This window comes from Comamonas sp. Z3 (assembly GCF_008121565.1).
Classification (GTDB): Bacteria; Pseudomonadota; Gammaproteobacteria; order Burkholderiales; family Burkholderiaceae_C; genus Comamonas; species Comamonas brasiliensis.
The window spans coordinates 56,926-168,689 of record NZ_VOQU01000008.1; the positions used below are offsets into that span (position 1 = coordinate 56,926).

Consider the following 111,764-nt stretch of genomic DNA (forward strand, 5'->3'; position numbering starts at 1 on the left):
TTGTCTACAACGACAAGCATTGGAAGAGCTTCTTCGAGGTCATCGGTGAGCCGCAGCGCTATCACCAGGATGAGCGCTTCAACTCGGCCGCGGCAAGAGCCGAGCATTACGACACGATCTACCGCTTTGTCTCCGAGGTTCTCGCATCCAGGACGACCAAGCAGTGGCTGCAAATACTCGGCGCTGCGGAAATTCCCTGCGCTCCGGTCAACAGCGTCGAAGACCTGTTTGACGATGAGCATCTGCGCAGCACGGGCTTTTTCCAGCGCAATGCCAGAGACGGGCAGCCCGAGTGGGCGGCGAGCATGTCTGCGGTTGTGCGCAGCGGGCTGGCGCCAAGGGCGGGGCAGCACACGGACGAATACCTTTCTAAATCATCGACACCATGAATCCTGATCAATCGCTTTGCAATCCGGCCGAGGCCGCCACCATCGAGATATCGGCAGACGGCATAGCCACCGTCCAGTTTGCCGCAGGTGGGCCCTTGAACATCATCAGCAGCTCGACCGCGCTCTCGCTGGCGGCTCAGCTGCGGGCGCTGGCTGGCAACGATGCGGTGCGCGTCGTGGTATTCAAGGGGGCCGGCACCAAGACCTTTGTCGGAGGGGCGGATATCAGGGAGCTGGCGGCGCTGGCCCCGCAGTCCGCGCGCCGGTTCATCGCAGCCTTGTCGGAAATGTGCGAGGCAGCCCGGGATCTTCCCGTGCCCAGCATTTGTGCATTGCAGGGGTGGTGCATCGGTGTCGGGCTGGAGTTCGCGGCCTCCTGCGATCTGCGTATCGCTGCGGATGACGCCCGGTTTGTGATGCCCGAGGTGAAAATCGGCACCCCTTCGGTCATTCAGGGCGCATTTCTGAGTCGCCTGATCGGGGAGGGTCAGGCGCGCTGGCTCATGCTGACCGGGGAGGCGATCGATGCGCAGAAGGCGCAAGCCTGGGGCCTGGTCAGCGACGTGGTGCCCAGAGCGCAGCTGGAGGCCGCAGCCCAGGCGTTGGCAACAAGTCTGGCCGCTCTGTCCGCCAGTGGCATGCGGGCTCAGAAAAGAGTGCTGCGCACCGGCGAGGCGCCGCATCTGGACGGCAGCATACGTCACAGCATTGAAATCTTCGGCACGGCCTATGAATCGGCCGATCCCGCGAACCTGATGGGGGAGTTCCTGTCCAGGAAGGGCCGTTAGTCAGCTTTGGCATCAAGCCGCAGCTGGCTTGGTGTGCTGATCGCATGTGGCGCACAAGTTAGAGGACTGAGATGAGAGGAACGTGAGGCCTATCGGCAGAGCTGGAATGCCGCAGCGGCGGCATGGCCCGTTCAGTTGCGGGCCCCACGCCAGAGCCGGGTCATCGGGTGGCGAAGAAATCCAGCATCTCTTCCAATAGATCTGCAGGCTGTTCTTCGGCGATGTAGTGCCCGCAGTCGAGCGCTTTTCCCGTGACGTGGACGGCAGCCTTGCGCCACAGGTCCAGCACCGGAAAGCAGCGGCCAACCGCGCCTTCCGCACCCCAGAGCACTCTCAGTGGCACCGTCACCTTTTGCCCCTTGGCACGATCCGCGCGGTCGTGCTCCAGGTCGATGCCCGCGGAGGCCCTGTAGTCCGCACAGATGGATGCCGCGGTACCCGGGATGGCAATGCAGCGCAGGTACTCCTGCAGTGCTTCAGGCGCAAAGGCACCGAGCCCGGCGTGGCGTCGGCCCATCACGTCCCGGATGTACGCGCAAGGGTCCGCTTCGATAAGTCTCTCCGGCAATGGTGCGGGTTGGATAAGAAAGAACCAGTGCCAGTACGCCCTGGCGAACGCTTCACCTGTCTGCTCATACATGTCGAGCGTTGGTGCAATGTCCAGCAGCATCGCACGCAGGACCCGGCCTGGATGGTCAAGCAGCAGCCGGTGGGCCACGCGGGCGCCCCGGTCATGCGCAGCGATGCGAAACTGTGCAAAGCCCAGTGCGGACATCAGCTCTAGCATATCCGCCACCATCGTGCGCTTGCTGTAGGCGTGGCTTTCGGGGCCGGCATCGGGCCTTGCAGAGTCGCCATAGCCCCGCAAGTCTGCGCAAACCACAGTGAATCGTTCGGCAAGAGCAGGCGCCACCCGGTGCCACATCACGTGGGTCTGGGGATGTCCATGCAGCAGCAGCAAGGCAGGCCCGGAGCCTCCTACGCGGCAACGAAGCACCGTGCCGTTGACCGGTACATCTTTTGCAGTGAAGCCTTCGAACATCATGCGATCCCCCCAAGGTGGGCAATGCCCTGCGCTCGCGGAGTATGGCCCAGTTGCTGGCGAGTGTGCGAGGCCACGTTTTTCATCCAGGGATGGGCTTCCCAGTGAAGGCGCGCAAATTGTTCGATCTGGGCCTGGTAGGTCAGAGACATGCCAATGAGGTCCCGGCGCTCCAGTTGCATGCGGTGGTGCCGCTCGGACAGCGTAAAGAATGCATCCACATTGCAGCTTCTGACTCGAAGCGTCTCAAGGTCAATATGGATGTGCGAGGTCTCCGGGCTGTCGGCATCGGTCATGAGTCTGGTGATTTCCTCTTCTGGAAGCATCACCAGCAGCAGCTGGTTGTTCATCGCGTTGGAATAGAAGATTTCCCCGAAGCTGGGGGCGACGACTGCTTGTATGCCGTATTGCTGCAATCCCCAGACCGCGTGCTCGCGGCTTGAGCCGCAGCCAAAGTTCGCACCTGCCACCAATACTTCGACGTCTGCGCGTTCAGGTCTGTTGAGCACAAAGTCTGAGCGCTTGCGGCCTTCGGCATCAAACCGCAGGTCGTACAGCAGGCCTTTGTCGAGCCCGGCCTTGTCGATGCCGTGCAGGAACTGCTTGGGCATGATCTGGTCGGTGTCCAGATTCTCGATGGCCAAGGGCGCCATCTTTCCGGACAGAATGTGTTGCTCACGCATGATGGGTCTCCAGACGCCGAACGTCGGTAATCGTGCCAGTGACGGCTGCGGCTGCCGCCATGGCAGGGCTCATGAGGTGGGTGATGGCGCCGCGCCCCTGTCTTCCCTCGAAGTTGCGATTGGTCGTTGACGCACAGCGGACGCCGTCCGCCAGGATGTCTCCATTCATGGCCAGGCACATCGAGCATCCCGGCTCCCGCCATTCAAAGCCCGCATCCACAAGCAGGCTGGCGATGCCTTCGGCTTCGGCCTGCCGCTTGACCGCGCCGGAGCCTGGTACCACCATGGCACGCACTCCCTTGGCAACGTGGCGGCCGCGAACCACTTCCGCGACGGCGCGCAGGTCTTCGATGCGAGCGTTGGTGCATGAACCGATGAAGACATGCTGGATGGCTGTGCCTTCAAGGGGGGCGCCTGCTGCCAGGCCGGTATAGCGCAGTGCTTGCTCCGTACTGCGGCGCATCGGCGCCGAGGTCTGCGTAGCCGGGTCGGGAATCGCGCCGCCAATCGGTATCACCTGGTCAGGGCTGGTGCCCCAGGTCACGTGGGGTGCTGCATCGCTTGCATCGAAGCGATGTGCGACATGGAACACCGCAGCTTCATCGCTGTGCAGGGCTTCCCAATCTTGAAGCGCTGCGTCGCGCGCCACACCGTGCAAGTCCGTCGCACGCTCAAGCACATACTTGGCCGCCTTCCGGTCTGGCGCAATCAGAGCGCCGCGAGCTCCGGCTTCGACCGCCATGTTGCAGACGGTGAAGCGTGACTCGATGGACATCGCTTCGAACGCCGTGCCGCAGAACTCGATGACGTGGCCTCGGGCGCCCTGGGCCCCGATATGCCCAATGACCATGAGGATAAGGTCTTTGGCGGTCGTGCCCACTGGCAGCACGCCGTCGACTTGGATGCGCATGTCCTTGGCCAGCCGGTAGACAAGCGTCTGCGTCGCCAGCACATGCTCGACTTCCGAGGTGCCGATGCCGAAGCCCAAGGCGCCCAGCGCGCCATAGGTGGTGGTGTGCGAGTCCCCGCAAATCACGACCATGCCCGGGCGGATCATGCCGTGCTCAGGCGCCACAACATGCTCGATTCCCTGCAGGGCGTCCTGGGTGTCGAAGAGCGGGATGTCATGCTGCTCGCAATTCTTGCGCAGGTTGCTGGCCTGTAGCGCTGGTGCAGCCTCTCGGATGACCCGGATCGCGCCCGGCTCCGTTGGAATGACATGGCTTACAACGGCCACGTTCTGGCCGGGCATGAGCACCCGGCGCCCGTGCTCATCCAGGCCTGCGAAGGCTTGAGGGCTGGTGTACTCATTCATCAGATGCAGGTCGCAGAACAGCAAGACGTTCTGCTCGTCGAGCTGGGCGACGGTATGTGCGTCGACCAACTTGCGATAAAGGGTGCGATTCATGTGCGCGCTCTATGTCGTGGAGTGCTGGCAGTTTCACAGGTGAGTCAAAAACATACAATATCTGTGAAGGAATCGCTTTCGGTCGCTGGAGTTATCAATGGACGGATTTTCAGACCTTGCCTTTTTTGCCATGCTCAGCAAGGAAGGCAGCATGCGAGGCGCCGCTCAGCAACTGGGTGTCACAGGCCCTGCGGTCAGCAAACGGCTTGCGGGACTTGAAGCCAGGCTGGGCGCACGCCTCATGCACCGTACTACTCGCCGCATGAGCCTCACGCCCGAGGGGGAGCGATACCTGGTGGAAGGGGGGCGTCTTCTGACCGAGCTGGGCGCCCTTGAACGAGCCATCGGCGGTGTGGCAGCCGTTCCGCAAGGCCTGATACGTGTCAACGCCAGCTTCGGCTTCGGTCGCAAGCACATCGCACCCGCCCTGGGAGTGTTTGCACGCCGTTTCCCGGAGGTCGAAGTGCAACTTCACTTGAGCGACCGTCCTGCCAACCTCATCGAAGACAACTTCGACGTGGTCATCCGGCTGGGTGATATGCCGGACTCACGCTGGACGGCCAGGGTATTGGCACGCAACCGGCGGGTGCTCTGCGCTTCTGCGCTGTATTTGAAAGAGGCTGGGGAGCCGTCCACTCCGCAGGAATTGGCCCGGCACGCCTGCCTTTTCATCCGTGAGGGCGATGAGGCATTTGGCACCTGGCATTTGCGCAACGGTTCACAGACAGAGACTGTCAAGGTCCGGGGCCCTCTGAGTGCGAACGACGGGGAGTCGGCATCCGCATGGGCCATGGCCGGGCACGGCATTCTGATGCGATCGGAGTGGGAGGTCGGGGCCCTCATTCGGGAAGGGCTCCTCAAGGTGGTCTTGCCTGAATGGCGACTGCCTCCGGCTGATGTGTATGTCCAGTTCCATGGCGGAGCCCATCTGCCGGCCAAAACCAAGGCGCTGGTTGATCATCTGGTTGACGTGTTTGCGCCGCAACGCCCGCTAGGAAGAGCAGATGCAACTTGGTGATGCCCGTGCCGGGGCCTGCTAACGCGAATTGGCAACGACACATGATCTACATGCGCTTGAGTCGTTGGGCGAAGTCGTGCGTGTTCGGTCGCGCCTTCACGCCCTCGCGCAATTGCAGCAAGCGCAGGTGGTGCAGATTAGGATCAAGGGCCAGCCTGTTTAGGCATTCACAATAAAGGCAGGTAACCCCTGCTCGGAGACAAATTATGGTCATAACCAAGTGGAGGCCTGCAGCATCCATCAAAGTCAAGGCGATTGGACTTCATTGGCGAGAAGGCAAGTTATTGGCTGTGGAGGTATTGGATGATCAGGGGCGTCTGAAAGGTGTTCGACCTCTTGGTGGCAGCATCGAGTTCGGCGAGACATGGCACTCAGCGCTGATACGTGAATTCAAAGAAGAACTGAACGTCGACGTTCAGATAATGGGTTCCCCACTCGTCATGGAGAACCTGTATACCCATGAAGGGGTGCTCGGACACGAAGTACTTTTCATTGGTGAAGTGCTGTTCGATATCGAGATTTTTGAGAACCGGAGCAGGATTGAATTTCAAGAAGACAGTGGAATGCAATGCGTTGCAAGATGGTTTGATCTGGCTGAGCTCGACCTGCCTGAGGGGCCCGCGCTTTTCCCTGTGGGGCTCAAGAGCGCTCTTCAAGAAAAGTATGATTGCCAATCAAGAGCTGCCACCAGGGGGCCAGGTGCTGCACTCTCTTTGAGTCCTGGAAAGAGACCGTGCTCTGACCTCTCACCGTCATAAATTTCCCCTTGAACGAGTGCTCCAACATGGAAGTCCGCACACCGCATATCCGTAGATATTCAACTACTGATCTTGACAGTGCATTTCAGCTCCTGACCTCCAATGGTTGGTCTCACCGCATTCCGGATCATCTATTTCTTGAACGCCTCATCGCTGCATCTCAACGAGTGGTTGTCGCTGTTTCACAGGACAAGGTGATCGGATTTGCTCGCGCCATCACCGACGGGCTATCCAATGGCTACCTGTCAATGGTTGTGGTCACTCCGGAATGGCGAGGCCAGGGAATTGGCAAGAGCTTGGTGAAGGAGGTCGTGAGTAACGAGGCGGGCATCACTTGGATGCTCAGAGCCTCGCGCTCTCAGGCTCCGGAGTTTTTTGAAAAGCTTGGGTTTGCGTCGTCATCCGATGCGATGGAGCGCGTGCGCAAACGCACAAGCTAGAAGTTGGCGTCAAAGGTGGCGACGGGTCGATCTGCGACGGCATTAGGCTGGCGGCCGACATCCCGTTCTATTGGACCGATGACCGCTACCACCTTTACCAGCCCTTGGGCTTTCCCTTCGACCGCCAGAGGCGGTCGTCAGTTGACCTGCATCTGGGCCTTACGTGCCACGTCACCCAGTCGTTTGTATTCGGACTGTGTCAGCGCTTCGAAGCCTTGGACTGTAGAGCCCTTGGGGGTGAATCCGGCCTGCACCAGCTTGTCCTTGACGGCTGGATCGCTCAGGGCCTGGTTGATGGCAGTATTGAGTTTGGCTGTGATCGCTGGATCTAGCTTGGCTGGGCCATATACGCCGAACCATGGATCGACTGCGTAGCCTTTGAGGCCGCTCTCCGCGATTGTCGGAACATTGGGCAACGATGGACTGCGCTCGCTACCAGCCACGGCCAGTGCTTTGAGCTTGCCTGCCTGGATGTGTGGCAGGGAAGCGGGCAGGTTGTCGAACATGGCGGGCAGGTGGCCACCAAGCATGTCGGTAATACCCGGTACGCTGCCTTTATAGGGCACATGGACGGTATCCAGGCCTGTCATTTGCGTGAACATCACGCCAGCCAGGTGCATGCTGGTTCCGGCGCCGGCAGTACCGTACTGAAAGCCTGGGTTCGCTTTGATGTAGGCGATGAACTCCTGCACATTGTTTGCCGGGAAGCTCCTGCCTACTTCCAGCACGATGGTGGAGTAGCCCAGCATGGAGACTGCAGTGAAGTCCTTGCGGGGATCAAACGCCATCGATTTGTAGATGTGCGGGTTGAGTGCATTGGTGGAGATGGCTCCGAAACCGATCGTGTAACCGTCGGGCTTGGACTTGGCCACGACATCCATGCCGATATTGCCTCCGGCCCCGGGCTTGTTCTCGATCACCACCGCCTGGCCCAGCGTGCGTGCCATGTGTTCACCCACGACTCGCGCCACAAGATCGGTGGTTCCACCAGCCAGATACGGAACGACAAAAGTAATTGGCTTTTGCGGGAAAGCAGATTCCGCATGGACGGTTGCCATAGTGGTGAGCGTACCTACGGCGGCAATGGAAGCAAGTATCTGTCGACGGTTCACGGGGGTCTCCTTGGTAGTTCTATTGAGTGGCGTTTGAAGTCGATATCCGGAATCTGCTTGAAGCAAGGTCTTGGAGGCCGTTGGCGCCCGAAGCAGATTGAGAGGCAGTGTATTTGTTCAATATAGTCAGTGGGAGCTAAATCTGGCTGCTGCCGACCAAGGGCTGGGGGCAGGTGCGAATACACCTCCATGCAGCACTGCCGCCGACGGCATGTTCCCGCTGACCTGACTATCTGTGCCTGTTATGACTGACCAGTCCGATGGCAGTGAGCGGCTGCGTTCGGTTAGCAGCCATCGGTCACCCCTTCACCTGGCGGCCTGCTTCAATTGGTCTGAAGTCACTCAACTCAAAGATGCCAATGACAGCTAATGCGGGTCTGGCAGACCCACCAGGAGTCGACACCACCCCATTGCCTGCCCTGATCCAAATGCACCCACACAGGTGCGTCGTGACTGCGTCTCCAAACTCAGTGGTGCTGAGCGGCAAGTTGAAGCACAAACTTGAACCTGTCGGCGTATTTCACTGGAATCGACCGCCCGGGATCAATGAGGCACTTCTGGCTGGGAAACAACAGGCTTGGACACTTACTTGACGTGTGCGCAGCGCAAGCACCGCAGCGTGCCTGTGCTCGTTCGACGATGCTCCCAGCAGGCGCGGTCAAGTCCAGTGATTGGGCTCTAGAGCCCAAAGCGTGAACATATGGAGGTAATCACGCCTGCAAGGAAGGACGATAGGGCCGCTTCCCGAGGCTTTAGCCGGCGTCCGGCAACTCCAGCAATACGCCGCAGCCATCGCCAATGGCCACCACATCGCAGTTGTGGCCGGGACCGCCGCGATCCACCACGATAAAACGTGCAGAGGCCTGTAGGGCGATCAGGGAGTGATGCCAGATTCCGCGGTGGTAGTTCACCCCCTGGCGGCCATTGGTCACGAAGGCCTGCAGGTCGCAGGGTTGCACGCTCTCGCCCGCAGCCGCAACCACGACGATGAAAGGGGTCTCCTGCAAGGGGACGAAGGCCTGGCTGCCCAGCGGGTGGCGCTCCATCTCCTCCAGCCGCAGCGGCAGTTCGTAAGGCAGAGCGTGGAACAGGTTGATCAGCGCATGGCCTTCGGCGCCGCCTGTGTCTACCTGCGCCAGTGCGTGGTAGCGCTCGGTCATGCCATGGTTGATCTGTATGGGGGCATGTCCCGCGCTTTCGATCACGTCACCAAAGCGGGAAAAGGCTTCGGCAGTCAGGGGCTGAATGCTAAGGCGGTGGAGGACAGGGGCGCCGCCGGAGGCGGGCGTGGTTGCCAGGACAGTGGTCATAAAAGGTTGTTGTGTGAGTTGGTCTAACTGGTAATACCAGTATGTTTTGCCTCAGAGGCTTTGTCAAATCGCAATTCGAAAGATGGGCTAGGGTAATTGCGAGTGCGTAATGTCTTGATCTTGATTATGGTTGCGATCGTTAATTCATACCGGTAATACCAGTTGCAAAAATCACCACCAACAAGGATCCAAGATGTCATCCCTTTCCTCCACCCCTGACGCTGCTGCGCCGGCGGCAACGCTGGCCGGCGAAACCGCCGCAGAAGCCGCGGTCTACCGCAAGGTCGCCTGGCGCCTGCTGCCCTTCATCATGGCCTGCTACGTGGCGGCCTACCTGGACCGTGTCAACGTTGGCTTTGCCAAGCTGCACATGCTGGCGGACCTGCAGTTCAGCGAGGCCATGTACGGCCTCGGTGCAGGATTGTTCTTCATCGGCTACTTCTTCTTCGAAGTGCCGAGCAACATGCTGATGCACCGCATAGGCGCCAAGGCCACAATTGCCCGCATCATGATCATGTGGAGCCTGATCTCGGCAGCCATGATGTTTGTGACCACGCCCACGCAGTTCTATGTACTGCGCTTCCTGCTGGGCGCGGCCGAGGCGGGCTTCTACCCCGGCATGATCCTGTACATGACCTACTGGTTTCCGTCGTACCGACGCGCACGCATGGTGGCGTTGTTCATGTGCGCGATTCCGGTCTCGGGCATCCTGGGAGGGCCCCTGTCGGGCGGCATCATGGAGCTGATGCAGGGCGTGGCCGGTCTGCGCGGCTGGCAGTGGCTGTTCCTGATCGAGGCCGTTCCCTCGCTGTTGCTGGGCCTGGCCGTGCTCTGGTACCTGGACAACAACATCCGCAGTGCGAACTGGCTCAGTGAATCGGAAAAGACGCTGCTCGAACGCAACATCGCCCGCGAGAACGCCAGCAAGGCCGACAGCCACATGACGCTGCGCGCACTGTTCGCCGATCCGCGCATCATCAAGATGGCCATGATCTGCTTTTGCACGGTGATGGGCCAGTATGGCCTGACCTTCTGGCTGCCCTCGCTGATCCGCCAGTCGGGCGTGGAAGGCGCTTTCCAGATCGGCCTGCTGACGGCCGTGCCGTTCTCGGTGGCCGTAGTGTCCATGAACCTGGTCAGCCGCAGCTCGGACCGCATGCGCGAGCGCCGCTGGCATCTGATCGTGCCGTTCTGCGTTGGTGCGCTGGGGCTGACGCTGTCAGCCGTTTTCAGCGGCAATGTCTATCTGTCCCTCGCGGCGCTGGCGCTGGCTGCGGGCGGCAGCCTTGCCACTTCGCCGCTGTTCTGGAGCCTGCCCACGGCCATCCTGTCCAGTGCAGGGGCGGCAGCAGGCATTGCGCTGATCAACTCCTTCGCCAATCTGGCTGGCTTCATCAGCCCTTACATGATCGGCCTGATCAAGGATGCGACTCAGAGCACCAATGCGGCCATGTTCGTGCTGGCCGGTGTGCTGCTGTTCGGCGCCTTTCTGACCTATACCGTGCCGGCTAAGCTGGTCAACAAATAGCCTCGCATCGCGGCAGGCACCGCCCGGAAGCACTGCCGTAGTGTGGTCTGGAGCGGTGTCAGGGGCTGTGTTCGAGGCGGGATGTGCTGCGCAGTCGTTAAGATGGCGCGCAACCCCTTTTTGCGATGTACGATTACCTCCGAATGGAACCTTCTGTCTCCTCCAATGTCGCCGTTGCCAGCCAAGCCGCCCGCTTGATCCGGGACTGGATCGAAGCCGGCACCTATCCGGTGGGCTCGCTTCTACCCTCGCAGCGCGATCTATCGGAACAGCTGGGCATCAGCCGGACGTCATTGCGCGAGGCCTTGTCCACGCTTCAGGGGCTGGGGCTGGTCGTAGCGAGGCCCGGCAAGGGCATGTATGTGACCGAGGCACCCGAGGCGCCAGCCAGCGAAGCCTGGCGCTTTGCCGATTCGCATGCGCTCACCGATGTTTATCAGTTGCGCTTCGCGTTGGAAGGATTTGCGGCGCGCCTTGCGGCCCTGGTGGTGCAGCCTGAAGACCTGACGCTGCTGCAGGCCAATCTGCAGGGCATGCAGCAATGCATAGATGCCTCGGACTTCCTGCAGGCCAGCCACCTGGATTTCGATTTCCACATGCAGATCGCCACCATCTCGGGCAATCACGCGATTGCAGACGTGCTGCGCGGCAGCGGCGAAGTCATGCAAGAGAGCCAGCGCCTGCCGTTCTACAAGCGTGGTGCGCGCCATGCAACCTGCGAGGAGCATGCGGCCATCATCGATGGTCTGGCCCAGGGCCGGCCGGAGCTGGCACAGCAGGCCATGGCAGCGCACATCGTGCAGGCGGCTCAGCGCGCTGGCGTGCACTTTCCAACCGGTCTGTAGTCAAAGAAAGCTGGCTGGAGCTGGGTAGACTGCCACGTGCAGCCGCAGGAGCGACTGCTTGCTCGGGATAGGCGCTGCTCTCCCGCTTCAAAGCACGGCTTTTCTGCGCAGAATCAGGCGCTCATCGTTTGTCCTGAGGCGCGAGCACATCACCAGTGCGAGACGGCTATAGCGATGGGTTGGACCCCATGCTTGGTGCAGTCCCGAACAGCCCGATCTCCTCCAGCGCACCGTTAGACTTGCACTATCGCCCATGAATGCAATGGGGCACTTCCCGACAGGCCAGACGCTAGAACCACCAGCGATGAAAACTGACTCGCATACCTATGAGCCCCGCAAAGGGCACGGACTGCCACATGATCCCTTCAACGCCATCGTCGGCCCGCGGCCCATAGGATGGATTTCGAGCAAGGGCGCGAGCGGGCAGGTCAATCTGGCACCCTACAGCTTCTTTAACGCCTTCAACTACGTCCCTCCCATCATCGGCTTCTCCAGCATCGGCTGGAAAGACACGGTGCGCAATATCCAGGAGACTGGCGAGTTCGCGTGGAATCTGGCCACGCGTGAGCTAGCCAATGCCATGAACCAGACCTGTGCCGCCGTGCCTGCGGAGGTGAATGAGTTCGAGCTGGCAGGGCTGGAAGCCGTGGATTCGGAACTGATACGGGTGCCAAGAGTGGCACAGAGCCCGGTGAGCTTCGAATGCCGGTTGACCGACATCCACCAGTTGCGTACCGCCAGCCATGAGTCGATTCCGTCCTGGCTCGTGCTTGGGGAGGTGGTAAAGGTCTACATCGATCGTCGGCTGCTCAAGGACGGAGTGTTCGACACGGCCAGTTCCGGGGTGATTCTCCGCGCGGGGGGCCCGGCAGACTATTTCTCGATTGGCGATGAGCAGAAGTTCCGCATGTATCGACCCTAGTAGCAGATGGCATTAGCCTACCCTCGCAAGCTCAGATTGCGCCCCATTCGGTTGCCTGGGTGTCTGCAATATGACCGACACCGTGAGGTCAGGACTTCGCTACGACAGGCAACAATCGCCGCATGGCAGTCACAGACTGGAAAAATTCAAGCAGCCTTAACAGGTCGTAGTCCTCCCATCCGGTCGCTGCAATTTTGGCGCCGGGCAGGGTGTTCTCAAGACTTATGGCGTGTTGACCGTCGTCGTGGAGCGCGAGTCAACTGCCCCTGTAAAGTGGCTCGCATCCACCTTGGCAGCCTGCGGTTTGCCTCGTCCCAGGCGAGTGGAGAGGCCGGAGCGGCAAGGCGCGCCAATGATCTGGGGAGGTCTGGTCGCCACACCCAAGTCTGAGCATCCCGCGCCACGCAGAGAGCACCGGCGAGCCTGGCGTCGCCAGCTCAATCCTCATTCGGTATCAGCGTGCCCCATACCGGCAGTTGTGCGCCTGGAGGTGCCGGGCCATCATAGGCCGGCTGCACCTCAATCGCGGGCTTGCCCGCTTGGCAGTCTATGAACCCCCATTGACTGGGGCGGTAGCGTGCCTCGGGGCCATCGGGGGCTCCGACCAGAAACTCGGCCTGGATGTCATAGTCGATCAAGGGCACATGCAGGCTGGCGATAGCGCCCTCGCGGCATTCCAGATAAGGTCGCTTCGGGTCGATGACCCAGTCACCATACCCCTGCTCGGCATTGGGATCGAAGTGGAACACCGGGCCGAGGCGCTGGTCGCGGGCCAGCTCCACCGTTTGGTTGCCGATGGCGCTGACCCAGGCACCTGCGATTGGCACCGGCTGCGCGAAGCGCGCCGCGCTCAGTCCTCGCAGACCAAGCGGGCGCTGGCGCTCGCCGTTGTCAAAGGCGTCGTAGCGATTGATCAGGGTGCCTTTGGGGAATAGCTGCTCGCCATAGCGGAAGTCCTCGGGCAGCACAAAGCGCTGTCGGCTCTCGCGATAGTGGGCCCGCAGCGTCACTGCCTCTTCGATCTGCACCAGCTTGCGCGCCAGCACCAGGCCCCAGAGGTCGCCGGCCAGGGCCAGTATCGCCACCATCACGACGGGCCAGTGCCAGAACGGCGGGCGCCCGGAGGCGGGTGTGCGCCTATGGCGCTGCCACCAGAACAGCCCGTGCAGCAGCAGCCACAGGCTCAGGCCGGCTGCCACCAGGGGGGCGAGCAGCAGCAACAGCATGGGCAGGGTGAAAAGTGGTCCAGGAATCATGGGCGGGCAAAGGGGTAGAAGCCCCGGACTTTAGCAGTGGATGAGGCGGCCGCTCCGAGGTGCCGAGAGGGCTTGCGTATAGTCGAGGCTTGTGCGCTGCGAGTGCCTGCAGTGCTGGTTTTATATGCTCGAACTGCTCTGATTTTTGTATGGAACACCATCACGCCGGCGCCCACCGCGTCGATCTGGTTGTCTACCCCGGCTTCAAGGCGCTGGAAGCCATTGGTCCCATGTCCGTGTTTGACTATGCCAATGTGCATCTGCGGCACAAAGGCCTGCCTGACGGATACATGGTGCGGGTGGTGGCGTCACAGGCCGGTCTGGTGCCCTCGGACACCTTGATGGGCTTGCAGGCCAGCCATACCCTGGCGCAGGTCGAGGCCGAGGGCACGGGGTGCACGGTGCTGCTGGTGGGGGCGCGCCATATCGAGCAGGTGCTGGCGGCCTCGCCCGAGCTGGTGGACTGGGTGGCGCGGGTGGCGCCAGGGGTCGGGCGCATGATTGCGCTGTGCAGCGGCAGCTTTTTCCTGGCCGCTGCTGGTCTGCTCGATGACCGCCGCGCGGCCACGCACTGGAGTGTGGCCGGGGCGCTTGCCCAGCGTTATCCACGGGTGCAGGTGGATGCCGATGCGATCTATGTGTGCGACGAAATCAAGGACAGCGACGGCATGCGTGAGCTCTGGACTTCGGCCGGCGTCACTGCCGGTATCGATCTGGCGCTGGCGGTGGTGGAGCATGATTTCGGCCATGCGCTGGCGCTGCAGGTGGCGCGCGATCTGGTCATGTATCTCAAGCGCCCCGGCGGTCAGTCGCAGTTCAGCGTGTCCCTGGCCGCACAGGCCACGCAGCACAGCGCCGTGCAGGCCGCCCAGCAGTGGGTGCTGGAGCATCTGGACCAGCCCATGCCGCTGGCGCTGCTGGCGGACAAGGCGGCGATGAGCGAGCGCAACTTTCGCCGCGTCTTTCAGCAGGAGACCGGCTGCAGCCCCAGCAGCTTTGTGGAAAACGCCCGCCTGGAGCGGGCCAAGCAGTTGCTGGAGAATCTGGGCTCCCTGCCGCTCAAGACCGTGGCCGCCAAGGTCGGCCTCGGCTCAGAGCAGGCGCTGCGGCATCTGTTCGTGCGCAAGCTGGGCATCACACCCGTGGCCTATCGGGAGCGGTTCGGAGACTGATGGGCTTGCGGCATCCTGTTGTCGGAAGCAGCCTGTTTTTCGGCCAGCCGATCAGAACAGAGGGCTTTTGAAGAAATCCAGAGCAGCCTTGGCGGCCGCAAAATTGCGCTCGATCTGCGCCTGCTGCTCATCGTGGTTCACGGTCTTGATGACAGGCTCGGCGGCGGGTTTCGCCTTCTTTGGCACGGCATTTCTTTTCCTGTCGAGGCTGGGCGGCTCCACACGGCATGCCGGTGCCAGTGCTGGCGTCTTGGCCTGCGTTGCCGTCGGGGCGAGCAGCCGGGTCAGATCCAGCGCAGGGTTGAGCTGCCACAGGCAGGACACATAGGTTGCCATGGCCACGGAGGGGTCGCCGCGCTCAATGCGCGCCATGGTCGGTTGGGAGATGCCGAGCTTGGCCGCCCACTGAGCCTGTGTTTCGCCCCGTTGCTTGCGCTGCGCCGCGATGCCTTGGGCAAGTTCTTCGATCTGTGCCAGGATGGCTGGCGGAAAGTCTGCGGGACTGGTGTTCTGGCGGGGCATTGCGCAATGGTATTTCGATTTGGCGCTCGAAATGAGCAAAACCGGGTGCTGGCCTGTAACCGATGACCAGCAGCAAGAGTGTTCGCGACGGGCGTGCCGGGTACGTAGCGCGGACCAGTTCCATGTCTGTCCTACGGGGCGCCCACCCGAGGTCTGCGAGCATTGGCGGCATATCCGGAGGTTGCACCATGAAGCTTGTTCACCTGATTTACGCCGTCACCCATTCCCTGATTGCCCTGCTGTTCGGTTTTGCTGCGCTGAGCCTGGTGTGGATTGCCGTGACCAAGGCCTGGGGCGTCATCGTGGGAGGCTTGCAGCCGGAGTCCACGCTGCATGCGGTGGAGGCGCTGGGAATTCTGGCCTCGGGCGTGGTGGCATTGCAGATCTCGCAGACCATGGTGGAGGAGGAAGTGGTGCGCGAGGCCCATATCAGCGGGCCGACGCGGGTGCGCCGCTTTCTGTCACGTTTCATGGTGGTGCTGGTGGTGGCCTTGGCGATCGAGGGCCTGGTGGCGACCTTCAAGGCACAGGAGACGCCTGAGCAATTGCTCTACCCTGCAGCCTTGCTGGTTTCCGTGGGCGTCCTGCTCGCGGGATGGGGCGTGTTCGTGCACCTGAACCGCTCGGCGGAAGAGCTGGAGCCTGAAGCGATGCAGCAGGCCAAGAGCGAAGACCACAAGGTCAGCGACGAGCACTGACAGGAATGTGCCGGGCGGCCAGAGGCGGCGCTGCGAAACGAAAAACGCCCTGAACTGCTTCAGGGCGTTTTCGAGGCTGGTCCAGGACTCAGGCCGGCAGCCGGTACAGCGTTCCGTTGAATGCCACGGCGCCGCTGCCATGCAGTGCATCGAGCTGCGTCAGCACCAGCTCGCGCACGGGCGCAGTAACGGCGCTCAGGCCCAGCAGCCGGGCCACGGCGGCGGGCAACTCGTCGCGCTGGCCACCCAGGCTGGATCTGAGGGCCTGGGCAATCGCTGCACGGATCTCGGCTGGCGGCAGGCAGTCGATGCGGCGCAGATTGGCCGAGCCGACCTCGGCGCGATTGCGCACCCGCACCGCTCGTCCCGGCAGGTCGAGAAACTCCCCATCGACGGCCAGCGCCTCATCGGCCAGCAGCGATTGCCGCGCCTGCTCCAGCGCATCGCGCACACGGCTGCCGGCGCGTTGCAGACCCCAGAGCGTACGCATGCGGGTGACCAGCTCGTCAAAATGAATCGGTCCTTCCAGCTCCACCGCGCGGCGCATCAGCTGAGCCAGCTGCGTGGTGGATTGCTGATGCAGCTCTCCGGGCGGAACGGCAAAGCGGGCTTCCTGATAAAGGCTGTCGTCAGGGACTGCGACCGGCTCGGTGTCGGCGCTGCCGGCATCAGACAGTGCTGCACGCTCTATGACTTCTGAAGCAGCCTGCGATTGGTGCATAAGGGATGGAAGCTGATTTTCTGCAAAATCCCTGGATTGTCTGGCCGCTTCGACGGCAGCCAGCACGCGCTCGGTCTGGGCGCGCGGCTGGCGGAACCAGTCGCAGCCCCAGATGCGCAGCAGTGTCCAGCCCTGGCTCTCCAGCACCGACTGGCGCAAGCGGTCACGGTCGCGCGCGCTGCGGCTGTGGTGATAGCTCATGCCGTCGCACTCGATGCCGAGCAGATAGCGCCCTGGCTGCTCGGGGTCGACCACGGCCAGGTCGATGAAAAAGCCCGCAATGCCGATCTGCGTCTGCAGCTGCAGACCCTGGGCCGTCAGCGTTTCGTACACATCTTCTTCAAGCGGCGACTCCAGATCGCGTCCGCTGACACTGGCCAGGGCCAGCTGGCCTGTGGCCGCGTATTGCAGGAATACCTTGAGCGCAGCCACGCCCTTGCCTTTGCCGCGTTCCAGATCGATGTCGTCGGAGGTGATGGATGAAAACACCTCACAGCGCTGCTTGGCGCGCGAGATCAGCACGTTCAGCCGGCGCTCGCCTCCATCGGCGCTCACCGGGCCGAAGCGCATTGGCAGATAGCCCTGCGCGTTGCGCGCATAGGCCACAGAAATGAAGATCACATCGCGCTCGTCGCCCTGCACGTTTTCCAGGTTCTTGATGAAAAAGGGTTCGTTGGGATGGGCAACAAAAAAGGACTCGGCCTCGGGTTGCTGGCGACGCAGCAGTTCCAGCTCGTCCTGGATGGCGACTTTCTGCTGCAGCGAGAAAGCGGCCACGCCCAGGCTGAGCTGTGGCGACTGCAGTGCGTGCTGCATGATGGCGCGCGCAATGGTCTGTGCCTCGACGCGGTTGATGCGGCTGGCTCCGCTGTCAAAGCGGCCTTCGGGCAGATGGTGAAAGCGCAGCCCCATGCCCGAGCGGGTGGTATAGGGGCTGGGCACGACGTAAAGGCCGCTGTTGTAGAACTGCTGGTTGGACACCGCTATCAGCGACTGGTGGCGGCTGCGGTAGTGCCAGCGCAGCATGAGCTGGGGCATGCCCTTGGCCAGGCACAGGCTCAGAATGCTCTCCACATCGGCGGCTCCGGCGATGAGCTGGCTGGCGTCGCCGTTCTCGTCCTCGTCGTCGAAGTCCTCCTGCTCGCTGGTCATGCGCGAGAAGAATCGCGTGGGCGGCAACTGCCGGTCATCGCCCACCACCACCAGCTGCCTGCAGCGGGCGATGGCGCCCAGCGCATCCACGGGCTCTATCTGGCTGGCCTCGTCAATCACCAGCAGGTCGAACTCGACCGCACCAGGCTCCAGAAACTGAGCCACGGAAAGCGGGCTCATCATGAACACGGGCTTGATGGCCTGGACGGCCTCGCCCGCGAGCTTGAACAGCTTGCGCAGCGGCATATGGCCGCGCTTGCGCGCAATCTCGCCATTGAGCACGCCAAGTGGGCCCATGCCGGATGCGCTGCGGGGCACCTGCTCGTAATGCGAGAGTGCCGACTGGGCGCGAGCGAGTTCGATGCGCTCGAGGTCCAGCGCCCGGAACTGTCGCACCTTCTGGCTGTGCTGATCGCCGTTGAAGGCGACCAGCTCGGGGTGAACCTGGGTGGCCTGACGCAGCAGAGACTCGTAGTAGGCTCGCTCCAGGCTGGCGGGCAGGGCATCTTGTGCAATGGATGCATTCTCGAGCTGCTGCACCAGGGCGGCCATGCCGGCTGTGCGCGCCTGCTCCCGGGTGGCGTGGTATGAGGTCCAGTCCAGCAAGGCGTCTGGCTCGGCGAGCCATTGCCCAAGTCGCTCGCCGAAATCCGTCAGCGGGATGCGGGCCAGGGCGGCGGCGTCAAAAGCCTCCTGCGTATCGAGCTGGTAGCCGCTCAGCACGCTTTGCGCAGCATCCTCGAATGCCTGCCGCGATGAATCGGCCTTGGCGGCCAGCTCCGCGCAATGTGCGGGTGATGGCAGCCGGGCATAGAGCTGGCGAAAGGCAGCGCTGCGGCCCTGTCCGTCGGGGCCGGCCATCCAGCCCAGCACGGCCTGCAATTGCGTCCAGTCGCTCTGCTCGCCCAGCCACAGGCTGCCAAAGGCATCTGCTCCCTGGACCTGTTGCTGGTTCAGGCTCTGGCGCAGTTGCTGGGCTTCGATCAGGCTGTCGAGCAGGTTCAGACGCTCTGTCCGTGAGCTCGGCAATGTCGTTTTCAGCTGGCCCTTGAGGCTGGCCATGGCTGCGCGGTAGCCGCTGTTGAAAATGCGAAACAGCGAGTCGCCATGTGCGGCGATGCTCTGGCGTGGGGCGCTCCAGTCCGCCGTCCAGGCGGATTCTGCAAAGCTGCCGCGCAGGCTCTGTGCCTGCCGGCTGAACTGGCTGCCGCATTCGACCAGCTTGTGCAGCGGGCCCAGGCCCTGATCCCAGATGCTGCTGGCGACGGCCTGCCGGTCTATGGCCGGGGCACTGGCGAGCTGCTGCGCCAGCGTGATCTGCCCATGCAGAGTCTGCAGGGTCTGTGCCGCCGGCGTGCTCAGGGATTGGGCCAGCAGCGCACCATCCTGCTGCAACCGGGCCAGCATTGCTTGCAGCGTCGGCAGTTGCTGGGAGAAACGTTGTGCGTCGAGCTTGAGCAGTGCCGGGTGGCAAACGCCGCGCCATGCGTGCCCGGTCACCGGGCTTACCTTGGACACCGCCTGGCGCAGCGCTTCGCCAATCTGCTGGCGTGAACGAAAGTCCTCGGGCGACCAGTGCTGTGCGTCCTGCAGCAGATCGGGCAGATGCGCGATCTGCACCGCATCCAGCCGTGCCAGCTGGCCCAGGATCTGGTAGGGCGTGAGTGCGCAGGGCGCCAGCGCCTGATGCATGGTCCGGCTGTGCGCGTTGAGCTGCTGCTGCACGTTGCTCAGCTCGTGGATGATCTGCTCGCGGTGCTCCACACGCGGCTTGCCCAGATCGCGCGTTGCCTTGAGCTCTTCCAGCACCTTGCGCTTGTGGGTGTGGTGACTGTGCAGCTCCAGGCAGGCGGGCCCCAGGCCTACGGATTTCAGGCGCCGGTTCACCACCTCCAGGGCGGCCATCTTCTCGGAGATGAACAGCACTTTCTTGCCATCGGCAATCGCCGCCGCAATCACGTTCGTGATGGTCTGGGACTTGCCCGTGCCTGGCGGGCCCTGGATGACGAGGTTCTCGCCTCGGCGCACGGCTTCTATGGCCAGTGACTGGGAGCTGTCCGCATCGACCACATGGCGCTGGCTGTCCACGGGGATCAACTGGTCGACATCGGCGTCCTCGGGGAACAGATGTTCGCGGGCTTCGAAGCCGTCCTGCAGCGTGGCGGCAATCAGTGCCTGGCGGTCGAGCCGCTTTTGCGGCGGCCAGGTCGCAGCATCCAGATCGCGGTACATCAGGAATTTGGCAAAGCTGAAGAAGCCCAGCGTCATGGCATCGGGCAGCACCTGCCAGCCGGGCTGGGCGGCAGCCATGGTGGCGACAGCGGCCAGATAGGCGCCGGGGTCGAAGTCGTCGCCGGCATTGAATTCTGGCAGCTCGAGGCCGAAGTCGGCCTTGAGCTTGGCCGCCAGCGACAGGTTCTCCGCCGCATCCTCCTGTAGCCATGACAGGGTGAAGCGCTCGGCTGCGCTTTTGCGCTCCAGTGCCACGGGCAGCAGAATCAGCGGCGCAAAACGGGGCTTGTCGGGCGCATTGCGGTCAAACCATTGCAGCTGACCCAGGGCCAGAAACAGGATGTTGACGCCCTGTTCCTCGATGAAGGTGCGGGCATCGGAATACATGTCCAGCAGGCGGCGCTGCAGCTTCTCGCTGGACAAGCGCGTCTGCAGCTTCAGGTCACGATGGCGCTGGGCCACACCGCGCGCATCGAGCTGCTCATCGACGCCTTCCTCGGGCTGGGGCAGGGCGGGGGTGGCCGGTGTCTCTTGTTCCTCGGCCGGGTCGGCGGCTACTTGCTCCTCCTCGGCCCTGGCCGGCGCAAAGCTCATGGACTTGCTTTCGCCCGCCAGCAGGCGATAGACCTCGTCCGTGCGCTCATCCGCGAAATGCAGCACGCGTGCCGTGGCAGCCTGAGGCAGGCTCAGCAGCCGGTTGCGCGTGGACAGGTCCAGCAGTGCCTGGCGGCTTTTTTCGAGTTGGCGGGCGATGGGGGCTGAATTCGATTCTGCGTGCATGGGGCATCAAAAAGCACAGTGAGCTGGCACTTTAGCGCTGATGATGCTGATTGACCCTGCAGAAACTGCGAATCCGTGCCGTTTTACACAGGGATCACAGTTTCCAGCCAAACTCCAGCGCAATGAATGCCGAGCACTGGCCGCAGATCTTGGGTGCAGCGCGCACGGTGACGCTATAGCGCTCCCCCTGCCAGCGCACCAGGGCCCCTGCGGCCGCCATGACGGGGCGAGAGTAGTTGGTGCGCAAGCCGGCATACACACCGGAGTGGAAATTTCCAAAGGCCAGTGGCGTGTATTCGCCTATGGCGTAGGTGCTCCAGCGGTCGATGCTGTTGCGATAGAAGCCGGCCTGCACGGAAAAATCGCTGGAGAACTCGCGTCTGATACCGAGGCCCAGGTTTTCCTCGTTCCATGTCTTGCCATGTTTGCGTTCGCTGAAGTGGTGGCTGACGGTGTGCAGATTGATATGCCAGGCCCCCGAAGACTGGCTGGCCTGGACAGGTTGATTGACCTCGACGGGCTGAGTGGCTTCGGCAGGCGGATTGGCCTCGGCAGTCGGGTTGGATTCGTCGGCCAGGGCTGCGGAACAGGTAATGACGATGGTCAGTCCTGCCAGTGCTTTTAACAACGATTTCATTGCCGTTCCCCCGCGTCGCTTCTCAGGCGCATGCAGACAGGTCAGTGACATCCTTGGCGGGCGTTCACCGTGTTGCCAAGGGACCTGGCTTACCGATTTCTATTTAAAAAATTCATGTAAGCCATGTTTCTCAATGTCTCTGACTATCAATTTGGCTGGTGTAGGAATAGCTCCTATCTATTGGTTAATAGATTCCAATTTGATTTATATAAAATTGGAGTTTTCTCTGTCGAAAAAGCGGAAGGAGGGGGCGCGGCTGCGTCCGGCCTGGTTGAAGGCGCTCTCCGTCAGGCGCAAAAAAGGCCGCATGGGCGGCCTTTTGATGCGCTGAGGCGAGGCAATCCTGGCCTCGTTGGCGGAGCTTAGTCTGCAGGCTGCTGCTTTGCGGCTGCAGCTGCGGCGCGCAGCTTATCCTTCTTGCTGGGTCTGCGACCCTTGACGCCGCCATTGCCATCCTGCGCAACCGGTGGCGGCAGGGCTTCGGTGGGCTCAAAACCCTGCAGTTGCTCCAGGGCGATATCCAGCTGATTGCGCTTGCAGATCAGTTGCCAGTGGACGGTGTCGGCGGGGCTTACAAACGTGATGGCGCAACCTGCATGTCCTGCGCGACCCGTGCGGCCAATTCTATGAATATAGTCGGCGGGCGAGCGAGGCAGGTCGTAGTTGATGACCGTGGGCAGCTGTGCGATGTCGATGCCGCGCGCGGCCAGATCGGTGGTGATGAGCAGCTGCCAGCGCTTGGCCTTGAACTGATCGAGCACCTCCTTGCGCGCACCCTGGCTCATATCGCCGTGGAAGGTGGTGGCGTAGATGCCCGCCTTGTAGAGCTTGTCGGCCAGCATTTCGGCGGTGTGGCGCTTGGCGACAAAGACCAGGGCTCGCTCCCATTCGGGTTGGTTCTCGCCTTGCTTGACGAGCTGGCGCAGCAGCTGGGTGCGGCGGTTGCTGTCCACGGCAATGGCGCGCTGGCTGATGTTCTCTGGGCTGGCCGAATGCTCGGCGGCCTGGTCGGCATCGACCTGCACGCGAACGGGGTCGTGCAGCAGACGGGCCGCCAGCGCTTCCACGTTCTGCGGGAAGGTGGCCGAGAACAGCAGGGTCTGGCGCTTCGCGGGCAGCAGGGCCAGCACGCGGTTGAGTTCTTCGGCAAAGCCCTGGTCCAGCAGGCGGTCGGCTTCGTCCAGCACCAGATGCTGCACGGTATTCAGGCGCACGGCGTTGTTCTCCACCAGATCCAGCAGGCGGCCCGGCGTGGCGACCAGAAAGTCGGCGCTGCCACGCAACTGCATCATCTGCGGGTTGATGGAGACACCGCCATAGACCACGCGGCTGCGTGGTTGCTCACGCAACTGGCGCGTGATGTCGCTCAGGCTTTCGTGAACCTGCAGGGCCAGCTCGCGCGTGGGCACCAGAATCAGGGTGGCCAGCGGTCGTACAAAGCCGGTCTGGCCGCGCTTTTGCGCCAGCCAGGCCTGCAGCAGAGGCAACAGGTAGGCCATGGTCTTGCCCGAGCCTGTGGGCGCGCAGGCCCAGAGATCGCGCCCGGCCAGCACGGCGGGGATGGCCTCGGTCTGAATCGGCGTCGCGTCGCGCAGACCCAGATCGAGTGTGGCATCCAGAAGCTCGGCGCGCAGGCCTAGGGGGGCAAAAGACATAGAAGAATCAATAGCGGTGTGCAGGAGGCGCATTGTGCGGGAATTGCCGCGTCGCAGCGAGGCGCAGGGACAAGCGCGGCGCAGGCTACATTCGCAGGATTACAACCCGCAAGGAGCACCAGCCATGAGTCAGATCACGCATCAAGCCATTGTCATGACGGAATACGGAGGCCCCGAGGTCCTGCAGATCGCCTCGGTCGCTTCGCCGCCGCTGACTGCTGGACAGGTGCGCGTGCGGCACACGCGCATTGGCGTGAACTTTCACGATATCTATGTACGCTCCGGGCTGTACAAGACGCTGGCGCTGCCAGGCACGCCCGGCATCGAAGCCGTGGGAGTGGTGGCCGAAGTGGGGGAGGGCGTGACTCGCTTCAGGCCCGGCGACCGGGTCTGCTATGTCTCTGCCGCCTATTCCATCTACGCCGCCGAGCGCGTGATTGCGGGCGACGAACTGATTGCCGTGCCCGATGACCTCAGCGACGCGCTGGTCGCATCCAGCCTGCTGCGCGGGCTGACGGCCGATGTGCTGCTGCACCGGGTGGCCCGGGTAAGCCAGGGATCGCGGATTCTGGTCCAGGCCGCCGGCGGTGGCATGGGGCAGATTCTGAGCCAGTGGGCCACGCAGCTGGGGGCCATGGTGATCGGCACGGCAGGCAGCGATGCCACGGCCAGGAAAGCCGATCAGGCCGGTTGTGTGGAGGTGATCCGCTATCGCGGTGCGGGCGCCCAGGATGTGGCCGCGCGTGTACAGCAGCTGACCGGCGGCGAAGGCGTGGATGTGGCCTATGACGGCGTGGGCAGGGACAGCTTTGATGGTTCGCTGGCCAGTCTGGGCATCGGCGGCCAGCTGGTGATGTACGGACAGTCTTCCGGCCCGGTGCCGCCGCTGGAGATTGCGCGTCTGGCCGCCAAGTCGAACAGCGTGTGCCGGCCCATGGTGTTTCACTTCGTCAAAAAGCCCAGAGAGCGCGATGCCATGGCCGCGCGCCTGTTCGAGGCGCTGCGCAAAAAGCATTTCCGCATGGGCGAGCCGCAGGAGTTTGCGCTGGCCGATGCCGCGCAGGCCCACCGGCAACTGGAGGCGCATGGCGCCCAGCAGCCCATCTTGCTTGTGCCCTGACGGGGGGCTGCCTGCGCTAGAGGTAGAGGTCCTATTGCGCGCCGGCTTGGGGGTGGGGCAGATAGACCTCGCGCCACAGGCTGACTTTTTCGTGTTCGTCAAAGCGCATGAGCAGCATGGCGACAAAGTGCTGGGTGCTGTCATCGGTCTTGGTGATGCAGACATCCATGGAAAAGACCACCGAGTCCTCGTCGGCTGTGGCGTGCTGGATGGCGTAGCGAATGCCTTGCATGTCCTGCTTCATGCCTTCGAGAAACTCGCGATAGCTCTCGAGGTCGGCCGCATAGTGGCGGCCATTGGGCTCGACCACGAATTGCTCGGCAAAGCACTCGGCGACCTGCTCGCGGCTCAGCGTGGTGTGGCGGTTCAGGTGGCGCTGGTTCCAGTCCAGCACGGCGTGGGCCAGTTCCAGATTGCGTTGTCGTTTTGCATGCATGAAGAGCAGTATAGAAGAGCCGATTCCGGGTCTGCTCGGCATTTCTGACTCGGATCGATTAATGAATTTTTATAGCTGATAGCGCATGTCAACAAAGGATTTCATGGTGATTTCAATCTGAAATCGATATGGGTAATGCGCAAGCAGCTATGCTTTTTTGTCAAATACCGAGATTGCAAGCTCACGTGAAAAAGCCCGCGGACTTTGCAGTCTGCGGGCTTTTTGCCACCCTGAGACCCGGAAATCCGGGCCTGGGCGTGCCGATCAACGCTGAGCGATAGGCTTGACGTCGCGCGACACGGAGCCGGTGAACAGCTGGCGGGGACGACCGATCTTGTACTCGGGGTCGGCCATCTGTTCGTTGAGCTGAGCGATCCAGCCCACGGTGCGGGCCAGAGCGAAGATGCCGGTGAACAGGTTGACGGGGATGCCGATGGCGCGCTGCACGATGCCGGAGTAGAAGTCCACGTTGGGGTAGAGCTTGCGCTGGACGAAGTAGTCGTCTTCCAGGGCAATCTTTTCCAGCTTCTTGGCCAGGGCGAACAGGGGATCGTTTTCCAGACCCAGTTCGGCCAGGATTTCGTTGCAGGTTTCCTGCATCAGCTTGGCGCGGGGGTCGTAGTTCTTGTAGACGCGGTGGCCAAAGCCCATCAGCTTCACGCCGCTGGTCTTGTCCTTGACCTGTTCCATGAACTCGCCGACCTTTTCGATGCCGCCGTTGGCCTGGATGCCTTCCAGCATGTTCAGGCAGGCTTCGTTGGCGCCGCCGTGGGCAGGGCCCCACAGACAGGCCACGCCAGCGGAGATGGCCGCGAAGGGGTTGGTGCCGGACGAACCGCACAGACGCACGGTAGAGGTCGAAGCGTTCTGCTCGTGGTCGGCGTGCAGGATGAAGATGCGGTCCAGAGCGCGCTCAACCACGGGGTTGACCTTGTACTCTTCGCAAGGGTTGCCGAACATCATGCGCATGAAGTTGCCGGCATACGACAGGTCGTTCTTGGGGTACATGTAGGGCTGGCCCATACCGTACTTGTATGCCATGGCGACCAGCGTAGGCATCTTGGCGATCAGGCGGATCGCGGCGATGTTGCGGTGCTCTGGGTTGGTGATGTCGGTGCTGTCGTGGTAGAAGGCCGACATGCCGCCCACCAGACCGGTCAGCACGGCCATGGGGTGAGCATCACGACGGAAGCCGCGCAGGAAGAACTGCATCTGCTCGTTGACCATGGTGTGCTTGGTCACCAGCTCTTCGAAGTCGGCCTTTTCCTTCTCGTTGGGCAGCTCCCCGTACAGCAGCAGGTAGCAGGTTTCCAGGAAGTTGCAGTTCTTGGCCAGTTGTTCGATGGGGTAGCCGCGGTACAGCAGCTCGCCCTTGTCGCCATCGATGTAGGTGATGGCGGATTGGCAGGCAGCGGTAGAGAGGAAGCCCGGGTCATACGTGAACATGCCAGTCTGGGCGTAGAGCTTGCGGATGTCGATCACATCCGGGCCGATATTGCCCTGGTACACCGGCATTTCCACACTGGGAGCGCCATTGCTGAAAGACAGCGTTGCTTTGTTGTCAGCGAGTTTCATTTCCAAACTTCCTTCTCTAGTTTGCCTAGCCTACTGGGGACAGTTACCGGGCTGGCGCTTGCGCACCATCTCCAGCACTTCCCTGACTTCTTGGGTATCGAGTTGTCCTTCAGGTTCCTTGCGACGCAAGAAAAGATCCATCAGGTCGTTGTCTGCCAGATCCATCAAGGCAGACAGGCCAGTCGCGTGTCTCCGCGTGAGCTGGCTTCCGTAGGTGGCGAAGAACTGCTCGATGAACAGATCGTTCTCAACCAGACCACGGCGGCTGCGCCACCTCAGCAGGTCGCGCTCACGTTCGTCGAGCAGGGTATTCGTCATCAGCATCAGACGGTTCGACGAACCATCAGCTCCTTGATCTTGCCAATGGCTGCAGTGGGGTTCAGGTGCTTGGGGCACACGTCCACGCAGTTCATGATGGTGTGGCAGCGGAAGAGACGGTAAGGATCTTCCAGGTTGTCAAGGCGCTCGCCCGTGGCTGTGTCGCGGCTGTCCGCGATGAAGCGGTAAGCCTGCAGCAGACCGGCCGGGCCCACGAACTTGTCGGGGTTCCACCAGAACGAGGGGCAGCTGGTGGAGCAGCTGGCGCACAGAATGCACTCGTACAGGCCGTTGAGCTCTTCGCGCTCTTCGGGCGACTGCAGGCGCTCCTTGCTGGGCGATGCGTAGACATCGCTTTGCAGGTAGGGCTTGATCGAGTGGTACTGCTTGAAGAACTGGGTCATGTCCACGATCAGATCGCGGATGACCGGCAGGCCGGGCAGGGGCTTGAGAACGATGTCGCCCTTGAGGGTGTTCATGTTCGTCAGGCAGGCCAGGCCGTTCTTGCCGTTGATGTTCATGGCGTCGGAGCCGCACACGCCTTCACGGCAGGAGCGACGGAAGGCAATGGAGGGATCCATGGCCTTGAGCTTGACCAGAGCGTCCAGCAGCATGCGCTCGTGACCGTCCAGCTCCACTTGCACGGTTTGCATGTAGGGCTTGGCGTCTTTGTCCGGATCGTAGCGGTAGATTTTGAATGTGCGCTTCATTTTGATCTTCTCTCGTGGGCTGCTGAATTAGAACGTGCGGACCTTGGGAGGAACGCTGGCAACGGTCAGGGGCTTGAGGTTCACAGGCTTGTAGGTCAGGCTGTTGGTGGCGCTGTCCCACAGGGTGTGCTTGAGCCATTCCTTGTCGTTGCGGCCCAGCGGGAATTCGGCGTGGTCGGCAGGGTGCTCGTAGTCGTACACGGTGTGTGCGCCACGGCATTCCTTGCGGGCTGCGGCCGAGGTCATGGTGGCTTGCGCCACTTCGATCAGGTTGTCCACTTCCAGGGCTTCCATGCGGGCGGTGTTCCACACCATGGACTTGTCCTTCAGGGTCACGGAGCCGACCTTGTCGCGGATCGCGTTGATCTTCTCCACGCCTTCGTCCATGCTCTTTTGCGTGCGGAACACGCCAGCATGCGTCTGCATGGATTGGCGGATCTCGCCGGCGACGTCCTGGGCGTAGGTGCCGTCCTTGGAGTCCTGCAACTGGTTGAGGCGGGCCAGGGTGCGCTCGGCGCCGTCGGCGGGCACTTCGTGGTGAGCGCCGAAGCCGTTGACGAATTCCACGATGTGCTTGCCGGCAGACTTGCCGAAGACCAGCAGGTCCAGCAGCGAGTTGGTGCCCAGGCGGTTGGCGCCGTGCACGGACACGCACGAGCATTCGCCCACGGCGTAGAGGCCGCCCACCACATTGTTCTGCTGACCGTCCCAGACCACGACCTGACCGTTGATGTTGGTCGGGATGCCGCCCATCTGGTAGTGGATGGTGGGAACCACGGGGATGGGTTCCTTGGTGATGTCCACGTTGGCGAAGTTGTGGCCGATTTCTTCCACGGAAGGCAGACGCTTGCGGATGGTTTCGGCACCCAGGTGGTCCAGCTTCATGAGGATGTAGTCCTTGTTGGGACCGCAGCCGCGACCTTCCTTGATTTCCTGGTCCATGGAGCGCGACACGAAGTCACGTGGTGCCAGATCCTTCAGCGTGGGAGCGTAACGCTCCATGAAGCGCTCGCCTTCGCTGTTCAAGAGAATGGCGCCTTCGCCGCGGCAGCCTTCGGTCAGCAGCACGCCGGCACCGGCCACGCCGGTGGGGTGGAACTGCCAGAACTCCATGTCCTGCAGAGGAATGCCGGCGCGAGCAGCCATGCCCAGGCCGTCACCGGTGTTGATGAAGGCGTTGGTCGACGCCTGGAAGATACGGCCGGCACCACCGGTGGCCAGCAGCACGGCCTTGGCGTGCAGCTCGTACAGATCGCCGGTTTCCAGTTCCAGTGCGGTCACGCCGACCACATCGCCCTGGGTGTTGCGGATCAGGTCCAGCGCCATCCACTCCACGAAGAAGTTGGTCTTGGACTTGACGTTCTGCTGGTACAGCGTGTGCAGCATGGCGTGACCGGTACGGTCGGCAGCGGCGCAGGCGCGCTGCACGGGCTTTTCGCCATAGTTGGCGGTGTGACCGCCGAAGGGACGCTGGTAGATGGTGCCGTCGGCATTGCGGTCGAAAGGCATGCCGAAGTGCTCGAGTTCGATCACGACGTTTGGCGCTTCACGGCACATGAACTCGATGGCGTCCTGGTCGCCCAGCCAGTCGGAGCCCTTGATGGTGTCGTAGAAGTGGTAGTGCCAGTTGTCTTCGCTCATGTTGCCCAGCGATGCGGACACGCCGCCTTGAGCAGCCACTGTGTGCGAGCGAGTGGGGAAAACCTTGGACAGCGAGGCGACGGACAGACCGGCGCGCGACAGTTCCAGCGCAGCGCGCAGGCCGGAGCCGCCGGCACCGACGATCACGACGTCAAACTTGCGCTTGGTGATATTTGCTTTGGAGTAGCTCATTCTTAACCTTCAATCGTGGAGACTGTGTCTCAATCAGAGACGCCACAGAACCTGGATGCCCCAGCCGATGCAGCCGACCAGCCAGACAATGGTGACCACTTGCAGTGCAAGGCGCAGGCCCACGGGCTTGACGTAGTCCATCCAGATGTCACGCACGCCGATCCAGGCATGCCAGCCCAGAGCCACGAAGAGGGCCAGGGTCAGGAACTTCATCCACTGGGGCGAAAAAATGCCGGCCCACTGCTCGTAGCCCACGGGGCCGCTGACCGTCAGAAAGCGAACCAGCAGCACAACGGTGTACAGCGCCATCAGGACGGCGGTGGAGCGTTGAGCCAGAAAGTCGCGGGTGCCATAGTGCGCGCCGACAACGGTGCGCTTGGAGCCGTAATTCACGGACATGGTTGTTTCCTTATCGTGAGGTGTTATTGACTGGGCGCTGATCAGTACAGACCAAACAGCTTGGCGCCAAGCACCACGGTCAGGGCAACGCTGATGCACAGCACGACTGCGGCGGTGGACTTGCCGGTCTGCTTGTTCACGGCATGGTGGTTCACGTCCATCACCAGATGGCGAACACCTGCGCAGAAATGGTGCAGATAGGCCCAGATCAGAGCCAGGCAGACAAGCTTGGCAAACCAGCCAAAGGGACCTGCGAATACCGACGTGAAGGAATCAAACGAAATTTCCGACGAGATCGAGTGGTCGAACATCCAGATGATGAACGGCAGCAGGATCGCCATCAGCAGACCGCTGACGCGGTGCAGGATGGACACGATGCCTGCCAGGGGCAGGCGATAGGTCGGTAGGTCCGAGAAGAAGTTGATATTGCGGAACTCTGGCCGCTGTTTTGCTTTTTGCTCTGTCATGGCAGGGTACTTTCGTGGATGTAACTGCGTTGTAATCGCTAGTGCGAAGCGACACAAAATTCTATTGCAATGCAGCAGAATCCGTTAGCCGAATTTGCATAGCAGAGGATTGGGCTCTGTTGCAATCAACGCTTTTACGGGGGGATTCAGTTCAATGCATTGCGGTAATGATGGGTGTCGGTGCGATACAGGCCGCGCCGTAACTCCATGGGAACATCGTTGTATGTGTAAGCAGTTCGCTCCACGCTGAGCAGCGGTGTGGTGCTGGGAATGTTCAGCAGCTGGGCTTGCTCGGCATCCGGCAGAACGGCGCGAATTTTCTCGTCGGCCCGCACCATGCGAACGCCATAGACCAGCTCGAACATGGCGTAGGTGGGGCCCTGGTAGCTGGACATCTGCTCGGCCGTCAGCCCCTTGAAGGCGTTGCCAGGCAGCCAGATGTCCTCCAAAATAGTCGGGATTGCGGCAAAGGAAAGGGTGCGGCGCACATGCATCACGGCGTCGCCGGTGCGCAGGGCCAGGGCCCGGGCCACTTCGGCGGGCGCGCGCAGGCGGCGGCACTCAAGGATGTGGCGCTCGGCGCGGCCTTCGCCCTGCAGGTCGCCGGCATCGGGGCGCAGATTCAGAAAGCGGTACTGCACCTGCTGGGCGGCGTGAGTGGCCACAAACGTGCCCTTGCCCTGGCGGCGCATGACCAGATTTTCAGCGGCCAGTTCATCGATTGCTTTGCGCACCGTGCCCTGGCTGACCTTGAAGCGGGCTGCCAGCTCCATTTCACTGGGAATCAGTTCTCCGGGGCGCCATTCGCCAGCTTCCAGGCTTTGCAGGATCAGGCCCTTGATCTGCTGGTACAGAGGGCTGAAGGCTGGGGTGGAGACGCCGGCGCCACCGCTATGGCTGGCGTTGTTGTCCGGGGCTGTGTTGTGAGGGGTCGGCATAGTTGGTTTTGAAGGTATCGCCTCCGCGATGCGATGCACAAAAACAGTCGATTTGACTCTGGTCGCTAAGTGAAGATCATATCTTATATAAGACATAAGACAAATTGACCGGGCTTTGATTTCGGCAGTACACTTGCCGCATGTTTGCGGAGCTTGCGCTACTGGTGGTTACGCTGGTGCCGCCTGGCGCCCATAACATCTCACTTTTTTCCAATCTTGGAGTTTCACCATGAGCAAGAAGCCCGTCCGTGTCGCCGTTACCGGCGCAGCTGGCCAAATCGGTTACGCCCTGTTGTTCCGCATCGCCTCCGGCGAAATGCTGGGTAAAGATCAGCCCGTTATTCTGCAACTGCTGGAAATCCCCGACGAAAAGGCTCAAAACGCTCTGAAGGGCGTGATCATGGAGCTGGAAGACTGCGCCTTCCCCCTGCTGGCCGGCATCGAAGCCCACGCCGATCCCATGACCGCCTTCAAGGACACCGACTACGCTCTGCTGGTGGGCGCCCGTCCTCGTGGCCCCGGCATGGAACGTGCTGACCTGCTGGCTGCCAACGCCCAGATCTTCACCGCCCAGGGCAAGGCTCTGAACGCCGTGGCTTCGCGCAATGTCAAGGTTCTGGTGGTGGGCAACCCCGCCAACACCAATGCCTACATCGCCATGAAGTCGGCTCCCGATCTGCCCGCCAAGAACTTCACCGCCATGCTGCGCCTGGACCACAACCGCGCTGCTTCCCAGCTGGCTGCCAAGGGCGGCTTCAAGGTTGGCGACATCAGGAAGCTGACCGTGTGGGGCAACCACTCGCCCACCATGTACGCCGACTACCGCTTCGCCACCGTGGACGGCAAGTCCGTGAAGGAAGCCATCAACGACCAGGAATGGAATGCCAACGTGTTCCTGCCCACCGTGGGCAAGCGTGGCGCCGCCATCATCGCTGCTCGCGGTCTGTCGTCGGCTGCTTCGGCTGCCAACGCTGCCATCGACCACATGCGTGACTGGGCCCTGGGCTCCAACGGCGAATGGGTCACCATGGGCGTGCCTTCCAACGGCGAGTACGGCATCCCCGCCGGTATCGTGTTCGGTTTCCCCGTGACCACCACGGCTGACGGCGAATACAAGATCGTCGAAGGTCTGGAAATCGATGCCTTCTCGCAAGAGTGCATCAACAAGACTCTGGCTGAGCTGCAAGGCGAGCAAGACGGCGTCAAGCACCTGCTGTAATCAGCGCAAAGCCTATGCAAGACTGGAACCCTGCGCTGTATCTGCGCTTTGCCAATGAGCGCACCCGCCCTGCGGCAGAACTGCTGGCAAGAGTACCTTCCAGCTTGCATTCACCCGCTCGCAGCCTCCACATCGTGGATCTGGGCTGCGGGCCGGGCAACTCCACCGAGCTTCTGGTGGAGCGTTTTCCCGGCGCCGATGTGCTCGGTGTCGACAATTCCGAAGCCATGCTGGAGACTGCGCGCAGGCAGTTGCCGCAGGCAAGGTTCGAGGCCGGTGACATTGCCTCCTGGGCACCTGCTGAAGGTGAGCCAGCGCCTGATCTGATTTATGCGAATGCCTCCATCCAGTGGGTGGGCGGGCATGAGAGCCTGATTCCCCGTCTGTTTTCGCTGCTGGCGCCCGGTGGCGTGCTGGCAGTGCAGATGCCTGACAACCGTCAGGAACCCTCGCACCGAAACATGCGCGAAGTCGCGCAGCTGCCCCGGTTTGCGGCACACATCGGGAATGCGAGCAAGGTGCGTACCGAGATTTTGCCCATAGGGGTCTATTACGACCTGCTGGCGGCGCCCCAGCCGGCGGCTCCCGCCAACGAGGCTGCGAGCGTCGATGTGTGGCACACCATCTACCAGCATCCCATGGACTCGGCTGCAGCGATTGTGCAGTGGCTCAGCAGCACGGGCCTCAAGCCTTTCGTGGAAGGTTTGCCCCAGGAGCTGCAGGCCGAGTATCTGAGCGAGTATCAAAACCGCATCGATGCGGCTTATCCGGAGCGAGCCGACGGCAAGCGTCTGCTGGCTTTCCCCCGACTTTTCATGGTGGCTCAGCGCAAGTCATGACGAAAGAACTGGTTCATCCCGCCACCGTGCTGCTTGACGCTCAGGGTGGCGCTCAGCGTCTGCCGATCTGCGACCACTACAGCGGCGTGGAAGCACGCATGCGCAAAAGCCTGCAGCTGCAGGCCGAGATGATGCAGGAGTTCGGCACCTGCGTGTTCGACGTGACGCTGGACTGCGAGGATGGTGCTCCCGTTGGCCAGGAGGCCGAGCATGCACGTCTGGTCGTCGAGCTGGCCAACGGCGCCGCTGCAGGCGCACGCGTGGCGGCCCGGGTGCATGCGGTGGACCATGCACATTTCCAGGCCGACATGGACATCATCGCCGGTGCAGCCGCAGGCCGGCTCTGCCACATCATGATTCCCAAGGTGGAATCGGTGGATGACGTCATCAAGGCCGAAAAAGCGCTGCAGCGTGCGACAGGCAAGCGTGTGCCGCTGCATGTCCTGATAGAGTCGCCCGCTGCCGTGCAGCAGGCCTTCGACATTGCGGCCCACCCGGCCGTGCAAAGCATCTCCTTCGGCCTGATGGACTTTGTCTCGGCCCATGGCGGCGCGATTCCGGCCTCCGCCATGACAGCCCAGGGCCAGTTCGAGCATCCGCTGGTGGTGCGCGCCAAGCTCGAGATCGCGGCGGCCTGCCATGCCCACGGCAAGGTGCCGTCGCACTGCGTGGTCACCGAATTCAAGAATCCTGAAGCTTTGCAGGCTTGCGCGCAAAAAGCCTCGCGGGAGCTTGGCTACACACGCATGTGGAGCATTCATCCCGACCAGATTCGACCGATCCTGCGTGCTTTTTCTCCTGCCGAGGATGAAGTCAGGCAGGCGGCACAAATACTTACCTCTGCAGCGGTGCAGAATTGGGCGCCCATCAGTTTTGGTGGTGTACTACACGACCGCGCGAGCTACCGCTATTTCTGGCAGTTGCTGGAGCGCGCTCACCAGACGGGGCAGGTCTTGCCGGTTGAGGTTCAACCCTGGTTTGCCCTGGCTCCAACCCATTGAACTCATAACAAGTCTGCAGGAGCTAAATCCTATGAAGACCCTGATCGCCACTTTGATGATTGCCGCTCCCCTGGTCGCAATCAGCCACTCCGCCGTGGCACAAACCGCTCCCAAGGCCAAGGCCGCCGCTGCCAAGAAGGCTCCCGCTGTCAAGAAGGCTCCCGCCAAGGGCAAGGCCGCCGCTGCGGCTGCCGCTGGCGCGGGCGCTGCTGCCGTGGCCGCCGGCCCGGCTTCCGCAGCCCTGGGCACCGAAGAGCTGGCCGTGGCCGAGCGCGTGCACAAGGGCCGCATTGCCTGCGAGCTCGGTGCCTATGTGAATGTGAACGCCGACACCGCCAACCCCGGTTACTTCATCGTGGACGGCCGCGGCTTCAAGTACCACATGGCTCCCGTCAAGACTTCCACGGGCACGGTGCGCCTGGAAGACAAGGCGGCCGGCGCCGTGTGGCTGCAGATCGCCAACAAGTCCATGCTGATGAACCAGAAGGCCGGTCAGCGTCTTGCGGATGAATGCATGAGCCCCGAGCAGCAGCAAGTGGCCGAAGCGATCCGCAAGAACCCACCTCCCAGCCTGCTGGACAGCAAATAAGTCTGGCGAGGCTGAGGGCTGGCGTATCGCACATGCGCCAGCCCTGTAATTCGCGCTCCACGCGCAGCCTTTTTTAAAAAACCATTGGAGAGAACCCATGTTGAAAGCCTACCGTGACCATGTGGCAGAACGCGCCGCATTGGGCATCCCCCCGCTGCCTCTGGATGCCAAGCAGGTCGCCGAGCTGATCGAGCTGATCAAGAACCCACCCGCTGGTGAAGACGCGTTCCTGATGGATCTGCTGACCCATCGCGTGCCGCCCGGCGTGGATGATGCAGCCAAGGTCAAGGCTTCCTTCCTGGCTGCCGTGGCTCACGGCGACCTGAAGGTGGGTCTCATCTCCAAGGCCAAGGCCACCGAGCTGCTGGGCACCATGGTGGGTGGCTACAACGTGCACCCCCTGATCGAGCTGCTGGACGATGCCGAAGTGGCTGGTGTGGCTGCCGATGCGCTGAAGAAGACACTGCTGATGTTCGACTTCTTCAACGACGTGGCCGACAAGGCCAAGGCCGGCAATGCCAAGGCCAAGGAAGTGATGCAAAGCTGGGCCGATGCCGAGTGGTTCACTTCGCGTCCCAAGGTCGAGGAAAAGATCACCGTCACCGTCTTCAAGGTGCCTGGCGAGACCAACACCGACGATCTGTCGCCCGCTCCCGATGCCTGGAGCCGTCCCGACATTCCTCTGCACTACCTGGCCATGCTCAAGAACACGCGTCCCGACGCGGCGTTCAAGCCCGAAGAAGACGGCAAGCGCGGCCCCATGCAGTTCATCGAAGACCTGAAGAAGAAGGGCCACCTGGTTGCCTACGTGGGTGACGTGGTCGGTACCGGTTCTTCGCGCAAGTCCGCCACCAACTCCATCATCTGGGGCACGGGCGTGGACATTCCCTTTGTTCCCAACAAGCGCTTTGGCGGCGTGACGCTGGGCGGCAAGATCGCTCCCATCTTCTTCAACACGCAAGAAGACTCCGGCGCTCTGCCCATCGAAGTCGATGTTTCCAAGCTGGAAATGGGCGACGTGATCGACGTGCTGCCCTACGCCGGCAAGATCGTCAAGAACGGCGAAACCGTGGCTGAGTTCCAGCTCAAGTCCGACGTGCTGCTGGACGAAGTGCAAGCCGGCGGCCGTATCAACCTGATCATCGGCCGTTCGCTGACCGCCAAGGCTCGCGAAGCCCTGGGTCTGCCCGCATCCACCGAGTTCCGCCTGCCCCAGGCTCCTGCTGCTTCTAACGCTGGCTTCACGCTGGCTCAGAAGATGGTCGGCCGCGCCTGCGGTCTGCCCGAAGGCCAGGGCGTGCGCCCCGGTACTTACTGCGAACCTCGCATGACCACCGTCGGTTCGCAGGACACCACCGGCCCCATGACTCGCGACGAGCTCAAGGATCTGGCCTGCCTGGGCTTCTCCGCCGATATGGTGATGCAGTCCTTCTGCCACACAGCGGCTTATCCCAAGCCCGTGGACGTGAAGACCCACCGCGAACTGCCCAACTTCATCAGCAACCGCGGCGGCGTGGCCCTGCGTCCTGGTGACGGCGTGATCCACAGCTGGCTCAACCGTCTGCTGCTGCCCGATACCGTGGGTACCGGTGGCGACTCGCACACCCGTTTCCCCATCGGCATCTCCTTTCCCGCAGGCTCCGGTCTGGTGGCCTTCGGCGCCGCTACCGGCGTGATGCCTCTGGACATGCCCGAATCCGTGCTGGTGCGCTTCAAGGGCGAGATGCAGCCTGGCGTGACCCTGCGCGATCTGGTGCACGCAATTCCTCTGTACGGTATCAAGCAAGGTCTGCTGACTGTGGCCAAGGCCGGCAAGATCAACGAGTTCTCGGGTCGCATCCTGGAAATCGAAGGCCTGCCAGATCTGAAGGTCGAACAAGCGTTTGAGCTGTCTGACGCTTCCGCCGAGCGCTCTGCCGCTGGTTGCACGATCAAGCTCAACCCTGAGCCCATCAAGGAATACCTGACATCGAACATCGTTCTGATGAAGAACATGATCGCTGACGGTTACGCCGACGCCAAGACTCTGCAGCGCCGTATCGAAAAGGTCGAAGCCTGGCTGGCCAAGCCCGACCTGCTGGAAGCCGACAAGAACGCTGAGTACGCTCACGTCATCGAAATCGACATGTCCGACATCAAGGAACCCATCGTTTGCTGCCCGAACGATCCTGATGATGCCAAGACCCTGTCTGACGTGGCCGGCGCCAAGATCGACGAAGCCTTCATCGGTTCCTGCATGACCAACATCGGTCACTTCCGCGCTGCAGCCAAGCTGCTGGGCGGCCAGCGTGACATCCCCGTCAAGCTGTGGGTGGCTCCTCCCACCAAGATGGACCAGGACGAGCTGATCAAGGAAGGTCACTACTCTGCCTTCGGTACTGCTGGTGCACGTACCGAAATGCCCGGCTGCTCGCTGTGCATGGGTAACCAGGCTCAAGTGCGTGAAGGTGCGACTGTCATCTCGACTTCCACTCGTAACTTCCCCAACCGTCTGGGCAAGAACACCAACGTGTATCTGGGCTCGGCCGAACTGGCCGCGATTGCCTCTCGTCTGGGCTACCTGCCTTCCAAGGAAGAGTACCTGAAGGAAATGGGCGTGATCGATGCCGACAAGGCCTCCGTCTACCGCTACATGAACTTCAACGAAATCGCCGAGTACGCTGAAGTGGCGGCCAAGATCTAAGCGCTCAGGCGCCACATGACAGGGCCCTCAAGGGCCCGGCCCCGAAGCCCGCAGGATGCAAGTCCTGCGGGCTTTTTGCTTTTCAGGCCGTGCACCGGGCCTGCAACCGTCGCAGCGCCTGCTGTGTCTCAGCATTTGCGGGAAAGAACGATTCGACGGCCAGCTCCTGCAGTGTCACGTCCACGGGCGTGCCGAAGATGGTGATGGTGCTGATGAAGCTCAGAGTGCCCAGATCGGTGTGCAGCTCGAAAGGCACGGCGATATGGCCGGCGACCGTGCTAGCAACAGCGCTGGTGGCTGGCGCGCCATGGGCTGCGAACGGGTAGGCCGCAATCTCGTCATGAAGCGCCTGCAGCTCGCCGTCCGCAGAGGCCGATATCTGCTGCTGCAGGCGATGCAGCAGATGGGTACGCCATTGGCCGGCATTGGCCAGACGAGGCCCCAGTCCCTCGGGGTGCAGGCTCAGGCGCAGCACATTCACGGGCGGCTCCAGCAGCCAGGGCGCCACGCCGTCCAGCAGCAGCGGCACGACGGCATTGGCGGCCACCAGGTTCCAGTGTCTGTCCACGGCCAGCGCCGGGCTGGGCTCGTGGCCCTTGAGCACCAGCTCTACGGCCTGGCGCGCGGCGGCCAGATCGGGATGGTCCAGCGGGCGGGCCTGGTACATGGGGGCAAAGCCCGCCGCCACCAGCAATGCATTGCGCTCGCGCAGCGGCACCGACAGGCGCTCGGCCAGGCGCAGCACCATCTCGCGGCTGGGCTGGGCGCGCCCTGTTTCCACATAGCTCAGGTGGCGTGTCGAGATCTCGGCCTCCAGTGCCAGCCCTTGCTGGCTGAGCCGACGGTGCTGGCGCCAGTGGCGCAGGTGTTCGCCGAACGGCGCGCGCGCGCCGGGCGGCAGGTGAGCGGCATGAGAAGAAGAGGGGGCGGTGCTGGAAGTCATGGTCGCATCGTAGTGGCAGGCCGCATATGCGGCCATGACCTGCGAGGTTATCGACGCTGTGCGCGCGGCTGGCAATCATGGACCCCAGCAGCCGGCACAGGGCCGGCCGCAAGAACTTGCTTTCAGAACAGGAGTCTTCCATGTCCATTTTTGCTTCTCCACGGTTTCTGCGCCATGTGATGTGGGCCGATGCGGTCTCCTGCGCCGCCACGGGCGCGCTGCAACTGGTTGTCACGCAGCCGCTGGCAGATCTGACAGGCCTGCCAGCCTTGCTGCTGACGGCAACAGGCCTTTTCTTGCTGGCCTATGCATCGGCCGCTGCCTGGATGGCGCGTCGCCGGCCCCTGCCGCGCACGCTGATCGGTCTGGTGGCTCTCGGCAATCTGGGCTGGGCACTGGGCTGCGCGGTCCTGGTCTTTGGCTCCGGCCTGGCGCTCAGTGCCTGGGGTCTGGCCTGGGTGGCGGCGCAGGCGGTCGTGGTGCTGGTCCTGGCCGATCTGCAGTGGGCAGGGCTGCGTGCCACGCGCCATCAGGCCCGGCAGGAGGCGCAGCTCGCGCTTTGAGTGATGCAGAAAAGGATAGCGCCTAGCGACTGCCATCTATTGAATGTAGGCTGATTCGGTGTTGAAAACATGGATTGGCAGGCGCTACAAGCTATGATTTTTCTTATATCCGCCATGTGTCCGGGCGGATAAGCGGGCCGAGGGAGGCAGAGATAATTCCGTACCGCGTAAAATTCACGGTTGCGCCGCGCTGGCGTACTCTTCGCAACCATGGGTTCCCTCGCCCCCATCGACCAAAAAGGACTGTCATGACATCCGCTCATGCCGTGCAGACGCAAGCGTCGCGCGTGCCGTTTTACCTCTCCGTTCTCGTCGCGTTCCATATCGCGCTGGTCATCGCCAGCAACTACCTGGTGCAACTGCCCATCACGCTGCTGGGCTTTCACAGCACCTGGGGCGCCTTCAGCTTCCCCTTCATCTTTCTGGCCACCGACCTGACGGTACGCCTGATCGGCAAGACCGCGGCACGGCGCGTCATCATGCGTGCCATGCTGCCCGCGCTGGTGGTGTCCTATGTGGTGGGCGTGCTGTTCCACGAGGGCCGCTTCAATGGCTGGGAGGCGCTGCAAAGCTTCAACGGCTTTGTGTTCCGCATCGCACTGGCCAGCTTTGCTGCCTATGTGCTGGGTCAGTTGCTGGATATTCAGGTCTTCGACCGCATCCGCCAGAAAAGCCATTCCTGGTGGCTGGCTCCGGCGGCCGCGTCGGTGTTCGGCCAGGTGCTGGACACCGCGGCCTTTTTCTCCATCGCCTTCTGGAATAGCTCCGATGCCTTCATGGCGGCCAACTGGGTGGAAATCGCCATGGTCGACTATGTCATCAAGCTGGGCGTGAGCCTGCTGCTGTTTGTTCCCGCCTATGGCGTGGTGCTGGCGGCCATCGTGCGCAGCATGAAGGTGCAGGTCGCACCCGCAGCGGCGATGCGCTGAGCGCGCTGCGGGCAGTCGGCCTTGGTCGGCTGTCCATCGCCCTGTTTGACACAGGGCCGCATCTTGCGCCCCGCAAGAGTCTCGACCCAACCGGGGTTGACCTATCCGTTGCCACTTGGACTCGGATCTTGTGTTTGGTCAACGAGTCAATAGGGGTACTCCTTAAGAATAACCATGCAGCCGGCATTGGTGCATGTCTGTGATGTGCCGGTGCTGAGGGCTCAGCGGTATCGCGTTCCTCAGCAGGCTGCGCAAGAAAAGGAGTTCCCGATGAAAAACAAGCCCACCTCCAGCCAGCACTTCAGGAGATTCGTGCTGGGTGCCGTATCCGCTGCCGCCATGATGGCCGCCGCTCTCGCATCGGCTCAGGAACCCGTGCAGCCCATCAAGGCGCACAGTGTCACGGAGCCCGCCAAGGTCGAACTCGGCAAGAAGCTCTTCTTCGATCCGCGGCTGTCCCGCTCCGGCTTCATCTCCTGCAACTCATGCCACAACCTGAGCATGGGCGGTTCGGACAATCTCAAGACCTCGATCGGCGACAAATGGCAAAAAGGCCCCATCAATTCGCCGACGGTGCTCAACTCCAGTCTGAACCTTGCCCAGTTCTGGGACGGGCGTGCCAGGAACCTGCGCGAGCAGGCGGGCGGCCCTATCGCCAACCCCGGCGAAATGGCCTTCACGCACGATCTGGCCGTGGACATGCTGCGCTCCATTCCGCAATATGTGGCCGAATTCAAGAGCGTGTTCGGCAGCAACAAGCTGACCATAGAGGAAGTGACAGCGGCGATTGCGGCCTTCGAGGAAACGCTGGTCACGCCCCATGCGCGCTTCGACCGATGGCTTGAGGGCGATACGAAAGCCATCAGCGCCCAGGAGCTGCGCGGCTATCAGCTGTTCAAGAACTCGGGTTGCGTGGCCTGCCACAACGGCGTGAACTTTGGCGGGGCCTCGTTCCAGAAGATGGGTCTGGTCGAACCCTACAAGACCGACAATCCGGCAGAAGGGCGCGCTGCCGTCACGGGCAACGATGCGGAGCGCTTCAGCTTCAAGGTTCCGACGCTGCGCAATGTGGAGCTGACCTATCCCTACTTCCACGACGGTGCGGCTGACACCCTGGCGCAGGCAGTGGACACCATGGGCCGCATCCAGTTGGGCAAGAAGTTCAGCAAGAGCGAGAACGCCGACATCGTCGCGTTCCTGAAGACGCTGACCGGCGAGCAGCCCAAGCTGGTGCTGCCCATACTGCCGCCTTCCAGCGATGCCACCAAGCGGCCCCAGCCCTTCGAGTGAGCCAACTTGCCGCCGCCCGTCATGGGCGGCGATGGTGATGGCCGCCGAGTTCGTCTCCTGCCCATGAAAAAGGCCGTCTTCAAGGACGGCCTTTGTCTTTCTCCGCACTGCGCCGCAGAGGCTCAGGTCTGGCTCTGCAGATAGTTCTGCAGACCGATCTTGTCGATCAGCCCCAACTGCTTTTCCAGCCAGTAGGCGTGGTCTTCCTCGGTATCGTGCAACTGGGTCAGCAGGATGTCGCGGCTCACATAGTCGCGGTGCTGCTCGCACAGCGCCACGCCTTGCTGCAGGCCGGCGCGCACCTCGTATTCGGTGTCCAGATCCTTGCGCAGCATCTCGGGCACGGTTTCGCCAGGCGTGAATTCCTTGGGGCGCATGTCGGGGCGGCCGCCCAGCATCAGGATGCGGCGCAGCAGCGCATCGGCGTGCTGGGTTTCCTCCTGCATCTCATGGTCCAGACGCGTGAACAGCTTGGCAAAGCCCTGGTCTTCATAGATGCGCGAATGGGCGAAGTACTGGTCGCGCGCTGCGAGCTCGCCGCGCAGCAGGTCCTTGAGGTAGTCGACGACGTCGGGATGGCCTTGCATATTTGTTGTTCTCGGTGAATTTGCGAAGCCTGAAGTATCCCGCGACCAGCTTCGGGAATCAAAGTCAGCTATCAATTCCCGAGCGCAAGCGCTCTGGATGCGGGCTGTAAGCAGATGCATTCGCATTGCTGGCACCGTGCAGGCATGCAGATCGCTGCGCGGCTGCAGGCCCCATTTTCCCGCAAGCCCTTGTGCGTGATCTCCGCCCCGGGCCACCGACGAGAAGGCCAGACCTGCATTTTCAATATGCCGCCAAAGCAGACGATGGCCTGCGCAAAGGAGTACTTCTGGCGCCAGTGCACACTCCCCACAATGGCCGACATGACTTCCACAAGCGCCAGCGCCAAGTTTGATCTCTCCAGATCCATTGAATATGCAACGCAAAGTCGTATTGCCCTTGCCGGCTACGACGCCTGCCACGAGCTTGCCGCCTGCCTGCTTTCGGCCCACCTGGGCCACGATGCAAAGTCGGTTCTTGTCGCGGGAGCCGGGGGAACCGGTCAGGAAATCCTGTGCGCCGCAAAACTGGAGCCGGCCTGGACCTTTGTGGCCGCCGATCCGGCTGTCGCAATGCTCGATCAGGCGATGACAGGTATCGAGGCCGCAGGCCTGTCCGGACGCACCACAGTCTTCCACGGTACGGTCGAGGAGCTTCCCGATGGCGATGGCTTCGATGCTGCAACCCTGGTCGGAGTCCTGCATCACATTCCCGAGCAGGATCGCAAGGACGCGCTCTTGCGAGAGCTCGGCCGCCGCTTGAAATCGGGCGGGCCGCTGATCCTGGCCTGCAACCGGTGCCCCTACGAATCCCAGCCACTGTTCCTTGAAGCCTGGGCTTCACGCTGGCGCATGGCCGGTGCCGATGAGGCGGAGGTCGTCGCAAAGCTGGGCAAAATCCGCCATGGAGCCGTGCCGCCGCTTTCCGAGGCCGCGGTGGAAACGATGCTGGCCAACGCGGGCTTCGTCAATCCGCTGCGCTTTTTCTCAAGCCTGTTCTGGAGTGCATGGATCACCTTCAAGGCGCAATAGGAACCTGCTTGGAAAGCAGGCAGCTTTCGCCCGAGGTCGTCTGCCCATTGCCAGGCTCCTGGCAACGCGAGCCGTCCCAAGCCGTCCACGGCATCAGCAATGGGGTAAGGTTGTCGACTTTGCAAAGCCTGCCCTCATGTCCAATCTCGAAATCCAGCTCGATCACATTCGCACCGGAAAGATGTACAACGATCTGACGCCGGAGCTGGTGGGCGCGCGTCAGCATGCGGTGCTGCTGAGCAACGAGTACAACGACTCCTTCTCGGAACCAGCGCCCGTGCGTGAGGCGATACTTCGCCGCCTGCTGGGTTCCGTAGGCCAGAACGTGCACTTCGAACCCCGCTTTCGTTGCGAGTTTGGCCGGAACATCCACATTGGCAATAACTTCTATGCCAACTTCGATTGCATCATGCTGGATGGCGGAGGAATCTTCATCGGCAACGATGTTCTGCTGGCCCCACGTGTTGGCATCTACACCTCCAACCATGCCATCAATCCGGCCGAGCGTGCGGCGGGCGGCTGCTTCGCCAAGCCCGTGAGGATCGGCAACCGCGTGTGGATAGGTGCTGGCGTGCATATCAATCCCGGCGTGACGATCGGCGACGATTCCATCATCGGTTCGGGCAGTGTGCTGACCTCCGATATTCCTGCAGGGGTTGTGGCCGCAGGCGTTCCCTGCAAGGTTCTTCGGGCCATTTCCCCAAAGGACAAGACGGGCTTTGTCAACGAGGCCCCGCATCCCGGCCAGGCCTTCTAGGTAATGCGTGCCTGCGATCGCTGGCGGCTGGAGGTGGTCGCGCTGGCCCAGGATTCGCAGCTGGTAGTCGTTATTTCAAATAATGAGAAAATCCGGGCTCTTGGCCAGGATTTCCAATGAATATCAGAGACAGCCTGAAGGCTTGGGCAAAGCGAATCAAGCGCGATGGGGTGACGCTCTGGTTCGCAGGAAAACACCCCGCGACGCCCTGGTTCGCAAAAGCCCTGGGCCTGTTTGTGGTTGCCTATGCGCTCAGTCCGATTGATCTGATACCGGACTTCATCCCCGTTCTCGGATTCGTGGACGATGCTCTGCTGCTGCCGGGGTTGATCTGGCTCACGGTCAAGCTGTTGCCGGCATCCGTTCTCACCGAATGCCGTGTTCAAGCCGACGCATGGATGGCTGAAAACGGGGCCAGGCCCAGAAGTCGCCCGGGAGCCATCATGATCATCGTGCTCTGGGTGAGCATAGGAATCGCGGCCTGGTACTGCTTGACTCCCGAGGCTCGCCCATGAGGGTCTGCATCGTGGCGTCTGCGCCCATGGCACTGGTTGCCGCTGACGGCCGCAGCGGCTGCTCCAGTCTGGCTGCCTTGCCAAAGCCTGCATCGAGAGACCGGCAGCTGACTCGCTGCGTTCAGATCTCACTCTTGCCTGGGTTTGCAGGGGACTGCTCCAGGCCCGAGACGACAAACCTGCTCGGTCAACTTTGTCTGTGTAGCGAATCTTGATCTCGATTCTCCGCCTCGTGGCACTTGCCCTGGACCAGCTGGAAGTGGCGGTTTGCGTCTTTGATGCGAACGACAGAACCCAGCTGTGGAACGATACCTTTTTGCAGTTCTTCCCCGAGCATGCCGGGCATGTCTATGCCGGCGAAGCCTATAGCGAGAATCTGCGGCGTTTCTATCTGCAAAGGCTTTCGGCGCAGGAGCTGCCATGCATGGAGCGCTACATCGAAGAGGGCATCCAGCGGCATCACAACCAGCAGCGTGCGTTCGAGTTTGACCACTATGACTATCGCGTCCGGGCCGCCTCTCTTCCCCTGGGGCCTCTGGGCCGGATCCGACTGTGGCGCAAGACAGCTCCCTTGCTCACGGGGATGCAGGACCGGATCAACCCCAGGCAGGTACGACGGCCTCGGCAGATTTCGCAGGATACGGCACTGGCCCTGGAAAGTCTGGCGGACGGCATCCTGATGGTCGATGAGCAGGACAGGGCGGTCTGGGCCAATCACTCCTTTCTGGTGCTCTATGGTTTGACGGACATCGAGTGTCTTGGCGCGCGCATGTTTGAAGATATCTATGCACAGACGTGGGCGCACGAGCAGCCGACCACGGACTATGCAATAGGACTTTCGGTTCTCACGGAGCGGCAACGGTTTTCAGGGGCTCCTTATGTGCTGGCCCTGCCTCAGGATCGCTGGGTGCGCGTGGTGGAGCTGCGCGGGACCCAAACCAACGGTTGCAGCTTTTTTTTCGCATGTCGACATCACCGCGTCACGGCGGCAGCAGGAAGAGCTGAGGCAGCTGACTTTGCACCTGGAGTCCCTGGCAGTGAAGGATGCGTTGACAGGCTTGGTGAACCGCAGACGGTTCGATGAGGCGCTGGAGTCGGAGTGGCGCAGAGCACATCGGTCGGAGACCGCACTTTCGCTGCTTCTGTTGGATGTCGACCATTTCAAGCAACTCAACGACAGCTTTGGGCACCCGTTCGGCGATGAGGTGCTCAAGTGTTTCGCCGGCCTGCTGGCGCACTGCGTCCAGCGCGCAGGCAGCCTGGTTTCCCGTTATGGGGGCGAGGAATTCGCCATTCTGTTGCCTGGCACCGGGCTGTCCGGCGCGGCCAGGCTCGCCGAATTCATCCGGCAACAGGTCGAGGCCCTGTCGCTAGGCAATCCGCAAACCGGATTGGTGCAGATCACCATCAGCGTGGGAGTTGCATGCGCAAGCGGTCCTGCGCTGGATTCCTCCTGCTCCAGCCTCATCGACATGGCGGACAGGGCCTTGTATGAAGCCAAGCGAAAAGGCCGCAACAGCGTCTGCCTGGCCGGTGTTTAATCTCCAATCGGCGCCCTGCGCTGCGAAGCGCTTGGGATAGCCCCAGCAGGCTCACAGCTGTCCATTTCTGTCATGGGGATGATCGCGGCTGCAGTTCAGGTGCCAAGGCGCCTGGCCAAAGCACGCGCCGATCAGGAAAACAGTCCTAGCTGCCGGAGCCGACTCTGGAGAATCGCTGCTCCAGCATCTGTTTCCCCCACTGATCGCCAACCCACTCTTCAACACACTTAAAGCCATATGACTCATACAGATGGCGAGCCGCAGAGAGCCCGCTAAACGTCCAAAGCTGGGTTTCGCGAAACTTCTGCTGGTCGACAAATTCGAGCGCAGCATTCAGCAGTCGTCTTCCCGCACCGCTTCCCCTCACGCTGTCATCGACGATAAACCATCTCAGGTGTGCAATGCCGGGTTCCAGGTCTTCGCCATCAATGGCGACCGAGCCAATGATTTCGCCCTCATGCATGGCAGTCCAGATCCGGTTTCGGGAGTGGTTCAAGCGATTTGAGAACTCGGCCAGGCCCGCGGCAACAACGGATTCAAAACGCTGGCCCAACCCGGTTTCACGAGAGTAGTACTGCGCATGCATCTGGGTGATGCGAGCAATGATTCCCGGCTGATAGCCGCTTACGAGCTCCACGACCGGCTTTTCCTTGTCGCCTTGAATCCGGGACGACAGTGCAGCGCTGTAAAGCTGCAAGCCCTTTGAGACGGTGTGCTTCTGTCCCGGGTTCAATCGTTCCAGGGCATGCGTGACCTGTGCGCGAGCATGTGCATGAATGGACTCGACGCGCAACCTGCCCGCAGGGGTCAGCGACAGCTGCTTTAGCCGGCTGTCGTGGAGGTCCGGTGACTCGCTGATATCTCCGGCTTCCACCAGTTTGCGCAGCATCCGGCTGACGCTGGATTTTTCCAGTCGAAGCATTGCCGCAAGATCCTTGGCGTTGACATTGCCTTCTTCAATTTCAAGAAGCGCATGCACGGCGGAGGGGGAGAGGTCTGAGCCTGCAATGCTTTCACCCATGAAGCCCCAATCACGCGCCATGGAGCGTGAGCAAGCGCGTATCTGCTCAACTAAAGACGGTTCGTTTGACATAGATTTCCCCAAATGGTTGCATGATACAACCAATTGATCGGCAGGCAGCTTTGTCGGAGTCGCGCAGGCAATGCGCAGGGCGCTGAATCCTGCAAGGCGGATGGTTGGGACGCTCAGGGCATGAGCCGGTTTCGCGAAGCTCTTGCGTCACGAAGTGTCTGAACCCCTGGGGGCTGCGCAGCCGTGACGCACGCGCCGCTTTCCGGGGGTCAGGATCCCAGCCGTGCGCGGTAAATGCCGGGTGTTTCTCCGAACTCGCGCTTGAACAACTGGATAAAGGCACTGGGGCTGGCCCAGCCCAGATCGAGTGCGATATGGCTGACCGGCACGCCTTCGGCCAGCAGCTCCAGGGAGCGCAGCAGGCGCAGGCGCTGGCGCCAGGCGCTGAAGCTGTAGCCGGTTTCGGCCACAAAGCGGCGGCTCAGCGTGCGGGTGCTCAGCGCTCCCCAGTCGGCCCAGGCTGTCAGATCCCGGGTATCGGCCGGGTTCTGGATCATTGCCTGGGCAATGCGCTGCACGCGCCAATCGCCGGGCAGGGGCAGGCCCAGGGCTTGCCTGGGCAGGTGGCGGATTTCGTCGAGCACCACACTAGATACATTGTCGAGCTCGGGCGAGCGCAACGGCTGTGCCGGGTGAGTCCAGCTGGCCGCCAGGCGCAACACTGCTTCGCGCAGCAGGCCGGAGACACGCAAGGTGCAGGGCCTGGCGGGCAGATCGGCGCAGGCATGCTGGGCGATATAGGCGCTCCAGCCGTGGTAGGGCCCGAACGATCGGCCTGAATGCCTGTGGTGGGGCGGAAGCCAGACGGCGTGGATGGCGGGAACGATCCAGACGCCGTCTTCCACGGTCACCGAGATCAGGCCGCGCAGCGAGCCAAACAGCTGGCCGCGTGCATGTTGATGCGTTTCGGAGGACAGCTCCTGCGCCTGCCAGCGAGTGGCCGCGAGGATGACCGGGCCGGCGTCGTCATCCAGATGAGGTTGCAGTAATTCCAGCAGGTCGGACATTGCGAGATGGATGGCAGGCAGCCAGTCAGTCAGTCAGTTTGGCGGATTTCCGCTATTCAATGGCTGAACAATTCTATAGCCGCCAGAGGGCTCTGCCTTAGGCTCGCTGCTCTTTAGAAGGAGTAGTCCAGATGTCAGAGACCCGGATACCGAAGCAGGTGGAGCTCGACGCCCTGTATGCGCCGCCGAGCGAGCGCATACAGAAGGCGGTGCTCGAGCATTTGGTCGATTTTCATCGTCAGTATCTGCAGCAGGCGAGTTTTTTCTGTCTGGCCACGGCCGGTCCGGCCGGCATGGATGCTTCGCCGCGTGGCGGGCCGCCCGGCTTTGTCCATGTGCTCGACGACAAAACCCTCGCCTTCGCCGACTGGCCGGGCAACAACCGCATCGAATCGCTGCGAAATCTCCAGCACGATGAGCGGGTCGCCATGCTGTTTCTGTTCCCCGGCCTGGAGGTGTTTCTGCGCATCAACGGCCGCGCTCGCGTCAGTGCGGCCGCCGAGTTGCTGCAGGAGCTGCGTGAAGGCGAGAAAACGCCGAAAACCGCCACGGTGGTGCGCGTTGACGAAGTGCTGTTTCACTGCGGCAAGGCCATCAATCGGGCGCGGTTGTGGGAGCCGGCGGCCCGGCCGCAGCACAGTGACCTGCCCAGCATCGGCCAGATGCTGGTCGGCTTCGCCGCACTGCAGGCGGGCCCTGAGGCCACCGACGGCGAGCATTCCAGCATTGAGGAACTCGATGCGCATTACCGGCAGGCGGTGCGCAGTGATCTGTATGGCTGAAACAGTCAGGTGGAGTCGGCAGGGGTGTTCAGCGACTCGGCGGCCGCGCGCAGGCAGGCAAGCAGGCGGGCCACCAGCGGATTGGCGGGCGCGCGACGCCACATGGCCAGCATCTCCGATGATGGATGGGTGCCCTTGAGCGCTCGGAACACCAGGCGCGGCATGCCCACGCGAGCCAGCGCCTCGGGCACCAGGGCCACGCCCTGGCCCAGCGAAACCAGAGAGATCACCGACAGCCAGTGTCTTACCTCGTGGCGCACTTCGGGGGCAAAGCCATGGGCCAGGCACATTTCGTAGATGCGCTGGTGATAAGTCGGCGAAACCAGGCTGGAGAACAGGATCAGGCGGTCGTTCCTGAGTTCGGCCAGATCGATGGCGGCACTGGTGTGAAGCGGGTGCTGCTCGGGCAGGCAGACCACGAAAGGCTCTTCCACCAGCAACTGGCTGTCAATGCCTTCGGGGGGCTGTATGGAGTGGACCAGAGCCATGTCCAGCCGCATCTGCTGCAGGCCGAGGACCTGTTCCGCGCTATTGGCTTCCAGCATGTCTACGCGCACCTGGGGGTGGCTGTGCTGGAACTGCTCCAGCGCCTGCGGCAGGCCCCGGTAAAGGCTAGAGCCCACGAAGCCCAGACGCAGATGGCCGCGCGTGCCCTGGGCTACATCGCGCGTTTCCTGTGCGGCCTGCTGACTCAGAGCCAGCAGCTGGCGCGCCTTGCCCAGCAGGTGTTCGCCGGCAGCCGTGAGCCGTACGCCCTTGCTGCTGCGCTCGAAAAGCTGGGCCTGTAGCTCCTGCTCCAGTTGCTTGATGGCCACCGACAGAGGGGGCTGGGAGATAGACAGCCGCTGAGCCGCACGGCTGAAGTGAAGTTCCTCGGCCAGGGTGACGAAGTAATGCAGCAGCCGCAGTTCCATGCTGTTATCTATATATAAAAAGTATTGGAAAAGATTTTAATAATATTTGACGTGAATATATCAGGGTGCTGAAATTCGCAGCAGTCCATGGCTCTTTGTGCCACGCATAGCGCATGAGTCCATCGCCGCCTTTTCCTGAGACCGAGAGCAAGGGGCCAGGCGGCCGGGCCGTCCCGCAGCGCGCTTGTCATCCCATCCAGGAGGCGGGCGCGCCGCGCCCCCAGGGTGTATTCGAATTCAGCAGGAGACCTTCATGTCCGCCAACGACAAGAGCCAGATGCATGCCGTGGCCCAGACTGCCAGCGCTGCAGCCCATCCCGTTCCAGACCGCCACGGTGCCAATTTCTACAGCACCGACTCCGAGCTGCAGTCGCTGCTCAGACTCTATTTGCCGGCCGATCTGCTGACCCACCTGCAGCCCTATCTGCAGCGCATGGGCGAGCTGGCCGGCGGGCGCATCGACGAACTGGCCGGCATTGCTGACAGGAACCCACCCACGCTTGAGCACCGCAGCCGCTCCGGCCAGGACAGCCAGCGCATCATCAAGCACCCGGCCTATGAAGAGCTCGAACGCATCGCCTACGGCGAGTTCGGCCTGCAGGCCATCTCGCACCGCGACGACATGCTGGGCTGGCAGGGCAAGATGCCGCCGGCCGTCAAGTACGCGCTGACCTATCTGTTCGTGCAGTCCGAGTTCGGTCTGTGCTGTCCGCTGTCCATGACCGATTCGCTGACACGTACGCTCAAGAAGTTCGGCACGTCCGAGTTGGTGGACAAATACCTGCCGCAGCTGCTGTCCCTGGACTGGGACAACCAGGCCCAGGGCGCCATGTTCATGACCGAACAGGCTGCGGGCTCCGACATCGCCAACACGCAGACCATGGCCTACCCGCAGATCGACGGCTCCTGGCGTCTGACCGGCGACAAGTGGTTCTGCTCCAACCCCGATGCCGAGTTCGCTATGGCACTGGCGCGCGTGGACGGGGCGCCGGCGGGTATGAAGGGCATCTCGCTGTTCCTGCTGCCGCGCACTCTGGACGATGGCAGCGCCAACCTCTACCGCATCATCCGTCTCAAGGACAAGATGGGCACCAAGTCCATGGCCAGCGGGGAGATCCGCATGGAAGGCGCGACCGCCTATCTGGTGGGCGAGCAGGGCCGGGGCTTTGTGCAGATTGCCGACATGGTGAACAACTCGCGCCTTTCCAATGGCGTGCGCTCGGCCGGCATGATGCGCCGCGCCGTGGCCGAAGCCGAGTTCATTGCCCACGAGCGCATCGCCTTCGGCAAACGCCTCGAAGACATGCCGCTGATGCAGCGCCAGCTCGACAAGCTGCGCGTGCCCGCCGAGCAGGCGCGCACCATGGTGTTCCAGACTGCACAGACGCTGATGCGTTCGGACGCGGGCGAAGAGGGGGCCTACCCGCTGCTGCGCATTCTCACGCCGCTGATCAAGTTTCGTGCTTGCCGCGATGCGCGCAAGGTTACCGGCGACGCGATGGAGGTGCGTGGCGGCTGTGGCTATATCGAGGAGTGGAGCGACCCACGGCTGGTGCGCGACGCGCATCTGGGCTCGATCTGGGAAGGCACGAGCAATATCGTGGCGCTGGACGTGATCCGCGCCATCAGGCGCGAAGGCTCGCTGCCGGTGCTGCAGCAGTATCTGCACGCATTGCTGGATCAGGCCCTGCTGGTGCCCGGCTACCGCCAGGCGCTGGAGCGGGCATTGGAGCGCGCCAGTGCCCTGGCCGAGAGAGCCGCCCAGGATGGAGGCGACGTGCTGGCCCGCCAGGCTGCCACCGCACTCTACAACTGCACCACGGCCATCGCCATGGCCTGGGAAGCCAGGCGGACGGGCTCGGCCGAGCGCCTGCGCCTGTCGCAGCTGGTGTTGATGCACCGCGTGCTGCCGCGCGATCCGCTGGCGGCGACCGAAGTGCCGCCGGAATGGCAAAAGTGAATTGACACATAAAGCAGCGCCAGCCCAATACAGACAATCGCCGGCAGCTATGCATTTTGAAAGCCAACACCGATTGGCGAACAACCCAAGGAGACAAGTCATGAATATCAATCGCCGTTTGCTGGCCGGATCGGCCGCGCTCGCCAGCGCCGCTCTGTGCCTGGGCCTCTCTTTGAATGTCCAGGCCGCCGAGAAATTTCCCGAGCGCCCCATCACGTTCATCGTGCCGTTTCCGCCTGGCGGCCCCACCGATGCCATGGCGCGCATCCTGGCCACCGAGCTGACCAAGGAGCTGGGCCAGAGCGTGATCGTGGAGAACAAGGCCGGCGCCGGCGGCAATATCGGTGCCGACTTCGTGTCCCGCGCCAAGCCCGATGGCTATACGCTGATGTTCGGCACTTCGGGCCCGCTGGCCATCAACAAGTCCCTGTACAAGTCCATCAGCTACGACCCGCGCACCAGCTTCACGCCCATCATCTATGTGGGCTATCTGCCCAATGTGCTGGTGGTGCGGCCGAGCCTGGGTGTGAGCAGTGTCAAGGAACTGATCGAGCTGGACAAGAGCAAACCTGGCCGCCTCAACTTCGCGTCCTCCGGCAATGGCGCCTCGTCCCATCTGGCGGGCGTGCTGTTCAACGGCATGGCCGGTACCGAGCTGCAACATGTGCCCTACAAGGGCACGGGGCCGGCACTCAACGACCTGCTGGCCGGTCAGGTGGAGATGACCTTCACCGACATCCTCACGGCCATGCCCTATATCAAGGCCGGCAAGGTCAAGGCCCTGGGCGTGGCCACGGCCAAGCGCTCCAGCGCCATGCCCCTGATTCCCACCATCGCCGAGCAGGGGCTGCCCGACTATGACGTGAGCGTGTTCTTCGGTGTGGTCGGCCCCAAGGGCATGGCCGCGGATCGGGTCGCGCTGCTCAACCAGGCCTATGCCAAGGCGCTGGATTCCGACAATGTGAAGAAGGCATTTGCGGCCCAGGGGCTGGAGCGCGGCGCGGATACCAAGCCCGCCTATCTGGCCGGCTTCGTGAAGAGCGAGCTCGGAAAATGGAGCGAGGTGGTGCAAAAGGCCGGGGTCACGCTGGACTGATGGTGCAGTTGCCAGGATGCAAGCACACGCATGTCAGCGAAGGCTGGTCGTGTTAGAACCTTTCGAAACCTCTTGCCTGGGTTGTGAGGGAGACACTGTTTAGCACCACCGGCCACTGCCCGCGGGCCATGCCAGACATGGAACCGGGCCCTTTACCTATCCATCGCCATGACATTTTCAAGCCCATCCCCTTTGCTTGCGCAACTGCAGGCGGTCGCTGCCGAGTTCGTCGAGGTCCGCCGCAGCATCCATGCCCATCCCGAACTTGCCTTCGAGGAGACGCGCACCAGCGACATGGTGGCCGAGTCCCTGGCCCGCTGGGGTTATGCGGTGCACCGCGGCCTGGGCGTGACCGGCGTGGTCGGCGTACTCAAGAAAGGCTCGGGCAGCAAGTCGCTGGGCATACGCGCGGACATGGATGCCCTGCCCATTCTCGAAAGAACAGGCCTGGACTACGCCAGCCGCCTGCCCGGGAAAATGCATGCCTGCGGCCATGACGGACATACCGCCATCCTGCTGTGCGCGGCAAAGTACATCGCCGAGAAGCTCGATTTCGACGGCACGCTGAACCTGATCTTCCAGCCGGCCGAGGAAAACGAGGGCGGCGCGCTGCGCATGGTGGACGAGGGCCTGTTCGAGCTGTTTCCCTGCGACGAGATCTACGCGCTGCACAACGCGCCAGGCCTGCCCGTGGGCCAGATGGCCATCAGCCCGGGGCCGGCCATGGCCTCGTTCGATCGGGTGACCGTCACGCTGCGCGGGCGCAGCGCCCATGGCGCCATGCCGCACCACGGCATAGACAGCATGCAGTGCGCGGCCAGCATCGTGCTGGGCCTGCAGTCCATCATCACGCGCGAGCTCGATGCCCAGCAGGCAGCCGTGATCACGGTGGGCTCCATCCAGGCCGGCGAGGTCTTCAACATCGTGCCCGAGAGCGCCGTGCTCAAGATCGGTGTGCGTGCCCTGCATCCGGATGTGCGCAGCTGGGTGGAGAAGCGCATCAAGGCCTTTGTGCAGGCCCAGGCCGAGAGCTACCAGCTCGGTTGCGAGATCGACTATGTGCACAAATACCCGGTGCTGGTGAATTGCGCAGCCCAGACCGAATACGCGCGTCAGGTGGCAATCAGCCTGCTGGGCGAGGACAAGGTGGGCGAGCGCACGCCCACCATGGGCAGCGAGGACTTTGCCTACATGCTGCAAAAGCGCCCAGGCGCATACATCCGGCTGGGCAATGGCGTGGGCGAGGACGGTGGCTGCATGGTGCACAACCCGCTGTACGACTTCAATGACAAGGCCTTGCACATCGGCGCGGCCTTCTGGACGCAACTGGTGCAAAGCTATCTGGCCTGAGCGGCCGCTTGTTGAAATGGGAGGCAGGAGATGGATAGATGGAACCGCCGCTGCTTTATGCGGCACACTCTGTGGCAGACGGCTGCCCTGGCGGCAGCGTCGACCGGGGTCCGGGCTGCAGAAAGCTTTCCGGCCCGACCATTGGTACTGATGGTGCCCTACCCCGCAGGGGGGGCCAGCGATGTGGCGGCGCGCATCTTTGCCGAATCCATTGGCCGCAGCCTCGGGCAGCAGGTGGTGGTCGATAATCTGGGCGGCGGCACCGGCCTGATCGCTGCGGCCAGGGTGCTCAATGCTCCGGCAGATGGCTATATGTTCTTCCATGGCTCGGCCAACGAAGTGTTCCTGGCACCCATGCTCAACCCGGCAGCACGTTACAAGCCCGGCGATTTCACCCTGGCGGCACCTACCACCGATGCGGCCATTGTGCTGCTGGTCAGAAGCGACTTGCCGGTCAACACCTATGACGAGTTCATTGCCCATGCCAGCCAATCCGCAGGCAAACCGCTCACCTACGCAACCGTGGGGGTGGACTCCATGTACCACTTGATGGGTGAGGCGCTGGCGACCAGGCTCAAGCTGCCTTTTCTGCATGTGCCCTACAAGGGGGGAGCGCCGGCGCTGCAGGATGTGGCGGGCGGCCAGGTGGACTTTGCGATTCTGGCGTACCAGGCCAGTTTTGACGGCATGGCCAAGCAAGGCAGGCTGAAGATCCTGACCAGCTTCTCCAAGGCATTGCCCAGGGATCTGGGCCATATCCCGCTGATTTCGCAAAGCCGGCACAGCCCGGATTTTGAATACACGATTGGTGGGGGCTATTTTGTCAAGAAGGGCACGCCCGCAGACCGTGTGGCCGTGCTGCGCAGCGCCGTGGGCGAGGCGCTGGTGAACCCGGATATCCGCAGCAAGCTGGAGGCCGAGGGGAGGCATTTTCACCAACCGATCCGCAGCCAGGCCGAGGCTGACCAGAGCTTCAACGCGCAGTACCAGCGCCTGACGCGATTGATCGACGGTGTGGGGCGCAAGCCCCTGGCCTGATGGCGGGCCGCCGCAAAGCATTTTTGACACGACTTGCGCAAAACGGGTTCAGGCCGGGCGACTGCCTCAAAGGGCAGGCCGTTGTTGCATTCTTGTTTGCGCAAGTCCTCTTTGAGCCATACGCGGGCCCTGGGCCCGCATTCTGTAGGGAATTGAAACATGCACAATCCAGTCACGATCGGCGCCGGAGCCCTGCAGGGCATCAAGGTTCTCGATCTGTCACGCATCCTCGGCGGGCCGCTCTGCGGGCAGATCCTGGGCGACCATGGCGCCGATGTGCTCAAGGTGGAGCCGCCGCAGGGAGACGACACGCGCACCTGGGGGCCTCCGTTTCGCGACGGCGTGGCCTCCTACTACTTCGGCCTGAACCGCAACAAGCGCATCCAGTTTCTCGACCTGTCCTCGCCCGAAGGCCAGCAGCGCGTGCGCGAGCTGATGGCCCAGGCCGATGTGGTGGTGGAGAACTTCAAGGTCGGCACCATGGAGAAATGGGGCATAGGCTTTGAGCAGATGCGCGAGCAGCTGCCGCATCTGATCTGGTGCCGCGTCACGGGCTTCGGCGCCGACGGCCCCCTGGGCAGCCTGCCCGGCTACGACGCCGCCATCCAGGCCATGGCCGGCATCATGAGCATCAATGGCGAGGCCGATGGCGATCCGCTGCGCGTGGGCCTGCCGGTGGTGGACATGGTGACCGGGCTGAATGCCACCATCGGCGTGCTGCTGGCCCTGCACGAGCGGGGGCGCAGCGGGCAGGGCCAGTTGGTGGATGCCTCGCTCTACGACTCCGGCCTGTCGCTGCTCCATCCTCACGCCGCCAACTGGTTCATGGGGCGCAAGGTGCCGCAGCGCTCGGGCAATGCCCATCCCAATATCTATCCCTATGACGTGATCAGCACTGGCGCTGCCCCCATCTTCCTGGCGGTGGGCAACGACCGGCAGTTCCGGCTGCTGTGCAACCATGTCGGCCGACCCGAGCTGGCGCAGGACGAGCGCTTTGCCAGCGCAGGCCAGCGCTCCGTCCATCGCGCCGAGCTCAAGCCCCTGCTCGAACAGGCGTTTGCATCGCTCGATGGTGTGCAACTGGCCGACGAGCTGATGGCCATCGGCGTGCCCGCCGCGCCGGTGCTGGATGTCGCCCAGGCGCTTGAGCATCCGCATACAGCGCACCGCGAGATGGTGGTGACCATGGACCAGTACCAGGGGCTGGGCGCTCCGGTCAAGCTCGGCCGCACGCCGGCCAGCTATCGCTTTGCCCCCCTGAGCGAGGGACAGGATTTTCTGCCTGTCGGAGGCTCCTGAGCAGTCTGCGCCGAGATCCCAGCCCGTCCGTAGAGCGCTTTCCTTTTGCACCGATGTGGGCAGGGTTCGCGTTGCCGGCGGCCTGTCTCACCCTTTTCACGGGCATTGTGTGCACAATGGAATGTAAAAGCGTTACCCCTGTGTTCTGTCCATGGAGAGTCTCACGATGTCGCATGCTTTTGCCAAAACCCTGAAGTCCTTTGAGCTGGCCGAAGGCAAGAAAGCCAAGTTCTACTCGCTGCCTGCACTTGCCAAGCAGTTTCCCGAAATCAAGCGACTGCCGGTCTCGATCCGCATCGTGCTGGAGTCGGTGCTGCGCAACTGCGATGGCAACAAGATCACCGAGGAGCATGTGGCGCAGCTGGCGCGCTGGCAGCCCAAGGCCGAGCGTGTCGACGAGATCCCGTTTGTCGTCGCACGCGTGGTGCTGCAGGATTTCACCGGCGTGCCCTTGCTGGCCGACCTGGCTGCCATGCGCAGCACGGCTGCCAAGCTGGGCAAGAAGCCCAAGTCCATCGAGCCCCTGGTGCCCGTGGACCTGGTGGTGGATCACTCCATCATGGTGGACTACTTCGGCACCAAGAAGGCGCTGGACCTGAACATGAAGCTGGAGTTCCAGCGCAACCAGGAGCGCTACCAGTTCATGAAATGGGGCATGCAGGCCTTCGACACCTTCGGCGTCGTGCCGCCGGGCTTCGGCATCGTGCACCAGGTCAATCTGGAATACCTGGCGCGTGGCGTGCACAAGGCCAGGAGCGGCAAGGGCGAGGCGGTGTACTACCCCGACACGCTGGTCGGCACCGACAGCCATACCACCATGATCAACGGCATCGGCGTGGTGGCCTGGGGTGTGGGCGGCATCGAGGCCGAGGCGGCCATGCTGGGCCAGCCCGTGTACTTCCTCACGCCTGATGTGGTGGGCTTCGAGCTGACCGGCCAGTTGCGCGAGGGGGTGACTGCCACCGATCTGGTGCTCACCGTCACGGAGCTGCTGCGCAAGGAAAAAGTGGTCGGGAAGTTCGTCGAGTTCTTTGGCGAAGGCACGCGCAGCCTGTCCCTGCCCGATCGCGCCACCATCGGCAACATGGCTCCCGAATATGGGGCAACCATGGGTTTCTTCCCTGTCGATGAGAAAACCATCGAGTACTTCAAGGGAACCGGACGCACCAAGAGCGAGATCCAGGCCTTCGAAGCCTATTTCAAGGCCCAGCAACTGTTTGGCGTGCCCAAGGCGGGCGATATCGATTACTCGCAAGTGGTCAAGCTCGATCTCGGTACTGTGGCCCCGAGTCTGGCCGGGCCCAAGCGTCCGCAGGACCGTATCGAAATCGGCGATGTGGCGCGCAAGTTCACCGAGCTGTTCACGGCATCGGCAGCGGTCAACGGCTTCAATCAGCCGCCGCAGAAGCTCGATCAGCGCTATCGCGTGGGCTGCGGCGAAGGTGAGCAGGCGACCGATGCACCGCCGCCCAAGGCAGGAGCGGAGCGGGCAGTGGTGGAGATGGTCGGCAACCGGCCTACCTTGGAAACCGCTCACGACGATGCGACGGCCAAGTCAGTGTGCGATCTGCCGGGTAGCGACGAGCCGGTGCTGCATGTCGGCAATGGCGATGTGCTGATTGCGGCCATCACGAGCTGCACCAACACCTCCAACCCCAGCGTCATGCTGGCGGCGGGCCTGCTGGCCAAGAAGGCGGTGCAGGCGGGACTCAAGGTCCAGCCGCATATCAAGACTTCGCTGGCGCCGGGCTCTCGCCTGGTGACCCGTTATCTGACCGAGGCGGGCTTGCTGCCCTATCTGGAGAAGCTGGGCTTTGCGCTGGCAGGCTATGGCTGCACCACCTGCATCGGCAATGCCGGCGATCTGACGCCCGAGCTCAACGATGTCATCACCCGCAATGAGCTGGTTTGCGCGGCCGTCCTGTCGGGCAACCGCAATTTCGAAGCACGCATCCACCCCAATATCAAGGCCAACTTCCTGGCCAGTCCTCCGCTGGTGGTGGCCTACGCGATTGCCGGGACGGTGCGCAAGGACCTGATGACCGAGCCCGTGGGCCGGGGCAAGGGTGGCAAGGAGGTGTATCTGGGCGATATCTGGCCCAGCAGCGAGGAGATCCAGGACCTGCTCAAGTTCGCCATGAACGGCAAGGCTTTCCGCAGCAATTACGAGCAGGTGGCCAGCGAGCCGGGCAAGCTCTGGGAAAAGATCCAGGGCGTGACGGGTTCCACCTATACCTGGCCCGAGAGCACCTATATCGCCGAGCCGCCGTTCTTTGCCGACTTTGCTCTGGAGCTGAAGGCGCCGCCCGCAACGACAGACAGAACCTCCAATCCCAGCGCGGTGCATGGTGCCCGCATCATGGCCTTGTTCGGAGACTCCATCACCACCGACCATATCTCGCCCGCAGGCTCCATCAAGGAGTCCTCACCCGCCGGCAAGTGGTTGCTCGAGCATGGTGTGCAAAAGGCCGACTTCAACAGCTATGGCTCGCGCCGGGGCAACCACGAGGTGATGATGCGCGGCACGTTTGCCAATGTGCGTATCAAGAATCTCATGATTCCCGCCCGGGCCGACGGCTCGCGCGAGGAGGGCGGCATCACGCTGTACCGTGACGACAACGGCAGGGCCGAGAAGATGGCCATTTACGACGCGGCCATGAAGTACCAGGCTGCGGGCCGAGCCACCGTGGTGCTGGCCGGCGAAGAGTACGGCACGGGATCGAGCCGCGACTGGGCGGCCAAGGGCACGCAGCTGCTGGGCATCAAGGCCGTGGTGGCGCGCAGCTTCGAGCGCATTCACCGCTCCAATCTGGTGGGCATGGGCGTGTTGCCGCTGCAGTTCAAGGGCAATGACAGCTGGCAAAGCCTGGACCTGACGGGCGAGGAGTTCATCGATGTGATCCCGGCCGCCGACCTGGCGCCGCAAAGCGATGCCCAGCTGGTAATCACCAGGGCCGATGGCAGCAAGAAAACCGTGACCGTGAAGCTGCGCATCGACACCCCCATCGAGGTGGACTACTACCGCCATGGCGGCATCCTGCCCTATGTGCTGAGGCAGCTGCTGGCCTGATTGCGCCAGCTTGCCAAGTCAAAAGGCCTGCTGTCCTCGGAGGCAGGCCTTTTTCGTGGACCGGCGCGAGCCCTATTTCATCGAGTGGAGGCCAAACATATTGCCTTCGGTGTCGATGGCCAGGGCAATAAAGCCATAAGGGTCTATGGAGACTTTGTCGCGGTGCAGGCGGCCGCCGTTGCGTGCGACGCGTGCGGCCTGCTCGGCGCAGTCTTCACAGACGAAATAGACCAGCGTGCCGCCGCCGCCAGAGGGACATTCCGGCATGCGGACCAGCGCCCCGGTGGCGCCAGCGTTATCCGGCTGCCCGGGAAAGGCCCACATTTCCATATCGGGGTGCTCGCCGCCTTCCGGCATGGCCAGCGCTTGCAGCTGACAGCCCAGCACAGCTTCGTAGAAGCTCCTGGCGCGCGACATGTCCTGCACGTAGATCTCGAACCAGCCAACGGGATTCATAGCCATCTTCAGCTCCTTGTCTGCTCATCGGTGGAAGTCCAGATGCTGACGCCGTAGAGGCTGTGATGCAAGCAGACCCGGCCCTGAACGGGGATATCCGAGTCCGGCTCCCTCAGGATTTTCTCCGGGCAGCAAGCTTTCTGGCCTTGCGGCGGTGCCACCAGAGCCAGATTCCGCTGATGCCCAAGCCGCCCAGCACCAGGCCGTTGAGACCGGCCAGGACTTCCATCAGCACGCCACCCAGCTCGCCCGTGTGCAGTGGATAGGCCACGGCCACCGCCGCAGCGCCGGGGTCGAGTTCATTCCAGCGCCTGACGTCCAGCACCGCCCCGTTGCGCGGGTCCAGCCATACCGAGCTGATGCCGTTGGGGTGTGGTTCGCCGGGGGCGCGAAAGCGGATGCGTACGGCCTGCTTGGCATTGGGCGGCAGCTGCACGAAGCTGGCCTGGGCATCGGGCATGGCCGCGCGGGCCGAGGCCAGCATGGCGTCCACATCGGCGGGCAGCGGCTGGGCGGAGCCTTGCGCAGCCAGTGTGGGCAGCTTGGGCGGCTTGACTGCCGTGCTGCTGACGAGCACATTGAGCCAGTCGCCCAGCGGCCGCCATGCCATATAGGCCCCGGTGACGACCGAGACCGCGATCAGCAGGCCCATGATCACGCCGCCGATGCGGTGCATGTCGAACAGGGCGCGCACCAGACTCTTGTTGAGTTCTATGCGCCAGTTGCCCGGCCAGCGCTTGGGCCACCAGAGAATGACGCCCGTCAGCAGCAGCAGCACATAGGCCAGCGTGGTCCAGGCCAGTATGGCCTTGCCGTTGGCGTCGAGCAGCAAGGTGCTGTGCAGCCTGAACAGTGTGTTGACAAAGCCCTCGGTCTCGCCGCGCCGGCCCTGCTCCTGGCCGGTCACGGGGTCCAGGTAAATGGTGCCGCGCCAGTTGGCCGCCTGAACACGCAGCCACAGGCTGTCCCGTGCCTGCTGCGGCAGCCTGAAGCGCAAAGTGGCCTTGCTGCCGAATTCCTCATGGGCTCTTGCCAGTATCGGCGTCAGCGCGGCGGCCTGCTGGGCCTGCTGCGCATGCGTCGTGCGGGCCTGGAACAGTTCGGGGTGTGCCATGCGGTCCAGCGGCTGGCCGATGATGAGCAGGGTGCCGGTGAGCCCGGCCAGAATCAGAATCCAGCCCAGGCCCAGGGCGAACCAGCGATGCAAGCGCAGCCACAGGGAACGGAGCGAAGTCATTGCGTGTGATGGTGTGATGTCCCGCGAGACCGCCCTTGAGGGTGGACTCGCGGCGGCGCCGCTTAGAACGGCAGGGTGGCCTGAACGTACAGGGTGCGTGGCATGCCCACGTATTTGCCGCCGCCGTTGTTGTCGGTGGAGCGGGTGAAGTAGCGGCGGTCAAACACGTTCTTCATCCCCACGGTCAGACGCAGATTGTTCAGCTCCTTGCCTGCCTGGTAGCTGGTGCGCAGGCCCAGGATGGCAAAGCCCGGGATATCGCCCAGATTGCCATTGGCATCTTCCTGCGTGATGTAGGAGTTGGGCTTGGCACTGGTGCCGGGCGTGCCGGGCGAGCGCTGCTTGGACTGGGCGTTCAGGTCGGCATTGAAGGTCCAGCGCTCCATTGCATAACGTGCCGACAGGCCGGCCGTGTGGCGCGAATATAGCGGCAGGTCGCGGCCTGCGAAGGGGCCGGCCTGGCTGGTGGCCTGGGTGAAGGTATAGCTCATGCCCAGCGACAGGCCCTTGAGTGCCGGGTAGTTCTTGCCGAAGTCATAGCGCAGCGCCGATTCCAGACCACGGTGGCGCGTGGCGCCCAGATCGGTCCAGATGCCGTTGCCGGTGCCGTCACCCGGGCGGTCCAGGAACAGCTCCTTGTTGAAGTCGATGTTGAACAGCGTCAGCTCGCCATTCCAGGTGTCGCTCTTGTAGTGCGTGCCCAGCTCATAGGTCTTGGCCGATTCGGGATAGAGCTGGTTGTTGGACGACTGGGCCAGCTGTGCGTACTGCTGGGGCCCGAAGGACTTGCCGGCATTGGCGAACACCGACCAGTGGCTGTCGACGCGGTAGAGCACCGACAGCGTGGGCAGCAGTTCGTTGGCGGCCGCCGTCGGGTAGATGGCCGCTGCGGTCGCGCCCTTGTAGTCCACCACATTGTTGAAGGAGCGGATGCGCTCGTAGCGCACGCCGGGCGTGATGGTCCAGTTGCCCACATCGATGCGGTTGTCGATATAGAAGGCATTGGCCGTAGTGCCGCCCTGGCTGGTCTGGGTGGTGTTCAGCGGCAGGGCCATGGCATCGGCCTGGCCGGGTACATACAAGCCCGAAGTGGCCAGCGCCGTTTCGGAGCTCTTTTCCTTCAGGTAGCGATAGCCCACGCTGATTTCCTGCACCACGGAGCCGGTCTCGAAAATGCGCGAGTAGCGCGGCTCCACGCCGTAGTAGCTGTAGTCGCGCGGTGCGGCCGTGAGGCTGCGCTTGCCGGCATTGGCGCCAGTGGCGTCGCGTTCGATATAGCTGCCGCGGAAAGAGTCCACGTAGTAGCTGAGCACTTCGAAATTGTTGCGACCGTCCTTGTAGCTGTACTTGAGCGAACCGTCGGTGCGGCGGCCCGTGAACTGGTCGTAGTTGCGCGTGCTCTGGAACGGGTCGGCGGCGTACTGCGCCGTGGTCAGGCCGCCGGGCATCTGGCCCTTGCCCTCGAAGTGGTGCAGCGAAGCGGAAATGCTGCTGTTGTTGCCGAGCTTGTAGCTGCCCTTGACCAGCAGGTCGTCGATGTCGGTCTTGTCGTTGCTGCTGCGCCAGCCCTTGCCGTGCGTGCCCGAATACAGCACGGCCAGGCCCAGGCCCGACTCGTTGGTGCCGCCCACAAAGAAGCTTGGCGTGGACTTCACATTGCCGCCGTGGCTGTAGATCTCGGTGCCGATGGAGGCTTCGGCCGCAAAGGTCTTGGGAATGGCGCGCGTCGTGAAGTTGATGATGCCGCCCACGTTCTGCGGGCCGTAGCGCACCGAGCCTGCGCCGCGCACTACGTCGATGGAGTCCAGATTGCCCAGCGCCAGGGGCGCCAGCGACAGCTGAGGCTGACCGTAGGGGGCGTAGGAAACGGGCACGCCGTCCTGCAGCACATAGGAACGTGGCGACAGGCGCGCGGTCAGACCGCGCACGCTCAGGTTCAGAGAGATATCGCTGCCGCCCGTGCCGTTGCTGTCCTGAACCTGCACACCGGGCACCAGACGCAGCGCTTCGCGCAAGGTGGCTGCGCCGCTTTCCTGAATGCGCTCGCGCTCGACGATGGTGCGTGCGCCAGGATGCTCCAGCACCTTCTCGGCGCTGGACATGTCGCCGTCCAGCCAGTTGCCGGTGACAGTGACCGAGTCCAGGGCGGCTTCGGTAGCGGCGGCGTTGGCCGTCTGTGCATGAACGGGGCTGGCGAGCACGCCAAGTGCTGCGGCAACGGCAGTGGCAGCGCTGCTCAGGCAAAAAGCGGGGGAGTCGGAACGATGGAGGTTAGCCATAGGTGTTGTAGGGGAGGGCACACAGCACCTGGCTGGCATGAACAGCGCGCTGCGCCAGCCTTGCGCTGGCGGCATCTCTTGTCTTCAGTCGGAGCCGGAGGGGGCTATGTGGCGTTTATTGGCAGGCGCAGATATTAATGAGAATGGCTGTCATTTGGCTGTTTGTGGTTATGTTGATACACAAATAGCAGTCTCCCCGTTCGGCAATCTGGCCGGTCGGGGCCGCTGCGTGCAGTTGCCGGCCTGACATGCCTGGCCGCAGTGGAGCCTGTGGTCTGCGGGCGTTCGGTGCATGTCCCTTGCGCAATGCTGCGCCAGCGGGCTTTTTCTTGTGGCAAGGCGGGCGGCGGCAAGGTGAAACGCCAATGTTCAGGACCGGGGTCTGACCGTTATCGTTCATAAACATGCGGCGAAGTTCCGGCACATTCCTGCAGCCGCTGGACTTCATCCCGCTTCCGCTTCGCGCCCCATGAACGATTCCCGCTCCACCGATCCCCAGGCCGCTGTCAGCGGCCACGCTGAACCCTCCGACTCCTCTGTGTCATCCTCCGCCCCGGGCCTGCGCTCGGCCATCGTGCACCGCGGCACCTTGCGCGCCAGCGCGCGCAGCTTTCTGCATGCGCTGGGCCAGGACGATGAGGAGATTGCACGCCCGCATGTGGGCGTGTTCCATACGGGCGGGGAGATGAGCCCCTGCAATATGAATCTCCGCGACCAGGCCCAGCATGCCAAGACCGGCATCTACGCGGGAGGCGGCATGCCGCACGAGTGCCCCGTGGTCTCGGTCAGCGACGGCCTGACCATGGCGCATTCGGGCATGCGCTTTTCGCTGATCTCGCGCGAGCTCATCGCCGACAGCGTGGAGGCCTCGGTGCGCGGCCACCAGTGGGACGGTATCTTTGCCGTGGGTGCCTGCGACAAGAACCTGCCGGGCCTGATGATGGCCATGGTGCGCTGCAATGTGCCCAGCGTCTTCGTGCATGGCGGCTCGGCCCTGCCCGGGCAGATGCCGGGCAGCGTATCGGGGCGCGCCCTTAACGTGGTCGACACCTACGAGACCATAGGCAAGGTGCTGGCCGGCACCTCCACCATGCAGGAGCTGGACACCGTCACGCGCTCCTGCCTGCCCTCGGCCGGGGCCTGTGCCGGGCAGTTCACGGCCAACACCATGGGCATGGTCAGCGAGGCCCTGGGCCTGGCGCCCATAGGCTCCAGCATGGTGCCGGCCGTGTTCAGCGAACGCGCGCCGCTGATGCGCCGCGCGGGCCGTCAGCTCATGGAAATGGTGTGGGCCAGCGCCAGGGGAGAGGCCGTGCTGCCGCGCGACATCGTCACGCGCAAGGCCCTGGAAAATGCCTGTGCCGTGGTCTGCGCCACGGGTGGCTCCACGAATGCGGCCCTGCACCTGCCGGCGATCGCGCACGAGGCCGGCATACGCTTTCACCTCGACGACGTGGCCGAGATCTTTGCGCGCACGCCGCTGATCGCAGACCTCAAGCCCGGCGGCCGCTTCCTGGCACGTGATGTCTACTACATCGGCGGTGCGGCTGTCATCCTGCGCACCCTGCTGGAGCAGGGCCTGCTGCATGGCGATGCACTCACCTTCACGGGCCGCACGCTGGCCGAGGAGGTGGCCGATGCTGCCGAGCCCGACGGCGAAGTGGTGCGCAAGGCCGGCAACCCGATCTCGGCCGACGGTGGGCTCACGGTGCTCAAGGGCAATCTGTGCCCTGACGGTGCCCTGCTCAAGACGGCGGGGCTCAAGACCCTGGTGCACCGCGGTCCGGCCCGCGTCTTCGACTCCGAGGAACAGGCGCAGGACGCCGTGCAGGCCATGGCCTACCGGAGCGGCGATGTGCTGGTGATACGCAACGAAGGCCCCAAGGGCAGCCCCGGCATGCGCGAGATGCTGGGCATCACTGCCTTGCTCTATGGCCAGGGCATGGGCGACAAGGTGGCACTGCTCACCGACGGGCGCTTCTCGGGCGCCACGCGCGGCCTGTGCATAGGCTACGCGGGGCCGGAGGCCGCTGACGGTGGGCCGATTGCCGCACTGCAGGACGGCGACATCATCGCCATCGATGCGCGGGCCGGCGCGCGCAGCATCACGGTGGAGCTGGAGCCCGCCGTCATTGCCGCGCGGCTGGAAGCCGCCCGGGCCAGCCGTGCGCAGCAGCGCCCCCTGGGCGGGCTGCTGGAGAAATACGCGCTGACCGTGCGTCCCGCCCACCAGGGCGCGGTCACGCATTCGGGGGCGGTGACCTGGCTGCGCGACAGCAAGTGATGCGCACAGAGGCAAAGGCAGTGACCCGGGCGGGTGAAACCGCTCCAGGGCCTGAAGGACAGAATCAACGACGACTCAAAACACCAAGGAGACCCATATGAACTTCAACCGCCGTGAATGGCTGCAGGCCGCTGGCGCCGGCAGCGCGGGAGCGCTGCTTTCGGGCCTGGGCCTGCCGGCACTGGCCCAGGCGCCGCTCGAGAATCTGAACATCATCACCGGCTTCGCGGCCGGTGGTACCTCGGACGCCATCTGCCGCCGCGTGGGCACCAAGCTCGCCGCCTATGCCAAGAGCGTGGTGGTGGAGAACCGCACGGGCGCGGGCGGGCAGATCGCCATCAACTACGTCAGGGGCCGCCCGGCCGATGGCTCGGTGATGCTGCAGACGCCCACCTCCATGCTCACCATCTATCCGCACATCTACAAGAAGCTGGGCTACGACCCCGTGGCCGATCTCACGCCCGTGACCGTGGGCTGCATCTTCGACTTCGGCTTTGCCGTCGGCCCCATGGTGCCGGCCAGCGTGACCACCGTGCCCGAGTTCTTTGCCTGGGCCAAGACCCATCCCGACGGTGCCAGCTTCGGTTCGCCCGCCGCGGGCTCCACGCCGCACTTCGTCGGCGCCCTGCTGGGCCAGCAGGCGGGCGTCGACTTCAAGCACGTGGGCTATCGCGGCTCGCAGCCTGCGCTCTTGGACATGATGGGCGGCAGCATCGCCGCGGTGAGCTGCCCCGTGGGCGATGCCATGCAGCACGCGGCCAGCGGCAAGATGCGCCTGCTGGGCGTGAGCGGCTCCAAGCGCAACCGCTTCATGCCCAAGGTGCCTACCTATACCGAGCAGGGCTACAAGAACATGGCCCACAGCGAGTGGTTCGGCTTCTTCCTGCCGGCCAAGGCCAAGCCCGATCAGGTGGAGCGGCTCAACGCACAGATGCGTCAGGCCCTGGCCAGTCGCGATGTGGTTGACAGCCTGGCCGTGTTCGGCCTGGAAGCCATGTCGTCCTCGCCCGCCGAGCTGGCGGCGCTGATCAAGGAAGACCTGGCCAAGTGGGCGCCCATCGTCAAGCAGGTGGGCTTCACCGCCGAAGCCTGATCAACCGTGTTCGGTGGTCTCGGGCCTTGCCGCTGACCTGGCGGCCGGCGCGGCCCCGCCGCGCCGCATGGCAGGGGCTCAGACGTACTTTCCGGTCAAGCCGCCGTCGGCGATGTGCTTGCAGGGATCAGCGTGGCCGCCGCCGAAAACCGCATGCCGCGCGAACGCCAGCGCCGGGTCGTGCAGCTCATGCGCAAAAGCCTGCGCGCCCATGGTTTCGACGCGTTCTGAGCGGCAGGCGGGGCGACTTAACCCTGTTCGGCCAGCAGGTCCTGCAAGGTCTTGACCTGCAGGCGCAGGCGCTCGTTCTCGGCCTCCAGCTCGGTGACGCGGGCCTGCAACTCTTCGGGGCTGGCGGCTGGCGCGGCTTCTGCCGATTCTTCGGCTTCGGGCTTGGCGGCCTTGGGCTTTTTCTTGGCGTCACGCACGCGCTTGGCGGCCTGCTTGAGCGCATCGGCGCCTTCGGCGGCCACGGCTTGCTGCTCTTCCTCGGGCAGGGTGGCGACCACGGCTGCGGCATTGAGCGAGAGTTCGCCGGCCTTGACCGCTGCCACGACTTCGGGTGCGGCCTTTTCCTGGATGGTCTCGATCATCTTGACCTGACCGGCCGACAGGCGGGCGGCGCGGGCCAGGGCTTCACGCGTGTCCAGTGCTTCGTCGGGCACCTTGGCCACGCTGGCCAGGGCCTGGGCCACCACGGGGTCGGTATCGCCTTCCCAGGGGGCTTCCTCGCTGGCCGGCTGTGCGGCCTTGGCGGCGTTCACGGCAGCGGCTGCTGCAGCGCGTCGCTCGGCAATGATCTCGCGCTTGCGCAGCGCCAGCACACCGCGCTGGAAGTCGGAGACCGAGCGGCGGCCCAGATGCTGGTCGATCATCCACAGATGCACGTCGTCCATGTTCTTGAACTGCGTGGCCTGCACGGTGTTGTAGGGCAGGCCGTGCTTGCGGCAGATGCCGTAGCGGTTGTGGCCGTCGATGAGCAGATCGCCCCAGACCACCAGGGAGTCGCGGCAGCCTTCGGCGAGGATGCTGCGCTCCAGCGATTCGTGCTCGTCCGGGGTCAGAGGGTCGATATAGGCCTTCAGGCCTTCGTCAATCTTCAGTTCCATGTGTGTTCTTTAAATTGAGGAGCTGCTTGCGCTTGTTGGCATTCGTTTTCAGCATGAAATCAATGTGAATTCAATAGAGGGCAAGCGAAAGCAGCTATAGAAAAAAGAGCAACGCCCCAGCGAATGGGGCGTTGGAAAAGCAAAGCCGGTCGAGCTTACAGCAGTCGCGAAATCAGCGCACCTTCCACAGGGCCTTCCAGCGGAATGCGCACGCGCACGGGGTTGCCTTGTGCGACTTCCACGGGCTGGCCTTCGAGGTTGAACATCTTCTCCAGCAAAACCTGCCGGTTGCCCTGGGGATGAATCACTTCGATGGTGTCGCCCACGGCGAAACGGTTCATGGTTTCAATCTCGGCCATGCCGTCGGCATAACCGCGCACCGCGCCCACGAAGTGGCTGCGCTGCAGCACGCTGTGGCCGGTTTCGTAGTTCTGGTAGTCGTTGGCAGGGCGGCGCTCCAGCAGGCCGCCGGTATAGCCGCGGTTGGCCAGGCCTTCGAGTTCGGTGATCAGGTGCGGGTTGAAGGGGCGCCCGGCCACGGCGTCGTCGATGGCGCGGCGGTAGGTCTGGGCGGTGCGGGCCACGTAGTACAGGCTCTTGGTGCGGCCTTCGATCTTGAGCGAGTCCACGCCGATCCTGGTCAGGCGCTCCACATGCTCCACGGCGCGCAGGTCCTTGGAGTTCATGATGTAGGTGCCATGCTCATCTTCCATGATGGGCATCAACTCGCCGGGGCGGCCTTTTTCCTCGAGCAGATAGATGGCATCGGCCTTGGGGTGGCGCTGCTGGTCGCCGCAGGTGCTGGTGAACTGGTTGTCCAGATCGTTCTTGGCTTCCTCGAAGTTGAAGCCGTTTTCCATGGTCTGGCCCAGCGCCTCGCCGGTGTTGGGGTCCACGGCCGCGTCATGCGTCTTGTAATCCCAGCGGCAGGCGTTGGTGCAGGTGCCCTGGTTGGGGTCGCGGCGGTTGAAGTAGCCCGACAGCAGGCAGCGGCCCGAGTAGGCGATGCACAGGGCGCCGTGCACAAACACTTCCAGCTCCATGTCGGGGCATTCCTGGCGGATCTTCTCGATCTCGTCCAGGCTGAGCTCGCGCGACAGGATGATGCGCGAGACGCCCATCTTCTGCCAGAACTTCACGGTGGCGTGGTTGGTGGTGTTGGCCTGCACGGACAGGTGGATTTCCTGCTCGGGCCACTTTTCCTTGACCATCATGATGAGTCCGGGGTCGGCCATGATCATGGCGTCGGGCTTCATGGCGATGATGGGCTCGATGTCGCGCAGATAGGTGCGGACCTTGTCGTTGTGCGCAATCAGATTGCTGGTCAGGAAGAACTTCTTGCCGCGTGCATGCGCCTCGGCAATGCCCTGGCCGATCTGCTCCAGGCGGAATTCGTTGTTGCGCGCGCGCAAGCTGTAGCGCGGCTGGCCGGCGTAGACGGCGTCGGCACCAAAGTCGTAGGCGGCGCGCATCTTGTCGAGCGAGCCGGCAGGCAGCAGCAGTTCGGGGGCTTTGAGGGTCATGATGGCGCTATTGTCCCGCATAGCGCTTTTCACCGTGGCTTGCTAAGGCTACGCGGTCTGTAGCAGTTGCGCGTGCAGCTGCCGCGCAGGCAATGACAGGGAGGCCGTCGCGGCGGGCGTGCACAGCAGCAGCTGGCGCTGCGCCCAGGCGTCGGACAGCGGCACGGCCACCACGCCGGTGGCGGCAGCGTGGCGCTGCACGGCGGCCAGCGGCAGCACGGCAATGCCGACGCCCTGGCCCACGAGCTGGCACAGTCCCTCGAAATGCTGCAGCTGGACCTGGATGCGCAGCAGCCGGTCATTGATCCGCAAGGCCTGTTTCTGCAGCAGCTGCTGCAAGGCGGAGTCGCGTGGCAGGCCGACCCAGTTCTCGTGCAGCAGCTCGGCCAGTTTCAGTTGCGGGCGTCCGGCCAGCGCGTGGCTCAGCGGCAATGCGGCGGCCAGCGGGTCCGCCCTCCAGGGCTGGCAGTGCAGGCCTGCCAGGGCGCTGCTGTCTTCGGCATCCCAGGCAGCCACGCCGATATCGCACAGGCCCTGGCGCAGTCCGGCCAGCACTTCGCTGCTGGGACATTCCTGCAGCTCCAGCGCAATCTGCGGGTGCTGTCGCAGAAAGCGGCTGACGGCCAGCGGCAGATGCTCGCGCACGGCCGAGGTATTGCCGCGCAGCCGGATCTGCCCGGCCAGGCCGGCGCCGAATTCGCCCATGGCTCCGCGCAGGAGCTGCATCTGGCTGAGCACCTGGCGCGCATGCTGGCCCAGGGTGTGACCTGCAGCCGTGGGCTGCACGCCGCGAGCCTGGCGAATGAGCAGCGCCGTGCCCAGCAGCGCCTCCATGCCGCGCACGCGCTCGCTGGCCGAGGCCAGCGTGAGATGGCTGCGCTGTGCCGCTGCCGTCAGCGTGCCGCTGTCGAGGATGTGCACAAACAGCTGGAGGTCGGTCAGGTCAAAGCGCATGGAATTCAAGCCTAAGGTTTATACGAAGTCTGGATTTGAATAATCCCGTTGGTAAAGAGTTCTGTGTCGAAGGATTATCAGCGCCGTGCAAGAGAAAGATGGATCTTGCCGGTGTTTAAAGGTTCGGATGATACGAAGGATTGATGATGTGGAATGAAGGCTGGATGGCTGCGGCAGCCATTGCCGTGTTTGGACTGGCGGGTTGTGTCAAGGGCGTGGTGGGTCTGGGCCTGCCCACGGTTTCCATGGCCTTGCTGGCGGTGTTCATGCCGCCCGCGCAGGCGGCGGCCTTGCTGCTTTTGCCGTCGCTGGTGACGAATCTGGTGCAGATGCGGCCCGTGGCCGGCTTGCAGCCCTTGCTGCAGAGACTGGGCTGGATGCAGCTGGGCATTGTGCTGGGCACGCTGGGAGGTGTGGCCCTCTGGGGCGGAGTCGGCAGCCTGCCCGCAGCCAGGCCGGCACTGGGCCTGGCGCTGGTGCTGTACGCCCTGTGGGGGCTGTCGGGCCTGCGCTGGCAGACGCCGGTGCCGCACCAGGCCTGGCTGGGGGCGGTATGCGGCCTGCTGACGGGCGCCATCACGGCCGTGACCGGTGTCTTTGTCGTGCCAGCTGTGGCCTTTTTGCAGTCGCTGGGCCTGTCCCGCCCCGCGCTCATGCAGGCCATGGGCCTGTGCTTTACCACCTCCACGCTGGCCCTGGGGGCCGGCTTGCTCTGGAAGGGCCAAGGCCTGGGCGCGCAGGCGCAGGAGATGGGACTGGGACTGCTGGCTTCGGCCCTGATGCTGATTCCGGCGCTGGCCGGCATGCACTGGGGCGAGTTGCTGCGCGAAAAACTCTCGCCCGAGCTTTTCCGGAAGCTGCTGATGCTCAGCCTGCTGGCCCTGGGGGTCTACCTGTGCTTCTGAGTGGCCGGGCCGTAGTTGCGGGATGCAGGCCCAGCCACAGGCTGCCGCATTGTCGCCACCCCGGCGTTCGCGAGGCAGGCGGCAATGTCGTCACGGGGCAGTTACAGGCGGAAGACCTTGACGGCCTGGCCGCGCTCCACTTCCCAGTGCTGCTGGCTGCGCAGGCGCTGGGCCTGCCCCTGGCTGCGCGCATTGTGCCGGGCCAGCTTGATGGCCAGCAGCTCGCGCGCCAGCTGCTTGTTGGCATGCTGGCTGCGTTCGCTCATGACCTTGACGGCCATCCCGCTGGGCACATGCAGGGCATGGACGGCCGAGTCCGTGGTGTTGACATGCTGGCCGCCCTTGCCTGAAGCCTTGCAGGACTGGAACTGGATCTCGCCGTCCATGGTCAGCTGGCGCGGCGGCTCGCAGCGCTGCACGGCGACGAACCAGTTCTTGCGCGGATGCCGGGGCCGGAAGGGGCTGGCGAAGATCCACTGGATGGTGCCCAGCCATTCGCGCAGTGCGGGCGTCTCGCGCTCGCAGCGCAGCAGCACCGACCTGTAGCCGGCCGGGGTGCGGAACTCCTCCAGCACCTCGACCGCGAGATCCTCGGCGGCGCAGGCCTGCAGCAGCTTGCGCAGGGTCAGCTGCAGTGCGTATTCGCACTCGGCGGGACCGTGGGCGGAGCTCAGTTGCATCAGCAGCATTGCAGGGCTCCCTTCTTGTAGGTCAGCAGGGGCTTGAGGCGCGCGACCAGCTCCACCAGGCCGGCTTGCTGCAGGCTGGCAACCACGGAGTCCACATCCTTGTAGGCCTGGGGGGCCTCCTCGTAGACCAGCTCGCGGTCGGCGCAGACCACGGCGCTGCCAAAGCGCGTGCGCAGCAGCTCGTCCAGCGTGAAGCGGGGCCGCAGCCGGCCCGCGCAGTCCGTGCGCGCCCATTTGCGGCCGGCGCCGTGGGCCAGCGAATCCAGCGCCTCGTGCCGGCCCGCAACGGGCCGCACCAGATAGCTGTAGTCGCCGCGCGAGCCCGGAATGACGACCAGACCCCGGTCTGCCGGCGTGGCGCCCTTGCGGTGCAGAAAGCCGTCCTGCCCCTGCCAGTGGTGGGGCAGCATATGGTTGTGCGTGATGTCGAGCAGGGCCTTGCCCTGGGTGCGGATCGCGCGCAGCAGGCGCTGGGCGATGCTGCTGCGGTTGAGCCGCGCATAGTCGATGGCTGCATCGTGCTGCAGCAGGTATTGCCTTGCGGCTTCGGTGCCGGCGGCCAGGCCGTCGTGGCTGAAGCGCTGCACATGCTCGCGCAGTATGGCGCCGCCAAGGCCGCGCGAGCCGCTGTGCACCATGAGGTGCACGCGCTTTTTGTCGAGCGCGCCTTCCTCGTAGAGGGTCTCGACCTGCTGCAGTTCGGCAAAGTGGTTGCCGCCGCCGATGGTGCCCAGGCTCTCCTGCAGATAGGTAAGAGCGGCGACACCGCTGGTCTGCGCAATCTGCTGCAGCTGCCCCATGTCCACGGTCTCCAGCAGCTCCTGAGGCAGAGGGCCGTCGATATTGCCCACGGCTTTTTCGAGCCTGGCGCCCGAGGTCTTGTGCACGGCCAGCTCGGTTGCGTACAGGGCCATGCCGCAGCCTATGTCGCCGCCGACCAGGGCCGGGTACAAGCGTCCTGTCGAGAAGAATGCCGCACCTACCGGATAGCCCCGGCCCGGATGCAGGTCGGGAAGACCCACGGCGGCGCGGATGCCGTCCAGATTGGCGGCGGTGGTGTGAAGTTGCTGGATGGCAGCGTCCTCGATCCAGACGCTGCGGTTGGCGAACACCTGGATATAGGTGTCCGAAAAAGAATTGCCCATGAATGGCCCTTGGTCGAATGCATGAAATCAGCGATAGGCAGTCGCGACATGCTCGGCCGAGAGGCATCCGGGAATTCACGCGCAGCGCAAGGCCTGACTCCATACCGTTGATGGGCCGGGCGAGGTCTGCAGCGTGGCGGGAAGCGCTAGAAGGCTTTAGGCGGGCACGACTGCAAAGGGATTTGTCGTCTGGGACATGGCTCTCTCCTTTGCGTGAGCGGGAAAGCGCGCAATACGTCGTGTATTGCGGCAAAGAAAGGCATGCTATGGACTGGCAGGCGGCGGCGCAAGCCGTGCAGCTCGGTGCGTTGTGGATTGACCACAGATAGAGAAAAGCCCCGTAGGCCATGCCTGCGGGGCTTGGGGGACAGCTGCGCGCAGTTCCGCGTCAGTCCTGGGGTCTGAAACCTATGACCAGATCCGACGGCACCTTGCCGTCGATATCGCGCGGCAGCTTGTCGGTCTTGTGCAGGGCGCGGACCACGGCTTCGTCCCAGGCCGCGTTGCCGCTGGACTTGGAGATCGTGGCGCTGGTGATGGTGCCGTCCGGTGCCGTGCGCACGCGAACCTCGGCACGCGGATTGCCGCTGACCGCATCGGGGTAGACGATGTTGGGCTTGACGCGCGCTGCCACCTTGGCCGCATAACCCGCCGAGGGGCCGCCGCTGGCACTGCTGCCCGCACCGCCCGTGCGGCTGCCGCCACTGCCGGCCTGATCGCTGCCGCCGGAGCCGCCAGCCAGCCCTTGCAGGCGTGCCAGCTCGGCCTTGCGACGGTCATCGGCTGCCTTGGCATCCTTGGCGTCCCTGGCCGCCTTCTCCTTGGCCTCCTTGGCTGCCTTTTCCTTCTCGGCCTTGTCCTTCTCGGCTTTTTCCCTGGCAGCCTTGTCCTTGGCGGCTTTGTCGGCCTTTTCCTTTTCGGCCTTTTCCGCTTTTTCCTTCTCGGCCTTGTCCTTGGCAGCCTTGTCGGCCTTTTCCTTTTTCTCGTGCTCGAGCTTTTCCTTGCGTTCCTTCTCCGCCTTTTCAGCCTTCTGCTTTTCCAGCTGAGCCTTTTCGGCCTTTTCCTTCTCGGCCTTGTCCTTCTCTGCTTTTTCCTTGCGCTCTTTTTCCCGCTGTTCACGGGCTTCCTGCTCCGCCTTTTCCTTCTTCAGCTGCTCCTGCTTTTTTTTCCTGGCCAGGGCGATCTCGGCCTCATGATCGTCGTCAGGGGCCTGGACCTTGGGGGCAGGAGCAGGAGGAGGCAGCGGTGCCACCACGGGCTCCGGTGGAGGTGGCGGCGGCTCGGGTGCCGGGGGCGGTTCCGGAGTGGGCTCCGGGGCAGGGGGCGGCGGTGTCACGGCGGCGGCAGAGGCTGGCGCGGAACTGCTCCAGACCTCGGCTTCGACCATGGCTTCGTCGGCTTCTTTGGGGGGGCGCACCGTCCACAGCAGGGCCGCGATCAGCAACCCGTGCGCGGCCAGGGCGAGCGACCATGAGCGCGCCCGGCCTTTGGGGCGGGGCGGGGCAAACTGATCGCGATCTTGCTGGTTAGGCATGGTGAATGGGTGGTCTGCGCGGGCTGCGGCTTCAAGGCATCAAAGTCGCGGCTGGCGGCAGAGCTTCCTGTAGGGGATCAATTGCTGGAAGAGGAAACGACGCCGAAGGCTATGCGCTTGACGCCGGCCTTGGACAGCGTGGTGTGCGCCTTCATGACGTCGTCAAAAGGCAGACCCTTGTCGGCGATGATCTGGATGGCGCTGTCCTCGCCCTGGCCTTGCTGCCAGGACTGGGCCAGACCCTTGAGGTCGCCTGGCTTGATGGTCTGGGTGTTGCTGCCGTTCTTGAACTGGATGCTGCCGTCCTTGTCGAGCAGCACATAGGCAATGTTCTTGGTCGGCGGGCGCGAGGACTTGCCCGCGCTGGGCACGTTGATGGAGCCCGGCGTGAGCATGGGCGCCGTCACCATGAAGATGATGAGCAGCACCAGCATCACGTCGATGAAGGGCACCATATTGATTTCGTTGACGGTGCGGCGATTGCGACCGCGTGAACTCATGGCTGGCATGGATCACACTCCTTACAAATAGACTGCTCAGCGCAGGCCGAAGACACCGGGCAGGGGCTGTCGCGCAGCAGGGGCTGCCCCAGCGAAGGTGTCGTCCCCCTGCCGAAGAGGGAGGGGGCAGGCGCGAAGCGACTCAGGGCCTGCTTCATCTCAATGGCCGGAGGCGGAGCCGCTGGCGGTGGCACCGACATTGCGCTGCAGGATATTGGAGAACTCCTCGATGAAGGTCTCTTCCTGGCTCGCGATACGGTCGATGTGGTGGGCGTAGCGGTTGTAGGCCGTCACGGCGGGGATGGCTGCAAACAGACCCATGGCGGTGGCGACCAGGGCTTCGGCAATGCCGGGGGCCACGGTGGCCAGCGTGATCTGCTCCATATTGGCAAAGCCGGTGAAGGCGTGCATCACGCCCCACACGGTACCGAACAGGCCGACATAGGGCGATACCGAGGCCACTGTGCCCAGGAAGGACAGGCCGGATTCGATTTCGTCGAGTTCGCGTTGGAAGCTCGCGCGCATGGCACGGCGCGTGCCGTCCAGCAGCGTGGCGACATCGCCGATACGGCGCTCGCGCAGCTTCTGGTATTCACGCATGCCGCTGGCAAAGATGCGCTCCATGGGGCCGCCGGTCTTGGCATTCTGCGCCGCAGAGGCGTAGAGGTCGTTGAGGCTGGTGCCCGACCAGAAGTCCTGCTCGAAGTTGTCGTTGAGCGTGCGCACGCGCTTCAAGGTCTGGGCCTTGCGGAAAATGGTGGCCCAGCTCGCTATGGATGCGATCACCAGGATCAGCATGACCAGTTGCACCACCCAGCTGGCCTGCATGATGAGGCTGAGGATGGACATGTCTTGGGAGTTCATGAAAGTTGCTCCAGGATATGGTTCGGAATTCTCGCGGGGCGCATGGTCGTGCCATCCACCCACCCAATTCGGATCGAGCCCGTGCACAGCGGCGTGGACTCTTGGGACTGACTGTCGGAATGCACCAGCCGCGCCTGCTGCTCGATTGTGAGCGAAGCACGGCCGGCACTTTTCAAGCTAGCGGTAACAAAGAGTTGGTCATCGAGTCGCGCCGGGTGCAGATATTCAAGCTGCGCAGACGTTACGACAAAGATGCCGCCGGTTTGTTCCCGCAGCTTTTGCTGGGCGATGCCCAGCGAGCGCAACCACTCGGTGCGGGCACGCTCGAAGAACTTGAGGTAGTTGGCATAGAACACGACGCCGCCGGCGTCGGTGTCTTCCCAGTAAACGCGCATTGGGAATGTGAACACCCCGGCTGCGGCGGCTTGCATGGCATCGGCACCGTCAGGCAAAGGCGCTGGTTGGCTCTGCATCATCACGGATTCAGCAGAAGAGCTTTTTCATGCGAGCAATGGCTTCCTGCAGCTGCTCCATGGAGTTGGCGGTGGAAAAGCGCACATAGTTTGCCGTCTCTGCCTGACCGAAGTCGCGGCCGGGGGTGATGGCCAGGTGAGCCTGGTTCATCAGCGCATAGGCAAAGTCCCAGCTGCCCCTGACGCCGAGCTTTTCGGCGGCAGCGCGGCAGTCGGCCCAGGCGTAGAAGGCGCCGTCGGGCTTGACGGGCACGGGCAGGCCAATCGATTCGAGAGCCGGGATGAAGTAGTCGCGGCGGGCCTTGAACTCGGCGCGGCGACGCTCGTATTCGGCGATGCTTTCAGGCTCGAAGCAGGCCAGGGCCGCATATTGCGACACGGTGCTGGCGCAGATGAACAGATGCTGGGCCAGCATCTCGATGGGCGCGACCAGGGACTCGGGCACCACCATCCAGCCCAGACGCCAGCCCGTCATATTGAAGTATTTGCTGAAGCTGTTGATGGAGATGATGTCATCGCCCAGCTTCAGGGCCGATTGGCCAAAGGCTTCGTCGTAGGACAGGCCCAGATAGATTTCGTCGACGATGGTCAACCCGCCTTTGGCGCGCACGACGTCGTGGATGCGGCGCAGCTCATCGGGAGCAATCGAGGTGCCCGTGGGGTTGGAAGGCGAGGCCAGCATCACGCCGCGTGTGCGCTCGCCCCAGGCCGCTTCGACCTTGGCGGCGCTGAGCTGGAAGCGCTCCGCTGCCGAAGAGGGGATCAGCACCGGCTTGCCTTCGGCCGCCGAGACAAAGTGGCGGTTGCAGGGGTAGCTGGGATCGGGCATCAGCACCTCGTCGCCCTCGTCGATCAGCGCCAGGCAGGCCAGCTGCAGCGCAGCCGAGGCACCGGCCGTGATGATGATGCGGCGCGCCGGCACGTCCACTCCGAAGCGGCTGGCGTACCAGGCGCTGATGCGCTCGCGCAGCTCGGGCAGGCCCGGAGCCTGGGTGTATTGCGTGCGGCCGCCGCGGATGGCGCGCTCAGCCGCGTCCTGCACCAGAGGCGGGGCGCTGAAGTCCGGCTCGCCGATGTTCAGGTAGATCATGGGCGTGCCGCTGGCGCTGGACTGGCGGGCCACTTCCTGCGCGTGCTTGGCCATTTCCATGACGTAGAAAGGCTCGATGCGTTGGGCGCGGCGGGAAAGCTCAATGACGGACATGGACGACGTTATTCTTTCAATCAATCAGCGTTCGGGAGCAATCGGGCAACTGCAGGGCGTGCGCTGCAGCAGCTTTGCGCCCATAAAAAAACTGCAACCAGCCAGCGGGTGCACGATAGCACCAGCGGCCCTGTTGCAGTGTTTGCTTTGACTATGCATGCAGCGGCAGCAGGGCCGTGCAGGCGCGGCCCTGCAGGTCAAGCGCTTCAGCTGGCAGACTTGTTGGCGCGGTCATGCGCCACTTCGGTGGCACGCAGGTCGGGAGCCAGCCCGTTGAGCACCGCGTTGACATACTTGTGACCGTCGGTGCCGCCAAATTCCTTGGCCAGCTCGATGCACTCGTTGAGCACCACGCGCCAGGGCACGTCAGGGCAGTTCTGGAACTCGTACACGCCAATCCACATGCAGGCATGTTCGATGGGCGAGATCTCGGTCAGACCGCGATCGAGCTTGGGCGTGATCAGCGCATCCAGGGAGACTTCGTTTTCCACGCAGCCGCGCAGCAGTGCGTCGTAGTGCACCACGTCGGCCTTGTGAAAGCCGGCCAGATCGCGCGTGAAGCGGTCGATGTCGAGCACCGCATTGCGGCCCACGATGTGCTGATACAGACCTTGCAGTGCGAATTCGCGTGCGCGGCTGCGGTTGGACTTGGAGCCCGCCTTGCGTGCGCCGGTGCTGGTCAGGCCGGTGCGCTTCTGGGGTGGGCGGCGCGAGCCGGACTCGCTGGATTGTTCTTCACTCATGATCGTCGTAGGAGTTGAGCAGATTGGCCATTTCCACGGCGACGCGGGCTGCGTCGCGGCCCTTCTCGACCTGGCGGGCGATGGCCTGCTCCATGTTTTCAGTGGTGATGATCGCATTGGCGATCGGCAGCCGGTAGTCCAGGCTCAGGCGTGTCACGCCTGCGCCCGATTCGTTGGCTACCAGCTCGAAGTGGTATGTCTCCCCACGGATGATGCAGCCCAGCGCCACCAGGGCGTCGTACTGATCGGTGTCGGCCAGTGTCTGAAGCGCCACGGGCACTTCGAGTGCGCCGGGGACGGTGACATGGTCGATGTTCTCGGTCTTCACACCCAGTGCCAGCAGCTCGTCGCGGCAGGAGGCAAACAGGGTGTTGGTAATGCTTTCGTTGAAGCGTGCCTGCACGATGCCGATCTTCAGTCCGGCGCCGTTCAGGTTCTGGCCTTGGCCTTTTTCTGCGTTTTGCATCTGGTGTTCCGTCTCTTATTCCTTGGGGATGTAACCCGTGATTTCCAGGCCGTAGCCCGCCATGCTGGGCATGCGGCGGGGCTGGCCCATGAGCTGCATCTTGCTCACGCCCAGTTCGCGCAGGATTTGCGCGCCCACGCCATAGGTGCGCAGGTCCATGCGGCCGCGCTCCGGCGCCTGGGCCGAACGGGCCTTGCCTTCGAACTGGGTCAGCAACTGCTCGCCGGATTCGCTGCAGTTGAGCAGCACGGCCACGCCCTGGCCATTGCCGTTGATGTACTTGAGGCTTTCGTCCAGGCACCAGGAATGCTGGTTGCGGCCGGTTTCGAGCGCATCGAGCACCGACAGCGGCTCGTGCACGCGCACGGGCACGGTGGTGTCGGGCTGCCATTCGCCCTTGACCAGTGCCAGGTGCACGGAGCCGCTGGGCACGTCGCGGAAGGCATGGGCGATGAATTCGCCATGGGCCGTCTGCATGGGGCGGCTGCCCACTTTCTGCAGCAGGGATTCGTTGCGGCTGCGGTATTCGATGAGGTCGGCAATCGTGCCGATCTTGATGCCATGCTCGGCACAGAACAGCTGCAGATCGGGCAGTCGGGCCATGGTGCCGTCGTCCTTCATGATCTCGCAGATCACGGCCGAGGGCGTGCAGCCTGCCAGCGCTGCCAGATCGCAACCGGCTTCGGTATGGCCGGCACGCATGAGCACGCCGCCGTCGACGGCCTGCAGCGGGAAGATATGGCCGGGCTGCACCAGATCGCTGGGCTGGCTGTTCTTGTTCACGGCCACCTGGATGGTGCGCGCGCGGTCGGCGGCCGAGATGCCGGTGGTCACGCCTTCGGCGGCTTCGATGGAGATGGTGAAGGCCGTGCTGTACACAGTGCCGTTGCGCGCGGCCATGGGCGGCAGCTTGAGGAATTCGCAGCGCTCGCGGGTCAGCGTCAGGCAGATCAGGCCACGGCCGAAGCGGGCCATGAAGTTGATGGCCTCCGCTGTGACATGGTCGGACGCCAGAACCAGATCGCCTTCGTTCTCACGGTCCTCTTCGTCAACGAGCACGACCATGCGGCCGGCACGCATTTCCGCCACGATTTCTTCGACGGGCGAGATGGGCACGGGTTGGAGGGAGCTGTTCATGGAATGCCTTCTTGGACGTGAACTGGATGCGATGCACTGCAGTCGGCGGCTGGCGCATGACACGCACCAGTGAGGCATTGCCGACGCCGCCACGGGCGCAGGCAGGACTTCCAAAGAACGTGTGAGGCGGGGGGCCGCCTGGGCGGAGCCGCTTTCTGCAGGGCAAGGCCTTGCGGAAAGCGCTCATTCTATTGCAGAGCGGGCTTTGAGCGCGCGAGCCGACCCTGAAACCATGATGCAGTGCAAGAACCGGACGAAGTTCCAATGCGTGGCGTCCAGCAAGAGCCGCCCCGGAGGATGGCCTGCCCCCAGCAACGATGCCGTCCCCTTTGTCGGGAGAAGCGGCAAGGCTGCTCAGGGGGGACTAATACTCATGATCCTTGAGCACCACATCGCTGTCGGGATAGGCGCAGCAGGGCAGCACATAGCCTTCGGCCTGTTCCTCTGTCGTCACGCCCGGCCACTCGATGTCGTAGTGCACGCTGCCCGATACCAGCTGTCCCATGCAGGTGCGGCAGGTGCCGTTGCGGCAGGAGCTGGGCCAGTTCACGCCGCCGCTCTCCAGCGAGTCCAGCAGGGACTGATCGGCCCAGGCGTCGACCTGCTGGCCGCTGGGCTCGCACTTGGCGATGAAGAAGGGAGGGGCAAAAGCAGAGGCGTTGGACATGAGGCGCTGTGGTGATTCTTTGCAAAACCCGTTGTTGTAGCGGGTTTGCCAAGGCCGTGGGCCCGGTGCGGATTGCCTGTTTTTTCAGCGCTGGATAATGTGCCGTTAGAAATCAACGACTTGCCTGACTTATTCATGGGGAAGGTGCAGTTGTTCACAAGGATGTCCAGCGTAGGACGGGATAAGTGGCCATCTGTCGGCGGTGGTCTGATCAAAAAACAGGCATTTTGTAAAAATCCTGAAAAATCAATCGTTTGAAACATTGCTGCAAAAGCTATCCAGGCTTGTCCACAGGCTTGTCGAGAGAAATTGGGGAAAATCCCGTCGCTTGTGGATGACCGATATTTGCTATTGAAAAAAGAGCTTTTAGCGCATGTAAATATTGAGATTTGAATAGTTTTAATATTGAAACCAAGTGATTGATTGCGGTAAAAGCTTCCAGATTGATAGCATTCTCCAGACTTACCCGCAGGCAGTCGCAAACGCTACGTTGCGCTGCAGCATGGGCGCTTAAAGTGATTGCATCAATGCACAAGCAAGGAGCTAGACATCATGGCAATGGATTTTCAAGGTCGTGTGGCCATCGTGACGGGAGCGGGCGGCGGTCTGGGGCGTCTGCACGCGCTGGCCCTGGCCAGGCGCGGCGCCAAGGTGGTGGTCAACGATCTGGGCGGCGCGGTGGACGGCTCGGGCGGCTCGGCTACGGCGGCGCAGCAGGTGGTGGATGAAATCCGTGCGGCTGGCGGCGAGGCGATTGCCAACGCGGCCTCAGTGACCGACTTCGAAGCCGTGCAGGCCATGGTCAAGCAGGCCATCACGGCCTGGGGGCGCGTGGACATTCTGGTCAACAACGCCGGCATTCTGCGTGACAAGAGCTTTGCCAAGATGGACATGGCGGACTTCCGCCTGGTGGTCGACGTGCACCTGATGGGCGCGGCCAACTGCTGCAAGGCCGTCTGGCCCTATATGCAGGAGCAGAGCTATGGCCGCATCGTGATGACGACCTCGTCGACGGGTCTCTATGGCAATTTCGGCCAGGCCAACTATGGCGCGGCCAAGCTGGCCCAGGTGGGGCTGATGCAGACGCTGGCCATCGAAGGCGCCAAGCACAATATCCGGGTCAACGCGCTGGCCCCCACGGCGGCCACACGCATGACGGCGGGCCTGCTGCCCGAGCCGGTGCTGGAAGCCTTGAAGCCGGAGGCCGTGGTGCCCGCCATGCTGGTGCTGGCGCACGAGAGCGCACCCACGCGCACCATTGTCTGCGCCGGTGCCGGCGGTTTCGAGGCCGCGCACATCACCATGACCGAGGGCATTTATCTGGGCATGGGCGAGACCGTTCCCGAGGAGCTGGCCGCGCGCCTGGCCGAAGTCACGGCCAGCGAGGGCCAGCAGGTGCCGGCCAGCGGTGCCGTCCAGGGGCAGGTGGAAGTGGGCAAGGCCATGAAAGCGCATGGACATTGATCAAAGCCAAGCTCGCGGCATTTTTTACCCCGTGCCGGTGGCGGCGACGGCTGCCAGCTGCGATTAGCACAGCTGAAAAAAGCCCTCCTGCGAGGGTTTTTTCCGTTTGGGAGTGAGCATGTGCTCATGCCAGGGCTTCGGTTAACCTGACAAATTTCTGGAGCAGCCACGGGCTTGTAGCAGCTCAACAGGCCGAAAAACGTGGTTAAGCGGCCAGCCGCCTTCGCGTTGCGCCTTGTTTCTCTATCATTCGCCGTCTGGGCGCGATTGGGCAGACGAGGTTTGTCGTCAGCGTCTTCACTAAGAAGGTAAAAACAATGAAGACATCGCAGGCCGCCGTGAATATGCCCACCGCCGATAGGCTGCTGGGCATTCGTCGCGGCATCGAGAAAGAGGGACTGCGGGCACTGGCCACGGGCTCGCTGGCCCTGACGCCGCACCCCGCGGAACTGGGCTCGGCTCTCACGCACCCGCATATCACCACCGATTACAGCGAGTCCCAGCTGGAACTCATCACCGGCGCGCGCCTGGGGGTCGAGGAATGCCTGGACGAGCTGACCGAAGTCCATCAGTTCGTGCTGCGCAACCTCAGCGAAAGCGGCGAGCTGATGTGGAACGCCAGCATGCCCTGCCGGCTGCCCACGGACGAGACGATTCCGCTGGGCCGCTATGGCGGCTCGCACTCGGGTCGTTCCAAGAGCGTCTACCGCATGGGGCTGGGGCACCGCTATGGCCGCCGCATGCAGACCATCTCGGGTATTCATTACAACTGGTCGCTGCCCGGCGTGAGCAGCGACCAGTACTTTGCGCTGATCCGCAACTTCCGCCGCAACGCCTTTGTGCTGCTGTACCTGTACGGGGCCTCTCCTGCGCTGTGTCCCTGCTTTGTGGAAGGGCGCGAGCATCGCCTGCAGCCGCTGGGCGACGGCAGGAACGCACTGTATCTGCCCTATGCCACATCGCTGCGCATGGGGCGACTGGGCTATCAGAGCGATGCGCAGTCCAGCATCAATGTCAGCTACAACGGACTCGAGGGCTATGCGGACTCGCTGCATGAGGCACTGACCCGTCCCTACCCGGCCTACGAGCAACTGGGCGTGAGAAACCCCGGGGGCGACTACAACCAGCTGGGTACGGGTCTGTTGCAGATCGAGAACGAGTTCTACGGCACCATCCGCCCCAAGCGCACCGTCAAGAGCGGCGAGCGCCCGCTGCATGCGCTGCGTGAGCGTGGTGTGGAATATGTGGAAGTGCGGCTCATGGACATCGATCCTTATGAGACCGTGGGCATCGCCCCGGCCACCATGCGCATGATCGACGTCTTCCTCCTGCACTGCCTGCACAGTGACAGCCCCGATGACACGCCCCAGGAAATAGCCGACCTCAAGCACAACCAGCATCTGGCTGCCGAGCAGGGCCGGGAGCCGGGCCTGACGCTGGTGCGCAACGGCCAGCAGGTGCTGCTGACCGAATGGGCGCAGGAAGTGCTGGAGCAATGCCGTCCCTATGCCCAGGCGCTGGATGCCGCGCATGGCACGGGCGACTACAGCGCCGCGCTGGAGCAGGCCCTGGCCCGCGTGCAGGACGCGCAGTCCACGCCCTCGGCCCATGTGCTGCAGGAGCTCACCGGTGCCTATGACAACCATTTCATCGACTTCATGACCACGCAGTCCGCCAAGGCGCGCGATGCCCTGCTGGCCATGCCCTGGACGGCCGAGCAGCAGGCGCGCTACGAGCAGATGAGCCAGGAGTCGGTGATTGCACAGCAGGCCATCGAGGCTGCCGACACCATGACGTTCGAAGAGTGGCGCCAGCGCTATATGGACCCGGCCAGCCTGCGCTGACTCTCTGAATTCGATAGCTGAAAGCGCTTGTGGCCTTTGGGCTGCAAGCGCTTTTCTTCTTGCTGCAGCGGCGATGTCACAGCCTTGTCATCTGTGTTTCATATCGTAACGATCGGCGGGGCGCTGCGCTCCGCGCTTGATCGGCGGTGTGCTCATGTTGTTGAAGAAATTCCAGAACCTTTCGGTGGCTCGCAAGATGTGGGCCTTGTTCCTGGGGCTGTTGCTGTGCAATGTGCTGGTGGCAGGCGGCCTGTTCGGCTATTTGCAGAATGTGGAGCAGCGGGTCAGCGCAGCCGTTCAGGCCACGGACAAGCGCATCAATCTAGCACTGCGCTGGCAGGCGCTGACACTGCAGAGTGTGGAGGCAGCGCTGGCCAGCGTGCTCTCGTCGGAAGAGCATCTGATCGCTCAGCTCTCGCAGAAAGCGCGCGGGTTGATGCAGCAGGCCGCAGGTCTGCAGCAGCAGGTGCGGGCCGATGCGCAGAACGAGGTGGATCGGGGCGGGCTGACCAAGGTGGAGCAGGAGCGCAAGGCCGTGCTCGATATCTATGAAGAGGCCTATCAGGCGCGCGACCTGGGCAAGGCCTGGGAGGCGCAGAAGCTGGTGGACGAGCAACTGATCCCGGCATCCAGGCGCTATGTCCAGGCCCAGGATGCCTTTGTCGAGGCCCAGCAGCAGCAGCGCCTGGATGCCGAGCAGCAGGGGCGCGAGCAAACCGCTGTCGCCAAGCGCATGGCCATGGGTGTGGGCCTGTTCATGGGGCTGGTGGGGGCGCTGCTGTCGCTGGCGACGATTCGCTCCATCACCACTCCCCTGAGCGAGGCCGTACAGCTGGCGCAGACCATTGCGGCAGGCGATCTGAGTTTTACGCCACCGTCAACGGGGCGCAGCGACGAGCTGGGTCGGCTCATGCAGTCGCTGGCGCTGATGACGCGTCAGCTGCGGGGTCTGGTGGGCGAGGTGCAGGGCGGCGTGGAAGCCGTGGCCGCTGCATCCAGCCAGATGGCGCAGGACAATAGCGACCTCTCCGATCGCACGGCCCATGCGGCAGAGCAGCTCAAGGCCACGGTCAGCAGCATAGAAAACATGGTCACCCTGGTCACCCATTCTGCCGACAGTGCGCGCCATGCCGACCAGAGTGCGCGCAGCGCTGCCGAGGCGGCGGCCAGCGGCGGCAGCGTGGTGCAGGAGGTGGTGCGCAACATGGAGCACATGGCTCAGAGCAGCCAGCAGGTGGCCGCCATTGTGGGAGTGATAGACGGAATTGCCTTCCAGACCAATATCCTGGCGCTGAACGCTGCAGTGGAGGCGGCGCGGGCCGGAACCCAGGGCCGCGGCTTTGCCGTGGTGGCAGCCGAGGTGCGCGAGCTGGCCCAGCGCAGTGCCGAAGCGGCCAAGCAGATCCGCCAGCTGATGGACCATTCCACCCGGCAGATGAAGTCGGGCCAGACACTGGCGCTGCAGGCCGGTCAGCGCATGGAGCATATCGTGCGCGATGTGCGCACGGTCAGCGGTCTGATCGCATCGATCACTGAGGCGGCCCAGGCGCAGAACCAGGGCATTGCCAGGATCAGCGAGGCGGTGCAGGCCCTGGACCATATGACCAGCCAGAACGCGGGTCTGGTGGCGGAGTCCAGTGCGGCGGCGCGCGAGCTATTCCATCAGGCGCAGCGACTGGAGGCCGGGGCAGGGCGTTTCCGGGTCAGCTACCAGTCGCTGGGCAACGAGATCGTCGATATCGATTTCGATGATGATGCTATGAAAGATGAGGCTCATCCGCGCACCCTGCCTGCGCTGGAAGCCGAAACGGCATAAGTTCCGGCAGCCTGGTTTCAGCCTGCGCTCAGGGCTTCGGACGCATCCTCCAGCCAGAAAGACAGCGCACCGTAATAGCCTTCCCAGACGCAGCCGTTGCAACCGCGCCCGCAGCAGCTCGTGGGCTCGGGTGGCGGCTGGCGCAGCGTCACCTCCGCTGCCGCGGCGCGCTGCTGCCAGAGCGCGATCTGGCTGCGAGCCTGGGTCAGCGGCTGCAGCAGGGCCGCATCGCTCATTTCCTGAAGCGAACCCAGAGAAACTGGGCTATGAATGCCAGACCCAGCACCAGGGCGAACCAGCCCACGATGTGGGACTGGGCAAACAGCTGGGCGATGCCGCTTTCGGGCTTGAACACCGGAGCCAGCAAGATGATGATGCCGATCAGCGCAATCGTCAGGCCTTTGATCAGGATTTCGTTGTGCGATTTGGGCTTTTGGGGGGCGGATGGCAGGGGCATAAGCGAGCGGACAGGTCAGAAAGGCAGAGGCAGATTATCCTTGCGCGCCTGAATTCACCGACATAAAAGGGTGTTTGTGCCGATTGCGTGCCCACACCCCGCACAACAAGAAAGATCTGCGCTATGGCCATCCAATGGTTTCCCGGTCACATGCATCTGACGCGTCAGGCCATCACGGAGCGCGTCAAGGAAATCGATGTGGTCATCGAGGTTCTGGATGCGCGCCTGCCTGGCTCCAGCGCCAATCCCCTGCTGCAGGAGATGACGGGCCACAAGCCGCGCCTGAAGATACTCAACAAGCAGGACATGGCCGATCCGGTACAGACCAAGGCCTGGATGGACTGGTACAACGCCCAGAGCGAGACCCGCGCCATTGGGCTGGACGCCTCGGAGCCGGCGCCCACCAAGCGACTGATCGAGCAGTGCAAGCTGCTGGCGCCCGCGCGCGGCGGTCTGGCCAAGCCCATGCGCGTGCTGATCTGCGGCGTGCCCAATGTGGGCAAGTCCACGCTGATCAACTCCATGAGCGGCAAGACCCAGGCCAAGACCGGCAACGAGGCCGGTGTGACCAAGCTGGAGCAGCGCATCGTGCTGGCCGACGATTTCTACCTCTGGGACACGCCGGGCATGCTGTGGCCGCGCATCATCGTGGAGAAAAGCGGCTACAACCTGGCTGCCAGCGGTGCCGTGGGGCGCAATGCCTATGACGAAGACCTGGTGGCGCTGGAGCTGCTGCTGTATCTGCAGAAGCACTATGCCCCCATGCTGGAGGCGCGCTACAAGCTGGGCATTTCGGCCCAGGAGATCGCTGCACTGCACGACGATGAGTTGCTGACGCTGATCGGCAAGAAGCGCGGTGCCGTGATGAGCGGCGGCCGCGTGAATCTGCAAAAGGCGGCCGAGCTGGTGCTGACGGACTTCCGCGATGTGAGCATTGGCCGCATCACGCTGGAGACACCAGCCGAATTTGAGGCCTGGCTTGCCGAGGGCCAGCAAAAGGATGCGGAGCGCCAGGCCAGAAAGGACGCCCAGACCAAGGCGCGCCGAAGCGCGCGCCGCCGGCAGCCCTGAGCTTGCGGCTAACGCCCGGCCCCCGGGCGGCGCAGGCAGATGGCATTGGGCCGGCTGGCCTAGCGTACAGATTTTCTGAATCAGACTTGCCAGGGCGATTGAACTAATTGGCAACTGCCCCTAGCATTCATCATCCAGTCTGAATGCTAAAGGGCTTGCATGCGGCGTCATTTTGTCGAGACCAGATACCGGTTGCCCATGCGTCGCATGGTGTGGCTGGGCTGTCTCTGGATGTGGGTCCTGGGCGCCATGATGAGTCTGGTCTGGTTGCTGGCACCCGCGGTGGATGACGTGGATCTGGCGCTGTCCGGCGGCGTCATGCTGCTGTCGCTGCTGTGCATGGGGCTGGCCAAGACCAGGAAATGGGCCTGGGCCGTGTCCTGTTTTGTCTGGGGAAACTGGCTGCTGAGCCTGCTCTGGGCCTGGCACACGGGAGGGCTTTACGGGCCCGCCGTGATGGCTTTCCCAGCCTGGCTGGTGGTCGCGGTCTGGGTGCAGGGCACGCGTGCCGCCTTGGCGATGCTGGGCCTGTCCACCTTGGTCGTCGCCGCCCTGTGGTGGCTGGCGCCCCAGATCGGCATGCCGGCTGCGGCGCTGTCGGCAACCGAGCACCTGCTGGCACTGATCCATGTGGTGGGCATGATGATGCTGGTGCTCATCATTTGCCTGCAGGCCAGGGCCAGCCTGGGACGACGCGTGCAGAAAAGCATGGAAACGCTGGCGGCACTGGAGGCCAGCCAGAACGAGCTGCGCAAGTTCTACCGGGCGGTCGAGCAGAACCCGGAGAGCATCGTCATCACCGATCCCCAGTTGAAGGTCGTGTATGTCAACGAGGCCTTCCTGAGCCGCTCGGGCTATGCGCGCGAACAGGTCCTCGGCCAGTCGACCGAGCTGGTCTCTACCATGGGCATGGACCGCAGTCATCGTCAGCGCGCGCTCAAGCAACTGGCCACGGGCACGCTGTGGCGCGGCGAGATGACCAATCGCACGAGCAAGGGCGAGGCCTTGCGCGAATCGGTGCTGGTGACACCGATTCGTACGCCGCAGGGCGAGGTCGTCAACTATGTGGAGCTCAAGCGCGATCTCTCCGAGCGCGTGCTGGCCGAGCGCCGCATCCATGACCTGGTCTATCTGGACCCGCTCACGGGCCTGCCCAACCGCCATTCGCTGACCTTGCATCTGCGCGAGCTGAACCTGGCCCGCCAGGATGCCTGCCATGGCCTGCTGCTTCTGGATGTGGATCGTTTTTCCGTTTTCAACGATGTGCATGGCATGCAGCACAGCGACGAGCTGGTGCAGGCCATGGGGGCCAGACTGGTCGAGGCGCTGCCTGACGATGCCTGGATTGCGCGTATCGCGGCTGCCGAATTCGCCATCGTTTTCGATAGCCTGCACAAGCATGCCCAGGGCGTGGAGGAGCAGCTGCAGCAGTACGCGCTGACCCTGAAGAAGGCCTTGCAGAAGCCGTTTTCCCTCAACAGCTGGATCGAGACCGAGTTTGTCAGCTGCTGCATAGGCGGCGCGGTGCTGGAGCCGGCCCTCAAGGGCGGCAACAGCCATGACGTGCTGCGCTTTGCCAGCGTGGCCCTGCATGAGGCCAAGCAGGGCGGGCCGGGCAGCGTGGTGCTGTTCGAGCCGCGCATGGCTCAGGATGTCTACCGGCGCGTGCGCATTGCCAAGGATCTGTACCACGGCATCTCCCAGGGCGAGCTGCGCCTTTATCTGCAGAGCCAGACCGATGCGCGCGGCCGCTGTGTGGGCGCCGAGGCGCTGGTGCGCTGGCAGCATCCGGAGTGGGGGCTGGTCAGTCCGGGAGAGTTCATTCCGGTGGCCGAGGAGTCCGAGCTCATCGTGCGTCTGGGTGACTGGGTGCTGCGTCAGGCCTGTACGCTGCTGGCGAGACCGGCAATGGCAGAGCGCGGTCTGCGTCTGTCGGTCAACGTCAGCGCCCAGCAGTTCGGGCATGAGGACTTCATGGCCACGCTGGACAAGATACTGAGGGAGACCGGTGCCAATGCGCGCCAGCTGACGCTGGAGATCACCGAAGGCACCTTGCTGCGGGATCTGGACCAGGCGCGCCGGCGCATGCTGGCCTTGCGTGGCCTGGGCATAGAGATCTCTCTCGATGACTTCGGCACCGGCTATTCCAGCATGTACAGCCTGCAGCATCTGCCGATCCAGGAGCTCAAGATCGACAGGAGCTTCGTCAGCGGCAGCCATCGCTCCGAAAAGGACGCGGCTCTGGTGGAGGCCATGCTGCTGGTGGCGCACCGCTTGCAGCTGCGCGTGGTGGCCGAAGGCGTGGAGCTGTCCGAGCAGGCGCTGCAGCTGACGCGATGGAACCCGGACATCGTGCTGCAGGGCATGCTGCTCGGGATGCCCATGCCTCAGCAGCGCTGGCAGGTCGAGGTACTGGGTGAGCCCGATACGGATGTCAAGACGTGAAAAAGCCCGCAACCATTGCTGGTTGAGGGCTTTCAGCGATGAATGGCGTGGCTGGCCGTGATCAGGCTGCCGGCTGCTCGAAGTAGCGACGCGCCAGCAGATCCCAGAACCGGGAGCCGCGGCCGATGTTGTCATCGTTGAAGTCGTAGGCCGGATTGTGCAGGCTCACGCCGGGTTGGCCGTTGGCAGGACCGTTGCCGATCCAGCCATAGGCACCGGGCACGGCCTCGAGCATGAAGCCGAAGTCCTCCGAGGTCATGGCGGGCAAGACGTCGTCAAAGGCCTTGTCCTCACCCACTGCCTCGCGCATCACGGTGGCCATGAACTTGGCTTCGCGGGCATGGTTGGTGGTGTTGGGATAGGAGCCGGGGCGCAGCGTGAACTCGGCGCTGCACTGGTGGGCAGCGGCCACATGCTCGCTGATGCGCTTGATGCCTTCAATGAACATCTCGCGCGTTTCCTTCTTCAGGGTGCGCACGGTGCCGGCGATGATGGCGTCATCGGGAATGATGTTTTCCACGGTGCCGCTGGTGATCTTGCCTACGGTGAGCACGGCCGAATCCAGGGGGTCGGTGCTGCGTGAGACCAGGGTCTGCAGCTGGCTGACGATGGCGCAGGCCACGGGAATCGGGTCCAGCGTGGTGTGGGGCATGGCGGCGTGGCCGCCCTTGCCGTGCACCTTGATCTGGAAGCGCAGGGTGGAGGCCATGATGGGGCCGACACGCACGGCCATCTGGCCGGCCGGCAGCGAGGGCCAGTTGTGCAGCGCAAACACGGCCTCGCAGGGGAATTTTTCGAACAGGCCGTCATCCATCATGGCCTTGGCGCCGGCACCGCCTTCTTCGCCGGGCTGGAAGATCAGGTGCACCGTGCCGTCAAAGTCGGGCTGCTGCGACAGCGTGGTGGCGGCTCCCAGCAGCATGGTGGTGTGACCGTCGTGGCCGCAGGCATGCATGCGGCCCTTGTTCTGGCTGATGTGCTCGAAGGAGTTGATTTCCGTGACGGGCAGGGCATCCATGTCGGCGCGGATGCCGATGCTGCGACCGGGGTTGTCCTTGCTGCGGCCCTTGCCGTAGATGCTGGCGACGACGCCAGTCTGGCCCAGGCCACGATGCACGGTCAGGCCCAGGGCCGTGAGGTATGCCGCGACCTTGTCGCCGGTGCGGTGCTCTTCGTACTTGAGCTCAGGATTGGCATGCAGGTCGCGGCGAAAACTGAGCAGCGTACCGAGGTGAGGAGTGATATCGGGTGTAGATCGCATACAGGGGCCGCGGAGCACCCAGCGCTGTAACTGTCGTGGCAGGCAAGCGTCGCGGGCCTGCCGGTGACCGCAGCATTTCAATAGCAAGACCCCCATCATAGGCGTACGCGAGGAGTGGGGGCTTAGGTAGATACCGAAATCAGGGATTTCAGCGTTTGTGCTAACTGAGAAAAAAGCAAGCGGTGACTCACCAGGCCCGATCTCTGTGGCGCTCGGGGGCGAATGTCCCGTCAGACCTGTTTTGGCGGGCCCGGGCAGCGGCTCTAGCAGCGGTCTGATGCAGCGGCAATGTCCTGCGCAGCAGCCTGCCCGGGCGCAAACGGCGAAAATAAGGGCTTATGACCGCACAGAACGCCAAAACCTCCCTGTTCCAGCAGCTGCTGGTGCGTCCCGATCGCAACGATCCCAATCCCCTCATCCTCTACCATGGCCGTCGCTGCCCCGACGGTTTTGGCGCGGCGCTGGCGGCCTGGCTGTTCTATGAAGGTCAGGCCGAGTTTCGCGGCCTGGACCACGGCGAGATTCAGACGGCCGACGACCTGGGCGAGCTGGCCGGCCGCGCCGTCTATGTGCTGGACTTCGCCTTCGAGCCCGCACTGATGGCCGAGATCGAGTCGCGCGTGGCCAAGCTCGTGGTGCTGGACCACCACAAGAGCGCGGCCGAGAAGCTCAGCGGCTACCAGTGCCAGTGCGGCGTGATCCATTTCGATATGAACAAGTCCGGCGCACGCCTGGCCTGGGAGTTTTTCCAGGCCGACAAGCCCGTGCCCGGCCTGATCCGCTACATCGAGGACCGCGACATCTGGAAATGGGAGTTCCCCGAAAGTGCGGCCTTTCTGGCCGCCCTGGACATGGAGCCCGTGCGCAGCTTCGAGCGCTGGGCCGAGATCGCGGCCTTCACGCCCGAGCAGGAAGCCGTCTACATGGCCCGCGGCGGTGCCATGGACGAGAAATTCCAGAAGCTCTGCGCCGATATCGCCGACGGCGCCCAGGTACTGGTGTTCAACGGCAGGCAGGGCCTGATGGTCAACTGCCCCGGCATGTTCCACAGCCAGGTGGGCGACCTGCTGGCGCGCCAGAGCGGCAGCTTTGCGCTGATGTGGCATGCCAATCACAAGGGCACCAAGGTGGGCCTGCGCTCGCGCTCGGAGTTCAACTGCATTCCTCTGGCCGAGAGCTTTGGCGGTGGTGGTCACGCCCAGGCCTGTGGCTTCAAGATGGGCAACGAGCGTCTGGTGGAGTTGCTGCAGGGCGAGCTCAAGGCCGATCCCGAGGCGCAATACGAGTTTGTGGCCGCACCCAGCCTGCAGTTCGACGAGGAAGGCAGGTGGGTTCGTGCCACGCCCAAGTCTGAGTGATTGCAAAAATAATAGCTGTCAGTGATTGATATATAAGGGCTGAAAGCTATTTTTATGGCCTTGGCTGCCAGCCCGGCAGGGCCAGCAGCTTTTGCCAGTCCTGCGCTTCCTGTACCTGGGGCAGGGCGGACCAGTCGGCCTCGAAGCGCAGGAGCTGGCCGCTCACAGGGTGGGCGATCTCCAGTGCCCTGGCATGCAGCCACAGCCGCTGCTGACCCAGGCGTTCGGCCCACCAGCGGTTCAGCGGACCCTTGCCGTGGGTGGCGTCGCCGATGATGGGGTGGGCCACATGCTTGAGGTGGCGGCGGATCTGGTGTCGGCGGCCCGTGGTGGGCAGGGCCTCGACCAGACTGATGCGGGTCTCGGGGTGCCGGCCGTCCCAGCTTTCGGGCCAGGACAGGCGTGCCAGACAGCGCAGGCGCGTGTGCGCCTCCTGCACAGGAGCATCCTCGGGCGCATCGTCGGGCTTGAGGGGATGATCGACTTCCACCACTTCGGGCAGCCAGCCGCGCACCAGGGCCCGATATTCCTTGCGGGTTTCATGGGCTGCAAAGCGGGCCGCCAGGGCCTGGGCCGCTTCCTTGTTCAGCGCCATGAGCAGCACGCCGCAAGTGCCCTTGTCCAGCCGGTGCACGGGCCAGACATGGCGGCCCAGCTGGTCACGCAGCGTCTGCATGACAAAGCGGGTCTCGTGCGCATCCAGCCCTGTGCGGTGCACCAGCCAGCCGGCGGGTTTGTAGACCGCGACCAGATGCTCGTCCTGCCAGAGGATATGCAAAAAGGGATTGTGGGCGGCGTCGGGCATGAAGAGGGCAGCAGTACAGGGCGAGCCGCACTCTAGCGCACAGCGCAAAGCTTTGCTGACGAGGGTCTGCCTGAAGGCAGGCCGCGCCTTGGCCGAGAATCGGTGCGGGCCGCTCGACGCCGGCCCATTTTTGGGGACTGCTGCCAGCGCATGACGGATCAGGGCTGGCAGCCAATTGGAGGCTTGATCTTGTGTCTGTGATGTTCAAGGGCGTGGTGGTTTCGGTACTCGCGTCCGTGCTGTTCGCTTCGCTGTATTACCTCTCGCCTTTTCTCGCCCCGCTCGATGGCGAGCAGATCTTTGGCTGGCGCGTGCTGGTGACGCTGCCCTTCACCACGGCCCTGCTGTTCGCTCTCAAGGAGGTGGCGGCGGTACGCGCCTTGCTGGCGCGAGCCCTGGCCCAGCCCCGCTTTGGACTGCTGCTGGTGCTGAGCTCGGTGCTGCTGGGCGTGCAGCTCTGGATTTTCATGTGGGCACCCATGAACGGGCGTGCGCTGCCGGTGTCGCTGGGCTATTTCCTGCTGCCGCTGGTGATGGTCGTGGCCGGGCGCTTGCTGTTTGCCGAGCGCCTGACGCCCGGCCAGGGCCTGGCCACGCTGGTGGCGGCTGCGGGCGTGGCACACGAGTTCTGGCAGGCGGGCGGCATGTCCTGGGAGACCTGGGTGGTGGCGCTGGGTTACACGGTGTATTTCTCGCTGCGTCGCTGGCTGCAGACCGATACCTTGGCCGGTCATTGGATCGACATGGCCCTGCTGGTGCCGGTGGCCGTCGGCTTCACGTTGCGTGCGCCCGGCAGCTGGCCGCTGGTGGCGGGCCATCCGATGCTATGGGCCCTGCTGCCCTTGCTGGGCATGGTCAGCGCCGTGGCGCTGGCGCTGTACATGATTGCCAGTCGCTGGCTGCCGCTGGGTCTGTTCGGACTGCTGTCCTATGTGGAACCCGTCCTGCTGGTCGTGGTGGCCTGGCTGCTGGGCGAGAGCATGGAGCCGCAGCAGCAGACCAGCTACGCGCTGATCTTTGCCGCCGTGGGCCTGCTGATCCTCGACGGCCTGCTGCATTCATGGCGTGGGCGTTCACACACATCGGACTGAGAGTGCCGGAGTTGTTGCCCCAGATTGGTGCATCGCAGGGCAATAATGGAAGCTTTGTTTTCTTTGAAGGAACTGCTCGTCATGGCATCGACCCCATCCCCTATCCGCGTTGCTATCGTCGGTTACGGCAATCTGGGCCGCGGCGTGGAAGCTGCTGTCGCCAGGAACCCCGATATGCAGCTCAAGGGGATTTACACCCGACGCGACCCTTCCGGACTCAAGCCCCTGGATGCAGGCACGTCCGTGCACTCCATGGACGCCTTGCTGTCGCACAAAGGCCAGGTCGACGTGCTGATTCTCTGCGGCGGCTCCAAGGACGATCTGCCCACGCAGGCGCCCGAGCTGGCAGCCCATTTCAATCTGGTCGACAGCTTTGACACCCATGCCCGCATCCCCGAGCACTTTGCCAATGTGGACAAGGCTGCCCGGGGCGGACAGTGCACGGCCCTGATCTCGGCCGGCTGGGACCCGGGCATGTTCTCCATCAACCGTGTGCTCGGCGAAGCCCTGCTGCCTGACGGCGCCACCTACACCTTCTGGGGCAAGGGCCTGAGCCAGGGCCATTCCGATGCCATCCGCCGCGTGGAAGGCGTGGCCGGTGGCGTGCAGTACACCATCCCCGTGCAGGAGGCGGTCGACAAGGTGCGCTCCGGCGTGCGCCCCGAACTGTCCACCCGCGAAAAGCACCAGCGTGAATGCCATGTGGTGCTCAAGCAGGGGGCCGATGCCGAGGCCGTGCGCAAGACCATCGTGGAAATGCCTCACTACTTCGACCAGTACGACACCACGGTCCACTTCATCAGTGCCGAGGAACTGGCCCGCGACCATGCCCGCATGCCCCATGGCGGCTTTGTGATCCGCAGCGGCAACACCAGTGCCGAGAACAGGCAGGTCATCGAATACCGTCTTCAGCTGGACAGCAACCCCGAGTTCACTTCCAGCGTGCTGGTGGCCTATGCCCGTGCCGTGCACCGCATGGCCCAGAGCGGCCAGCACGGCGGCAAGACCGTGTTTGACGTGGCCCCCGGTCTGCTCTCGCCCAAGAGCGCCGACCAGCTGCGCGCCGAGCTGCTGTAAACCCCTGCAGCCCTGAAAAAAAGCCTCGCGACACCGGCGAGGCTTTTTTGATGGGAACAGGCTGCAGCGCCGATCGATGAATCGCCGTCAGCCAGGCTGGCTCAAGTGGCTGCAGGGCCGGCGACACCGCTCGCGCGCGCGGCATCCTCTAGCCTGTCCACATCGCGCAGCGGCTTGAACAGCGTCATCCAGCCACCCACCACGCCCAGCGTGCACAGGCTGCCCAGAATGGCAGCAGGAACCGCTCCGAACCAGGAGGCGCTGCTGCCCGCGCGGAACTCGCCGAGCTCGTTGGAAGAGCCGATGAACAGCATGTTCACCGCATTCACGCGGCCGCGCATATGGTCGGGTGTGGAAAACTGCACCAGTGCGCCTCGGATATAGACGCTGACCATATCGGCTGCACCGGCCACGGCCAAGGCCAGCATGGACAGCACAAACCAGTGCGAGAGCGCAAACACCAGGTTGGCCAGTCCGAACACGGCCACGGCTGCAAACATCACCTTGCCCACGCGGCGGTTGATGGGGCGAGACGCCAGCCACAGGCCCATGCAGACCTCGCCCGCGGCCATCGAGGAGCGCAGCAGGCCCAGGCCTTGCGGGCCGACCTGCAGCACCTCGTGTGCATAGACGGGCAGCAATGCCACCACGCCGCCCAGCAGCACGGCAAACAGATCGAGCGAGATGGTGCCCAGGATGATAGGGCGGGTGCGCATGAAATGCAGGCCTTCGGCAAAACGCTGCCACATGGTGGTTTGCCCGTCGATGCCGATCTTGGGGCTGGCAAAGCGCACGGGGACCTGGCTCAGCAGGACCGCGCCCAGAATCAGGGCGATGCCGCAGACCGCATAGGTCAGCACGCCGCCACCGAGTGCATAGAGCAGGCCGCCTAGCACGGGAGCGGCAATCGCCGAGATGCGCATCAGCATGCTGTTGGTGGCCAGGGCCTTGGCCAGCTGCTCGCGGGCGACGATCTGCGGCAGCAGGCTTTGCAGCGCTGGTCCGCTGAACGCCCGGCTGCAGCCAAACAGCACCAGCACGGCGTAGATCCAGTGCACATCGTGCGCTCCGCTCTCGGCCAGCAGCCACAGCAGTCCCGAGCACACCGCAGCCACCAGCCAGCTGATGCCGAGCAGGCGTTTGCGGCTCATGCGGTCGCTGAGGTCACCGGCGGGAATCAGCAGGCCCGCCATGGGCAGGAACTGCGCCAGCCCCACATAGGCCAGAGACAGCGGCTCGCGTGTGATGTCGTAGACCTGCCAGGCCACCACCACGGCCTGCATCTGCTGGGCAAACATGGCCAGCATGCGTGCCAGCACGAAATTGACAAAAGCGGGGTCGCGCAAGGGCGCAACGGTGGAGGCCTGGGGGACGCAGGGTGGGACGGGGCTGGACAAGGTGAGATCCGTGAATGCGGCCGGGGAGGCTGGGGACGGCCTGGGCGGGCTTCCTGCCTCGGCGACCAGAAAGGTCAGAGGGCCGAGTATGCGCGATCGCCTTGTTTTCTGCACAACTTGTGCCCGCCATGAGCATTCACCTCTGCTGCAGTTCGTATCCGGCAATCAGGCTGCGGATTGGCCGTCAAGCCGTGCAGGAGAGAAGCCTTGTTTGTCAAAAAATGTTTACCGACGAAGGCATGAGTCACTTTCCCACACGCAAAAAAACGGCGCGGAGTCATCATAGCTTCACGCAAACGGTTTTGCTTTATGAATAGCGAAGCTTTCTCTCAAGGAGTGACATCATGTCCATGCTTTCGATGCAATACGCAGGAACTCTTCTGGGCCGCGAAGCAGTCATTGAATTCCCGGACAGTCAGGCCCAGGTCCGCTACACCGCCAGCGGGCAGATGCGCTGGCGCGTGGTGGACTCGCAGGGGCATATCTCCGAGGGTTGCGAGAATCTCAGCTATCTGCAACTCAGCGACCATCTGCATTTTCTGAACTGGATCGAGAAAACCGGCTTCACGGTAAGCCAGGTCATCGATTCGGCCAAAGGCACGGTGCAGGCCTTCTGGTCCTATGCCGACAACCAGTGCGAATCCGGTCATCGTTCCTCCATGTTTGTCGAAGGCCGCTTCCGCCTGCGTTGAATCTGCCGGCTCCTGCCCGGCATGCAGCGCAGGCAGGGCTCAGCTCGAAGAGTGTGTGAGAGGTCAGTGTCTTCCTCTCTTGCCGACATCCGAACGATGTCGGTTTTTGTCCGTGAAACATCAAAGGACCACCGGACGCTGCGTATTTTTTGATCGCTGCGGCCCAAGCTAGCGCCGGTGCGGCTTTGCCCCGTTTTCCCGAGGTTTGTCCACAGGCGGCTCCACAGTCGCTGGGCATAACCTGCCATCGTGCTTGCCGAGCGGTTGCGTTCAGGCAATGCCACTCTAAGTGGCTATGGCCAAACGAAAATCGCATCCGGCAGCAAACCGTGATGGATGCGCGTGGGGCGTGAAACATCGGCGCATGAGAATGCAAAAAAGCCGGCACCATGGCCGGCTTTTCGGTGCCAGAGTTCTGGCTTATTTGCGCTTGTCGGCGATGGCCGAAGACACCACCATGTCCAGCACATAGACATAGCTCGATGCGTCGGCGGGCACGTTCTGGCGCTTGAAGCGGTTGATGCGCAGCACATTGCTCACGCCGGCTTCATGCTTGTAGCCTTCGATCTCGCTGTAGAAGTTTTCCCACTGACCGGTATAGGTCTTGACGCCGTTGTCGCCATAGCGGATTTCACGCACCTGCAGGCATTGGTAGTCCTTGATCACGCCATGGCTGCAGGCCTTGCGCTCGGGGGCCACTTCCAGAAAGATGCGCTCGGGCGCGCTGCCGTATTGGGTCTGGGCGGTGGGCTTGCCGTTGAGCTGCCAGCGCGTGCCGTCGATGAACTGCAGCGTCAGGCGAGGCTGCTCTGCGGCGGAGCCGCCGAGCTGCACGTTCCACTGCTTGGCCGTGGGCAGAATGCGCGCGACCTGCTGCTCCAGCATCATCAGCTGGTTGTCGTTGCAGGCACGCAAGGTGCTCATGCCGCGTTGCAGATTGATGCGCTGGCCTTCGATGCTGTAGGCCGACGAGATGACGTTGCACAGATTCTTGACGACGACGCGCTGGTCCACAAAGTCCAGCTCGATGGGGGCCTGGCTGGAGCTCAGGAACCAGCTCTGGTCCTCATTGCCGGCAGGCGTGTAGGCCTGCTGCAGCTTCCAGTGATAGGCGGTCAGCGATGTGGCATCACCTGCGGGGCCTGTAGGGCCGGAGGGGCCGGGCTTGCCTGCACCGCCGCCGCCTGTCGTACCGCAGGCGGCGAGCGTCATGGAAGCAACAAGGGGAAGGCACCAGGTCCAGCGAAATTTCATAGGGTTTCCTTTTTGGGGAATGGAGGAATACGGCAAACCGTGTCAGCACTTAAAGAGTCTGGCTGACCATATCAGTTCCCTGCGGGTTGTATCTGACCTTAACCCAACCTTGGTCATTGTCTGGAGGTTCCATGGCCTCAGAGTGTCAACAAATGCAGCTCGCTGACGGGAGTGGCAAAACCAGAAGGATGAAAGCCCGGTAAAGATCGCAAAAATCCGTACGGCTAGACAGCGCTTCGTCAAATTAGCCTTTGCCAAGCTGCTACGCTTCGAAGCTTGGGCTGTTGAAGAGAATATGGTCCGGGCATCAAGGAGTTTCTGTGCGCTTAGGTGGTGTTGCTTTGTTCGGTCTGAATTGGGGGCGGTTGGGTGCTGTTGGCATGTTGGCGGGACTGCTGGGCGCCTGCTCGGCCACTGCGCCGCAGCAGATGCCGGTGCAGGAGACTTTCGACTCCAGTTCTACCTTCTCCCGCGGCTTTGATGCGACACCGGCACAGACCTGCGAGGCCGCGCGCCGCGCCTTGCTGAGCCAGGGCTATATCGCCACGGCCAGGACGCAGGAGCTAATCGAAGGGCGCAAGAACTTCCAGCCCAATACAGAGACCAACCTGGAAATCAATTTCCGTGTGGTCTGCGTGCCGCAGACCAGCGACGGTCTGGTCAGCCTGGGTTTCGCGACCGCGCTGCAGGATCGCTATTCGCTCAAGAAGAGCGCAACCTCGGCCAGCGTGGGCGTGAGCGCTCTGGGGTCGCTGTCGCTGCCGTTTTCTTCCAGCAACGATTCACTGGTCAAGGTAGGCAGCGAGACCATTTCCAAGCGCAGCTTCTACGACAGTTTTTTCGAGCTGGTGGAGAACTATCTGAAGCAGGATCAGGATGCGCCATAGTTTCGATTAAATCGGTCTGTAGCGCTTTGTAGGTAAGCGTTTTATGTCCTGATTTGATAGCAAAATAGTCAAAAGCGGCTCCGGGAGCCGCTTTTTTGTCGGCGAGATCCGTTCAGATGAACAGCGCCGGATCCACCATGGCGCGGTTCAGCATCACGCTCCAGTGCAGGTGGGGACCGGTCACGCGGCCGGTGGCTCCGACCTTGCAGAAGGCATCGCCTGTCTGCAATTGGTCGCCCGGTTTGCAATCCACCTGGCTCAGGTGGCAGTACATGGTGAGCAGGCCACCGCCATGGTCCAGCCAGACCGTGCCGCCGTTGAAGAAATAGTCGCCCACATCGATCACCTTGCCGGGCAGCGGTGCACGCACCGGCGTGCCCGTGGGGGCTGCAATGTCCATGCCGCTGTGTGGATTGCGTGACTGGCCGTTGAAGACGCGGCGCAGGCCGAAGCTGCTGGAGCGGCGGCCCGGCACCGGAACGCGCATGTGCAGGCTGCCGGAAGGCGGCGGCTCGGTGAAGGTGGCCATCACGGTCTTCAGGTGGGCGGCCTCGCGTTCGTAGCGGGCATTGTCTTCGGCAGACAGATCCACCGTCTTGGGTGAGACCTTGAGGCGTTGCTCCACATACTGTTTGTCGCGCACCGTAAAGCTCATGGTGCGCAAACGGCCATCGGTCTTCACGCCAACGCTTTGCTCACCCGGTGTGATTGCAAGCGGTATGCCCACGAGTGCGGTCCACTCGATCATGTCGCCCACCACCAGAACCTCGGCCTCAGCGGCCGTGACCAGGGGACGTGCGGAAGCCGGGCCCAGCGACAGGCGCGCGACGCCGCCGGGAACCCGGCTGTCCTGAGGCCAGAGCGCGCTGTCCGAGCTGGCGCCGCGTGCTGCCCAGGCCGGTGCGGCGGCAAACAGCGCTGTTTGCGCCATCCTTTGCAGCAGGCGACGGCGTTCGGGCGGGAGAGAGGGGCTGGTAAGTTTTTCGGTCGGCATGGTGCTTATCGGGTTGTGCAGGCATTGTGCTGTATTGCTATCGATAGCGGAGCTAATGGCGATACAGGCATGTGAGCTTTACGCTGGCTATGCCTTGAAGACCGGCAGCGCGATCAGGGCTGGCGCATGTTCCGGGCCAGGTCCATCTGTCCCCGCTGCTCCAGGGCCTGGACTGCACCGAGCCGGTCGCGCTGCTGCTTGTTCTGGCTCAGCTTGAATTTGGCATCCAGGCGGTCGACGCTAATTTCCAGGCCCACGATGGCGCCGAGCATGCGCTGCAGATAGGCGGGCGGAGCGTCGCTCATCTTCCATGGGGTCTGGGCATTGTTGCTGGCCTCGTGGCGGCGGGTGAGTCGGCCCACCACGCCGCGCACGAACTTCTCATCATCGCGCACGCTGATGCGGCCATGGGCATGAACCACACGGTAGTTCCAGGTCGGGACCTGCTCGTGGGTCTCGTGCTTGCTGGGATACCAGCTGGGAGAGATATAGGCCTGCTCGGCACGGAAGATCACCAGCACCGAGCTGTCGTCCCGGATCTGCTGCCACACAGGATTGGCGCGTGCCACGTGGGCGATCAGGCGCAGCAAGCCATCCTCGTCCTGCAGCAACTCGAACGGCAGGTGATTGGCATCCAGTCCCGCGTCGGACTGGGTGACCAGGCAACCCAGCGGGTGAGCCTGGATCAGGGCATGCAGGGCGGTGGGGTCGTCGACCTTGAAATGGCTGGGGTTGTACATGAAGACCTGCTGCAGTGAGTGGCGCAAAAGCGCATGGCCTTGTTTATACAGCCGTGCAGGCCGCGCACTCACAAGCCGCCTGTGTGGCAGGCGGCCTGGCATGAGGGCGAGCGGCGTTTCAGCGGTGCTCGCGATCCCCGCGCGAGCGGCCTTCGGCGCGCGCCGCCTGCATGCGCGTCGCCTGCATGCGCGCCTGCTGCTCGGCCTGGTGCTGTTGAGCCTGCATCTGTGCCTGCTGCTGGCGTTGGGCCTGTTCCTGCGCCCGCTGTTGCTGCATCTGGGCCTGCTGCTGGCGCTCTTGCTGCATTTGCTGCTGACGCTGAGCCTGCTCCTGGGCACGCTGCTGTTGCATCTGCTGCATTTGTGCCTGTTGCCGATGCTCTTGCTGTTCACGGGCTTGCTGCATTGGCTGCTGGCGCTGGGCCTGCTCCCGGGCGCGCTGCTGTTGCATCTGGGCTTGCTGCATTTGCTGCTGGCGTTGAGCCTGCTCCTGGGCGTGCTGCTGTTGCATCTGCTGCATCTGTGCCTGTTGCCGATGCTCTTGCTGATCACGGGCTTGCTGCATTGGCTGCTGGCGTTGAGCCTGCTCCCGGGCGTGCTGCTGTTGCATCTGCTGCATCTGTGCCTGTTGCCGATGCTCTTGCTGTTCACGGGCTTGCTGCATTTGCTGCTGGCGCTGGGCCTGCTCCTGGGCGCGTTGCGGTTGCTCCTGCACAGGAGGCTGCTGCTGCATTGCCTGCTGGCGCCGGGTTGGCTCCTGTGGGCGTTGCTGCATGGCTTTCTCCGCCATGGCAGCTTGGCGATCATGCGGGTCTTGCGGCGGCATCAAGGCATTGTCATTGGACGCGCGTGGCCCGCCTGGAGCCTGGCTGGGTCCCAGGGCAAAGCCCGGCCTGCCCTGTAGCTGTGTAGCCAGTGGGCTCTGTGCTGGCTGGCGCTGGTTCAGACCATGGCCACCGGCTGCCATGGCGGCGGCACCGACGGCAGCTCCGGCTGCTGCGCCCGCAGCCAGCGTGCCCGGCGCTGCAAGGAGGCCTGCAGTCTGGGGCTGCCCGGCCGGCTCGCGGCGCTCGCCTGCGGCATTTTCATGGATGTTGTTGATATAGGCGTTGTCCGTGCGATGGATGTTCTGCACCACGGTTCGCGACTGCGATATGTAGGTGGTGTTGTTGTAGACCACGGCCGGACGGGCCTGCGGGGACGGGGGGCGCTCGCCGTGGCGCCAGGGCCTTTCAGGATCGCCCCAATGCATATTCCAGGCATTCCAGCCCCAGGACGGATGCCTGTCCATGGACCCGGCCAGCACGATTCCGGCACCAAAGCCCAGCAGGCCGGCCATCACGGGCACGCCGGCCACGGCGGCCGCAGGCGGCACCTCCACATGGCGGTAGCCGCCATATACGGGCAGCGGCTGGCCATAGACCGCAGCGGGGTCGTACTGAGGAACGTAGACCGTATCCATCTGGGAGGGGCTGATTTCAATGAACTGCTCCGGTGGCTCTATGACCGGGTCGGGCAGCGGTGTGACCACGGCTCCAGGCGTATAGGCCACGGCGGCAGGCGCGGATGCCAGGTTGACCTTGAGCTGGCTGGAGGTCTTGAGCGTGCCGGCCTTGTAGGCCCGGTTGCGCATGACCTGTATGGCGTTCATCACATCCACGGGATCGTTGTAATAGGCCTTGCCCAGCGCCGTGGTCCAGGGCAGGTTGGAAGCCAGCTGTTCCAGCACGTTGGGAAACTGGGTCAATGATTTGACGGAAGGGTCCCAGTTCTGGGCGTTGACGGCATTGCTCAGCGCCGTCTTCTGCAGTCCGGGGTTCTGCCCCAGCCAGGTTTCGGCGGCGCTGATCTGGTCTGGATAGGTGGCACCGGCCAGGATCTGGGCCACCAGCTTGTCCGGGTACAGCGCAATCGGCGCCACCATCCGGTAGAGCGCGTCAGCACCGGGTGGCACATAGGCTGCGGGCTGAGGCTGTGGGGCATCGGACATGGCGGCCGGTGCCGAGGCCGACGGCGCGCTGTCCGCCTTGATCGGCGAATCCTTGTCGTTGCAGGCGCTCAGTGCCATGGCAGCGGCCAGGGCAATCATGCCCGGATGCCATAGGCGGGCGGCCATGTTTGGCTGCAGTCCCGGCTGCTCGGGCCGGGTCCTGGGAAAATGCGACATCTGACGCTCCTTGCGCCGCGCCGTGCAAATCACGGTGCTTTGGCGGATGCTGTTTTAACGCCAGTATTGAGCCGTTGTTGACAGAGTGTTGTAAGCAAATAAAGCGAATGACGGCAGGCCATGCTCCAAGAGAAAATGTAGATTTTGATAGCTTCTTCCGTAGTGTAGGTAAGGCTTAAAGGCTGAAATAACAAAAACTTTGGGCAAAGCATGCAGAGGGCGGTTTCTCGCCTGTATCTCCACGCCCGGGGCGATTTTTTCTCCATGAAAAAGGCCTGCGCGAGGCAGGCCCTGGAGCGATCCGCGAAGCAGCACGCCGGTCACATCATTCGGTCACGGTGCCCATGAGTGTGCTCGTGCCCATGGCGTCCAGCGGCTTGCCGTTGACCTGGAATTCACCCTTGGCATAGACGATCTCGGTGCGCATCTTGCCGTCCTTGTCTTCGAAGATGCCTTGCTCCTTGAGCATTTCCAGGCTGGCTTGGGTCTGGGCTTTGGCGGCTTCCTCGATATCTTCGGGCTTGTACTCGCTCTCGCCTTCAAACACGGCCAGCAGGCTGGAGCGCCTGCGCGAGAGCATCATGTTTTCCATGAAGGGCTTGGGCATATCGGCCTTGAGGCTGACCTTCAGGTCCTGCAGCAGAGTGCCCATCTTCTCGCCATCGCCCAGATACTGAACGGCAGCCGCGAACTCGCTTACGCCGTCGGGGGTGCGCATGGACAGGCGTTTGAGTTCGATCACGGGCTGGCGTGCCAGCGCCTGTGTCAGCGACTTGAGCATTTTCTCGCGCAGATCGCCGCTTTGCTGTTCGTCAGCGTCTTCATCGTCCCCGGCTTCGCCAGCGGCACCGAGCAGCGGGTTCTTGCGCTTGCTCATTTCCACGACCTGGTTGATCCAGTTGGCATCGACATTGTTGAACGCCATGTCCAGCACCAGGTCATCAGCCTGTTTGTCTTCGAGTTTGGCGGTCTTGATGCCGGTCTTGAGCGTCATTTCCACCACCTCGCCTTTGAGGATGGTGTCCGAATCCATGGTGATGCCTTCAAAGTGGCTGGCAGAGCTCTTGCCTTCCTCTTCCTGCTTGGTGGCGGCAATCTTGGCAATCGTCATGGCAAACGGGCCGGTCCAGAACTGCTGGCCCGGGGGCTGCTTCATGTCGAAGCGCATATCGGCCTTGTCCAGCGTCACGCTGCCTTCCTCGTCCTTGAACTGCAGGCCGGCGAAGCTGCCCGTACCCTTGGCGGCCTTCATGTCGGCGGGCATGTCCCAGACGATCCTCATGCCGCCCCAGTTCATTTCGCTGTCCTTGATCTTGCTGCTCACGGCCGGCGATGTCATGACGTTGGAGCTGCTGCGGCCCCAGCCGACCTTGGTGTCGACTTCCAGCGGAGAGCGTCCATTGAGCGCAGTCTTCAGCTCCGGGTCTGCATTCTCGGGCAGATTGAAGCTGGTGTGAATCTCGGCGGCATGGCCCAGGGGGAGCGGTCCGTGGCTGATCTTGTGCTCGGCGGTGAACTGGACAGGCTCGTCGCCGCTGTCCAGGGTCCATACCGTTTTGGCGGTGGAAGAAAAAGCGCCGCGGTCATAGCTGGTGACCTGAATCTTCACGCCATGCTCGCTCCACTTGTCCAGGCCTTCGGTAAAGCTTTGCTGCAGCTTGCCGCCCATGTAATAGCTGGTGCCCAGTGTTCCTGCCACGATCACGGCGACGGCCGCTGCAATGCCTGCTCCTGCTTTTCTGTTCATTCTTGACCTTTGATGAAAATACAAAATCCGCGAATGAAGTGCGGATTGGTAATGTTGCGGTGAGCAGGATTCTAGAAAGAAAATAATCAAATGCTCTGAAATTCAGAACATTTTATGCAAATGTTTATCGAGTATTGAAAATCAATACCGACGGTATTTATTTCAATATGTAACCAGGGTTTAGGGGCGCCATCCATTTCCTGGTCGGAGAACCGAATGGCTGTTCTCGGGATAAATGCCGCAGCGGTTTTCGCAATAAAAAAGGCTGCCAGTGAATCCTGGCAGCCTTGCTGAAACTGGCTGGCGCGTTTACTTGCCCCAGCTGTCCTTGAGCCCGGTGATCTTGTTGAACACGGGCTTGTCGCTCCGGTGATCCTTGCGGTCGGCCACAAAATAGCCAAAACGCTCGAACTGGAACTTGTCATCAGCCTGGGCGGCCTTGAGCGAAGGCTCCACATAGGCGGTGACCACCTTCAGGCTGTCGGGGTTCAGCAGGCTCAGGAAATCCTTGCCGCCGGCATCGGGTTGCGGGTCGGTGAACAGACGGTCGTACATGCGCACTTCGGCCTGCAGGCCGTCGGCCACGCCCACCCAGGTGATGGCGGCCTTGACCTTGACGCTGTCGGCGCCCGGTGTGCCGCTCTTGGTGTCGGGTACCACGGTGGCCAGCACCCTGGTCACATTGCCGTCGGCATCCTTTTCGGCGCCCGTGCATTCGATCACATAGCCGCCCTTGAGGCGGACCTTGTTGCCGGGGAACAGGCGCTTGTAGCCCTTGGGCGGCACTTCGGCAAAGTCTTCGCGCTCGATCCACACTTCGCGGCCAAGGGTGAAACGGCGCTCCGGCACGGTTTCACCTTCTGCTGCGTGGGGCAGGGCGGGAAGGTGGCAGTCCTCCAGATGTTCGGCGCTGCCAAACACCACGGCCCAGTTGCTGAGTTCGAGCTTGACCGGATCCAGCACGACCATGGCGCGGTGGGCCTTGTTTTCCAGGTCTTCGCGCAGGCAGCCGTCCAGCGTGCCGTAGTCGATCCAGGCGTAGTCCTTGGTCACGCCGATGCGTTCGCAGAAGTTGCGGATGGACTCAGGCGTGTAGCCGCGGCGGCGCAGGCCGACCACGGTGGGCATGCGCGGGTCGTCCCAGCCGGTGACGAACTGGTTGTCCACCAGATGCTTGAGCTTGCGCTTGCTGGTGATCACATAGGTCAGGTTCAGGCGCGAGAACTCGTACTGGCGGGGCTGGGGGGCATCGATCAGACCGCCTTCGCGCAGATGGTTCAGCAGCCAGTCATAGAAGGGGCGCTGATCCTCGAACTCCAGCGTGCAGATGGAGTGGGTGATGTGCTCGTAGGCATCCTCGATGGGGTGCGCAAAGGTATACATCGGGTAGATGCACCACTGGTTGCCGGTGTTGTGGTGCTCGGCATGGCGCACACGATAGATGGCCGGGTCGCGCAGATTGATATTGGGCGCGGCCATGTCGATCTTGGCGCGCAGCACGGCGGCGCCATCGGCCAGCTTGCCGTCCTTCATGTCGGCAAAGCGCTGCAGGTTTTCGGAGACGGAGCGGTCACGGAAGGGGCTGTTCACACCGGGACGCGTAAAGTCGCCGCGATTGGCCTTCATTTCGTCGGCCGATTGCTCGTCCACATAGGCCAGACCTTGCTCGATCAGGTAGACCGCGCAGCGGTACATGAAGTCGAAGTAATTGCTGGCGAAATAGAGGTTCTCGTGCCCGTCGGCATCCTTCCAGTCAAAGCCCAGCCAGCGCACGGCATCGATGATGCCGTCCACATATTCCTGATCTTCCTTTTCCGGATTGGTGTCGTCGAAGCGCAGATGGCAGACGCCGCCGAAGTCGCGTGCCAGACCGAAGTTCAGGCAGATGGACTTGGCATGGCCCACGTGCAGATAGCCGTTGGGCTCTGGCGGAAAGCGGGTGCGGATCTTGGCTTCGTCGACCTGGCCGCTCTGGTGATGCTGGGCATCGCCAGGCGCGCCGCCCCAGTGACGGGTGGCATAAGTGCCCTTGTCCAGATCCGATTCGATAATCTGGCGCAGGAAGTTGGTGGGCTTGACCGCTTCAGGGGCGGAGTTGTTGGATTTGGAGGCGTCAGCAGAGCTCATCGCACCATTTTAGGCCGGCTGCCATGACCTCATGTCGATCTGCGGACACTGCAGCTTGCCTCGTGTGCATTTGGACACAATGTTTTGGAGGAACCATGCCATCCTGACGGGACTCTGAAACGTTATATCCCCAAGGGCCGAAGGCGCTGCACAGATCTGCAGGTCTGCCCTCGGTGACTCATAAACAGAGGAGAGATTGTGATGTCCAGAACAACTTCCCCCCGCATGGCCAGGCTGCTTGCCGCTGGCTCTATCGCTATTGCCGGCCTGATGGCTGCCGCAGCCGCCCAGGCGCATGGCGGCGTCAGCCTGTCGGTCGGCATCGGCGTGCCCGGCGTGGCCGTGGGTGTCGGCGCTCCCGTGTACGCCACGCCCTATGTGGCGCCGGCTCCGGTCTACATGCCGCCACGCCCCGTCTACTATGCGCCTCCGGCACCGGTCTACTATGCGCCGCCGCCCCCCGTGTATCGCCCCGCACCCGTGATGGTCGTGCCCGGCCCGGTCTACTACGGTGGTGGCCCGCGCTGGCGTGGTCATCGCCATCATCATCATCATCACTATCGTTGATGGCATCGATGGCAGAGTCTCTGAAAGACTCTGCATCACAGACGGCTGCCCAGGCAGCCGTTTTTTATGCCTGCAGGCCGGGTGCCGCGCTCGCATAATCCGGGGCAGTCCCCAAGAATCAGGAGAGTGCTTCCGTGAAAACCGTCTATATCCTCAATGGCCCGAATCTCAATCTGCTGGGCATGCGCGAACCCGCCATCTATGGCTCGGCCACGCTGGCCGATGTGCAGAAGCTCTGCGAGGAGGCTTGCCTGCGCCATGGCATGAAGCTGGAGTTCCGCCAGAGCAACCATGAGGGCGAGCTGGTGGACTGGATTCACGAGGCAGGCCGGCTGCACGCCAAGGGGGAGTTGCAGGCCCTGATCATGAACGCCGCCGCCTATACCCATACCAGTGTGGCGATTCTCGATGCCGTCAAGGGCACGGCCGTGCCGCTGGTGGAACTGCACATCAGCAATGTCCATGCGCGCGAAAGCTTTCGCCATCATTCCTATCTGTCGGCCACGGCGCGCGCCGTGATGTGCGGTTTTGGCGTGGCCGGCTACGGCCTGGCCATCGATGCGGTGGCGCAGTGGTGACATCGGCGGTTGAAGCAGCCTGCTCCCTGGACCAGGTCTCGCAGGAGCTGGGTGTCGACGTACCGCCTGCGATTGCCCGGCTGCAGGCCACGGCGCAGCGCGTGCAGACCCGGCTTTGCGAAGCCGCCGACAGCGGCTCGATGGTCTGGCATGGCTGGCAGCCCCCGGCCGGGGTGGCGCAGCGCGGCCTGCCGCTGGTGCTGCTGCATGGCGGCAGCGGCAGCTGGACGCATTGGTTGCGCGTGATTCAGCCCTTGACCGAGGCTGGTTACAGTCTATGGCTGGCCGATCTGCCGGGTTTTGGCGAATCCGATGGCGTGCCCGGGGGCATGGATGTGGACACCATGCTGGAGCCCCTGGCCTATGGCATCCGGCAACTGCTGGGCAATGCCGGCGCGGGCCCTGTCTGTGACCTGGTCGGTTTTTCCTTTGGCGGCATGACTGCCGGTCTGCTGGCCGCCGAGCATACTGAACTGGCCCGCAAGCTGGTGGTGGTCGGCGCTCCCGGCATGGGAATGACCGAAGGACGCAGCGTGCGTCTGCTGGGCTGGCGTCATCTGCCGGGGCTGGAGGCGCAGATGCAGGCCCATCGCCACAATATCGCGGCCCTCATGCTGCATGACGCGGCGCTGATCGATGAAGAGACGCTGGCTCTGCATGCACTCAATGTGGCGCGTGACCGGCTGCCGCGCAGACGGCTGTCGCGCACCGATGTGCTGGCTCGGGCTCTGACCCGTGTCAAAGTGCCGGTGGCGGCGATCTATGGCGAGCATGACCCTCTGTATGCGGGCTGCCTGGCCGAGCTGCATCTGCTGATGCAGCGCCAGTGCCAGGGGGCGCTGGACTGGCAGGTGATGCGAGGCGTGGGCCATTGGGCCCAGCACGAGGACCCGACCGTATTCTGCGCCGCGCTGCAGGAGGTCTTGTCGTGAGCCAGGCTGCCACCTTCGAGCTCAGCGAGGCCGATGTGCAATGGAGCGCCGTGCGCTCTCAAGGTCCGGGCGGCCAGAATGTCAACAAGGTCGCCAGCGCCGTGCATCTGCGCTTTGATGTCCGGGCCTCGCGTCTGCCGCCCGATGTGCAGCAGCGCCTGCTGGCTCTCGGCGATTCGCGCATCACCACCGATGGGGTGGTGGTCATCAAGGCTCAGAAATACCGCACGCAGGAGCACAACCTCTGGGATGCACTGCAGCGCCTCAATGCGCTGGTGGCCACGGTTGCGAGGCCGCCACGTCCGCGCAAGCCGACCAAGCCGACCTGGGGCTCGCAGCAAAGGCGCTTGCAGGGAAAAAATCTGCGCTCCGGCATCAAGGCCCTGCGCGGGAGGGTGCAGGACTGAGCCTGTGTAGCGGCAAAGCCACGCCTGCGTCGCTCAGTTGTATCAAAAAGCCTGTGCGCAGTGTCTCGGGCAGAGGCGGCACCGTCGTCGCCTGCGGGTCTGCGCTATATTGTTTTTGATAGCTGCAGTCGCAGAATGCAAAAGCGCTACAGCCTGTTTTCTTACCTAATTCTGTGCTGGCTTCAGGAGTTATCCATGAGCACATTGCCTTTGACTTATCTGGAGCGGCCCGCGCAGCTTGCCGCCGGTCGGCCTGCCTGGCTGCTGGTGCTCATGCATGGCGTGGGCAGCAATGAGCAGGACCTGTTCGGTCTGGTGCCCTATGTGCCGCCGCAGTTTCATGTGCTCAGTCTGCGCGCGCCCTTTGCCATGGGCATGGGCGCCTACGCCTGGTTCCAGTTCACCGTGGATGCCGATGGCACGCGCCATATCAATGTGCCGCAGGAGCAGCAGGCGCGCATCTTGCTGCAGCAGACGGTGGAGCAGGCCGCGCAGCAGCTGGACATCCCGCCCGAGCGGGTGGTGCTGGGAGGCTTCAGCCAGGGCGGCATCATGAGCCTGAGCCAGTTGCTGACGCAGCCCCAGACCTTGCGTGCCGCACTGGTCTGGCACAGCCGTCTATTGCCCGAGATCGCTTCGCTGCACGCGCCCGCTGCCGCTTTTGAGGGCAAGTCGGCCTGGGTCAGCCACGGCACTTATGACAATGTGATTCCGCTGACCAGCGCCCATGCGGTGCGTGACCGCCTGGGCTCCTTGCCGCTGCAACTGAGCTATCACGAGTATCCGGGCGCCCATGAGATCCGGCCCGAGGAGCTGCGTGCCAGCATGCAGTGGCTGCAGGACCTGACGCAGTCGGCAGATGACTTCGGCAGCGATGACGATCAGTGACCGGCGGTCTTTGAAAACAGATTGATCACCAGCACGCCGCCCACAATCATGGCCATGCCGGCCAGAGCCGGGGCATCGAGCTTCTGACCCTGCCAGAAATAGGCGACGGCCGAGACCAGCACGATGCCCACGCCGGACCAGATTGCATAGGCCACGCCCGTGGGGACGGTGCGCAGCGTCAGCGACAGCAGATAGAACGAAATCGCATAGCCCACCAGGGCCACAGCGGTGGGGCCGAGCTTGGAGAAGCCCTCCGACCTGGCGAGAAAGGAGGTGGCAATCACCTCGCAGATGATGGCCAGGCCCAGATACAGGTAATTTGTCATTCCGGGCACTGTAGTGCGGCCGGAGCCGGGCTGTTTCCAGACCGGCTCCAAGACCCCGGGAGGCTTCTGGCCGCTATTGCCAAAATCCAGCGGCTATGCGCACATCGCCTGGGGCACTGTGCAAGGCCAGTGCTCGCCGGATCAGATGGCGGGGTACTCGCCCGTACCTTCGGGCCAGGGCGTCAGCACCTCGAAACCGGTCTCCGTCACCAGCACCATATGCTCCCACTGGGCGGACAGCGATTTGTCGTTGGTAATCACGGTCCAGCCGTCAGACAGCTCACGTGTGGCGGCCTTGCCGGCGTTGAGCATGGGCTCGATGGTGAAGATCATGCCGGGCTGCAGCACCAGCCCCTGGCCGGGCGTGCCGTAGTGCAGCACCTGAGGCTCGTCGTGATAGACCTTGCCGATGCCGTGACCGCAGTACTCGCGCACTATGGAAAAGCGCTCGCGCTGGGCCACGGTCTGGATGGCATGGCCCACGTCGCCCAGTGTGGCTCCGGGCTTGACTGCGCGAATGCCGGCCACCAGGGCCTCATAGGTGGTATTGACCAGGCGCCTGGCCAGATTGCTGGGCTGGCCCACGTAGTACATGCGGCTGGTGTCGCCGATCCAGCCTTCGGGCGTGGTCACCGCGACGTCGACATTGATGATGTCTGCGTCCTTGAGGACTTGCTTGGCATCGGGGATGCCATGGCAGACCACGTGGTTGACGGAAGTGCAGACGGTCTTGGGAAAACCGTAATAGCCCACATTGGTAGGCGTGCATTTCAGCTCGTTGACGATGTAGTCGTGACAGATCTTGTCCAGTTCTTCGGTACTCACGCCGGGCTGCACATGAGGCGTGAGCATGGCCAGCACCTTGGCGGCCAGGCCGCCGGCCTTGCGCGAGAGATAGATGTCGGTAGCGTCATGAATGGGCACGACTTTCTGCTTGCCGCGCTTCATTGCATGCCTCCCACCAGGCGCACCGGACGGGGACGGCGCACGGCGGCGTCGGCTTCATGCGCGCGGACAGGCTGCAGCTCACGCTCGGCTTGCTGCAGCAGCAGGGCGCAGATGCCTTCGTAATTGAGCTGGGGGTGATGCTCGGCCAACTGGCCTACCCGCAGCCAGTGCTCGGCCTGGGCATTGATGGAGCGGCCGAGGGCC

The 111,764-nt window shown here is 63.2% G+C and carries 104 protein-coding genes (2 of these 104 only partly in view); 49 read left to right on the forward strand and 55 right to left on the reverse strand.

What is annotated here, in order from left to right; all coding sequences use genetic code 11:
• A protein-coding gene (locus tag FSY59_RS21995; protein WP_148729691.1) for a CaiB/BaiF CoA-transferase family protein crosses the window boundary here: on the forward strand, positions 1–389 show its 3' portion. Its footprint begins 757 nt before the window's first position; the window shows 389 of its 1,146 coding nt (coding positions 758–1,146); its start codon lies off the left edge, out of view; the stop codon is at positions 387–389.
• Positions 386–1,177: an enoyl-CoA hydratase gene (locus FSY59_RS22000; RefSeq protein ID WP_148729692.1), complete on the forward strand. Its 792-nt coding sequence runs from the start codon at positions 386–388 to the stop codon at positions 1,175–1,177. Before FSY59_RS21995 ends, FSY59_RS22000 begins: the two co-directional genes overlap by 4 nt.
• A 160-nt stretch (positions 1,178–1,337) precedes the next feature.
• Here the strand turns inward: FSY59_RS22000 and FSY59_RS22005 are convergent, their stop codons facing one another.
• From FSY59_RS22005 to leuC, 3 genes are read right to left on the reverse strand one after another with little or no spacing between them, the layout of a single operon-like run.
• Positions 1,338–2,219 carry an alpha/beta fold hydrolase gene (locus FSY59_RS22005; protein ID WP_187427966.1) on the reverse strand — a complete coding sequence of 294 codons (882 nt, stop codon included), beginning with the start codon at positions 2,217–2,219 and terminating at the stop codon, positions 1,338–1,340.
• On the reverse strand, positions 2,219–2,902 hold the full coding sequence (leuD, locus tag FSY59_RS22010; protein WP_148729694.1) for a 3-isopropylmalate dehydratase small subunit: 684 nt from the start codon (positions 2,900–2,902) through the stop codon (positions 2,219–2,221). The genes FSY59_RS22005 and leuD overlap by 1 nt, the downstream gene beginning before the upstream one ends.
• Positions 2,895–4,310 carry a 3-isopropylmalate dehydratase large subunit gene (leuC, locus tag FSY59_RS22015; protein WP_148729695.1) on the reverse strand — a complete coding sequence of 472 codons (1,416 nt, stop codon included), beginning with the start codon at positions 4,308–4,310 and terminating at the stop codon, positions 2,895–2,897. Before leuC ends, leuD begins: the two co-directional genes overlap by 8 nt.
• A gap of 97 nt (positions 4,311–4,407) precedes the next feature.
• Here leuC and FSY59_RS22020 point away from each other — a divergent pair, with 97 nt between their 5' ends.
• The 3 genes from FSY59_RS22020 (at position 4,408) to FSY59_RS22030 (ending at position 6,526) form a co-directional block, all read left to right on the forward strand.
• Positions 4,408–5,328, forward strand: a complete 921-nt coding sequence (locus FSY59_RS22020; RefSeq protein ID WP_003053170.1) for a LysR family transcriptional regulator — start codon at positions 4,408–4,410, stop codon at positions 5,326–5,328.
• A gap of 206 nt (positions 5,329–5,534) precedes the next feature.
• On the forward strand, positions 5,535–6,086 hold the full coding sequence (locus FSY59_RS22025) for an NUDIX hydrolase (protein WP_080731554.1): 552 nt from the start codon (positions 5,535–5,537) through the stop codon (positions 6,084–6,086).
• A 26-nt stretch (positions 6,087–6,112) separates the two neighbouring features.
• Positions 6,113–6,526 carry a GNAT family N-acetyltransferase gene (locus FSY59_RS22030; protein ID WP_148729696.1) on the forward strand — a complete coding sequence of 138 codons (414 nt, stop codon included), beginning with the start codon at positions 6,113–6,115 and terminating at the stop codon, positions 6,524–6,526.
• A 137-nt stretch (positions 6,527–6,663) separates the two neighbouring features.
• Here FSY59_RS22030 and FSY59_RS22035 read toward each other — a convergent pair whose 3' ends face one another.
• Together FSY59_RS22035 and FSY59_RS22040 are read right to left on the reverse strand one after the other, a co-directional pair.
• Positions 6,664–7,638 carry a tripartite tricarboxylate transporter substrate binding protein gene (locus FSY59_RS22035; protein ID WP_148729697.1) on the reverse strand — a complete coding sequence of 325 codons (975 nt, stop codon included), beginning with the start codon at positions 7,636–7,638 and terminating at the stop codon, positions 6,664–6,666.
• 752 nt (positions 7,639–8,390) lie between these two features.
• Complete coding sequence (locus FSY59_RS22040; protein WP_003053179.1) at positions 8,391–8,948, reverse strand: ureidoglycolate lyase; 558 nt, start codon at positions 8,946–8,948, stop codon at positions 8,391–8,393.
• A gap of 193 nt (positions 8,949–9,141) precedes the next feature.
• Between FSY59_RS22040 and FSY59_RS22045 the strand changes: the two genes are divergently transcribed.
• The 3 genes from FSY59_RS22045 to FSY59_RS22055 all read left to right on the forward strand — a co-directional run bounded on the left by FSY59_RS22045 (position 9,142) and on the right by FSY59_RS22055 (position 12,243).
• The gene (locus FSY59_RS22045) at positions 9,142–10,476 is read left to right on the forward strand and encodes an MFS transporter (protein WP_043374135.1); all 1,335 of its coding nucleotides are present in this window, start codon (positions 9,142–9,144) and stop codon (positions 10,474–10,476) included.
• 125 nt (positions 10,477–10,601) lie between these two features.
• A complete protein-coding gene (locus tag FSY59_RS22050) occupies positions 10,602–11,321 on the forward strand; it encodes a FadR/GntR family transcriptional regulator (RefSeq protein ID WP_003053182.1) in 720 nt (239 codons plus the stop codon).
• A 304-nt stretch (positions 11,322–11,625) separates the two neighbouring features.
• Positions 11,626–12,243, forward strand: a complete 618-nt coding sequence (locus FSY59_RS22055) for a flavin reductase family protein (protein ID WP_043376680.1) — start codon at positions 11,626–11,628, stop codon at positions 12,241–12,243.
• A 437-nt stretch (positions 12,244–12,680) separates the two neighbouring features.
• Here the strand turns inward: FSY59_RS22055 and FSY59_RS22060 are convergent, their stop codons facing one another.
• Positions 12,681–13,469, reverse strand: coding sequence for a hypothetical protein (locus FSY59_RS22060; RefSeq protein WP_148729698.1), 789 nt, complete (start codon positions 13,467–13,469; stop codon positions 12,681–12,683).
• Positions 13,470–13,648: 179 nt separating this feature from the next.
• On the opposite strand from FSY59_RS22060, the gene FSY59_RS22065 reads away from it, so the two are divergent.
• A complete protein-coding gene (locus FSY59_RS22065; protein ID WP_003053187.1) occupies positions 13,649–14,671 on the forward strand; it encodes a GlxA family transcriptional regulator in 1,023 nt (340 codons plus the stop codon).
• 51 nt (positions 14,672–14,722) lie between these two features.
• Here FSY59_RS22065 and FSY59_RS22070 read toward each other — a convergent pair whose 3' ends face one another.
• A complete protein-coding gene (locus tag FSY59_RS22070) occupies positions 14,723–15,193 on the reverse strand; it encodes a helix-turn-helix domain-containing protein (RefSeq protein ID WP_148729699.1) in 471 nt (156 codons plus the stop codon).
• A 188-nt stretch (positions 15,194–15,381) separates the two neighbouring features.
• On the opposite strand from FSY59_RS22070, the gene FSY59_RS22075 reads away from it, so the two are divergent.
• A complete protein-coding gene (locus FSY59_RS22075; protein WP_003053191.1) occupies positions 15,382–15,891 on the forward strand; it encodes a hypothetical protein in 510 nt (169 codons plus the stop codon).
• Positions 15,892–15,979: 88 nt separating this feature from the next.
• Here FSY59_RS22075 and FSY59_RS22080 read toward each other — a convergent pair whose 3' ends face one another.
• The 3 genes from FSY59_RS22080 to FSY59_RS22090 all read right to left on the reverse strand — a co-directional run bounded on the left by FSY59_RS22080 (position 15,980) and on the right by FSY59_RS22090 (position 23,068).
• Positions 15,980–20,776 carry a DUF3320 domain-containing protein gene (locus FSY59_RS22080; protein ID WP_148729700.1) on the reverse strand — a complete coding sequence of 1,599 codons (4,797 nt, stop codon included), beginning with the start codon at positions 20,774–20,776 and terminating at the stop codon, positions 15,980–15,982.
• Between the two features lie 94 nt (positions 20,777–20,870).
• Positions 20,871–21,413 carry a hypothetical protein gene (locus tag FSY59_RS22085; RefSeq protein ID WP_003053194.1) on the reverse strand — a complete coding sequence of 181 codons (543 nt, stop codon included), beginning with the start codon at positions 21,411–21,413 and terminating at the stop codon, positions 20,871–20,873.
• Between the two features lie 362 nt (positions 21,414–21,775).
• The gene (locus tag FSY59_RS22090; RefSeq protein ID WP_003053199.1) at positions 21,776–23,068 is read right to left on the reverse strand and encodes a DEAD/DEAH box helicase; all 1,293 of its coding nucleotides are present in this window, start codon (positions 23,066–23,068) and stop codon (positions 21,776–21,778) included.
• Between the two features lie 124 nt (positions 23,069–23,192).
• On the opposite strand from FSY59_RS22090, the gene FSY59_RS22095 reads away from it, so the two are divergent.
• Entirely contained in the window at positions 23,193–24,188 is a 996-nt protein-coding gene (locus tag FSY59_RS22095) for a quinone oxidoreductase (RefSeq protein ID WP_003053200.1), read from the forward strand.
• A gap of 31 nt (positions 24,189–24,219) precedes the next feature.
• Here the strand turns inward: FSY59_RS22095 and FSY59_RS22100 are convergent, their stop codons facing one another.
• The 8 genes from FSY59_RS22100 to FSY59_RS22135 form a co-directional block, all read right to left on the reverse strand.
• Positions 24,220–24,624, reverse strand: a complete 405-nt coding sequence (locus tag FSY59_RS22100; RefSeq protein WP_255439664.1) for a nuclear transport factor 2 family protein — start codon at positions 24,622–24,624, stop codon at positions 24,220–24,222.
• A 264-nt stretch (positions 24,625–24,888) separates the two neighbouring features.
• Positions 24,889–26,199, reverse strand: a complete 1,311-nt coding sequence (locus FSY59_RS22105; RefSeq protein ID WP_003053203.1) for a citrate synthase — start codon at positions 26,197–26,199, stop codon at positions 24,889–24,891.
• Positions 26,200–26,229: 30 nt separating this feature from the next.
• Positions 26,230–26,523: a succinate dehydrogenase assembly factor 2 gene (locus tag FSY59_RS22110; protein ID WP_003053208.1), complete on the reverse strand. Its 294-nt coding sequence runs from the start codon at positions 26,521–26,523 to the stop codon at positions 26,230–26,232.
• Entirely contained in the window at positions 26,523–27,227 is a 705-nt protein-coding gene (locus FSY59_RS22115) for a succinate dehydrogenase iron-sulfur subunit (protein WP_003053210.1), read from the reverse strand. Before FSY59_RS22115 ends, FSY59_RS22110 begins: the two co-directional genes overlap by 1 nt.
• A 27-nt stretch (positions 27,228–27,254) precedes the next feature.
• Positions 27,255–29,060 carry a succinate dehydrogenase flavoprotein subunit gene (gene sdhA, locus FSY59_RS22120; protein WP_003053213.1) on the reverse strand — a complete coding sequence of 602 codons (1,806 nt, stop codon included), beginning with the start codon at positions 29,058–29,060 and terminating at the stop codon, positions 27,255–27,257.
• A gap of 33 nt (positions 29,061–29,093) precedes the next feature.
• On the reverse strand, positions 29,094–29,459 hold the full coding sequence (gene sdhD / locus FSY59_RS22125; protein ID WP_003053214.1) for a succinate dehydrogenase, hydrophobic membrane anchor protein: 366 nt from the start codon (positions 29,457–29,459) through the stop codon (positions 29,094–29,096).
• A gap of 41 nt (positions 29,460–29,500) precedes the next feature.
• A complete protein-coding gene (sdhC, locus tag FSY59_RS22130; RefSeq protein WP_003053216.1) occupies positions 29,501–29,926 on the reverse strand; it encodes a succinate dehydrogenase, cytochrome b556 subunit in 426 nt (141 codons plus the stop codon).
• A gap of 146 nt (positions 29,927–30,072) precedes the next feature.
• Entirely contained in the window at positions 30,073–30,864 is a 792-nt protein-coding gene (locus FSY59_RS22135; protein WP_003053218.1) for a GntR family transcriptional regulator, read from the reverse strand.
• Between the two features lie 229 nt (positions 30,865–31,093).
• On the opposite strand from FSY59_RS22135, the gene FSY59_RS22140 reads away from it, so the two are divergent.
• The 5 genes from FSY59_RS22140 to acnB all read left to right on the forward strand — a co-directional run bounded on the left by FSY59_RS22140 (position 31,094) and on the right by acnB (position 37,195).
• Positions 31,094–32,083 carry a malate dehydrogenase gene (locus FSY59_RS22140; protein WP_003053219.1) on the forward strand — a complete coding sequence of 330 codons (990 nt, stop codon included), beginning with the start codon at positions 31,094–31,096 and terminating at the stop codon, positions 32,081–32,083.
• Between the two features lie 14 nt (positions 32,084–32,097).
• Positions 32,098–32,922, forward strand: a complete 825-nt coding sequence (tam, locus tag FSY59_RS22145; RefSeq protein ID WP_148729702.1) for a trans-aconitate 2-methyltransferase — start codon at positions 32,098–32,100, stop codon at positions 32,920–32,922.
• The gene (locus tag FSY59_RS22150) at positions 32,919–33,923 is read left to right on the forward strand and encodes a CoA ester lyase (RefSeq protein ID WP_148729703.1); all 1,005 of its coding nucleotides are present in this window, start codon (positions 32,919–32,921) and stop codon (positions 33,921–33,923) included. Before tam ends, FSY59_RS22150 begins: the two co-directional genes overlap by 4 nt.
• Positions 33,924–33,954: 31 nt before the next feature.
• Positions 33,955–34,512 (forward strand): hypothetical protein, encoded by a 558-nt coding sequence (locus FSY59_RS22155; protein ID WP_148729704.1) that lies wholly within the window; start codon positions 33,955–33,957, stop codon positions 34,510–34,512.
• Positions 34,513–34,609: 97 nt separating this feature from the next.
• Positions 34,610–37,195: a bifunctional aconitate hydratase 2/2-methylisocitrate dehydratase gene (gene acnB / locus FSY59_RS22160; RefSeq protein WP_003053223.1), complete on the forward strand. Its 2,586-nt coding sequence runs from the start codon at positions 34,610–34,612 to the stop codon at positions 37,193–37,195.
• A gap of 82 nt (positions 37,196–37,277) precedes the next feature.
• Here the strand turns inward: acnB and FSY59_RS22165 are convergent, their stop codons facing one another.
• Positions 37,278–38,138 carry a helix-turn-helix domain-containing protein gene (locus tag FSY59_RS22165; protein ID WP_187427962.1) on the reverse strand — a complete coding sequence of 287 codons (861 nt, stop codon included), beginning with the start codon at positions 38,136–38,138 and terminating at the stop codon, positions 37,278–37,280.
• A gap of 140 nt (positions 38,139–38,278) precedes the next feature.
• Here FSY59_RS22165 and FSY59_RS22170 point away from each other — a divergent pair, with 140 nt between their 5' ends.
• The 3 genes from FSY59_RS22170 to FSY59_RS22180 all read left to right on the forward strand — a co-directional run bounded on the left by FSY59_RS22170 (position 38,279) and on the right by FSY59_RS22180 (position 40,920).
• Complete coding sequence (locus FSY59_RS22170) at positions 38,279–38,701, forward strand: hypothetical protein (protein ID WP_003053225.1); 423 nt, start codon at positions 38,279–38,281, stop codon at positions 38,699–38,701.
• A 248-nt stretch (positions 38,702–38,949) separates the two neighbouring features.
• Positions 38,950–39,630, forward strand: coding sequence for a 7-cyano-7-deazaguanine/7-aminomethyl-7-deazaguanine transporter (locus tag FSY59_RS22175; protein WP_003053226.1), 681 nt, complete (start codon positions 38,950–38,952; stop codon positions 39,628–39,630).
• Between the two features lie 270 nt (positions 39,631–39,900).
• Complete coding sequence (locus FSY59_RS22180) at positions 39,901–40,920, forward strand: cytochrome-c peroxidase (RefSeq protein WP_003053227.1); 1,020 nt, start codon at positions 39,901–39,903, stop codon at positions 40,918–40,920.
• A gap of 122 nt (positions 40,921–41,042) precedes the next feature.
• On the opposite strand, the gene bfr is transcribed toward FSY59_RS22180, so the two are convergent.
• Entirely contained in the window at positions 41,043–41,507 is a 465-nt protein-coding gene (bfr, locus tag FSY59_RS22185; RefSeq protein WP_003053228.1) for a bacterioferritin, read from the reverse strand.
• Between the two features lie 321 nt (positions 41,508–41,828).
• Here bfr and FSY59_RS22190 point away from each other — a divergent pair, with 321 nt between their 5' ends.
• From FSY59_RS22190 to FSY59_RS27770, 5 genes are all read left to right on the forward strand, one after another.
• Positions 41,829–42,536: a class I SAM-dependent methyltransferase gene (locus tag FSY59_RS22190; RefSeq protein WP_222864302.1), complete on the forward strand. Its 708-nt coding sequence runs from the start codon at positions 41,829–41,831 to the stop codon at positions 42,534–42,536.
• Between the two features lie 136 nt (positions 42,537–42,672).
• Entirely contained in the window at positions 42,673–43,293 is a 621-nt protein-coding gene (locus FSY59_RS22195; protein ID WP_148729706.1) for a sugar O-acetyltransferase, read from the forward strand.
• A gap of 116 nt (positions 43,294–43,409) precedes the next feature.
• Positions 43,410–43,808 carry a YkvA family protein gene (locus FSY59_RS22200; protein ID WP_148729707.1) on the forward strand — a complete coding sequence of 133 codons (399 nt, stop codon included), beginning with the start codon at positions 43,410–43,412 and terminating at the stop codon, positions 43,806–43,808.
• A 211-nt stretch (positions 43,809–44,019) separates the two neighbouring features.
• Positions 44,020–44,892 carry a PAS domain-containing protein gene (locus FSY59_RS22205; protein WP_255439672.1) on the forward strand — a complete coding sequence of 291 codons (873 nt, stop codon included), beginning with the start codon at positions 44,020–44,022 and terminating at the stop codon, positions 44,890–44,892.
• Entirely contained in the window at positions 44,846–45,349 is a 504-nt protein-coding gene (locus FSY59_RS27770) for a GGDEF domain-containing protein (RefSeq protein WP_255439673.1), read from the forward strand. Before FSY59_RS22205 ends, FSY59_RS27770 begins: the two co-directional genes overlap by 47 nt.
• Before the next feature lie 145 nt (positions 45,350–45,494).
• Here the strand turns inward: FSY59_RS27770 and FSY59_RS22210 are convergent, their stop codons facing one another.
• Together FSY59_RS22210 and FSY59_RS22215 are read right to left on the reverse strand one after the other, a co-directional pair.
• Positions 45,495–46,442 carry a helix-turn-helix domain-containing GNAT family N-acetyltransferase gene (locus FSY59_RS22210; RefSeq protein ID WP_003053234.1) on the reverse strand — a complete coding sequence of 316 codons (948 nt, stop codon included), beginning with the start codon at positions 46,440–46,442 and terminating at the stop codon, positions 45,495–45,497.
• A gap of 209 nt (positions 46,443–46,651) precedes the next feature.
• Positions 46,652–47,449 (reverse strand): helix-turn-helix domain-containing protein, encoded by a 798-nt coding sequence (locus FSY59_RS22215; protein WP_003053235.1) that lies wholly within the window; start codon positions 47,447–47,449, stop codon positions 46,652–46,654.
• A 131-nt stretch (positions 47,450–47,580) separates the two neighbouring features.
• On the opposite strand from FSY59_RS22215, the gene FSY59_RS22220 reads away from it, so the two are divergent.
• Positions 47,581–48,231, forward strand: coding sequence for an MSMEG_1061 family FMN-dependent PPOX-type flavoprotein (locus FSY59_RS22220; protein ID WP_003053236.1), 651 nt, complete (start codon positions 47,581–47,583; stop codon positions 48,229–48,231).
• 5 nt (positions 48,232–48,236) lie between these two features.
• Here FSY59_RS22220 and FSY59_RS22225 read toward each other — a convergent pair whose 3' ends face one another.
• Positions 48,237–49,145 (reverse strand): LysR family transcriptional regulator, encoded by a 909-nt coding sequence (locus FSY59_RS22225; protein ID WP_148729708.1) that lies wholly within the window; start codon positions 49,143–49,145, stop codon positions 48,237–48,239.
• A 253-nt stretch (positions 49,146–49,398) separates the two neighbouring features.
• Between FSY59_RS22225 and FSY59_RS22230 the strand changes: the two genes are divergently transcribed.
• The 6 genes from FSY59_RS22230 (at position 49,399) to FSY59_RS22255 (ending at position 58,958) form a co-directional block, all read left to right on the forward strand.
• Positions 49,399–51,105, forward strand: a complete 1,707-nt coding sequence (locus tag FSY59_RS22230; RefSeq protein ID WP_148729709.1) for an acyl-CoA dehydrogenase family protein — start codon at positions 49,399–49,401, stop codon at positions 51,103–51,105.
• Between the two features lie 100 nt (positions 51,106–51,205).
• Positions 51,206–52,201: a tripartite tricarboxylate transporter substrate binding protein gene (locus FSY59_RS22235; protein ID WP_148729710.1), complete on the forward strand. Its 996-nt coding sequence runs from the start codon at positions 51,206–51,208 to the stop codon at positions 52,199–52,201.
• A 168-nt stretch (positions 52,202–52,369) separates the two neighbouring features.
• Positions 52,370–53,551 (forward strand): M20 aminoacylase family protein, encoded by a 1,182-nt coding sequence (locus FSY59_RS22240; protein WP_003053240.1) that lies wholly within the window; start codon positions 52,370–52,372, stop codon positions 53,549–53,551.
• A gap of 30 nt (positions 53,552–53,581) precedes the next feature.
• Entirely contained in the window at positions 53,582–54,589 is a 1,008-nt protein-coding gene (locus FSY59_RS22245; protein ID WP_003053241.1) for a tripartite tricarboxylate transporter substrate binding protein, read from the forward strand.
• A 159-nt stretch (positions 54,590–54,748) separates the two neighbouring features.
• Complete coding sequence (locus tag FSY59_RS22250; protein ID WP_148729711.1) at positions 54,749–55,888, forward strand: CaiB/BaiF CoA-transferase family protein; 1,140 nt, start codon at positions 54,749–54,751, stop codon at positions 55,886–55,888.
• A gap of 166 nt (positions 55,889–56,054) precedes the next feature.
• Positions 56,055–58,958, forward strand: a complete 2,904-nt coding sequence (locus tag FSY59_RS22255; RefSeq protein ID WP_003053243.1) for an aconitate hydratase — start codon at positions 56,055–56,057, stop codon at positions 58,956–58,958.
• Positions 58,959–59,030: 72 nt separating this feature from the next.
• On the opposite strand, the gene FSY59_RS22260 is transcribed toward FSY59_RS22255, so the two are convergent.
• The 3 genes from FSY59_RS22260 to FSY59_RS22270 all read right to left on the reverse strand — a co-directional run bounded on the left by FSY59_RS22260 (position 59,031) and on the right by FSY59_RS22270 (position 62,930).
• Positions 59,031–59,420: a VOC family protein gene (locus FSY59_RS22260; protein WP_148729712.1), complete on the reverse strand. Its 390-nt coding sequence runs from the start codon at positions 59,418–59,420 to the stop codon at positions 59,031–59,033.
• A gap of 106 nt (positions 59,421–59,526) precedes the next feature.
• Entirely contained in the window at positions 59,527–60,651 is a 1,125-nt protein-coding gene (locus FSY59_RS22265; RefSeq protein ID WP_003053245.1) for a PepSY domain-containing protein, read from the reverse strand.
• Positions 60,652–60,713: 62 nt separating this feature from the next.
• Complete coding sequence (locus tag FSY59_RS22270) at positions 60,714–62,930, reverse strand: TonB-dependent siderophore receptor (RefSeq protein WP_148729713.1); 2,217 nt, start codon at positions 62,928–62,930, stop codon at positions 60,714–60,716.
• A 469-nt stretch (positions 62,931–63,399) separates the two neighbouring features.
• Here FSY59_RS22270 and ilvD point away from each other — a divergent pair, with 469 nt between their 5' ends.
• Both ilvD and FSY59_RS22280 read left to right on the forward strand, forming a co-directional pair.
• The gene (gene ilvD / locus FSY59_RS22275; RefSeq protein WP_003053247.1) at positions 63,400–65,214 is read left to right on the forward strand and encodes a dihydroxy-acid dehydratase; all 1,815 of its coding nucleotides are present in this window, start codon (positions 63,400–63,402) and stop codon (positions 65,212–65,214) included.
• A gap of 97 nt (positions 65,215–65,311) precedes the next feature.
• Complete coding sequence (locus FSY59_RS22280; RefSeq protein ID WP_050873751.1) at positions 65,312–66,307, forward strand: Bug family tripartite tricarboxylate transporter substrate binding protein; 996 nt, start codon at positions 65,312–65,314, stop codon at positions 66,305–66,307.
• A 78-nt stretch (positions 66,308–66,385) separates the two neighbouring features.
• Here FSY59_RS22280 and FSY59_RS27775 read toward each other — a convergent pair whose 3' ends face one another.
• The 4 genes from FSY59_RS27775 to FSY59_RS22300 all read right to left on the reverse strand — a co-directional run bounded on the left by FSY59_RS27775 (position 66,386) and on the right by FSY59_RS22300 (position 69,893).
• A complete protein-coding gene (locus tag FSY59_RS27775; RefSeq protein ID WP_003053249.1) occupies positions 66,386–66,520 on the reverse strand; it encodes a hypothetical protein in 135 nt (44 codons plus the stop codon).
• Between the two features lie 35 nt (positions 66,521–66,555).
• A complete protein-coding gene (locus FSY59_RS22290) occupies positions 66,556–67,416 on the reverse strand; it encodes a hypothetical protein (protein WP_003053250.1) in 861 nt (286 codons plus the stop codon).
• A 155-nt stretch (positions 67,417–67,571) separates the two neighbouring features.
• Positions 67,572–68,960: a tRNA 5-hydroxyuridine modification protein YegQ gene (gene yegQ, locus FSY59_RS22295; RefSeq protein ID WP_043005496.1), complete on the reverse strand. Its 1,389-nt coding sequence runs from the start codon at positions 68,958–68,960 to the stop codon at positions 67,572–67,574.
• A gap of 27 nt (positions 68,961–68,987) precedes the next feature.
• Positions 68,988–69,893, reverse strand: coding sequence for a LysR substrate-binding domain-containing protein (locus FSY59_RS22300; protein WP_003053252.1), 906 nt, complete (start codon positions 69,891–69,893; stop codon positions 68,988–68,990).
• Between the two features lie 146 nt (positions 69,894–70,039).
• Here FSY59_RS22300 and FSY59_RS22305 point away from each other — a divergent pair, with 146 nt between their 5' ends.
• On the forward strand, positions 70,040–70,798 hold the full coding sequence (locus tag FSY59_RS22305) for a sulfite exporter TauE/SafE family protein (RefSeq protein ID WP_050873748.1): 759 nt from the start codon (positions 70,040–70,042) through the stop codon (positions 70,796–70,798).
• 101 nt (positions 70,799–70,899) lie between these two features.
• Here FSY59_RS22305 and prfH read toward each other — a convergent pair whose 3' ends face one another.
• The 11 genes from prfH to FSY59_RS22360 form a co-directional block, all read right to left on the reverse strand.
• Entirely contained in the window at positions 70,900–71,478 is a 579-nt protein-coding gene (gene prfH / locus FSY59_RS22310) for a peptide chain release factor H (RefSeq protein WP_235214181.1), read from the reverse strand.
• The gene (locus tag FSY59_RS22315) at positions 71,478–72,632 is read right to left on the reverse strand and encodes an RNA ligase RtcB family protein (protein WP_148729714.1); all 1,155 of its coding nucleotides are present in this window, start codon (positions 72,630–72,632) and stop codon (positions 71,478–71,480) included. The genes prfH and FSY59_RS22315 overlap by 1 nt, the downstream gene beginning before the upstream one ends.
• A gap of 388 nt (positions 72,633–73,020) precedes the next feature.
• Complete coding sequence (gene tolA, locus FSY59_RS22320; protein ID WP_003053256.1) at positions 73,021–74,166, reverse strand: cell envelope integrity protein TolA; 1,146 nt, start codon at positions 74,164–74,166, stop codon at positions 73,021–73,023.
• 77 nt (positions 74,167–74,243) lie between these two features.
• Positions 74,244–74,675 carry a biopolymer transporter ExbD gene (locus FSY59_RS22325; RefSeq protein WP_003053257.1) on the reverse strand — a complete coding sequence of 144 codons (432 nt, stop codon included), beginning with the start codon at positions 74,673–74,675 and terminating at the stop codon, positions 74,244–74,246.
• A 150-nt stretch (positions 74,676–74,825) separates the two neighbouring features.
• Positions 74,826–75,530: a protein TolQ gene (gene tolQ / locus FSY59_RS22330; protein WP_003053258.1), complete on the reverse strand. Its 705-nt coding sequence runs from the start codon at positions 75,528–75,530 to the stop codon at positions 74,826–74,828.
• A complete protein-coding gene (gene ybgC / locus FSY59_RS22335) occupies positions 75,527–76,006 on the reverse strand; it encodes a tol-pal system-associated acyl-CoA thioesterase (RefSeq protein ID WP_003053259.1) in 480 nt (159 codons plus the stop codon). Before ybgC ends, tolQ begins: the two co-directional genes overlap by 4 nt.
• Positions 76,007–76,013: 7 nt before the next feature.
• Entirely contained in the window at positions 76,014–77,207 is a 1,194-nt protein-coding gene (locus FSY59_RS22340) for a pyridoxal phosphate-dependent aminotransferase (RefSeq protein WP_172671692.1), read from the reverse strand.
• Positions 77,208–77,413: 206 nt separating this feature from the next.
• Complete coding sequence (gene nusB / locus FSY59_RS22345) at positions 77,414–77,950, reverse strand: transcription antitermination factor NusB (RefSeq protein WP_003053261.1); 537 nt, start codon at positions 77,948–77,950, stop codon at positions 77,414–77,416.
• Positions 77,943–78,416: a 6,7-dimethyl-8-ribityllumazine synthase gene (gene ribH, locus FSY59_RS22350; protein ID WP_003053262.1), complete on the reverse strand. Its 474-nt coding sequence runs from the start codon at positions 78,414–78,416 to the stop codon at positions 77,943–77,945. The genes nusB and ribH overlap by 8 nt, the downstream gene beginning before the upstream one ends.
• 15 nt (positions 78,417–78,431) lie before the next feature.
• Positions 78,432–79,553: a bifunctional 3,4-dihydroxy-2-butanone-4-phosphate synthase/GTP cyclohydrolase II gene (gene ribBA, locus FSY59_RS22355; protein ID WP_003053263.1), complete on the reverse strand. Its 1,122-nt coding sequence runs from the start codon at positions 79,551–79,553 to the stop codon at positions 78,432–78,434.
• A gap of 364 nt (positions 79,554–79,917) precedes the next feature.
• Positions 79,918–80,220 carry a 2Fe-2S iron-sulfur cluster-binding protein gene (locus FSY59_RS22360; protein ID WP_003053264.1) on the reverse strand — a complete coding sequence of 101 codons (303 nt, stop codon included), beginning with the start codon at positions 80,218–80,220 and terminating at the stop codon, positions 79,918–79,920.
• A 552-nt stretch (positions 80,221–80,772) separates the two neighbouring features.
• On the opposite strand from FSY59_RS22360, the gene FSY59_RS22365 reads away from it, so the two are divergent.
• From FSY59_RS22365 to FSY59_RS22375, 3 genes are all read left to right on the forward strand, one after another.
• The gene (locus FSY59_RS22365; protein WP_003053265.1) at positions 80,773–81,684 is read left to right on the forward strand and encodes an SDR family NAD(P)-dependent oxidoreductase; all 912 of its coding nucleotides are present in this window, start codon (positions 80,773–80,775) and stop codon (positions 81,682–81,684) included.
• A 317-nt stretch (positions 81,685–82,001) separates the two neighbouring features.
• Positions 82,002–83,528: a glutamate--cysteine ligase gene (gshA, locus tag FSY59_RS22370; protein ID WP_003053266.1), complete on the forward strand. Its 1,527-nt coding sequence runs from the start codon at positions 82,002–82,004 to the stop codon at positions 83,526–83,528.
• A 154-nt stretch (positions 83,529–83,682) separates the two neighbouring features.
• Complete coding sequence (locus FSY59_RS22375; protein WP_255439677.1) at positions 83,683–85,344, forward strand: methyl-accepting chemotaxis protein; 1,662 nt, start codon at positions 83,683–83,685, stop codon at positions 85,342–85,344.
• A gap of 17 nt (positions 85,345–85,361) precedes the next feature.
• Here FSY59_RS22375 and FSY59_RS22380 read toward each other — a convergent pair whose 3' ends face one another.
• On the reverse strand, positions 85,362–85,580 hold the full coding sequence (locus FSY59_RS22380) for an oxidoreductase-like domain-containing protein (RefSeq protein ID WP_003053268.1): 219 nt from the start codon (positions 85,578–85,580) through the stop codon (positions 85,362–85,364).
• On the reverse strand, positions 85,577–85,801 hold the full coding sequence (locus tag FSY59_RS22385; protein WP_148729716.1) for a hypothetical protein: 225 nt from the start codon (positions 85,799–85,801) through the stop codon (positions 85,577–85,579). Before FSY59_RS22385 ends, FSY59_RS22380 begins: the two co-directional genes overlap by 4 nt.
• Positions 85,802–85,924: 123 nt before the next feature.
• Between FSY59_RS22385 and ylqF the strand changes: the two genes are divergently transcribed.
• Together ylqF and FSY59_RS22395 are read left to right on the forward strand one after the other, a co-directional pair.
• Positions 85,925–86,872, forward strand: a complete 948-nt coding sequence (ylqF, locus tag FSY59_RS22390; RefSeq protein WP_043374048.1) for a ribosome biogenesis GTPase YlqF — start codon at positions 85,925–85,927, stop codon at positions 86,870–86,872.
• 159 nt (positions 86,873–87,031) lie between these two features.
• Positions 87,032–89,317, forward strand: coding sequence for a bifunctional diguanylate cyclase/phosphodiesterase (locus tag FSY59_RS22395; protein ID WP_148729717.1), 2,286 nt, complete (start codon positions 87,032–87,034; stop codon positions 89,315–89,317).
• Between the two features lie 61 nt (positions 89,318–89,378).
• On the opposite strand, the gene FSY59_RS22400 is transcribed toward FSY59_RS22395, so the two are convergent.
• Positions 89,379–90,578, reverse strand: coding sequence for a M20 aminoacylase family protein (locus FSY59_RS22400; RefSeq protein WP_043374045.1), 1,200 nt, complete (start codon positions 90,576–90,578; stop codon positions 89,379–89,381).
• A gap of 338 nt (positions 90,579–90,916) precedes the next feature.
• On the opposite strand from FSY59_RS22400, the gene FSY59_RS22405 reads away from it, so the two are divergent.
• On the forward strand, positions 90,917–91,936 hold the full coding sequence (locus FSY59_RS22405; protein ID WP_148729718.1) for a DHH family phosphoesterase: 1,020 nt from the start codon (positions 90,917–90,919) through the stop codon (positions 91,934–91,936).
• Positions 91,937–91,988: 52 nt separating this feature from the next.
• Here FSY59_RS22405 and FSY59_RS22410 read toward each other — a convergent pair whose 3' ends face one another.
• The gene (locus FSY59_RS22410; protein ID WP_003053274.1) at positions 91,989–92,741 is read right to left on the reverse strand and encodes a pseudouridine synthase; all 753 of its coding nucleotides are present in this window, start codon (positions 92,739–92,741) and stop codon (positions 91,989–91,991) included.
• A gap of 200 nt (positions 92,742–92,941) precedes the next feature.
• On the opposite strand from FSY59_RS22410, the gene rarD reads away from it, so the two are divergent.
• Positions 92,942–93,832 (forward strand): EamA family transporter RarD, encoded by an 891-nt coding sequence (rarD, locus tag FSY59_RS22415; RefSeq protein WP_148729783.1) that lies wholly within the window; start codon positions 92,942–92,944, stop codon positions 93,830–93,832.
• 81 nt (positions 93,833–93,913) lie between these two features.
• Positions 93,914–94,909, forward strand: a complete 996-nt coding sequence (locus FSY59_RS22420) for a diaminopimelate dehydrogenase (RefSeq protein WP_003053276.1) — start codon at positions 93,914–93,916, stop codon at positions 94,907–94,909.
• Between the two features lie 101 nt (positions 94,910–95,010).
• Here the strand turns inward: FSY59_RS22420 and FSY59_RS22425 are convergent, their stop codons facing one another.
• On the reverse strand, positions 95,011–96,306 hold the full coding sequence (locus tag FSY59_RS22425; RefSeq protein ID WP_003053277.1) for an MFS transporter: 1,296 nt from the start codon (positions 96,304–96,306) through the stop codon (positions 95,011–95,013).
• A gap of 344 nt (positions 96,307–96,650) precedes the next feature.
• Here FSY59_RS22425 and FSY59_RS22430 point away from each other — a divergent pair, with 344 nt between their 5' ends.
• Complete coding sequence (locus FSY59_RS22430; protein ID WP_003053278.1) at positions 96,651–96,998, forward strand: hypothetical protein; 348 nt, start codon at positions 96,651–96,653, stop codon at positions 96,996–96,998.
• 420 nt (positions 96,999–97,418) lie between these two features.
• Here FSY59_RS22430 and FSY59_RS22435 read toward each other — a convergent pair whose 3' ends face one another.
• On the reverse strand, positions 97,419–98,252 hold the full coding sequence (locus tag FSY59_RS22435; protein ID WP_003053279.1) for an META and DUF4377 domain-containing protein: 834 nt from the start codon (positions 98,250–98,252) through the stop codon (positions 97,419–97,421).
• A 380-nt stretch (positions 98,253–98,632) separates the two neighbouring features.
• Between FSY59_RS22435 and FSY59_RS22440 the strand changes: the two genes are divergently transcribed.
• A complete protein-coding gene (locus tag FSY59_RS22440; RefSeq protein WP_050785711.1) occupies positions 98,633–99,139 on the forward strand; it encodes a DUF2242 domain-containing protein in 507 nt (168 codons plus the stop codon).
• A gap of 112 nt (positions 99,140–99,251) precedes the next feature.
• Here the strand turns inward: FSY59_RS22440 and FSY59_RS22445 are convergent, their stop codons facing one another.
• The 5 genes from FSY59_RS22445 to FSY59_RS22465 all read right to left on the reverse strand — a co-directional run bounded on the left by FSY59_RS22445 (position 99,252) and on the right by FSY59_RS22465 (position 106,914).
• Positions 99,252–100,133 carry a M23 family metallopeptidase gene (locus FSY59_RS22445; protein ID WP_050873728.1) on the reverse strand — a complete coding sequence of 294 codons (882 nt, stop codon included), beginning with the start codon at positions 100,131–100,133 and terminating at the stop codon, positions 99,252–99,254.
• A 113-nt stretch (positions 100,134–100,246) separates the two neighbouring features.
• Positions 100,247–100,873, reverse strand: coding sequence for an FMN-binding negative transcriptional regulator (locus FSY59_RS22450; RefSeq protein WP_148729719.1), 627 nt, complete (start codon positions 100,871–100,873; stop codon positions 100,247–100,249).
• A gap of 118 nt (positions 100,874–100,991) precedes the next feature.
• Positions 100,992–103,040, reverse strand: a complete 2,049-nt coding sequence (locus FSY59_RS22455) for a DUF3300 domain-containing protein (protein ID WP_148729720.1) — start codon at positions 103,038–103,040, stop codon at positions 100,992–100,994.
• Between the two features lie 325 nt (positions 103,041–103,365).
• Positions 103,366–104,787, reverse strand: a complete 1,422-nt coding sequence (locus FSY59_RS22460) for a YdgA family protein (RefSeq protein ID WP_148729721.1) — start codon at positions 104,785–104,787, stop codon at positions 103,366–103,368.
• A 309-nt stretch (positions 104,788–105,096) separates the two neighbouring features.
• Positions 105,097–106,914, reverse strand: coding sequence for a glutamine--tRNA ligase/YqeY domain fusion protein (locus tag FSY59_RS22465; protein WP_148729722.1), 1,818 nt, complete (start codon positions 106,912–106,914; stop codon positions 105,097–105,099).
• 225 nt (positions 106,915–107,139) lie between these two features.
• Between FSY59_RS22465 and FSY59_RS22470 the strand changes: the two genes are divergently transcribed.
• From FSY59_RS22470 to FSY59_RS22490, 5 genes are all read left to right on the forward strand, one after another.
• Entirely contained in the window at positions 107,140–107,481 is a 342-nt protein-coding gene (locus FSY59_RS22470; RefSeq protein WP_148729784.1) for a hypothetical protein, read from the forward strand.
• Between the two features lie 134 nt (positions 107,482–107,615).
• On the forward strand, positions 107,616–108,059 hold the full coding sequence (gene aroQ, locus FSY59_RS22475) for a type II 3-dehydroquinate dehydratase (RefSeq protein ID WP_003053288.1): 444 nt from the start codon (positions 107,616–107,618) through the stop codon (positions 108,057–108,059).
• The gene (locus FSY59_RS22480) at positions 108,053–108,991 is read left to right on the forward strand and encodes an alpha/beta fold hydrolase (protein WP_148729723.1); all 939 of its coding nucleotides are present in this window, start codon (positions 108,053–108,055) and stop codon (positions 108,989–108,991) included. The genes aroQ and FSY59_RS22480 overlap by 7 nt, the downstream gene beginning before the upstream one ends.
• Positions 108,988–109,398, forward strand: a complete 411-nt coding sequence (gene arfB / locus FSY59_RS22485; protein WP_003053290.1) for an alternative ribosome rescue aminoacyl-tRNA hydrolase ArfB — start codon at positions 108,988–108,990, stop codon at positions 109,396–109,398. Before FSY59_RS22480 ends, arfB begins: the two co-directional genes overlap by 4 nt.
• A gap of 195 nt (positions 109,399–109,593) precedes the next feature.
• Complete coding sequence (locus FSY59_RS22490) at positions 109,594–110,286, forward strand: alpha/beta hydrolase (protein WP_003053291.1); 693 nt, start codon at positions 109,594–109,596, stop codon at positions 110,284–110,286.
• On the opposite strand, the gene FSY59_RS22495 is transcribed toward FSY59_RS22490, so the two are convergent.
• The 3 genes from FSY59_RS22495 to FSY59_RS22505 all read right to left on the reverse strand — a co-directional run.
• The gene (locus FSY59_RS22495; RefSeq protein ID WP_003053292.1) at positions 110,280–110,612 is read right to left on the reverse strand and encodes an SMR family transporter; all 333 of its coding nucleotides are present in this window, start codon (positions 110,610–110,612) and stop codon (positions 110,280–110,282) included. The genes FSY59_RS22490 and FSY59_RS22495 overlap by 7 nt on opposite strands.
• A 141-nt stretch (positions 110,613–110,753) precedes the next feature.
• Complete coding sequence (gene map, locus FSY59_RS22500) at positions 110,754–111,560, reverse strand: type I methionyl aminopeptidase (RefSeq protein ID WP_003053293.1); 807 nt, start codon at positions 111,558–111,560, stop codon at positions 110,754–110,756.
• Positions 111,557–111,764: the 3' portion of a ParD-like family protein gene (locus tag FSY59_RS22505; protein WP_003053294.1), read on the reverse strand. It continues 56 nt past the right edge of the window; 208 of the gene's 264 nt are visible here — the last part of the coding sequence; the start codon falls outside the window, past its right edge — the gene reads right to left on this strand; it ends in the stop codon at positions 111,557–111,559. The genes map and FSY59_RS22505 overlap by 4 nt, the downstream gene beginning before the upstream one ends.

Excerpts from the sequence above, each read along its gene's own strand:
- sdhD (WP_003053214.1), bottom strand. The coding sequence starts at position 29,459 with ATGTCCGTGAATTACGGCTCCAAGCGCACCGTTGTCGGCGCGCACTAT.
- acnB (WP_003053223.1), top strand. The coding sequence starts at position 34,610 with ATGTTGAAAGCCTACCGTGACCATGTGGCAGAACGCGCCGCATTGGGC.
- FSY59_RS22290 (WP_003053250.1), bottom strand. The coding sequence starts at position 67,416 with ATGGAACTGAAGATTGACGAAGGCCTGAAGGCCTATATCGACCCTCTG.
- FSY59_RS22180 (WP_003053227.1), top strand. The coding sequence starts at position 39,901 with ATGAAAAACAAGCCCACCTCCAGCCAGCACTTCAGGAGATTCGTGCTG.
- FSY59_RS22445 (WP_050873728.1), bottom strand. The coding sequence starts at position 100,133 with ATGCCGACCGAAAAACTTACCAGCCCCTCTCTCCCGCCCGAACGCCGT.
- ribH (WP_003053262.1), bottom strand. The coding sequence starts at position 78,416 with ATGCAAAACGCAGAAAAAGGCCAAGGCCAGAACCTGAACGGCGCCGGA.
- gshA (WP_003053266.1), top strand. The coding sequence starts at position 82,002 with ATGAAGACATCGCAGGCCGCCGTGAATATGCCCACCGCCGATAGGCTG.
- rarD (WP_148729783.1), top strand. The coding sequence starts at position 92,942 with ATGTTCAAGGGCGTGGTGGTTTCGGTACTCGCGTCCGTGCTGTTCGCT.
- FSY59_RS22340 (WP_172671692.1), bottom strand. The coding sequence starts at position 77,207 with ATGTCCGTCATTGAGCTTTCCCGCCGCGCCCAACGCATCGAGCCTTTC.
- leuC (WP_148729695.1), bottom strand. The coding sequence starts at position 4,310 with ATGAATCGCACCCTTTATCGCAAGTTGGTCGACGCACATACCGTCGCC.
- FSY59_RS22250 (WP_148729711.1), top strand. The coding sequence starts at position 54,749 with ATGCACAATCCAGTCACGATCGGCGCCGGAGCCCTGCAGGGCATCAAG.
- ybgC (WP_003053259.1), bottom strand. The coding sequence starts at position 76,006 with ATGATGCAGAGCCAACCAGCGCCTTTGCCTGACGGTGCCGATGCCATG.
- nusB (WP_003053261.1), bottom strand. The coding sequence starts at position 77,950 with ATGAGTGAAGAACAATCCAGCGAGTCCGGCTCGCGCCGCCCACCCCAG.
- FSY59_RS22365 (WP_003053265.1), top strand. The coding sequence starts at position 80,773 with ATGGCAATGGATTTTCAAGGTCGTGTGGCCATCGTGACGGGAGCGGGC.
- sdhA (WP_003053213.1), bottom strand. The coding sequence starts at position 29,060 with ATGAGCTACTCCAAAGCAAATATCACCAAGCGCAAGTTTGACGTCGTG.
- FSY59_RS22245 (WP_003053241.1), top strand. The coding sequence starts at position 53,582 with ATGGATAGATGGAACCGCCGCTGCTTTATGCGGCACACTCTGTGGCAG.
- FSY59_RS22280 (WP_050873751.1), top strand. The coding sequence starts at position 65,312 with ATGAACTTCAACCGCCGTGAATGGCTGCAGGCCGCTGGCGCCGGCAGC.
- FSY59_RS22455 (WP_148729720.1), bottom strand. The coding sequence starts at position 103,040 with ATGTCGCATTTTCCCAGGACCCGGCCCGAGCAGCCGGGACTGCAGCCA.
- FSY59_RS22115 (WP_003053210.1), bottom strand. The coding sequence starts at position 27,227 with ATGAAGCGCACATTCAAAATCTACCGCTACGATCCGGACAAAGACGCC.
- prfH (WP_235214181.1), bottom strand. The coding sequence starts at position 71,478 with ATGCAACTGAGCTCCGCCCACGGTCCCGCCGAGTGCGAATACGCACTG.
- FSY59_RS22050 (WP_003053182.1), top strand. The coding sequence starts at position 10,602 with ATGTACGATTACCTCCGAATGGAACCTTCTGTCTCCTCCAATGTCGCC.
- FSY59_RS22170 (WP_003053225.1), top strand. The coding sequence starts at position 38,279 with ATGTCCATTTTTGCTTCTCCACGGTTTCTGCGCCATGTGATGTGGGCC.
- FSY59_RS22465 (WP_148729722.1), bottom strand. The coding sequence starts at position 106,914 with ATGAGCTCTGCTGACGCCTCCAAATCCAACAACTCCGCCCCTGAAGCG.
- FSY59_RS22325 (WP_003053257.1), bottom strand. The coding sequence starts at position 74,675 with ATGCCAGCCATGAGTTCACGCGGTCGCAATCGCCGCACCGTCAACGAA.
- map (WP_003053293.1), bottom strand. The coding sequence starts at position 111,560 with ATGAAGCGCGGCAAGCAGAAAGTCGTGCCCATTCATGACGCTACCGAC.
- FSY59_RS22470 (WP_148729784.1), top strand. The coding sequence starts at position 107,140 with ATGGCCAGGCTGCTTGCCGCTGGCTCTATCGCTATTGCCGGCCTGATG.
- FSY59_RS22230 (WP_148729709.1), top strand. The coding sequence starts at position 49,399 with ATGTCCGCCAACGACAAGAGCCAGATGCATGCCGTGGCCCAGACTGCC.
- FSY59_RS22070 (WP_148729699.1), bottom strand. The coding sequence starts at position 15,193 with ATGCCCCGCCAGAACACCAGTCCCGCAGACTTTCCGCCAGCCATCCTG.
- FSY59_RS22270 (WP_148729713.1), bottom strand. The coding sequence starts at position 62,930 with ATGGCTAACCTCCATCGTTCCGACTCCCCCGCTTTTTGCCTGAGCAGC.
- FSY59_RS22025 (WP_080731554.1), top strand. The coding sequence starts at position 5,535 with ATGGTCATAACCAAGTGGAGGCCTGCAGCATCCATCAAAGTCAAGGCG.
- FSY59_RS22435 (WP_003053279.1), bottom strand. The coding sequence starts at position 98,252 with ATGAAATTTCGCTGGACCTGGTGCCTTCCCCTTGTTGCTTCCATGACG.
- FSY59_RS22255 (WP_003053243.1), top strand. The coding sequence starts at position 56,055 with ATGTCGCATGCTTTTGCCAAAACCCTGAAGTCCTTTGAGCTGGCCGAA.
- FSY59_RS22375 (WP_255439677.1), top strand. The coding sequence starts at position 83,683 with ATGTTGTTGAAGAAATTCCAGAACCTTTCGGTGGCTCGCAAGATGTGG.
- FSY59_RS22065 (WP_003053187.1), top strand. The coding sequence starts at position 13,649 with ATGGAACACCATCACGCCGGCGCCCACCGCGTCGATCTGGTTGTCTAC.
- FSY59_RS22210 (WP_003053234.1), bottom strand. The coding sequence starts at position 46,442 with ATGTCAAACGAACCGTCTTTAGTTGAGCAGATACGCGCTTGCTCACGC.
- sdhC (WP_003053216.1), bottom strand. The coding sequence starts at position 29,926 with ATGACAGAGCAAAAAGCAAAACAGCGGCCAGAGTTCCGCAATATCAAC.
- tolA (WP_003053256.1), bottom strand. The coding sequence starts at position 74,166 with ATGCCTAACCAGCAAGATCGCGATCAGTTTGCCCCGCCCCGCCCCAAA.
- FSY59_RS22420 (WP_003053276.1), top strand. The coding sequence starts at position 93,914 with ATGGCATCGACCCCATCCCCTATCCGCGTTGCTATCGTCGGTTACGGC.
- FSY59_RS22100 (WP_255439664.1), bottom strand. The coding sequence starts at position 24,624 with ATGCATGCAAAACGACAACGCAATCTGGAACTGGCCCACGCCGTGCTG.
- FSY59_RS22380 (WP_003053268.1), bottom strand. The coding sequence starts at position 85,580 with ATGAGCGATGCGGCCCTGCTGCAGCCGCTGACCCAGGCTCGCAGCCAG.
- FSY59_RS22060 (WP_148729698.1), bottom strand. The coding sequence starts at position 13,469 with ATGCTGTTGCTGCTGCTCGCCCCCCTGGTGGCAGCCGGCCTGAGCCTG.
- leuD (WP_148729694.1), bottom strand. The coding sequence starts at position 2,902 with ATGCGTGAGCAACACATTCTGTCCGGAAAGATGGCGCCCTTGGCCATC.
- FSY59_RS22430 (WP_003053278.1), top strand. The coding sequence starts at position 96,651 with ATGTCCATGCTTTCGATGCAATACGCAGGAACTCTTCTGGGCCGCGAA.
- FSY59_RS22135 (WP_003053218.1), bottom strand. The coding sequence starts at position 30,864 with ATGCCGACCCCTCACAACACAGCCCCGGACAACAACGCCAGCCATAGC.
- FSY59_RS22300 (WP_003053252.1), bottom strand. The coding sequence starts at position 69,893 with ATGCGCTTTGACCTGACCGACCTCCAGCTGTTTGTGCACATCCTCGAC.
- FSY59_RS22190 (WP_222864302.1), top strand. The coding sequence starts at position 41,829 with ATGACTTCCACAAGCGCCAGCGCCAAGTTTGATCTCTCCAGATCCATT.
- FSY59_RS22450 (WP_148729719.1), bottom strand. The coding sequence starts at position 100,873 with ATGTACAACCCCAGCCATTTCAAGGTCGACGACCCCACCGCCCTGCAT.
- FSY59_RS22395 (WP_148729717.1), top strand. The coding sequence starts at position 87,032 with ATGCGGCGTCATTTTGTCGAGACCAGATACCGGTTGCCCATGCGTCGC.
- FSY59_RS22045 (WP_043374135.1), top strand. The coding sequence starts at position 9,142 with ATGTCATCCCTTTCCTCCACCCCTGACGCTGCTGCGCCGGCGGCAACG.
- tolQ (WP_003053258.1), bottom strand. The coding sequence starts at position 75,530 with ATGAACTCCCAAGACATGTCCATCCTCAGCCTCATCATGCAGGCCAGC.
- FSY59_RS22105 (WP_003053203.1), bottom strand. The coding sequence starts at position 26,199 with ATGAAACTCGCTGACAACAAAGCAACGCTGTCTTTCAGCAATGGCGCT.
- FSY59_RS22090 (WP_003053199.1), bottom strand. The coding sequence starts at position 23,068 with ATGTCTTTTGCCCCCCTAGGCCTGCGCGCCGAGCTTCTGGATGCCACA.
- ilvD (WP_003053247.1), top strand. The coding sequence starts at position 63,400 with ATGAACGATTCCCGCTCCACCGATCCCCAGGCCGCTGTCAGCGGCCAC.
- FSY59_RS22150 (WP_148729703.1), top strand. The coding sequence starts at position 32,919 with ATGACGAAAGAACTGGTTCATCCCGCCACCGTGCTGCTTGACGCTCAG.
- ribBA (WP_003053263.1), bottom strand. The coding sequence starts at position 79,553 with ATGAACAGCTCCCTCCAACCCGTGCCCATCTCGCCCGTCGAAGAAATC.
- FSY59_RS22075 (WP_003053191.1), top strand. The coding sequence starts at position 15,382 with ATGAAGCTTGTTCACCTGATTTACGCCGTCACCCATTCCCTGATTGCC.
- FSY59_RS22085 (WP_003053194.1), bottom strand. The coding sequence starts at position 21,413 with ATGAAATCGTTGTTAAAAGCACTGGCAGGACTGACCATCGTCATTACC.
- FSY59_RS22440 (WP_050785711.1), top strand. The coding sequence starts at position 98,633 with ATGTTGGCGGGACTGCTGGGCGCCTGCTCGGCCACTGCGCCGCAGCAG.
- FSY59_RS22110 (WP_003053208.1), bottom strand. The coding sequence starts at position 26,523 with ATGCTGATGACGAATACCCTGCTCGACGAACGTGAGCGCGACCTGCTG.
- FSY59_RS22490 (WP_003053291.1), top strand. The coding sequence starts at position 109,594 with ATGAGCACATTGCCTTTGACTTATCTGGAGCGGCCCGCGCAGCTTGCC.
- FSY59_RS22195 (WP_148729706.1), top strand. The coding sequence starts at position 42,673 with ATGTCCAATCTCGAAATCCAGCTCGATCACATTCGCACCGGAAAGATG.
- FSY59_RS22055 (WP_043376680.1), top strand. The coding sequence starts at position 11,626 with ATGAAAACTGACTCGCATACCTATGAGCCCCGCAAAGGGCACGGACTG.
- bfr (WP_003053228.1), bottom strand. The coding sequence starts at position 41,507 with ATGCAAGGCCATCCCGACGTCGTCGACTACCTCAAGGACCTGCTGCGC.
- FSY59_RS22400 (WP_043374045.1), bottom strand. The coding sequence starts at position 90,578 with ATGCGATCTACACCCGATATCACTCCTCACCTCGGTACGCTGCTCAGT.
- FSY59_RS22200 (WP_148729707.1), top strand. The coding sequence starts at position 43,410 with ATGAATATCAGAGACAGCCTGAAGGCTTGGGCAAAGCGAATCAAGCGC.
- FSY59_RS22175 (WP_003053226.1), top strand. The coding sequence starts at position 38,950 with ATGACATCCGCTCATGCCGTGCAGACGCAAGCGTCGCGCGTGCCGTTT.
- FSY59_RS22165 (WP_187427962.1), bottom strand. The coding sequence starts at position 38,138 with ATGACTTCCAGCACCGCCCCCTCTTCTTCTCATGCCGCTCACCTGCCG.
- FSY59_RS22385 (WP_148729716.1), bottom strand. The coding sequence starts at position 85,801 with ATGCCCCTGCCATCCGCCCCCCAAAAGCCCAAATCGCACAACGAAATC.
- FSY59_RS22315 (WP_148729714.1), bottom strand. The coding sequence starts at position 72,632 with ATGGGCAATTCTTTTTCGGACACCTATATCCAGGTGTTCGCCAACCGC.
- FSY59_RS22265 (WP_003053245.1), bottom strand. The coding sequence starts at position 60,651 with ATGACTTCGCTCCGTTCCCTGTGGCTGCGCTTGCATCGCTGGTTCGCC.
- FSY59_RS22240 (WP_003053240.1), top strand. The coding sequence starts at position 52,370 with ATGACATTTTCAAGCCCATCCCCTTTGCTTGCGCAACTGCAGGCGGTC.
- FSY59_RS22220 (WP_003053236.1), top strand. The coding sequence starts at position 47,581 with ATGTCAGAGACCCGGATACCGAAGCAGGTGGAGCTCGACGCCCTGTAT.
- FSY59_RS22260 (WP_148729712.1), bottom strand. The coding sequence starts at position 59,420 with ATGGCTATGAATCCCGTTGGCTGGTTCGAGATCTACGTGCAGGACATG.
- FSY59_RS27775 (WP_003053249.1), bottom strand. The coding sequence starts at position 66,520 with ATGGGCGCGCAGGCTTTTGCGCATGAGCTGCACGACCCGGCGCTGGCG.
- FSY59_RS22460 (WP_148729721.1), bottom strand. The coding sequence starts at position 104,787 with ATGAACAGAAAAGCAGGAGCAGGCATTGCAGCGGCCGTCGCCGTGATC.
- FSY59_RS22410 (WP_003053274.1), bottom strand. The coding sequence starts at position 92,741 with ATGCCCGACGCCGCCCACAATCCCTTTTTGCATATCCTCTGGCAGGAC.
- FSY59_RS22140 (WP_003053219.1), top strand. The coding sequence starts at position 31,094 with ATGAGCAAGAAGCCCGTCCGTGTCGCCGTTACCGGCGCAGCTGGCCAA.
- FSY59_RS22155 (WP_148729704.1), top strand. The coding sequence starts at position 33,955 with ATGAAGACCCTGATCGCCACTTTGATGATTGCCGCTCCCCTGGTCGCA.
- FSY59_RS22040 (WP_003053179.1), bottom strand. The coding sequence starts at position 8,948 with ATGACCACTGTCCTGGCAACCACGCCCGCCTCCGGCGGCGCCCCTGTC.
- FSY59_RS22095 (WP_003053200.1), top strand. The coding sequence starts at position 23,193 with ATGAGTCAGATCACGCATCAAGCCATTGTCATGACGGAATACGGAGGC.
- FSY59_RS22080 (WP_148729700.1), bottom strand. The coding sequence starts at position 20,776 with ATGCACGCAGAATCGAATTCAGCCCCCATCGCCCGCCAACTCGAAAAA.
- FSY59_RS22495 (WP_003053292.1), bottom strand. The coding sequence starts at position 110,612 with ATGACAAATTACCTGTATCTGGGCCTGGCCATCATCTGCGAGGTGATT.
- FSY59_RS22360 (WP_003053264.1), bottom strand. The coding sequence starts at position 80,220 with ATGTCCAACGCCTCTGCTTTTGCCCCTCCCTTCTTCATCGCCAAGTGC.
- FSY59_RS22005 (WP_187427966.1), bottom strand. The coding sequence starts at position 2,219 with ATGTTCGAAGGCTTCACTGCAAAAGATGTACCGGTCAACGGCACGGTG.
- FSY59_RS22030 (WP_148729696.1), top strand. The coding sequence starts at position 6,113 with ATGGAAGTCCGCACACCGCATATCCGTAGATATTCAACTACTGATCTT.
- FSY59_RS22215 (WP_003053235.1), bottom strand. The coding sequence starts at position 47,449 with ATGTCCGACCTGCTGGAATTACTGCAACCTCATCTGGATGACGACGCC.
- FSY59_RS22225 (WP_148729708.1), bottom strand. The coding sequence starts at position 49,145 with ATGGAACTGCGGCTGCTGCATTACTTCGTCACCCTGGCCGAGGAACTT.
- FSY59_RS22405 (WP_148729718.1), top strand. The coding sequence starts at position 90,917 with ATGACCGCACAGAACGCCAAAACCTCCCTGTTCCAGCAGCTGCTGGTG.
- ylqF (WP_043374048.1), top strand. The coding sequence starts at position 85,925 with ATGGCCATCCAATGGTTTCCCGGTCACATGCATCTGACGCGTCAGGCC.
- FSY59_RS22305 (WP_050873748.1), top strand. The coding sequence starts at position 70,040 with ATGTGGAATGAAGGCTGGATGGCTGCGGCAGCCATTGCCGTGTTTGGA.
- tam (WP_148729702.1), top strand. The coding sequence starts at position 32,098 with ATGCAAGACTGGAACCCTGCGCTGTATCTGCGCTTTGCCAATGAGCGC.
- FSY59_RS22020 (WP_003053170.1), top strand. The coding sequence starts at position 4,408 with ATGGACGGATTTTCAGACCTTGCCTTTTTTGCCATGCTCAGCAAGGAA.
- FSY59_RS22235 (WP_148729710.1), top strand. The coding sequence starts at position 51,206 with ATGAATATCAATCGCCGTTTGCTGGCCGGATCGGCCGCGCTCGCCAGC.
- yegQ (WP_043005496.1), bottom strand. The coding sequence starts at position 68,960 with ATGCGGGACAATAGCGCCATCATGACCCTCAAAGCCCCCGAACTGCTG.
- FSY59_RS22000 (WP_148729692.1), top strand. The coding sequence starts at position 386 with ATGAATCCTGATCAATCGCTTTGCAATCCGGCCGAGGCCGCCACCATC.